This window comes from Streptomyces sp. NPDC050535 (genome assembly GCF_044457665.1).
Taxonomy (GTDB): Bacteria; Actinomycetota; Actinomycetes; order Streptomycetales; family Streptomycetaceae; genus Streptomyces.
In genome coordinates, this window is the sequence record NZ_JBITHE010000012.1 from 57,231 (window position 1) to 169,944 (window position 112,714).

Consider the following 112,714-nt stretch of genomic DNA (forward strand, 5'->3'; position numbering starts at 1 on the left):
TACGGTCACCCGCGTCGCGCCATGTAGAGATCCAGCGCCTTGTGGAGCACGCGGTTGAGGGGGAAGTCCCACTCGCCGAGGTACTCGGCGGCCTCGCCGCCCGCGCCGACCTTGAAGCGCAGGAGGCCGAGCAGGTGGTTGGTCTCGTCCAGGGTGTCGGTGATGCCGCGGAAGTCGTAGACGGTGGCGCCGAGTTCGTGGGCGTCGGTCATCATCCGCCACTGGATGGCGTTGTTCGGCTGGACCTCGCGCCGGCGGCTGGTGGAGGCGCCGTAGGAGTACCAGACGTGTCCGCCGACGGTCAGCATCGTGGCGGCGGCGAGGATGTCGCCGTCGTGGTGGGCGAGGTAGAGGCGCATCCGGTCCGGGTCCTCGGCCGTGAGCGCGGTCCACATGCGCTGGAAGTAGGGCAGCGGGCGGGGGATGAAACGGTCGCGTCCGGCCGTCTCCGCGTACAGCTCGTAGAAGGCGGGCAGGTCGTCGTAGCCGCCCCGCACCACCTTCACGCCGGCCTTGTCGGCCTTCTTGATGTTGCGCCGCCACTGCTGGTTGAGGCCCTGGTGGATCTCCTCCAGCGACCGCCCTGCGAACGGCACCTGGAACACGTACCGCGGCTGCCCCGCCGCGAACCCGTCCTCGCTGTCGGCGTCGGCCCGCTGCCAGCCCATCCTCCGGAGCCGCTCCGCGACCTCGAAGGCCACGGGCTCGTACGTCGTCGCCTCCGCGTCTCCCAGCCGCCGCGCCGCCGGATCGGCGATCGCCGCCTTGACCGCGTCCGCGCTCCACCGGCGCAGGACCACCGGCGGCCCCATCTTCACCGTGAACGCGCCCCGCCCCTTGAGGTGGGCCAGCATCGGATCGAGCCAGCGTTCGAGGTCCGCCGCGTGCCAGTCGATGACCGGTCCCTCGGGCAGGTAGGCGAGGTACCGCTTGACCTTAGGCAGCGGTCGCATCAGCACCAGCCCCACCCCGACGAGCCGCCCCTCCCCGTCGAACCAGCCCAGACTCTCCGGCCGCCAGTCGGGCTTCACGTCGCCCCAGGACGGCACCTGCATGTGGCTGGCGGACGGACGGCTCCTGACGAAGTCCAGGTGCTCGTCCCGGGTGATGGCCTGCAAACGGAGACTCATGCGCGTGCCGCTCCTCGGGTCGGTGGGGGTGTCGGTCGGGCGGTGGGGCGGTGGGGGCGTCAGGGGGTCGGTGACGGGAGTCAGCGGACCGGCGGGGGGCTGTGGGTCGGTGGCGGGAGTCAGCGGAGCGGTGGGGGTGCAGTGGGTCGGTGGGGGTGCTGTGGGTCGGTGGCGGGCGTCAGCGAATCAGTGGGGGCGTCAGCGGATCGGTGGCGGGCGTCAGCGTACTTTCGGGCGGTGTCTGGCCGGCCGAGCCGCTTCACCCCTCACCCCCGTTCAGCCCCTCCGCCAGCACCTCCGCCATATGCCGTCCCTTTCTCCCCGCCAGCTGGTCGAGCTGCGTACGGCAGGAGAAGCCGTCCGCCAGGATCACCGTGCCGTCCGGGGCGGCCCGCACCGCCGGGAGGAGTTGCTCCTCGGCGCAGGCCGTCGACACCTCGAAGTGTCCCTTCTCGAAGCCGAAGTTGCCCGCGAGGCCGCAGCAGCCGCCTGTCAGGGTGCCGGTCAGCCCCGCGGCCTCGCGCAGGCGGCGGTCGGCGGTGTCGCCCAGGACCGCGTGCTGGTGGCAGTGGGTCTGACCGACGGCCGGACGGTCCAGCCGGGGCGGCGTCCAGTGCGGGGCATGGCGCTCCAGCGCCTGTGCGAACGTCGTCACCGCGGCCGCCAGCCGCGCCGCCCGCGGATCGTCGTGCAACAGCTCCGGGAGGTCGGTGCGCAGGGCGGCGGCGCAGCTCGGTTCCAGAACGACCACCGGAGTGCCCATCTCCAGGTACGGCTCCATCAGGTCCAGCGTGCGGCGCATCACCGCGCGGGCGCGGTCGAGCTGGCCGGTCGAGACGTAGGTCAGTCCGCAGCAGACGCGGTGGCGGCGACGCGGCAGGACCGCCCCGAACCCGAGCGGGCCCTTGGTGACGCCGTCCCCGATGGGGGAACGCGACCCCCCGAAGCCATGCGCTCCACGCGCCACCCCGGACCCCGGCGGGCCCGACACCCCCGCCCCCGCCGGCGTGAACCTCATCGCCTTCGTCGGCGGCAGCAGCACCGTCAGTCCCGCTGCCTCCAGGACGTGTACGGCGGCCCGGCCCACGGACGGTGAGAGGTGCTCGGTGAAGGTGTCCGGCCACACGACGACGACCTCACCGCCGGAGCCGAAGCCGGGACCGGAACCGGAGCCGGGGCCGGAGTCGGAGTCGGTCCCGAACCCCGGGAACGGCCGCCGAACCCCCCGCTTGGCGTCCCGCACGAACCCCCGCACTCGCGCCCGGAACCTCCGCGACCACCACCGGCTGAAGGTCTCCCGTGCCACCGGCGGAATCCCCCGCTCGGGCGCGATCCCGCCCAGCCGCTTGGCCACCGCCGCCAGAAATCCCACGCCGGCAAGGGAGTTGACGACTCGCGCCGTGCGCGTCCTGGCGACGGCCCCGAGCCACACCGGCAGCCACCCCATGGCGTAGTGGGATGCCGGGCGGCGCCGCCCCTCGTAGTGGTGGTGGAGGAACTCCGCCTTGTACGTGGCCATGTCGACGCCGACCGGGCAGTCGGACCTGCATCCCTTGCAGGAGAGGCAGAGGTCCAGCGCGTCGCGGACCTCCGTCGAGCGCCAGCTGTCGGTCACGACCTCGCCCGCGAGCATCTCGTGGAGCAGCCGGGCCCGCCCCCGCGTGGAGTGCTCCTCCTCGCCGGTCGCCCGGAACGAGGGGCACATGACGTCCGCGCCGGACACCGTGGCCGTACGGCACTTGGCGACGCCCACGCACCGCCGCACCGCCGCCGAGAAGTCCCCGCCGTCCGCCGGATACCCGAAGGCCACGTCCACCGGCTCCTTCGGCAGCACCGCGAACCGCAGGTTCTCGTCCAGCCGGTGGGGCCGCACCAGCATCCCCGGGTTGAGCACGTCGTCCGGATCCCAGATGCCCTTGACCCGCTCGAAGAGCCCCACCATCTCCGCGCCGTACATCTTCGGCAGCAGCTCCGCCCGCGCCTGCCCGTCCCCGTGCTCGCCCGACAGGGAGCCCCCGTGGGACACGACGACCTCGGCGAGTTCCTCCGAGAAGCGCCGGAAGCGGCCTACCCCGGCGGGTGTCATCAGGTCGAAGTCGACGCGCACGTGGATACATCCGTCGCCGAAGTGCCCGTACGGCGCGCCGCGCAGCCCGTGGGCCGTCAACAGGGCGCGGAAATCGCGGAGATACGGTCCGAGCCGGGCGGGCGGCACCGCGCAGTCCTCCCAGCCGGGCCAGGCCTCGCTGCCGTCGGGCATCCGGGTCGCCGTGCCGCTGGCGTCCTCGCGCAGCCGCCACAGGGCGCGCTGCCCGGCCGGGTCGGTGACCACGAGGGAATCGGTGACGCCGGCGGCCCGCACGATCGCCCCGCCGCGCGCGCGTGCCTCCCTCTCGTCCGCCCCGCCCGTCTCCACGAAGAGCCAGGCCCCGCCGCGCGGCAGCCCCGCGTCGGCCCGTACGAGATCGGCGGCCATCCCCTCCACGGTGAGCGGGCCGTACGGCAGCAGCCCGGCGGCGGCCTCCGCCGCCGCGCTCTCGTCCGCGTACGCCAGCACGGCCAGCGCTCGCGCGGGCGGCGCCTCGACCAGTCGTACGACCGCCTCGGTCAGCACCCCGAGCGTGCCCTCGGAGCCGCAGAAGGACCGGGCCACGTCCGCGCCCCGCTCCGGGAGGAGGGCGTCCAGCGCATACCCGGAGATCCGGCGCGGAAGGTCGGGGAAGCCCGTGCGCAGGCGCGCCAACTCCCCTTCCACCAGGGGACGGAGGCCGTCGGGGGCGCCCGCCCAGTCCTGTCCGAGCCGGAGCGCCGCGCCCTGCACCGTGACCACCGACAGCTCCCGCACGCTGTCGGCCGTGGTGCCCCAGGCGACCGAGTGGGATCCGCAGGAGTTGTTGCCGATCATGCCGCCGAGGGTGCAGCGGCTGTGGGTCGAGGGGTCGGGGCCAAAGCGCAGGCCGTGCGGGGCGGCGGCGTCCTGGAGGCGGTCCAGTACGACACCGGGCTGGACCACCGCGGTGCGGGCGTCGGGGTCGAGCGACACGATCCGGTTCATGTGGCGGGTGAAGTCGAGGACGACTCCGGTGCCGGTGGCCTGCCCGGCGATCGACGTGCCGCCGCCGCGCGGGACGACCGGCACCCCGTGCGCCCGGCACACGGCGAGGGCCGCCACGACGTCGTCGGCGTCGCGCGGGGAGACGACGCCGAGCGGGACGCGGCGGTAGTTGGACGCGTCCATGGTGGTCAGCGCCCGTGCGGTCACGTCGAAGGCGACCTCGCCGCGCACGGCCTCGCGCAACCCGGCCCGCAGTTCCCCTGGATCCGTCATGCCTCCAGGATGCCCCCGGGCACTGACAGTGACCAATGTGTCACTGAGTGACCGTCACGTTCACCTGTTCGAATGATCGTCGGCTTTACCCGACCGGGAACAAAGAACCTTCCCAATCCGATCACGAACTCTCATATAGTGACCGTCAGTTGAGCACCAGGTGTCGCTTCTCGCCTCAGGAACCTCGCTCCCAGGACCCTCGCCCCAGGACACGACCGAGGACACGATTCATGACCGCGCCAACCGCGCCCATCCCCCCCGGCGAACGACCCACCCTCCGCGCCGTCGCGCCCGCTCCCCTGATCACCGCCGTGTTCGCCGCGCTCGCGGTCGTCGGCGCCGTCTACCTGGCACCCGGCTCGGTGCGGGTCCCCCTCGCCTGGGGCGCGGGCGCCGCCGCCGTACTGCTGTGCGCGGCCGTCGCCGTCACCGCCCATGCCGTACTGACCTCGAGACTGCTGCGCCGTCGCCTCGGCGCCGTGACCCAGGACGCCGGACGGCTCCTCCAGGAACGGGCCCGGCTCACCGAGGAGTTCAACCAGGAGCAGGCCCGGCTGACCGGTGACGTCGCCCGCGAGCGGACCCGCCTGGCCGAGGTGTCCGCGCAGGAACGCATGCAGCTGAGGGACACCGCGTCGCGCGAGCGCGAGCGGCTGACCGAGACCGCAGCGCGGGAACGCGCGCTCCTCATCGAGGAGTTCGACGCCGACCGGCAGCGGCTCACCGATGAACGCGACCGCCTCACCGCGGAGAACACCCGGCTGGCCGAGCGCGCCCGGCAGGCCACCAGTGACCGCGCCGGCGCGCTCGCCTCGACCGCCAACGCGGCGGGGCGGATGCAGGCACTGTCCACGGGCATGCTCGCCGACCTGCGCGCCATGGAGGAACGGCACTCCGACGAGGAGGTCCTCGCCGACCTGCTCCACCTCGACCACCGCACCGCGCAGGCGGGCCGGCTCGCCGACTCCGTCGCCATCCTCTCCGGCGCCCGCTCCGGCCGCCGCTGGGCGCGGCCCATCGTCATGGAGTCGATCCTGCGCGGCGCCATGGGCCGCATCGGCGGCTACCAGCGCGTCCGCATCCACTCCGCCAGCGACGCCGCCGTAGCCGGGCACGCCGCCGAGGGCGTGATGCACGCGCTCGCCGAACTCCTCGACAACGCCGCGAACTTCTCCCCGCCGACCGCCGAAGTGCATGTGTACGTCGAGGAGGTCCCGGCCGGCGTCATCGTCTCCGTCGAGGACAGCGGCCTGGTCATGGGCGACGTCCAACTGCGCCGCGCCGAACGCGCCGTGGCCGGCGAGGGCGTCGAACTGGGCGGCCTCACCGGCACCCGGCTCGGCCTCGCCGTGGTCGGCCGGCTCGCCGTCAAGCACGGCCTGAAGGTGTCCTTCCGGCCCTCCGCGCGCGGCGGCACGGGCGTCCTCATGCTCGTACCTCAGGACCTGCTCACCCTCCCGGCCGCCCCGCTGCCCGCCGACGGCGGTTCCGAGCCCGCCCGGACCGCGGCCGTCGAGCCGCTCCCCGAGCCGTCGTACGCCGCCGCCCGCGACCTCGACCCGGACCCCGTCCCCACCCACGACTCGCCGCGGCACGAGCCGGAGCCCGCGTCGGCCGGCAGCCTCCCCAAGCGCCGTCGTGGCCGCACCCTCGCGCACGCCGAGCGCAGCCGCTCACGCGCCACGCCCCCGGGCGGCTCCGACTCCCGTACCGCCGATGCCGCCAAGTCCCGCGGCGACCGCTTCAGCAGTTTCCGGCAGGCGGTACGCGGCGCGGCGCAGGGTGCCGCGGACGCCGAACGCATCGAAGGAGACCTCGAACAGGAAGGGGCACGGAACACGGCCTCCGCCGCCCCGTCGCCCCAGCAGTCGCCCTCCCACTCGCAATCGAAAGGCCACACCACTCCATGACCGGCAGCACCACCACCGCTGACGAGAAGCTCTCCTGGCTCATCGAGGGTCTCCTCGAGCGCACCCCGGGCACACGGCACGCGCTCGTGCTCTCCCGTGACGGCCTGAAACTGTGCCGCACACCGGAGCTCTCGGTCGACCAGGCCGACCAGCTCGCCGCGATCGCCGCCGGCATCCAGTCGCTGTCCCACGGTGCCTCCGTGGAGTTCGGCGACGGGAGCGGAGGCGTGCGGTCCGCGATGGCCGAGTTCTACGGCGGGGTCCTGTTCATCGTCGAGGCGGGCGACGGCGCGCACCTGGCGGTGGTCACCGCCGAGGACGCGGACGCCGGCCTGGTCGGCCACAACATGAGCGAACTCGTGGAACAACTCGGCGAACACCTGAGCGCGCCGCCGCGCACCTCATGAGCCGTCCGGGCAGGGACGACGCGCCCGACCGGCTGTACACCCTCACGGGAGGGCGCAGCCGGTCCGCGCCCGACACCCCGTTCGACCTGGTGACGCTGGTGGTCGCCGAGTGCGATCCGGCGGCCGGCATGCAGTCGGAGCACGCGACGATCCTGCGCTCCGCCCAGCAGCCCACTGCGGTCGTCGAACTCGCGGCCGAACTGCGGCTGCCGGTGAGCATCACCAAGATCCTGCTCTCCGACCTTCTCGCCAACGGCCGCGTCAGCGCCCGTCACCCGCACACCGCCGCTCTTCCCGATCCCGACATCCTGGAGCAGGTGCTCGTTGGACTCCGTAACCTCTGACGCTCGTACGCCCGTGCCGGCAAGCTCCGACACCCGTACGCCCCTCTCCGCGTCGGCCGCCAACGGCCTCAAGATCGTCGTCGTCGGCGGTTTCGGCGTCGGCAAGACGACGCTGGTCCGCTCGGTGAGCGAGATACGTCCCCTCAACACGGAGGAGACGATGACCCAGGCGGGCGAGGCGATCGACGACATCAGCGAGGTGCGCGGCAAGTCCGCGACCACCGTCGCCTTCGACTTCGGCCGCATCACGCTCGACGCCCGCAACGTGCTGTACCTGTTCGGCGCACCGGGCCAGGAACGCTTCTGGTTCCTCTGGGACCGGCTGTTCTCCGGCACGCTCGGCGCGGTCGTCCTCGTCGACACCCGGCGCATCGACGACTCCTGGTACGCCATCGACCGCCTGGAGCACCACGGCACGCCGTTCATCGTGGCCTGCAACGACTTCGGCGGCGCCGCGCACACTCCTGCCCAGATCCGCGAGGCCCTCGACCTCGACCCCCACATCCCGCTGGTCGACTGCGACGCCCGCTCACGGGAGTCGAGCAAGCGGGTCCTGATCACGCTGGTCGAGCACATCCAGAGCCGGTACGCCGCCCAGAGCGCACCCGGAGCTGACGGCGAAACCCCCCTCAAATCACCGGAGTTGGCCCTGTGACCTCCGCCGCACCCGTGCCCCTCACCGGGACCCGGTTCCACTCCGAACCCGCCGAGCTTTACCGGGAGTTGCGGCGCGACCACGGTGCCGTGGTGCCGGTGCTGCTCGACGGTGACGTACCGGCCTGGCTGGTGGTCGGCTACCGCGAACTCCACCAGGTCACCGGCGATCCCGTGCTGTTCAGCCGGGACTCCGAACTGTGGAGCCAGTGGCCGGACATCCCGGACGACTGGCCGATGCTGCCGATGATCGGCCGCAAGCAGCCCTCGATCCTCTACACGGTCGGCGAACGCCACCGCGAGCGCGCCACGATGATCAGCGACGCCCTGGAGGCCGTGGACCCCTTCGAACTGCGCGGTCACGCCGAGAAGTTCGCCGACGAACTCATCGACTCGGTGAGCGCCAAGGGCGAGACGGACATCATCGGGGACTACGCGGCACTGCTGCCCGTCCGGGTCCTCGCGACGCTCTTCGGCTTCACGGACGAGCAGGGCCCCGGCCTGGTCAGCGCCCTCAACGCCATGATCAACGGGACGCCGGACGCACTCGCGGGACAGCAGCATCTCGGCGCTTCCATGGCGCAGTTGGTCGCCGACCGGAAGGCGACGCCCTCGAACGACGTGGTCAGCCGCATGCTGGCGACGGCACTCGCCCAGGAGGCGGTGACCGAGGGCTCCGGCTTCACGGACGAGGAGATCGTCCAGGACCTGATGGTCATGCTGGCCGCGGGCCACCAGCCGACGGCCGACTGGATCGGCAACTCGCTGCGCCTGATGCTGACCGACGACCGTTTCGCGGCGTCGCTGTTCGGCGGCCGGCACAGTGTCGCCGAGGCCATGAACGAGGTCCTGTGGGAGGACACGCCCTCCCAGAACATCGCCGGCCGCTGGGCCTCCCGCGACACCCAGCTCGGCGGTCGCCGCATCCGCTCCGGGGACATGCTGCTCCTCGGCCTCCAGGGCGCCAACTCCGACCCCCAGGTGCGCACCGACGGCTCCGCCCTCACCGGCGGCAACAACGCGCACTTCTCCTTCGGCCACGGCGAGCACCGCTGTCCGTTCCCGGCGCAGGAGGTCGCGGAGGTCATCGCGCGGACCGGGATCGAGGTCGTACTGGACCGGCTGCCGGACATCGATCTGGCCGTGCCCGCCGAGTCGCTGACCCGGCGGCCCTCCCCGTGGCTGCGGGGCCTGACCGAACTGCCCGTGCGCTTCACTCCCACCCCGGCCCTTGGAGGGACCTCCGCATGACCACCACCGGCACCGGCACGAGCACCGGCACCAGCACCGAAGAGACCCGTATCGTGCTGGACCCCTTCGTCACCGACCTCGACGGCGAGAGCGCCAGGCTGCGCGCGGCGGGTCCGCTCGCCGCCGTGGACCTGCCCGGCGGTGTTCCGGTGTGGGCGGTCACCCATCACGCCGAGGCGAAGAAGCTGCTGACCGATCCCCGGCTGGTGAAGGACATCGAGGTCTGGGGAGCCTGGCGGCGCGGTGAGATAGCCGCGGACTGGCCGCTGATCGGGCTCGCGAACCCCGGCCGTTCCATGCTCACGGTGGACGGCGCGGACCATCGCCGGATGCGGACGCTGGTGGCGCAGGCGCTGACCCCCCGCCGGGTGGAGCAGATGCGGGACCGGATCGCCAAGCTGACGGCGGGCCTGCTGGACAACCTGACTCCGGGTGTCGCGGACGGGACCGTCGATCTGAAGGCGGAGTTCGCCTACCCGCTGCCCATGTACGTCATCGCCGACCTGATGGGCATCGACGAGGCGAAGCTGCCGCGGCTCAAGGAGCTCTTCGAGAAGTTCTTCTCGACGCAGACCCCGCCCGCGGAGGTCATCGCCACGCTCACCGAGCTGGCCGGGATCATGGCCGAGACGGTCGCCGCCAAGCGCGCCGAACCGGGCGACGACCTCACGTCCGCGCTGATCCTCGCCTCCGAGAACGGCGACCACCTCACGGACGCGGAGATCGTCTCCACCCTCCAGCTGATGGTCGCGGCGGGCCACGAGACGACGATCTCCCTCATCGTCAACGCGGTCGTCAACCTGTCGCTCCACCCGGAGCAGCGCGCCCTGGTCCTCTCCGGCGGTGCCGACTGGTCCGCGGTGGTCGAGGAGACCCTGCGCTACTCCACGCCCACCTCGCACGTCCTGATCCGCTTCGCGACCGAGGACGTTCCCGTCGGTGACCGGGTCATTCCCGCGGGGGACGCGCTGATCGTGTCGTACGGCGCGATCGGCCGCGACGAGCTCGCCCACGGCCCCTCCGCCGGCGACTTCGACATCACCCGCGTCTCCCCGAACCGGCACATCTCCTTCGGCCACGGCCCGCACGTGTGCCCCGGCGCCGCCCTCTCCCGCCTGGAAGCGGCGGTAGCCCTCCCGGCCCTGTATGAGCGCTTCCCCGACCTCGACCTGGCAGTCCCGGCGACCGAACTCCGCAACAAGCCGGTGGTGACCCAGAACGACTTGTTCGGTCTGCCGGTGCGGCTGGGGAACTGAGGCCTTGGCGAGCGCCGGACGGGCAGACATCAGCACGTCCGGCGCTCGCCGATCACGTCGCGTCACCTCTGGGCAGTTCCCACGCGGGCCCGTCGGGCGACCCGTACCAGACGACCTGCCGACTCGGCGAGACGGTCACGCCGAACTCTTCACGGAGCGGCACCCCGGGGAAGACGGCGGCGAGCCCCTCGACGACGTCCCACAGGCGCCGCGGCCCGATCTGGCGCACCGCGCCGGACACGTGAGCGGTCGCCGTCGAACCGTCCTCGGACCACAGACCGACAGCGGTGAGCTCCCCGTCCTGATCGCGCCAGGAACACGAGTTGTGCCCGGGCAGAGCGATCGACAGCGGGAACCGCAGGCGGTCGAGGACATCGGCCGGCGCCACCTTGGTATCCGTGGGTTCCCTGTCACGTACGGCCTCGAAGGCGGGCGCGACGGTCGGGACGCGGCGGGGCATGAAATGCGCGGGTGTCGGGAGAAACCGTCCGGTGGCGTGTCCGGGCGCGGTGATGGTGGTGCGCAGGACGCCGTTTCCGATGGGGGCGACGATGACCCCGCCCGGGGCGGCCTGGTCGAGAAACGCCGTCGGTACGGACCGGAGGGCGGCGGTGGCGATGATGCGCGCGTACGGGGCACGCGCAGGGTAGCCGCGGGCTCCGTCGGCGCCGGTGACGAACGGGCGGTATCCGGCCTGTTCGAGTCGTTGGACCGCACCTTCGACGAGTGCCAGATCGACGTCGACACTGGTCACATTGTGGTCGCCGAGCCGGTGCGAGAGCAACGCGGCGTTGTAGCCGGTGCCCGTGCCAAGCTCGAAGACCGTGTCACCGTCTCGCACGTCAAGTGCGTTGAGCATGGCCAGCATGAGGGCTGGTTCGCTCGATGAGCTGGTGGGGAGTCCGTGTTCGTCGAGTTGCGTGGTGAGTGCCTGATCGGAATACACGGCCTCCAGGTGACCGGGATCGCCCCAGTAGACCGTCCGCCACGATCTGTCATCGGCTTGGGCGTAGAAGCGGGGCACGAAGACGTGCCGGGGAACGGCCGCGAACACCTCAGCCCATTCGGTGGCGTGCTGGGGGTCGAGATCGGCGGCGAACCTATGCCGCATCGCGGCCGACGCTTTGGTGTCCGGCCAAGTCATTCGTTGCCTCCTTGCAGGTAGTCGGCGTGCGCGGCGGCGATGGGCAAGCCGGTGCGGTTCTCGACCCATGCCCACGTACCCGCGGGGTTGTTCTCGAAGAACACCCACTCGTCATCCGGGGTCACAGCGAAGTCGAACGACCCGAACACGATCCCGTAGGACGCCAGGAAGCGCCGCACGCCGTGGGCGACGTGGTCGGGGACGGGGGTCGTGCCGTACTCGATGTGCTGGTAATCGGTGCGCCAGTCGGTGCGCGCTTGTGCCGAGGTGGCGTGCAGGGTCCCGCCGAACACCCGCTCGCCGACGACCACGAGGCGTACCTCGTACGCCTTGTCGATGGCTTCCTGAAAGTAGTGGGCGGTACCGCGAATGCTGTCGTCGAAGTCCTCCGGGTCGACATGGTGTGTGGCCACCATCAGGGCCCGGCCATCGTCGACGGGGAGTCGCCCGCCGAGTACGGCTTTGCAGATGAGCGGAGCGTCGACCTGCCTCGCGAAGGCGCGGGCGGCACCGGGGTCGTTGGTGATGAGGCTGCGCGGCACCTTCAAGCCGCAGCGTGTCGCGGCGGTGAGCTGTTGGGGCTTGTGCGCGGCGATCCGGTCGTGATGGGGATTGTTGATCCACCGGACGCCCGGCAGGGCCGCGAGCAGGTTCAGCAGAGCGGCATCGGCCTGGTTCTGAGCCCATGTCGCGTACGGCTCCGGGATCGTGTCGGCGATGGCGGAGCGTCCGGGCCGCCTCCAGTAGACCGCCCGGACGTCCTCAAGCCGCGCCGTCCGGCGCCCGTCGTCCAGTACCCCGGTCCACCCCGGCTCCGTCGGCTCGTGGCGGGCCGTGAGCATGAGCTGTTGGGGGAACGTGGCGGCGTCGAACCGTACGACGGGTACATCGCGCTGGTTCAGCTGATCGACGACCATGTCCGCGGCCGCGTCGAGCTGTTCGGCGACGACGAGCACAGGGCGGGCGGTGGCGGTCATGACGTGGGCGCGAGGTACGGGTCGGCGACGTCGTCGCCTTTGCCGTCCTGGTTGGTGTCCGTCGTCGATGCAGCCATGTCCCCCGTGTGCCAGGGGGTACCGTCCGCGTTCTCGTTCAACTGCCGCTCGCTGTTCCACGTCACGCCCTCGATCGAGGTGGTGACCAGGCAGGGCGGCGCTGCTGCCCTCGCGGCGAAGGGGATCGTGGCTGTCGTCATGCTTCCTCCCAGGGACTTGGTGATTGATTCACGGGACCCGCCGCGCGCCCGGCCCTTCCTGTGTGCTCGCCGTTCGACGGGCGCAGCAGGGCACATGGCGGAGGTTCACGGGGTGACAGTGCTGTAGAGAGCGACACCGAAGGCGGTCACGGCCAGGGCGACAAGGACGGTCGTGATGACGATTTCGCCGATCCGTGATCGGTACCGGTGTCGGTGCGGCACGGTCACGGCGCCTGGCGTTGGCGGTGCACGTCGAGCAGGGCGTGCGTCGCGTTGGCGAGATTCCGCGAGTAAGTCCATGCCGTGTAGTCGCTGGTTACTGACGTGGGTCTGAGACGGGCGTCGAGCAGTCGGTACAGGACGCGGAACGCGGTTCGGACGCCGGAGTTGTCCTGCTGGCCGGCCGGATAGTCCTCGCGCAGCAGGCGGCGAGCATGTTCGGCCAGTTCGTCTGTGTGCCGGTCGATTGCGTCGCGTGGCGGTACGTCGAGCCGGGTCGCGGTGACCTCGTCGATCGCCTTTTGGATCGTGTCGGCGTCGATCGGCAACTCGGCGCGGACATCGGGCCGTACCTCCTCGTCCGTACCGGATTCGTACTCTTCGGTCATGGTCATCACCGGGCCCCCTTGTAGGCCGAGATCATTCGGGGTTCGCTGAAGAGGTAACCGCGCGGTCACCCTCCGCGGGTACCGTTGGAAGCCGGTGGGAACGTGAACGCCATGAATGCCGTCGGGAGTTGAGGCATGGCCACGAACAAACGCGCACCCAACCCTGCTCTTGCGGGGCTGCTCGACCAGGCGAAATTGACACGGACACAGCTCGCCCAGCGCGTGAACCGCCTCGGCATACAGGCGGGGTTGGATCTCCACTACAGCCAGTCCACCGTTTCGCACTGGATCGCCGGTGCGCGCCCGAAACCCGAGGTCAGGGCCCTGGTCGTCGAAGCGTTGTCGGCGCAGCTCGGCAGGCCCGTCACACACGCCGAAGCAGGGCTCACACCCGCCCCGTCCATCCTGGGGTCCGAATCGGCCGACACTGTCGAGGGGTTGATAGACCTCGGAAGGGCGGACATGGACCCGTCCCGTCGCGGCGTGCTCGCCGCAGGCGTGTTCTCGGCGGCTCTTGCTGTGCCTGGCTTCTCCACCCCTGCGTACGCCACAGGCCAGCCGGCCGGTCCCGGCAAGCGGACGATCCGTATCGGCGCCTCGCAGGTCGCGGCAGTGCGCACCACGACGGACCGGATCGCGGACATCCTGGACGAACTCGGCGCGGGGCACGCGCGGCCGATGGCTGCCGCGTTCCTCGTCAACACGGTGGGGCCCTGGCTCCGTGCGCAGGGGAGCGAACAGGTACGCCAGGACATGCTTGCCGCAGCGTCCGACCTCACGTACCTGACGGGGTGGATGGCCATGTACGAAAAGGCCCATGGCCTCGGCCAGACCTACTACGTCAAGGCGTTGAAGCTGGCGAGCGAAGCGCACGACCACGTGACCTACTGCCGGACGTTGCGCGGCATGAGCTTGCAGGCATCCAATCTCGGCCACGGGCAGAAGGCATTGGAGCTCGCGGACTCGGCCGCGGAGGCCGCGCCGGCCGCGGGGCCTCGTCTGGTGGCATTCCTACGAGGACAGCAGGCCCACGCGGCGAGCATGGTCGGTGATCGGCAGATGGCCCACGGGCGTCTGAGGGAGGCCGAGGCCGCACTCTCCAGGGCGGACGACCGGCGGGACGCGATCGGCGGGTACGACCAGACGGCGTGGCTGTTCCACGTTTCCCATGTGCTGCACGAGGAGCGCGACCTGCCCGGCAGCATCAAGGCTCTCCAGCAGTCCATCAAGGTGCAACCGAAGGTGGAGAGGCAGGGACGCGTGCACTCGTACGCGCTGCTGGCACAACGGCAGTACGCCTACGGGCATCTCGAGGCGTCGTGCAACTCGTGGGGACGTTTCCTGGACGACTACGAGCATGTGTCCTCCGCCCGCGGCGATGACCACTTCGAGACGATGCGCACGCAACTCGGCAGGCACGCGAAGGCACGTCCGGTGAGGGAACTGACCGCACGTGCGCGCGAGGTCGCGGCGTTGAAGAACTGACGGTTCGGTCGAGGTGTGAGCGTCGAGCCCCGCTTGGGAACGCCTCAGGTGCGGGGGCGGGGCTTGCGGGTGATGGTGCCGGGTGGGAAGTGCTCGGTGCCGAGGACTTCGTCCGCCCGGTGGATGGTGATGGTGAGGTCGGCCATGCCGCGCAGTGGGGTGAGGTCGACCTGCCGGTGGTCCTCATAGCAGTTGATCGTCAGCTTCTTGAGGTTGGGAAGTGCCCTGGCCACCGTGGCAAGGTCGTCTTCTGCCTCCCAGGGTCCCAGCCAGAGCTCTTCGATCTGCGGTGCGGGCGGGAGCTCGGCAAGCATGGACAAGCCGGCGCCTGCCTGGAGCATGAGGTAGTTGAGCTTGGGCAATTCCGAGACCTGGGAGAAGCCGTCCAGAGAGCCACACAGGTTCAGCATGGTGAGGTTGGGCCAGCGGGTGATGCCCTCAAGGGTGCGGAGATGCCCGCAGGATGTGACGCCGAGCCATAGGTCGGTGAGATCCGCACCGACCGGCAGTGCTTCAAGGCTCTCGTACGGGAGCTTCAAGTCGAGGCCCAGTCTTTTCAGACGGGTCAGGCCTTGGAGAGCATCGAGGTGTACCGCCGCACACCCGAAGACGTCGAGGCTGGTGACGGACGTACCAGCCAGAGGCATCAGGTCCGCGACGTTCCGGCAGCGGTGCAAGGAGATGCTGGCCAGGGACGTGTACGCCTGGAGGAAGTCCAGGTCGTCCAGCACAGAGTTGTCAAGGACCCGCAGCATCTGAAGCTCTTCCGGCTTGATCGCGCTGGTGATCTCGCTGCTCGTGAAGCTCCCAGCGAAGGTGACACTGCTGGGAGTGCGCAGGTGGCGCAGGGCCGTAAGTTGCTCCGCTGAGCGCACTGTCATATGGGGGAAGCCCGAGATGTGGGCGAGGACTTCGCGTGCGTAGTCCTCGGTGTCGAAGTTGCCCCAGTCCTCCTGCAGCGTCGACTGAACGCTGGTGTCGGTGCTTGCGCGGAATTTCTTCATGACGGTGAGAGCGGCATCGCCGCCGATACGGCCAGCGGTGCTGACGACGGCCTGAGCTTCGTCGTCCTCCAGCCCTTCGGGGCCGGGAAGCAGGTCGAGGATCACCGGGCCGACTGCAGCCAGGGTTATGGCCTCGTCGACGCTTCGTGGAGGCAGAAGCGCGGCCGTACGCCGCTGAACGTCCTCGCGCACGGCCGGGTCGAGTTCCGTCGCGTGTTCCAGACAGGCCGTGGCCAGCAGATGCAGACGGTTGCGATGTCTGGGGGTGCGGTCGCCTCGGGTGATCAGGCGGCGAAGGAGACTGGCACGTTCATGGGGACGCGCGTGAGCCACTGCCATGCGCAGGACGTCCTCCCACTGGTCGTCATGGGCATGCCGGACCAGCAGGGGGATGTCACGTGCCTCGACGGCGGCTTTGGCACCGAGGTAGTCCTGGAAGGTGCGGTGGACGAAGTCGATCGTGTCGGCGGTGGGCTGCCGTAGGAGCCCCGAGCGGGCGAGCAGGTGGCTGAGGACAGCATCGGCGTCGGCCTGTCGCGCGACGTGGGGCATGGCGGGCAGAGCGTCGTCGATGAGGGCTCGTGCGGTGTCGTGGTCGAGTTCCGTCTGACCGTTGCGGATGAGCCAGTAGCCCAGTCGCTGGAGGAGCTGGATGCTCTGGTGTTCGGTGAGGGTGAGACCTTCGGGGGCGTCGATGTCGCGTTCACTGTCACGGCGGTGCAGCAGCATCGACAGGGCGGCTTCGTAGAGTTCCATGCGTCCGTGCGGCAGGTGGCCACGCCGGTCGCGATGAAGGGCGCAGACCAGGGCGCACAGCAGTGGAGTAGTCGTCAGCCGGGCCAGGTCGCGCTGCGAGCGCACGGTGTCCTTCAGCGCCTCTTCCAGAGTGGCCAGATCGGCGCGCTCCTGAGCGCTGGTGGCGTTGGCGGCGGCTGCGGTGTGCCAGCGGGTGACGAACACCGACACATCACGGGTGCTCATCGGCCGTACGGTCAGTTCGGTGAAATCACTGTCGGCCAGCCAGCCCTCGGGCACCGCGGAAGGCCGGGTGGTGACGAGGTAGGCCGCCTGCGGGTAGGCGGCGAGCAGCTCACGCAGCCACTGCCGGGTCTTGGCGCGCTGGGCCTGCGGTACTTCGTCGAGGCCGTCGACGAGCAGAAGAACACGCCCGTCGATCAGGGCCCGATCAGCCCAGCCGGCCGGCTGGGCATCATCGCGCGGGCAGCCGATCGCTGCCAGGTATTCGTGCGGGGCGGGCAGTTCATCGCGTCGCACCAAAGTACGCAGCGGCAGCACGAACGGCAGGCAGCCTTCCAGGTGGGCCAGCTCGGGCGGCAGGCTACGGCGGGCAGTGGAGACGGCAAGCCACTGCACCAGAGTGGACTTGCCGCTGCCGGCCAGCCCCCGGACCAGGGTGCGCCGCTGTCCTGCCAGGGCCTGCTCGGCCCGCTCCACCCGCACCTCCATCCCCCCGACGGGCCCGGCTCCCATCCCACCCCCGCCATCGGTCGTCCCAATGCCGCGGACACGGGTGGCGAGCTCCAGGCTGAGATAGGCGGCGTCCAGCGGCCAGCACGCCCGCTCCGGCCGGGACAGATCCAGCCCGATCACGGACAGCTGCCCGTAACGCTGCTCCACATAGCGCCGGTACCAGTCCTCGAACCGCCTTTCCGCATCCGGAACGGCGTCGTCCGTCGGCCCGGCGGGCGCAGCAGGAGGCAGAGCACTGGCCCGCAGCCGCAGCAGCGGTTCGGCCTCGGTCCTCAGTGCCGCCGCGAGTGCCACGACGGTCGCCTCGCTGGGCATGCCGGTCCCGTTCAGCGCCTGGCTGACCGTGGTGCGCCCCAGCCCCGCCCGCCCCGGCAGAGCGGTCATCGACAACCGCCGCTGCACCCGCAGACTCCGCAGCCGCTCCTTCAGCTCGGCCAGCGCTTCCTGCCGGTCTCCGCTCGCCCCCACCCCGGCCCCCTCCACGGACAGCATCGTCCCCGTTGTTCAGGCCCGTTCATCTTCGTCCATCCGAACACCGCTGTACGCGGCTTCGGACACCTTCCTTCCATCGCCCCGCTCACGGAACGGAACGGAAGGAGCCCTCATGACGACCTCACCCACAAACCTGGCACTGCTGACCCTCGCTCTGCTCGTCAGCTTCCTGCTCGCTCTGCTGGTGGCTGTCATCGCCGGCCTGCTCGCCCGCTGGGACGGCGCCACCCCGCCCGCCACGCTGCTCCGCGCCGGGATCGCCTTCGGCGGCACGCTCACCCTGCTCACCGCCATGGTGGCGCTGGTGGCCGGGATCGTGACATAACGCGCATGGACACCCCGTCTCACCCGACGGACGACGTTTCACCCGGGTTTCCGGAAACGGCTAGGCTCCGCGTCGTGGCCGATATCGAGATTCCCGCTGACATCAAGCCCGCCGACGGTCGTTTCGGCGCGGGCCCCTCCAAGGTGCGTACGGAGGCGCTGGACGCCCTGGCGGCGACCGGCAGTTCCCTGCTCGGGACGTCCCACCGGCAGGCTCCGGTCAAGAACCTGGTCGGCAAGGTGCGCGAGGGCGTGAGCGAGCTGTTCTCGCTGCCCGAGGGGTACGAGGTGGTGCTCGGCAACGGCGGCTCCACCGCGTTCTGGGACATCGCGACCCACGGGCTCATCGAGAACAAGTCGCAGCACCTCACCTTCGGCGAGTTCAGCTCCAAGTTCGCGAAGGCGGCCAAGCTCGCCCCGTGGCTGGCCGAGCCGACCGTGATCTCGTCCGACCCGGGCACCCACCCCGACCCGGCGGCCGAGGCGGGCGTGGACGTCTACGCGTTCACCCACAACGAGACCTCCACCGGTGTCGCGGCCCCCCTCAGGCGGGTGGCCGGCGCCGACGACGGCTCCCTCGTCCTGGTGGACGCCACCTCCGGCGCCGGCGGCCTCCCGGTCGACATCGCCGAGACCGACGTCTACTACTTCGCCCCGCAGAAGTCCTTCGCCTCCGACGGCGGCCTGTGGATCGGCGTCTTCTCCCCGGCCGCGATCGAGCGCGCCGAACGCGTCCACGCGAGCGGGCGGCACATCCCGGAGTTCTTCTCGCTGCCCACGGCGATCGACAACTCCCGCAAGAACCAGACGTACAACACCCCGGCCCTCGCCACCCTGTTCCTGCTCAACGAGCAGCTCGAGTGGATCAACGGCCAGGGCGGCCTGTCCTGGTCCTCGGCCCGTACGAAGGACTCCTCGACCCGCCTCTACACCTGGGCCGAGAACAGCAAATACGCCACGCCGTTCGTCACCGACCCGGCCAAGCGCTCGCAGGTCATCGGCACGATCGACTTCGCGGACGAGATCGACGCCGCGGCCGTCGCCAAGGTCCTGCGGGCCAACGGCGTCGTCGACACCGAGCCCTACCGCAAGCTCGGCCGCAACCAGCTCCGCGTCGCGATGTTCCCGGCGGTCGACCCGGCGGACGTCGAGGCCCTCACCAAGTGCGTCGACTACGTGATCGAGAAGCTCTAACCGGTCACGGTCTGCCGACTTCTTCCAAAAGGCCTGGTCCACCAGCCGCTCCGGCTGGTGGACCAGGCCTTTCCGTACCCCGAGCAGATTCCGGGAGGCCGCCCAGCTCGCGGCGGAACCGCCTTCCGGAATGTACGACGCACCGTCACAAGCGGGCCTCGGCAGAGCCGTTACGCGTTTCCTGTGACCGCGTTCATCGACGAGATCATCGCGCAATACCCGAACGGCCTCGCCGAGACTTCAGCGCCCAGCGAACCACCGGGCACCCTTCCCTCATCCAGCCCGTCCAGCCGTACGCTTCAGCCTCACGTGGCCGTGCAACTCACCGTGGGAACACCCCCGCCCCCGGGCGCGCCCCCGAACCCGAAGGTCGCCGAGCCGCCCACCGCCACGGCCCCGTTGTGATCGGCGTTCGTGGCCGTCACGATCGTCCCGTTCTGCCTGTACGAGGCGTTCCACATGCTGGTGACCTTCTGGGTACCGGGCCAGCTCCACGTCGTCGTCCAGGACTTCAGCGCGGTCGAGCCGGAGTTGGTCACCTTCACCTCGGCGTTGAAGCCGCCGCCCCAGTCGCTGCTGACGGTGTACACGGCGGTGCAGGCGGCCGTGCCACCTCCCGGGTCACCGGGATCGCTTCCTCCCGGTGACGGCGGAAACCCCGGCGCCTTGACACTCGCGAGGTACCCGTCCTTCACCGTGTCCACGGTTGTCCAGTCGTCCTTCAGGATCCCGCCCGTGTCACCGGAGTTGGGGTTCCACGACCAGAAGGTCCAGGAGATGCTGTCGGCGCCGTACGTACTCGTGGGGCGGAGGTAGCTCACCAGCGCCGCGAGCCACTTCTGGTCGACGGTCGACTGGAGTGTCGTACCGAACTCGCCCACCCACACCGGCGCGAGGTTCTGCTTGAAGATGTAGCCCCAGTACTTGTCCCAGACACCCGGCATGTTGGCGGGGAAGGACGGATCGCTGAACCAGCTCTGCTGGGCCACGCTCGTGGCGTAGTCGTGGGCCGAGTAGACGACCCGGCCCGGCACGTCCAGCTGTACCGGGTACCGCGCGACCCCCATCAGGTTGCCGCCCCACCAGCCCGACACCCCGTCGACCGTCTGCACGCCCTCCACGAAGACCAGCAGCTCGGAGTTGACGGACAGGACCGCGTTCCCTGCGCGCTGAGCGGCGAGGCGCCAGTCCCTCGTCGTGTCGCCGCAGCCCCAGCAGGCGGGATCGTGCGGCTCGTTGTGCAGGTCGATGCCGATCACCGTCGGGTCGCCCTTGTAGCGGCTCGCCAGAGCCTTGAGGTTGGTGATCCACGTCGTCTCGGGGACCGTGGACGTGTACCAGAGCGCGGACTGGCCGCCCGCGTCCGGCCGGTGCCGGTCCAGGATGACCTTCAGGCCGTCCTGACCCGCGTACGCAACGATCCTGTCCATGATCTGGAGCGGCGTGAGGCCCTGTAGGTCGGCGTTCTTGCCGCCGGAGAAGTCGATGCTGTTGGCCACGGCACCGCTCTTGAGGATGTCGTCGCTGTACGGCAGCCGGACGGTGTTGTACCCGAGCGACCTCATCTGGTCGATCATGCTCTTGTAGTCGCGCGTCCAGAGCCCGTGGACGGCGTTGTTGGACGTCTCGAACCCGAACCAGTTGATGCCGGCGATCCGTACCGGCTGTCCTGCGGCGTCCAGGATCTGCCGTCCACTGGTGTGCCAGTAGCCGGCTCCGGGCTCGGCGGCGGCCGCCGCCACGGCTGCCGGGTCCACCTGTGCGGCCTGGACTCCGGCCAGCGGTAACAGGAGTGCCGCCGCGGCAGCACCCAACGCTCTTCGCAAGCTGCGGAACATGTCGCTGCTTCCTCTCGGGAGACGCGGCCCCGGAACGGGTGGGAGCGCTCCCACCGCACCACGCATCCCATAGAAGGCATCTTTCGTGGACACGTCAATGAGTCGTGCGGCATTCGGAACACTGGAGTCCCGGATGCCGCACGACGTCGGCCGCTTCGGCGGCTGCTCCACTTGCTGAGCCTTCGGCCCCGGCTTCGACCACTTCGAGTTCGGGCTGCAGCGCATCCTCGACGGGCTCGAGACGTTCGTCGAGCGCCGCGATCGCGGCTGAGGGAAGAGCCCGCCCCCGTGGTTCAGCCCCTGCGGCGCAGGCGGCGGAGTCCGAACACCGCGCCCAGGAAGACGGCGACGGCGAGCGCGCCGACCCTGACGTCGGAGTCCATGCCGTCGCCGTCGGAGGTCGCGTCCGTGGAACTCCCGCCTCCCGAGGGCGACTTGGAGTCCTTACCGCCGCCCGGCGCGTCCTCGGCGTTCACGGGGCTCTGCGCCCCCTCGCTGCCGAACATCAGCTTCGAGCCGTCGGCGGTATAGGTGACGGACTCGCCCTGCCGCTGCAGGGGCACGCTCAGCCGCCCCTGTTCCTTGATCTTCCCGCCGTTCCACGCGTACGCGTGGCCGCCGAAGTAGGCGCGCAGCGCGAGCTGTTTCCCGTCGGGCGAGAAGGCTCCGTCGGTGACCTGGATGTCGACGGGGGCGACGCTGCGGAAGACGTTGGTGCCGGAGGCGGAGAGCTTTGCGGGGCCCTCGTAGAGGTGGCCGCCCACGTCCTTCTTGTCGGCGATGTAGACCCGCCCGGTCTTCGGGTGCACCATCAGCGCCTCCGCGTCGCGGGGCCCGTCCGCGTACTTCACCACGTACTGGGTGGCGCGGATCGTCTGGTCCTTCAGCTCCTTCGGCTCGGGCAGTCGGTAGATCCACACGTGGTTCCAGGTGCCGCCGAGGTTGTCGCCGATGTCGCCGACGTACAGGTTGTCGTCGGGTCCGATCGAGATGGCCTCGATGTCGCGGGGGGCGCCGACGCCGGTCATGGTGATCGTGGCGACGGTCTCGCCCGTGGCGCTGTCGACGGCGTAGAGGTAGGCGCCGTCGTCGCTGTCGTTGTGGGTCCAGTAGACGCCGGGGTGGGCGTGCGAGGCGGCGAGGCCGCTGGACTCCGTGATGCGAGGGTCCTTGATCGTGAAGCCCTCGTCGCCGTCGGCGGCGAAGGCGGGCACGGCGAACGCACCCACGAGCAGGACCCCGGCAAGAAACGCGAGTGTTCGGCGCATGGCCCAAGCCTGCCACCCCGGACGGGCGTTCACATCGGCCTTCCCGGCCGACCCGTCGCGAGGCGTGTCAGGACTCACATCCGCACCGTCCATGCCGCCCACCGCGATCGTCCATGATGAGCGAATGCTCAGGTTCATGCCCGTCGGCGATTCCATGACGATCGGAAGCGCCGGCGAACACACATGGCGTTACCGGATGTGGCAGCACCTGCGCGAGACGTACCCGGGCCCGTTCCGGATCGTCGGCCCGCGCGAGACCCTCTACGACAAGGCGACGGGATCGCCCGACTCCTACGAGTACGCCGACCCCGACTTCCCCCGCGCCCACCTCGCCGGCTGGGGCGAGGGCTGGGTCCACATGACCCCGCTGATCCGCGAGGCGGTGCGGACCCAGCGGGCGGACGTACTGCTGGTCTCGCTGGGCCTGATCGACCTGGGCTTCTACACGAACGCGGCCCAGACGGCGGACACCGCCCGCGCCTTCATCGCGGAGGCCCGCGCCGCGAACCCCCGCATCCGCATGGTCGTACTCCCGGTGATCCCGAACGTCCGCGCCGAGTCCGACGTCCCCTTCGCCACCGAGGTCGCCTCTTTCAACGAGCTCCTCGCCAAGGCCGTCGCCGACCTCGACGAACCCCGCTCCCCTCTGCTCCTGGCGTCCACTCCCCCGTCGTACGACACCACCTTCGACACCTACGACGGCACCCACCCGAACGAGAACGGCGAGCACCGGATCGCGGAGGGGTTCGCGGAGGCGATGTACCAGGCGTGGGATCTGGGCGAGCCGTACTCCGGCTGAGCCCCGACACGCCGGGCTCAGCCCAGGTGGACCGGGGGCGCGCCCTCGATGTGCTGTTGCTTCCCGGCGTTCACCGCGAAGGCGGTGACCAGCAGGCCGGCCAGGAACAGGGCCGCGGCGGCGGCGAAGGCCATCGTGTAGCCGTGGGTCACCGCGTCGCCGGCCTTCGCCACCAGGGTGAGGTCCTTGGTGGCCAGGCCCTGGTAGAGGGACGAGGCGGCCTCGGGGAGCCGGTCGTTCGCCGCCGACGTGGAGACCGTCGAGAGGATCGCCAGGCCGAGCGCGCCGCCGATCTGCTGGGCGGTGTTGAGCAGTGCCGAGGCGACCCCGGTGTCGTCGTGGGAGACACCGCTGACCGCGCCGAGCGTCATCGGGACGAAGGTCGCGCCCAGGCCCAGCGCCGTGACGAACATGGCGGGCATCAGGTGCCCGGCGTACGAGGAGCCGGGCTCCAGGGTCGCGAACCAGAACATGCCCCCGGCCGCCACCAGCAGACCCGGTCCGGCGATCACGCGCGGCGCGAACCGGGCGACCAGCTTGGAGCTGACACCCGCGGCGGCCGCCATCCCGAAACTGATCGGCAGAAAGCCGAAGCCGGTCTTCACCGCGCTGTAGCCGAGGATCAACTGCATATACAGCGTGAGGAAATAGAAGGTGGCGAACATGCCCGCGCCGATGAACAGCATCGTGGCATAGGAACCCCAACGGCTCCGGTCCGCGAACAGCCGCAGCGGCATCATCGGGTGCGTGGTCCGGGCCTGGAGGAACAGGAATGCGACGAGCAGGACGACCGCCGCGCCGAAGGAGACCAGCGTGAGGCCGTTGGTCCAGCCCTGGTCGCCGCCGCGCGTAATGCCGTAGACCAGGGTGATCAGTCCGCCGGTGCCGGTGATCGCGCCGGGAACGTCCAGCCGGCCGTGGTGGCGTTCGGCCTCGACGAGGGTCCGTGTCCCGGCCAGCACGGCGAGGCCGATGGGGATGTTGACGAAGAACACCCAGCGCCAGTCCAGCACATCGGTGAGTACGCCGCCCAGCAGCAGGCCGACCGTGGCGCCGATGCCGGCCATGCCCGCGTACACGCCCATCGCGGAGTTGCGCGGCTTGCCCTCCGGGAACGTCGTGGTGATCAGGGCCAGCGCGCTGGGCGCCGCGAACGCCGCCCCGACGCCCTGGAGTATGCGGGCGCCGATCAGCAGCCCCTCGTTCGGGGCGAGGCCGCCGAGCAGCGACGCGAGCGTGAAGACGGCGATGCCCGCCTGGAACATCCGCCTGCGCCCGAACAGGTCCCCGGCCTTGCCGCCGAGCAGCAGCAGACCGCCGAACGCCAGCGCGTAGGAGTTGACGATCCACGCCAGGTTCGAGTCCGACACCCCCAGGTCGGTCTGGATGGCGGGCAGGGCGATGTTGGTGATCGTGGCGTCCAGGACCACCATCAGCTGGGCCGCGGCGATCACGACCAGGGCGAGTCCGAGGTGCCGTCCTCCGGTCGCGGGACCGGGACCGGAGGCGTCCGGTCCCGCCGGGGCGATGACAGCGGCGCTGTCAGCAGACATGGGAATACTCCAAAGGTGGGTGCGAACCCAGAAGGGAACTCAATCGATTTCCCGGAGAACGGAAACGACCCGAAAAGTCAACTTCCATTCCCGGAGAGAAAGCCGGGGCGTACGGAACCGGTAGACACACGACGCCCGCAATGCAATCCGGAACGGGTACACCGACAGTGCACGACCCGGCTCCGGAACAAGCCCCAACGGTAACAGTCCGCGGGCAGCGCTTCGGCCGGAAATTCGGCAGCCCCGTTGTGGCAATTCTCCCCTTGACCATCCCCAGGAGTTTGTGAGCACAGAACCCAACACCCGCCCCCGAACCCCGAATTCGTGTCCACACTTCTCTCGGAAAAGCAAATTCCGGACCCGCGGAATCAGGAAGCCGGACCACCCGCGAGACCCGGCCGGCACACGGCTGCCCTTGCCTAGAGCGCACTCCACGTCGTTGGCTTAGCAGTCATGAAGTACACGCAGCTCGGACGCACGGGACTCAAGGTCAGCCGGCTCGTCCTCGGCACCATGAACTTCGGTCCGCAGACCAACGAGCCCGACAGCCACGCCATCATGGACGCGGCGCTGGACGCGGGAATCAACTACTTCGACACGGCGAACGTGTACGGCTGGGGCGAGAACAAGGGCCGTACCGAAGAGATCATCGGGACCTGGTTCGCCGAGGGGGGCGAGCGGCGCGACAAGACCGTGCTCGCCACCAAGATGTACGGGAACATGGGCACCGAGGGCGACCCCTGGCCCAACCACGACAAGCTCTCCGCGCTCAACATCCGGCGGGCGGTGGACGCCAGCCTGAAGCGGCTCCAGACCGACTACATCGACATCTACCAGTTCCACCACGTCGACCGCGCCACTCCCTTCGAGGAGATCTGGCAGGCGATCGACGTCCTGGTGCAGCAGGGAAAGATCCTCTACGCGGGCTCGAGCAACTTCCCCGGATACAAGATCGCCCAGGCCAACGAGATCGCGGCGCGGCGCGGCAACACCATCGGGCTCGTCAGCGAGCAGTGCCTCTACAACCTCGCCGAACGCCGCGCGGAGATGGAGGTCATCCCGGCCGCGCAGGAGTACGGCCTCGGGGTCATCCCCTGGTCGCCGCTCCAGGGCGGACTGCTCGGCGGGGTCATCAAGAAGGAGATCCAGGGCGGACGCAGGGCGAGCGGCCGGGCCGCGGACACCCTGGCCGACCCCACCTCACGGGCGCAGATCCAGGCGTACGAGGACCTGCTGGAGAAGCACGGGATCGAACCCGGTGAGGCCGCCCTGGCATGGCTGCTGACCCGGCCCGGTGTCACGGGTCCCATCGTCGGCCCGCGCACCGCCGAACAGCTCACGTCCGCGCTGCGCGCCGTCGAGCTGGAACTGAGCGGAGAACTGCTGTCCTCGCTCGACGAGATCTTCCCCGGTCCCGGGCCCTCTCCGGAGGCGTTCGCCTGGTGAACCGGCCCCGTTGAGGGCGACGCGCGGGAGGCGGCGGCGGGCTACTGGCCGACCGCCGCCGCCAGCGCCACCACGACGAACATCAGCACGAGCACTCCGGCCATGATCCGGTTACGAGTCTTCGGGTTCACGTGGTCGAGGTTAACGGGCCGCGGCCCGCCCCCTTCAGGCGCCTGTCCGAAGCACCCGCGGACCAGCGGCTACGGTCCCAGCGGCCAACGTCGCACCGTCTCGTAGCGGGGCCGCTCCCCCGGCACCCCCGACCTCGGCAGCTCGCTGCGTACGAGGCACAGCTCGCGCACCGTCCACGCGCGCCCGGCGAAGGCGTCCAGGGCGCTGACGTACGCCTCGAAGCCGGTGTCGGAGCGGCTGCGGGCCAGCGTGAGGTGGGGCCGGTAGCGGCGGTGGTCCGGCAGGGGGACGCCCGCCTTCCGGGCCGCCGCCTCGGCGCGGTCGGCGAGCAGGCGCAGGGTGCGGATCTCGCCCGACACGCCCGCCCACAGCGCCCGGCCGCCGAAGTGGCCTCCGCCGCGCAGGGCGAGAGGGAAGGCGGGAGTGCGGTGGGCCGCGCGCGCGAGGCGTTCCGAGAGGCCGGGCAGGACGTCCTCGTCGACCTCTCCGTAGAACGCGAGCGTGCAGTGCCAGCCGGGGCGGCCCGTCCAGCGCAGCGCGTCCGCGCCCGGCAGCCGGTGCAACTCACCGACCGCCGAGCCGAGTTCGTCCGCCACGTCCCCCGGTGGCAGCACGGCAGCGAAGAGTCTCATGGCCTCACCCTTCCAGGCGGGAGACCGGCCCGCGTCAGACCGTCGCCGCCAGCGGCTCCCGCTGCTCCTTCGGTACGAAGCGGGCGTGGGGATGGCCGCCGTTCCAGCCGAGGGAGAGGCGCAGGCCGCCGAGGCGGACCAGGAACAGGCCGATGGTGACCGCGGAGAGCGTGGATATCAGGCCGCCGAGGGCGAAGCCGACCCGCGGGCCGTAGGCGTCGGTGACCCAGCCGACGAGGGGTGCCCCCAGCGGCGTACCGCCCATGAAGACCATCATGAACAGGGCCATGACGCGGCCGCGCATGGCGGGGTCGGTGGCCATCTGGACCGAGGTGTTCGCGGTGACGTTGACCGTCAGGCCGAAGACGCCGATCGGGACCATGAGGAGGGCGAAGAGCCAGAGCGTGGGGGCCGCGGCCGCCACCACTTCCAGGACGCCGAAGGCCACCGCCGCGGCGATCAGGACACGCAGGCGGGCCGTGCCGCGCCGGGCGGCGAGCAGCGCGCCGGCCACCGAGCCGACCGCCATCAGGGTGTTGAAGAGGCTGTACGCGCCGGCGCCCGCGTGGAAGATGTCGTCCGCGTAGGCCGAGAGCCAGACCGGGAAGTTGAAGCCGAAGGTGCCGATGAAGCCGACGAGGACGATCGGCCAGAGCAGTTCGGGGCGGCTCGCGACGTAGTGGAGGCCTTCGCGGAGCTGGCCCTTGGCACGCGGGGCGCGCTTGACGAGGTGCAGCTCGCGGGTGCGCATCAGCAGCAGGCCCACGGCGGGGGCCACGAACGAGAGGCCGTTGAAGAGGAACGCCCAGCCCGTGCCCACGCCGGTGATCAGCACGCCCGCGACGGCGGGGCCGACCAGGCGGGCGGACTGGAAGTTGGCGGAGTTCAGACTGACCGCGTTCTGCAGCTGGTCGGGGCCGACCATCTCGGAGACGAAGGACTGGCGGGCCGGGTTGTCGACGACCGTGACGAGGCCGACGACGAACGCGGCCAGGTAGACGTGCCAGACCTGGACGTGGCCGGAGAGGGTGAGGAAGGCGAGCGCGAGGCCGGTGACGCCCATGGCCGCCTGGGTGGCCAGCAGGGTCGGGCGCTTGCGCAGGCGGTCGACGAGGACACCGCCGTACAGCCCGAAGAGCAGCATCGGCAGGAACTGGAGCGCGGTGGTGATACCGACCGCGGTGGAGGAGCCGGTCAGGCTCAGCACCAGCCAGTCCTGGGCGATGCGCTGCATCCAGGTGCCGGTGTTGGAGACGACCTGGCCCATGAAGAACAGGCGGTAGTTCCGGACCTTCAGCGAGCTGAACATCGACGAGCGGGTGCGTGGGGTGGGCGGGGAGTCGTGGGTGGCCGGTGCGGGGGCGGAGTCTGCTCCGGGTCCCGAACTCAACAGGGCTCGCCTCCTGGGCGTAGGAAAACTTCTCGGTCAGATCTGGGCGAGCTTCTCCAGGACGGGAGCGGCCGCGCGGAGCTTGGCCCACTCGTCCTCGTCGAGGACCTCGGCGAGTCCGGCCAGCCACGCGTTCCGCTTGCGGCGGGCCTCTTCGAGAATGGCCTCGGCCTTGTCGGTCTGCGTGACGACCTTCTGCCGCCGGTCCTCGGGGTGCGGCTCCAGCCTGACCAGTCCCTTGGCTTCGAGCAGGGCGACGATGCGGGTCATCGAGGGGGGCTGCACGTGCTCTTTGCGGGCGAGTTCGCCAGGCGTGGCGTTGCCACAGCGGGCGAGGGTGCCGAGCACCGAGATCTCGGTGGGGCTCAGCGACTCGTCGACCCGTTGGTGCTTGAGCCGACGCGACAACCGCATGACTGCGGAGCGGAGGGAGTTCACGGCGGCAGCGTCGTCGCCATGGGTGAGGTCAGACATGTTCCTTAGCCTAACTCATTACCCTCGCTAAAGACCACCTGGGTGCCCGCGAAACCGCAAACTGAATCTTTACGTCACTCATATGAGTGAGCCGGATCCGGAAAGTGACCCCCCACCCGGCGGGGTGACGTCACCCTCGACCCCATGGGGACCAGCGTGCTCAGCCTGCGGATAGACGGGGAGCTGCTCGACCGGCTCCGACACCACGCCGCCAAACGCGGAATGAGCGTCCAGGACTATGTGGTCCGGACGCTCGTTCGCGACGACTTCGACGAGCGGTTCCAGACCGCGGTCGAGGAGACGGAGAAGTTCTACGGGGTCACGTGAGCCGGCGGGCCACGTGGGACCCGGCGGCCTCCTGAGCCGGCGGGCCTCATGAGCTGCGGGCCCGGCCGGCCCCGTACGGCCGCCCGCGGCTACGTCAGACCAAGCGCCGGCATCAGGTAGTAGAAGCCGAACACCGCCGCCACCACGTACATCGGGACGGGGACATCACGGCCGCGCCCGGCCGCCAGCCGCAGCACCACGAAGGTGATGAAGCCCATGCCGATGCCGTTCGTGATCGAGTACGTGAACGGCATCATCAGCATCGTCACGAAGGCCGGGATGGCGATCGTGTAGTCCGCCCAGTCGATGTCCTTGATCGAGTGGGACAGGATCAGGAAGCCGACCGCGAGCAGCGCGGGTGTGGCCGCCTGGGACGGGACCATCGTGGCGACGGGGGTCAGGAACAGCGCGACGGCGAAGAGCGCGCCGGTGACGACGTTCGCGAAGCCGGTGCGGGCGCCCTCGCCGACGCCCGCCGTGGACTCCACGAAGCAGGTGGTGGCCGAGGAGGAGGTGGCGCCGCCCGCGGCGACCGCGATGCCGTCGACGAAGAGGACCTTGTTGATGCCGGGCATGTTGCCCTGGGCGTCGGTCAGCTTGGCCTCGTCGCTGACGCCCATGATCGTGCCCATCGCGTCGAAGAAGCACGACAGCAGCACGGTGAAGACGAAGAGGACGCCGGTCAGCACGCCGACCTTGCCGAAGCCGCCGAAGAGGCTGACCTTGCCGACGAGCCCGAAGTCCGGGGTGGCGACCGGGTTGCCGGGCCACTCCGGGGTGGTCAGACCCCAGGAGGGGATCTTGGCCACGGCGTTGATGATCAACGCGAGGACGGTCATCGTGACGATCGAGATGAGGATCGCGCCGGACACCTTCCGCACCATCAGCGCCAGCGTGAGCAGGGTGCCGAGGACGAAGATCAGGACGGGCCAGCCGTTGAGGTGACCGTCGCCGCCGAGCTGGAGCGGAACGGTGGTCTGCGCGATGTCCGGGATGCGGGAGACGAAGCCGGAGTCGACCAGGCCGATCAGCATGATGAACAGGCCGATACCGATCGAGATGGCCTTGCGCAGGCCCAGCGGTACGGCGTTCATGACGCGCTCACGCAGACCGGTGGCGACCAGGAGCATCACGACGAGGCCCGCGAGGACCACCATGCCCATGGCGTCCGGCCAGGACATGCGCGGGGCGAGCTGGAGCGCGACGACGGTGTTCACACCGAGTCCGGCGGCCAGCGCGATCGGCACGTTGCCGATGACACCCATCAGGAGCGTGGTCAGCGCCGCGGTCAGCGCGGTCGCGGTGACCAGCTGGCCGTTGTCGAGCTGGTGCCCGTACATGTCCTTCGCGCTGCCCAGGATGATCGGGTTCAGCACGATGATGTAGGCCATCGCGAAGAAGGTGGCGAACCCGCCGCGGACCTCGCGGGACAGCGTGCTGCCGCGCTCGGAGATCCTGAAATAGCGGTCCAGGGCGCCCTGCGCGGGCCGGGGCTCCGGCTGCTCCGGGTCGGTCGCCTTGGTGAGGGCCGAGGTGGACATGCGTGACCTCATACGTGCGGGGGCCCTGCGGGCCGGTGGGCGCCGGGCGGGACGGCGCCGGGCTGGGAACTTGATCGAGTCTGGCTGCCGTGTGATCACCGACGGGTTTCCTGGATGTTTCCATTGGTGTTTCGTACGAACAGAAAGAGCCAGACTCAGGCGGTTTCAGTATGAACATATGAGTCATAAATCGCCATCTCCGCGCGTAGACCCTTGGTATACAAGGCCGGACACCGACCTGCGCGGAGTCCCGGACCGGGTGCTCGTAAGCTGTCCCCATGGCGAAGTGGACCCCCAAGCACGAGGCGCCGGAGCCCCTGGAGGGGCCCGTCGTCGCCACAGTCACCGGTGGCACGATCCTCTGGTTCGTCCTCTTCCTGGCGCAGCTGCCGTTCTACGGCTGGTTCGACGACCACGGGCACACCTGGTGGGTGTGGTCGTGCCTGGTCGGCACAAGCCTCGGCCTGATCGGCATCTGGTACGCACGGGGCTGGGAGGCTGCCATCAAGCGGGACGCGGAACTCGCGACGCCCACCGACCCTCCCGCCGCCGGCTCTCCCGCGGAGTAAGCGGCCTGCTCTCCCGCGGAGTAAGCCGCCTGTCTCGCCCGCGGAGTAGGCACCCCGGCTCCCCCGCGGAGTAAGCCAGCCCCCGCCTACAACCACGGCACCGTTGACCGCCGCCCCCGTCCTCCCCTGGTCGGATCTTTGCGGCACTCAGCGGGTGAAGCCGTATATCCGCACGTACCGTCGAACGCATGACGCACATCGACGCGGGCGCCGAACTCGATCCCGTTCACCCCGTGCCCATACCCGCATCCGGGCGGGCGCGGGGGCTGACCGCCGCCGAGGTGGCCCAGCGGGTGGCGCGCGGCGAGGTGAACGACGTACCCGTCCGCAGCAGCCGCTCCGTGCGGGAGATCGTCCGCGCCAACGTCTTCACCCGGTTCAACGCGATCATCGGCGTGCTCTGGCTGATCATGCTGTTCGTGGCGCCCTTCCAGGACAGCCTGTTCGGGTACGTGATCATCGCCAACACCGGGATCGGCATCTTCCAGGAGTGGCGGGCCAAGAAGACCCTGGACTCGCTCGCGGTGATCGGCGAGGCGAAACCGACCGTCCGCAGGGACGGGGTCGCCGCCGAGGTCAGCACGTCGGAGATCGTGCTCGGGGACCTGATCGAGATCGGGCCCGGGGACAAGATCGTCGTCGACGGCGCGTGTGTGGAGGCCGACGGCCTGGAGATCGACGAGTCGCTGCTCACCGGCGAGGCCGACCCGGTGGTCAAGCAGCCCGGCGACGAGGTGATGTCGGGCAGTTTCGTGGTCGCGGGCGGGGGCGCCTTCACGGCGACGAAGGTGGGCCGGGAGGCGTACGCGGTGCAGCTCGCCGAGGAGGCGTCACGGTTCACGCTCGTCCACTCCGAGCTGCGTACGGGTATCTCCACGATCCTCAAGTACGTGACGTGGATGATGATCCCGAGCGCCATCGGCCTGGTCATCACCCAACTGGTCGTCAAGGAGAACGACTTCAAGGACTCCGTCGCCCGCACGGTGGGCGGGATCGTGCCGATGGTCCCGGAGGGCCTGGTGCTCCTCACCTCCGTCGCCTTCGCGATCGGGGTCATCCGGCTTGCCCGGAAACAGTGCCTGGTGCAGGAGTTGCCCGCGATCGAGGGGCTCGCCCGCGTCGACACCGTCTGCCTCGACAAGACGGGCACGCTCACCGAGGGCGGCATGGACGTCACCGAGGTCCGCCCGCTGGGCGGCGACGAGAGTTACGTACGCAAGGTCCTCGGGGCGCTCGGCGAGTCGGACCCGCGGCCGAACGCGTCCCTCCAGGCGATCATCGACGCCTACCCGGACGGCGAGGGCTGGCGCTGCACCGAGTCGCTGCCCTTCTCCTCGGCGCGCAAGTACAGCGGGGCGTCGTTCAGTGAGGGGAACGGCGAGTCGAGCACCTGGCTCCTCGGCGCCCCGGACGTGCTGCTCGCCGACGGGGACCCGGCGCTCGCCGAGACCGAGCGGCTGAACGAGGCGGGGCTGCGGGTGCTGCTGCTGTCCCGGGCCACCAAGGACCTCGACGATCCCGGCGTCAAGGAGGGGGCGAAGCCCACCGCGCTCGTCGTCCTGGAGCAGCGGCTGCGCCCGGACGCGGCGGACACCCTGCGGTACTTCGAGGAGCAGGACGTCAGGGCCAAGGTCATCTCCGGCGACAACGCGGTGTCGGTGGGCGCGGTGGCCGGGAAGCTCGGGCTCAGCGGCACGGTCGTGGACGCGCGCCAACTACCCGCCGAGCAGGCGGAGATGGCGAAGTCACTGGACGAGGGCACGGTGTTCGGGCGGGTCACCCCGCAGCAGAAGCGGGACATGGTGGGCGCGTTGCAGTCGAACGGGCACACCGTGGCGATGACCGGCGACGGCGTGAACGACGTACTGGCCCTGAAGGACGCCGACATCGGGGTCAGCATGGGCTCGGGCTCGGAGGCGACCCGGGCCGTGGCGCAGATCGTGCTGCTCAACAACAGCTTCGCGACGCTGCCTTCGGTGGTCGCGGAGGGCCGCAGGGTCATCGGGAACATCACCCGGGTCGCGACCCTGTTCCTGGTGAAGACGGTCTACTCGGTGCTGCTGGCCATCCTGGTGGTGTGCTGGCAGGTCGAATACCCCTTCCTGCCGCGCCATCTGACCCTGCTGTCCACGCTGACGATCGGCGTCCCGGCGTTCTTCCTCGCCCTTGCCCCCAACACGGAGCGGGCGAGGCCCCACTTCGTACGGCGGGTGATGCGGTACTCGATCCCCGGGGGCGTGATCGCGGCGGTGGCGACCTTCGTCACCTACCTGATCGCCCGTCACCACTACACCGGGACAGACGCGTTGGGCGCGGAGACGAGCGCCGCGACGCTCACGCTCTTCCTGGTCTCGATGTGGGTGCTGGCGATCATCGCCCGGCCCTACACGTGGTGGCGGATCGCCCTGGTCGCGACCATGGGCGCGGGGTTCCTGCTGGTGCTCGTCGTGCCGTGGCTCCAGGACTTCTTCGCCCTGAAGCTGGTCGGCGTGACGATGCCGTGGCTCGCGGTGGGTATCGCCGCGGTGGCGGCGGCCGCCCTGGAACTCGTGTGGAGGTGGGTCGACCGCCGCTTCACCGCGTAACCGCGGAGCTGGTTATCGCACGTCTACGTAGTCACCCGTGGCGGTGGAGGCCGCGGTGGACGCGATGCCCGCGAAGCTGTAGCGGTAGTAGCCGTCGACCGAGGCCTTGACCGTGGTCTTCAGCGCGCCGCCCGAGGTCGACTTGATGCCCTTGACGTTCGTGTACGTGGTGCTGCCGGCCTTGCGGAACTGCAGCGCCACCGACTGGCCGGTGAGACCCACGTACTTGTTCGTCTCCCAGTCGGCACGCGTCAGCTTGCCGGTGACCGTGATGGTCTTGCCCTTCGCCACCGGCTCGGGCGCCGCGTCGACGGTCAGCTTCGACAGCCGCTGGATCTTGGGGGAGGTGAAGCCGCCCTGGTCGGCGAGGCCGACCTTGGTGATGTCGAAGGCGTCGCTCTCCGGGTCCTGGCCGTTGTACGCGACGGCCAGACCGGCGGCGTTCCAGGTACCGGCGTCGGCGTTGATCAGGTAGCCCTCGTTGGCGTAGATGTCGATGTCGGCCGTGCAGGCGGCGACCGTCGACGTGGTGGGGACGCAGGTGCCGGCCTCGTCGCCGAACTGCTCGTTGTCCGCGCTGCCGAAGGTGCCCTTGTAGAGATACGGGCCGCTGAAGAAGTCGGCGGCCGTGATGTCGACGTCCTCCGGGTGCGTCAGCGTGTAGGTGACCGGAACGACGGTGTGGGTGGTGGCACCGACGACGATCGCCTTGCCCTTGTTCACCTTGATGCCGGAGAAGGTAACGTCGAGGTCGTACGGCTCGTCCACAGCAGCGGCGGAGGCGCGGAACGCGGAGTTGCCAGAAGAGGTGGCGGCCCGGGCGGCTTCCCGCACCTTGGCGACGTCCGCGCGGTAGGTGGAGGCGGAGCCGGCGTCGGCGGCGTGCGCGCCGGGTACGGCGAAGGCGGAAAGGGCCAGGGCGCCCGAAACGGCGGCCACAGTGGCTCTGATACGCATGCGATCCCCAAGTGGAGAAAGGGGCCCGGCGGTGGTGGTCCTCGCGGCTCGCTTCACACCTGGGGCCCAGCTGATGGTGGAGTCTGTTGACTCGCATGGTGAGATGCGCGAGAAGGTGCGATTGGTTGTACGGAAGAGACGGAATTTGCCCACGCATGACGAATGGCCCCCGAGGTAAACCCGGGGGCCATTCGCAAAGCACTTCTACTTCACGCCCGACCACTTCACGCCCGACTGCTTCAAGTCAGGCTGTTTCAGGCTCGACACTTCATGTCCGACAACTTCGAGTCCGACTAGTTGACGTCGATGTAGTCACCCGTGGCGCTGACAGCCGCGGTGGACGCGATGCCCGCGTAGGTGTAGCGGTAGTAGCCGTCGACCGAGGCCTTGACCGTGGTCTTCAGCGCGCCGCCCGAGGTCGACTTGATGCCCTTGACGTTCGTGTACGTGCTGCTGCTCGCCTTGCGGAACTGAAGCACCACGGACTGGCCGCTCAGGCCCACGTTCTTGTTCGTGTCCCAGTCGGCACGCGTCAGCTTGCCGGTGACCGTGATGGTCTTGCCCTTCTTCACCGGCTCGGGCGCGGCGTTGACCGTGAGTTGCGAGGCACGCTGGATGCTGAAGCCCTTGACGTTGTCCTTCTGGACCAAGTCGGCGTCCTTGCCCTGGGCGAGCGCCCAGACCTTCCAGCCGCCGGCGAGCTTGTTCAGCAGCTGGGTCCGCGGGTCGATCGTGAAGGTCTGCTTGCAGGTGGAGGTCGTCGCGTTGACCGTCGTGCACACGGCCTCGTCCTCGTTCGGCTCCACGCCGCCGTCAATGCTGTCGAAGGTCGAACCGTGCCACAGGACCGCGGCACCCCACTCGATGCCCGAGTCGTCCTTGGCGGTGAAACTGACAGTGACGGTCTTCCTCGCTGTCGCGCCGACGACGACGGCCTTGCCGCCGTTCACCACCACGTTCGAGATCGTGGTGTCGCCATCGACGTAGTCGGTCGCACCGACCGCCCCGTTGGGCTCGATGCTCTTCACGAAGGCGGAGACGGGGTTGCTGCTGTCCGCCTGGGCCGCCGGAACGGCGAGGGCGGACAGGGCCAGTGCGCCGGTGACGACGGCGACAGAGGCACGAATGCGCATGTGTGTTCCCCACGTTGAAGAAAGGGCGCGCGGTGCTGCGGCTTCCGCCGCGCCCGATCGGTTCTGCGAAGTCTGGATGACTCCATAGAACAGACGTGGGACATGAGTGAATGGTTGTGCGACTTGGTGAAAATTGTTCGAGTACGCGTTTCGCTCGCGCACCACGACTCTCAGTCGAACCAGCGGTCCCGGGCCAGTTCCGGTGTTCGTGACGGGTCCTCCAGGAGGGCCGCGACCTCGAAGCGGCGGGGCCACTGGGCGGCCGTCCAGGCGAGGGCGGCGGCGACGCCCTCCAGGGTGGCGGCGTGCAGCACCCCGTCGCGGGTGCGGCGCCAGTCCAACTCGACGCCGTCGACGACGAGTTCCTCGTGCTCGACGTACGTCGAAGGGGTGGCGGAACCGAGCAGCACCCGCACCGACTCCGGCACCTCGTGCTCGACACCCTCGGAGTCGACCCCGCCCGTCACCGACTCGCTCAGCCGCCGCACCTGGAACAGCTCGGCGAGTTCGGCGGCCCGCGCCGGCCGTACGGGGAGCAGCGGCACGCCGCTCGTGAAGGGCAGCAGGTCGGGTGAGTCGACGACCACGGCGTCGGCCGCGTCCACGACGGTGACCTGACCGTCGACCACCGCCCGCAGCTCGTCCGGCAGGGTCACCTGCTCGGGGTCGAGGTCGGCCAAGGCGCTGTAGAGGGAGTGCAGTTGGGTGCCGGACACCTCTCGGTCGGGGTCGGCGAGACGGTCCAGGAGCTCGGCCGCGCCGCCGGGCTCGTCGAGGAGGGCGGCCAGCGAGGTCCGTACGCCCAGCGCCCGCAGTACCTGGTCGTCCTCGAAGCCGCTCGCGTCGGCGGCGTCGTAGAGACCGTGCAGCAGCGGGTCACCACCGGTGGACCGCAGCCCGGCCGGGCGCCGCCCGTCGAGGACGGGGTGCCCGCGCAACCACCAGGCGGTGTACGACCGTACGGTCTCGTGCGTGCCGTCCGGCAGCAGCAGCCGCACCGGCTGGGTGAGCGCGTCCCGCAGCGGCGGCCGGGACAGCAGGGCGAGCGCCTGCGGCCAGCGGTCGTCGTCCACGAGATCCAGGTCCCGTACGGCGACGATCTCGGTGGCGACGGGCGGCACAGGCGTGTCGGGCAGCCGGTCGAGGACGTCCTCGCACCACACGTCCACGGCGTCGAGGAGGCCCGCGTCATCGGGCTCCGCGAAGTCGGAGTCGCGCGGCTCCAGTTCGTCCGGGTCCAGGACGACATCCGTTGCGCGTACGAGGGTGAAGTTCGCGAGGACTCCACAGGCGGCCAGCGGCTGCTCGCCCCAGCGTTCGGCCAGTTCGGCGTCGACGAAGGCGAGTGCGTCCTCGCGCATGACCTGGGCGAACGGGCTGCCGGGCAGGACGAGTTCACCCGCGGGCAGCAGTTCGCCCTCCTCGTCGGGGAGGGCGAGAGCGCCGAGCCAGGGTTCGTCGCCGGGCTCGAGACCGGCGGCGCGGACGAGCGCGAGGACGGTGTCGGCCAACTCCTCGGCGTCCGGGGCGTCGTCGTCCCAGCCGCCGCCCTCGTCGTCGAGCGAGGCCGCGACGGCGGCACGCACCTGCGGGGTGGTGAGGACCGCGCGGGGGGTGGCCGGGAGGGCGCCGAGCTTCTCCAGAAGGGGGTGGGCGGCGTCCGGGTGGGCGACCTTGAGGCCGAGACGGGCCAGGGTCTCGGGGGCGGCGGCGGTCTCGGCGTCGTCGGGCAGGGGCAGCAGGACCTGCCGGGGGCCGATGGTCGTACGCCCTCCCCCAGAGCCGAAAGCCTGGGCGGTGCCCCCAGCAAGAGGGACGGGCAGCCCGGAGAGCCGGTCGGGGTCCATGCCGGCGAGGCTGTCGTACAGCCGCCACCACCAGCCCGGGTCCTTATCAAGGCCGGCCAGCCGGTCCACGGCCTCGGTGAGCGGAACCCTGGCGACGCCCAACGTCCGCAGCTCCGCCCGGCGTTCGAGCCCGGCGGGCAGCAGGCTGGGCAGCACCTCGGCGAGCACGCGGACGGTGTCGGCACCGGCGCCCTCCACGACCTCGGCGTCACGAGGACGCAGAGCGACCGGGTTCTCCGCGATGCCGGTGCCGATCCCGGTGTCGGGCCAGTCGACGGGGGTCTCCGGGACGGCGGTGTCCGGCGGGGCCGCGGGCGGCAGGAACGCGGTGCGCGGCAGCCGCTCCAGGATCGCCTGCCGCAGGGAGCCGTCCAGTTCGCCCTTGCCGAGCGGACCGGGCACCAGGTCGATGATCCCCGTGCCCACCGGGCTCCAGGCGGCGAGCAGTTCGGCGTACGCGTCCGCCGCGCGCTCCACGATGAAGTCGGTGAGGGGGCCGGGGGCGGCGTGGCGGCGGGTGGGGTCGAGCGGGAGGGAGGCGATCAACAGCGCAGGTACGCCCAGGGGTTCGTCGCTCGGCGTGGGCGCGTGCACGACGGGGCTGGTGCGGGGGCGGGCCGGGGCGCCGTCGGCGTCCACGGGGACGGCCCAGGTCACCGACCAGTGCGGGCGCAGCCGTTCCTCCACCGGGCGGTCGGCGAGCAGGCCGGGTTCGAGGGAGCCGTGGCGGGAGACGGTGCGCCAGCGGGTGGTGCCGTCGCGGGAGTCCTCGATGACGGTGCCGTGCTCGTCGGGGCGGCGGCGCAGGGTGCGCGCGTCGCCGTCGCCGGTCTCGACGACGACCTCTTCGAGGCCGGGCAGCGCGAGGAGCAGCGCGTCGTCGATGTTCTGGAGGAGGCGTTCGGCGAGGTCCTGCGCGGCGGGGTCCCGCAGGGGCAGGATCACGGCGGTGTCGTAGCCGTCCGGGGCGGTGCCCTCGGCGGCGAACGGCAGCCTGAGCAGGGGCACATGGCCGTCGCGGCGGCGGATCTCCTCGCCCAGGCCGGAGCTGTGACCGGCGGTCTCGGAGGCCAGGTCGCGGGCCTCGGCGAGGGACCAGCGGACGCCCCCGTGCCGGCCCACCACGGCGGGCTCGTCGGTCACCGCGAGGACCGCGGCGAAGCCGACGCCGAAGCGGCCGACCGCCGTGTCGTCGGCGTCCCGCTTCGCGGAGGCGCGGAGCGTGGAGAGCGACTCGACGCCCGTCGCGTCGAGGGGGGCGCCGGTGTTGGCCGCGACGAGCACGCCGTCGCGGAGGGTGAGCCGGAGGCGGCCGGGGACCTGGGTCCTGGCCGCGGCGTCGGCGGCGTTCTGGGCGAGTTCGACGACCAGGCGGTCGCGGTATCCGCCGAGTGCGAGGTCCTCCTCAGCGTTGGCGTCCTCGCGGAACCGGGCCGGGCTTGTCGCCCAGGCGTCCTGTACTCCGCGTCGCAGGCGCGCCGTCGCGAACGGGTCCGCGCCCTCTGCTGCCGGCCGCACGAACTTGCTCACGGTGGTCACTCTCCTCTTGCGGTACCGCGACTGCCCGGTGGGGTCGACCGTCGCCGCATGAAGGTACCGCGCGGGGGGCGGGGGGCTCCGTCGTGGGCTGTCTTGGCCCGGCACCCAGCGCTGGTGCCGGGGGGAGGAAGGGGTTCTTCGCCCCCGCCGCCCCTACCCGTCCCTTGTTCGTGGGGCTCCGCCCCGTTCATTCATTTTTCTAAGTGCGGGTTAGTGCGGGTTAGTAATCCGAGCGCCTGACGGCGCCACCCTGAGCTGGTGAAAATCGGTGGGTGGCCGCCCGGCGACGTCGAGCCGCAATGGCGTGATCCGAGCCCGAGGGTTAGTAGGACGCTGGGGTTCCTTCGACAGGCACCCGGAAGTGTTGCTCCGAGCACGCGTATTAGAGTCTTCCCCCTGCCGGACCCCTGCCGGGCGGTCGCGGCCGTCGGACGAAAGGGCTGCCGGGGCGATGGACCTACTGCACGAACGATGTGCGGGAATCGATATCAGCAAGGCGGACGTGAAAGTCACGGTCCGCACGCCGGGTGCTGGTAAACGGCGCCGCAAGGAGACCCCGTACCTTCTCCACGATGACCCGGGACCTGCTGATGATGCGGGACTTGCTGTTGTCCGAAGGTGTCACTCTGGTCGGCATGGAGGCCACCGGTATCTACTGGAAGCCGGTGTTCTATCTGCTGGAGCACGACATCGAGTGCTGGCTGCTCAACACCCGGCAAATGAAGGCCGTGCCGGGCCGCAAGACCGACGTGAAGGACGCCGAGTTGATTGAACACGGCCTGGTCTGCCCCTCGTTGTTCGTGCCGCCGGAGCCGATCCGGCAGCTGCGGGACCTGACCCGCTACCACACTGAGGTGGTCCGTGAACGCACCCGGGAGGCCCAGTGGCTGGAGAAGCTCCTGGAAGACGCCGAGATCAAGCTGTCCAGCGTGGTCTCCGACATCCTCGGGGTGTCCGGCCGGGCCATGCTGGAGGCCTGATCTCCGGTCAGGGTGACCCTCAGGTCCTGGCGGAGATGGCCAGGAGCAGTATGCGCGGCAAACGCTCCGTCCTGGTGGAGGCGCTGACCGGCCGGTTCGGCGATCATCACGCCTTCTTGGCCCGCGCCATGCTGGACCGGGTCGATGCCTGCACCGAAACCGGGGCCCGCCCGACCGAACGGATCGATCTCCAGGTGGTGCCTTTTCGCCGCCACCTCCAACTCCTGGTCACCATCCCGGGAGTGAGCCCACGCGCCGCACCGGTCATCCTCGCCGAGACCGGTGGGGACATGGCCCGGTTCGCCAGCGCGGGCCGCCTGGCCTCCTGGGCCGGGGTCTGTCCCGGCAACCACGAGTCGGCCGGCAAGCAGCCCACCGGCAAGACCCGTCACGGCAACCCCTGGCTGAAGGCGGTACTGGGCCAGACTGCGGTCTCCGCCGCCCGGACCAAGGACACCTACCTCGCCGCCCGCTACCGACGGGTCGCCGCCCGCCGCGGCAAGAAACGCGCCCTGGTCGCCCTGGAGCACTCCGTCCTGATCGCCATGTGGCACATGCTCATCCACGACGTCGAATACGCCGACCTCGGCGGTCAGTACTTCCTCGAACGAACCGGCCGGGCCCGGCAGACCCGACGCTTGGTGAGCCAGCTCAACCAACTCGGCTACCAAGTCACCCTCCAGACAGCTGAGGCCGCATGAACTGCGGAAACGGATGAGGCAGGGGATTTTCGTATTAGCGGGCATGTTGTCGGTATGCCCTTCATCGACAGCGCAAACGCCACCCTGACCGCCGCATCCGTGGGCCGAGACGTCCTCACCGGACGTGAGTACCTGCGGGTCTCGCAGGACTGCTCCGGGCGGCAGCACTCCATCTCGGAGCAGCACGGCGAAAACAAGAGAACGACTGCAGAGCACGGCATCACCCTGGGTGAGCCGTACTCCGACAACGACAAGAGCGCTGCGGTCCCCATCGGACACTCCGCCAGGGGTCATGTCCCGCCCCTGTGAGAAGTCTTGGTGAGTTGCGCTGGCAGCCGAGAGCAACCTGCACTGCCACGAGTGACAAGCCCGGTGTGGGAGCGGACTCCTGATTAAAGGGTGATGAAGGTAGCCCCGATTGCGGAGCCGTCCTAGTAGGCTCCCGGACGACTGGCACCCTGAAAGGGAGACAATGAGCGATCTGCTGAGGGCCGCCCAACAGGTAGTGATTGTTGAGCGTCGACAATTCGCCTTGTGTGATGGGTCGGCACCGTACGAGAGCCACGTGTGGCAGCTCCCTGACAGAGATCCGGATGGTGGCGTATCCGTTAACAGAGACGGTGTCATGGTCGCCAGTACCATCCCGATGCACGACGCAGAAGTGCAGGTTGAGTTGTGGAGCGGAGAGCCGCCCGAGGTAGGCGAGCAGCCAATCGGTGAGGTCGCGATATGGCTTCCGTCAGGAAGCCTGACGGCTTGGGCTGTACCGCACGGACCGGCAGGGGACCCGATCGAGCTGCAGGGTGCCGGGGAGTACGGGATTCGCGTTTTTCGCAGAGGCGGCGGATACGATGCACTCACTCACCAACAGCAGGGCTGTTTTACTGGTCTTGAGTCCTACCTTGTGCAAACGTGGCGTCACCCCCAACCTTAATCAGGGTTGGGGGCGACAGAGCTGGAACGTTACTTCACGGACACATAAAACTTGTCTTTGTGCAGGATTCGATCGGCGATGTACCAGTTATTGAGGTCGGTGCCAGCGTACCCATTCTGCGCGCCGTCCACGTAGCGGACTGAGAAGTTCTCGTCACCCTTCCCGGCGCCTTCCCAGGTAGATGCGAAGGGGTATTCATCGCACTCTTCACCCGTATTGTGGGTGAGACCGAAGCAGGCCGTTGTGACCGCTCTGCGGTTGCTGGCGTAGCGAGCAGTTGCCTCTACATCCCATGACGACATCAAGCGGGTCAGAGTTACTCCGGAGCTTGGGGAGCCAGGGATCGCCTTTGTACTACCGTCCGGCTTCGGAGGATATGTGGAGTTGGGGTTTGTCTGTGCGTCCCGAACGTGTTGCGCAACGGCGCCATTCCGTGTGGACGTGACGCTGTACTCCTGCATGGTGGGAACTACGCGGTCAAATATACCCGCGCCATTTGAGCCGAGATAGCTAGCGGAATCCATGCGGACTCCCTGCTCCGCATAAGTGGTCCACACCGGCACGTCGCTGCGCACCGACAGCGCAATGGGGCATCTGGAAACCGCATCTCGACTATATCCATCTCCTGCAGCCGATGTAATGACGAATGCTGCCGTGCTCCCCGCCTGCCATTCAGCTCGGCTCTGCGGACTACTTCCATCGACGTTGCAAGCCTTATTGCTACCGTCTGTTCCATTATACCCAGAGGTGGTCCAGGTTTCTTGCAAGGATGCGCTCATTTTTACATCTCCCGAGTCAACGAAGTTGTCTCGTCCGGATGTCAGGAGAATGGTCCGCTGCCCCTTCGTTCCGTTTCCAGCAACGGTGCAACGCATTGTTGTGAAACCTTTAATGGTACCCGTCTCGGTGACAGTGTAGAGTACGCAGGTTTTGGAGAAGCACCAATTGTAATGATCTATTACGACCCCGCCCGGCATTGGCGTCCCATTGGGGAACTGCGCGTTGCAGCTTGCTACCGTTGCCTGGCTGGCAGCGACCAACGACACCTTGCTAGGCGCCGAGGGCTGAGGGTAGACCGTGTTGTTGCGGAGGGCTGTCGCATCACCGTGCTCGGCGAGAGTGTCTGGCACTGTCGGGACAGAGGAATTCGCTGCGAACGTGGCGGGCAACTGGGACCCGATCGAGAGCATTGGATGGTCCGCGTCTACGAACCCGCCATCTACTGAGACTAACTGATCCTGGGCTGCCAGCGGCCGCGCAGTGGCTGGTGAGCTACTAAATCCCAGCATAACCACGAGCATCGCACCGATGGCAGCGATGAGTCTGGAGCGCAAAGCGCCTTCCCCTCTACGTGATTGTCAGTGACCTGTCAGATCGCCTGCGTAACCGTACCTCGCCCAGGTAAGTTATCGATTTGATTTTGCAGATTGGCGAAATATGACCACTGGAGCCAGCCATTCCCCTTTTTCCAGGATGTACTGCCGCAGCTGTGCCCAAGGAGGGAACGGTTAGCCTCGATCGTTCATGAGTCATCGTCGGTGTGCTGACGGGGACTCTGTGTTTGCGAGGTGCGGTCTTTCGCGGCTGGGGCAGGTTGACGGCCCGGTCGTCGCGTCGGGTGGGCGCCGGGTTCCACTTTCCCGGTGTGGTGTTGCGGATCGTTGGGACAGTCGGTGTGTCTGGTCAGCCGGGGCTCGGCAAGGCATTGAGCCGGTCGATTGCCCGGGTGATCTGGTCGGTCCAGGGCCATCGCGTGGTGAAGCGGAGCCAGCGGCGGCCGGTGGTGATCAGTTGGGCGGCGGCGGGGAACAGCCGTAGGCGGAGCTTCTTGGGTTCCCAGCGGCGGGTATCGCAGGTCAGGGCGAGCATCGACATCCAGGCGAGGAGGTCGAGTGCGAGGGAGATGATCTCCAGCCAGATCCGGTTCTGCGCGGTGTCGTGCAGGGGCAGACATCCGATGCCGTCGATCTGTCAAGCGGCAGTGGCAAGTTATCGTTCCGCTGATGCGGGGAAGGCAGTCGCTTCGTCGTAGCGGATGCGTTTGGTGAGGCAGTGGTGGAGGCAGCCGATCATGCGGTTGAAGAGGTTGCGCTGGGCGGCAGTGTGGCGGTCTCCGTCGTTGCGTCGCCGGTCGTAGTGGGCCTTTGGCGCCGGGTGAAGCGGTTACGGCGGAGAAGGCCCATACGTAGCCGACCGAGGCCAGGCGCTGGTTCTTGACCCGGCGAGCCATGACCGCGACGCTCTTGCCGGACGCTCGGGCGACCGGGGCGGCCCCGGCATAGGCTTTTAGGGCCTTGGCGTCGGTGAAGCGGGGTCGGTCGTCGCCGATTTCGGCAAGTACCCGGGCGCCGGTGAGTGCGCCGAGCCCTGGAAAGCTGGTGATGATCTCGGCGTCAGGGTGCTTCTCAAAGGTCTCCACCGCAGCTTCGGCGAGTTCGTTCGCGCTGGTGCAGTCGGGTAGGTGCGGCGCATTACTGCGCCGCACCCCCCTCAGAACCGCCCGGGCGGCTTTCACCGCAAGCGGCTCAAGCAAGTCCTGCTGGCGTTACAGGTTGAGACACCGGGCTCTCTGCCGTTTCCCGCTTTTCTCGGGGAAGGCATGAGGCGTGAATGATGCGCCGATTTTCCAGCTCAACTCCTCGAACGGCGATCCGCTGGCTACGGATCCCAACCTTGACCGTCGTCAACCATTGTTCCCACTCCTCGGGGGACTGCGGCTGATGATAGGCGTGCAGGAGAAAGTCCCCGCATTCCAGACAACGGCCACTCTGCCGTCTGAGCAGAAGCATGCCGAGAGAATTCACCGGAGGCGGGGCTGTCCTGCGGCGACGGTCGGCCCAGTACTGGGCCAGGTTCGGATCATCCGGGGATGCCGTTCCCTTCACCATCACATGCCGCACGATCTTGGTCCAGGAGAACCTGGGTACGCAGTTGCCGGTTGCCCGACTACCGAACACCCATCGGTTGTTCCGTGACTGGTTGAACCTGCCGAAGTACTGGTCGACCGCCCAGCGTTTCGGCTTGTTCGGGTGGGAGCGGATTGCCCATTTGAACAACAGCTTCCACATGTAATCGTCCAGCTTGGAGAACTCCTTGCTGGACACGACGTGCCGCTGATAGTTAGCCCACCCCCGGATAACCGGGGCCAGGGTCGCTACCACCGATGCCGCGCTTCCGCCGTAGCGAGCACGGACTTCGGTTCGCATTCGTCGCCGGATTCGCATCACGGCTTCAGTGCTTGGTTTGATAAGCAGCTTGCCCCCGTAGCGGCGAATGTTGAAGCCGAGAAAGTCACACCCCTGATCGAGGTGCACAATCTGCGTCTTGTCTTCGTTGAAGACCAGACCACGAGGCTCCAGCCACTCGGAAAGCTGATGCTTGACCTCTTGCGCCTGCTCCCAGCTGTAACAAAGTACCAACTGATCGTCGGCGTATCTCACCAACACTGGGGAGCGTGGAACCGTCCCCCCGGCATTCCTGCCGGAGGTGTAGTACCGGACTCCCGCAGCCGTTTCCATACCGTGCAGGGCAATGTTCAGCAGCAACGGGCTGATGCCCCCGCCTTGGGGAGTTCCTTCCTCCGTAGGCGAGAACCTTCCCTTCTCTACCACACCGGCCTTCAGCCACTTGCGGATCATCCCCTTCCCAGGGAACGGTCCAAGCTGGCTGAGGAGGTAGTCGTGGTTGATTTGGTCGAATGCCGCCCTCAAGTCAGCGTCAAGCACCCACACACGCCCTGGGTTCTTCCCCCGGGCCACATTGAAGATAGCCGCGATCGCATCGTGACATCCTCGCCCGGGTCGGAATCCGTAGGACTTCGGCTCGAATCGTGCCTCCCACTGGGGTTCCAACGCGTTACGCACCCGGTTCTGCTGGACGCGGTCGGCGATGGTCGGAATCCCTAGCGGCCTGAGTTTTCCATTGCTCTTCGGGATATGCACCCGCCTCACTGGCCGGGCCTGCCACGGAGTTGTCGTTCGCTGGATTGCGTCCGCCAGCCCCGCTCTCGACGGGGAGTTCAGTACCGTCTTCCCGTCGACCCCGGCCGTCTTGCGGCCGGTGTTCTGCTCGGTTGCTCGCCGCACGCTTATCAGCGTGTTGGACCAGCTCCGAAGCATCAACCTTTGCAGACTGCGGACCTTCTTACGGTCTCCAGCCTTTTCCGCCGCGAAGATCCGTTGCCTCAACCGCTGTACGTCCCGATCGACTGCACGCCAGTTGACGGCGTCCCACACGAAAGGAGCATCTTCAGGTCCGTTCACCGCAGCAGGCTCCGGTCCGGCCGAGGCCGTTTCGTAGTCTTCCACCGTGTCCAACGTTCCTTTCCGTCCCAGCGTCTTGCATCGTTGATCTATCGCAGACTCACCAAGCCCACGTCAGCCCTCTTTCGAGTCGGGCACGATGCCCGTATCCGGCCGGTTGGCCGACGCGACCGCCGAGGGAAGCAGTCATGGCGCGTCGGTTTCCCGTCGCCTTTCGGCGCACCGGCGTTGGCTTCTTGGGCCCTCCTGTTCCCACCAGAGGATTCACCTTCCTCACGGTCGGCTTACCCGCCGCATTCGGCGTCGGGACTCTGATGGGGTTTCCGTGTTCCGCGTGATGGAGATTCGACCGGGTTGGGTGCTTCCTTTACGCCGGGATGGTGGTGTCCACGCGACCGGCACAGCCTCACCAGTCGCCACCTGCCGCTTCTCAACGGCCAATCCTGTACTTCGGTAACACAATCCATCTCCCGAAGGTGCTGATAACGACGCATACGGAAATTCACTGCACGTTCACCCGTCCGGTCTTCCCCAGCCGGTAACTCCTGGATGGCACAGGAATCCTTGGGCCTTTCCGCGGGCTTCACACCACCCGGTTACCCAGGTCGCATGCCGCGGTGGGGAGAGCGTCTGGACACTCGCCCGATCGCAACGTCGACCATCACCTCCTCCGATCCCTCGTCCGCTGCGATCACTCACATCGCGCGACCTCACGTCGCACGGCTGCCTCCAGCTTGCACAGCAGGGTCACCGTCTGAAGTCCTATCGCCTGTTCGACCAGCGGAAGTTGGTGCATCTGCGGGTGTTGCAAGGCGGCATGGAGCCGCTCGGTTTCGATCTCGATGTTGCGTTTGCGACCGGCCTTCTTGATCAGAGATCGCAGCCGGGCTCGGGGGAGAGCAGCCGCCTGGGCCGGAGCCGCGGCCAAAATGGCACGGGCGATCGGTGAGCACAGTCCATCCCGCAGCGGCTGGGTGGCGGTCAGGAAGGCTGGGAAGTACTCGCGCAGGTGGGAGCGGAGCTTGTTGTCGGCCTGTGTCCGGTCCCAGACGGCGTCTTGCTGAGCCCGGGCCAACACGGCGATGGACTGGACGAGTTCGGAGTCTTCCGGCAACGGGCGGTGGGCTGCAGCGTCCGTGCGCAGGATGTTCGCCAGGACCATCGCGTCGAGTTGGTCGGACTTTTTGCAGGTGACCGCGTGCCGTTCGCGATAGCGGGCGGCGGCCATCGGGTTGATCACGTAGGCGGGGCGCTTGGTTGCGCGGAGGCAGGCAACCAACAGGCCGCGGGAGGTCTCGATAGCCAGGGGGATCGGTGTGTCCTCGCTGTCACCCTGTTCGGTGAGCAGGTCGAGAAGCTGTTGCAGGCCCGTGAGGTCGTCGCTGATGCGGGCTTTGGCTAGTTAGATGAATGAGTCCAAGGGATGGCCTGCCGGTACGGGACGAGGGCGTCCAATGTCAGTGTGTGAAGACAGACCTGGACGCCCTAGCAACGGCACTCTATGCCCGTTGAACCGCCCCGGGTTTTCGGAGACTCTAGATTGTGGTTGTGACCTGGGTTTCTGGGTTGTCTGGTAGTGGCTGGCTTCGTATTCGGCGGGTGGGACGTGGCCTATCTCACCGTGCAGACGGCGGAAGTTTGTACCAGTCGATCCATTCGGTGGTGGCCAACTCGACCTCAGCCGGGGCTGTGGTGGCCGGTCTCCAAGGCCAGGTCGCGGGCCTCGGCGAGGGACCAGCGGACGCCCCCGTGCCGGCCCACCACGGCGGGTTCGTCGGTCACCGCGAGGACCGCGGCGAAGCCGACGCCGAAGCGGCCGACCGCCGTGTCGTCGGCGTCCCGCTTCGCGGAGGCGCGGAGCGTGGAGAGCGACTCGACGCCCGTCGCGTCGAGGGGGGCGCCGGTGTTGGCCGCGACGAGCACGCCGTCGCGGAGGGTGAGCCGGAGGCGGCCGGGGGCCTGGGTCCTGGCCGCGGCGTCGGCGGCGTTCTGAGCGAGTTCGACGACGAGGCGGTCGCGGTATCCGCCGAGTGCGAGGTCCTCCTCGGCGTTGGCGTCCTCGCGGAACCGGGCCGGGCTCGTCGCCCAGGCGTCCAGCACACCCCGCCTGAGACGGGCGGTCCCGAACGGGTCGGCACCCTCAGCTGCGGGCCGCACGAACTTGCTCACGTTGGTTCTCCTCATCGGCGTGACGATGAAGGTACCGCGAGGCGGCGCCGGAGGCCCTGCCAGCCCATGCCGAGGTCGAACCGCCCGGCGAGTGCTAGGCGCGACTCGGCGAACGCCGGGCGGCGAGGGTCTCGCCGAGGCGGTCCAGGAGGAGGAAGAAGACGGGGATGCAGAGGAGGGGGATGCCCAGGAGGAGCAGGAACGAGAGCGTGGGCCGGTCGGTGAAAATCATCCAGAAGTCGCGGACCAACAGGGCGACCACGACGACCACGCCGGCGCCGGACGCCCGCTGCCACGCCGTGCGCCGTCGCGCCTCTCGCCGGATGCGCTCCTCCACCTCGGGCCGCGTCTCCAGTGACGTGAGCCCGAGCCGTACGGCGGTGGCACACAGGTCTGCGGCCTCCGCGATCGGGTCGCCCAGCTGGAGCTCGTCGAAGTGGGGGAGGCGAACCCGGCGCCCGTCGGTGCCGTAGAGATACGCCGGCCAGCGGGGGCTGCCCCGCCTGCGGTCCTCGACCCGGATGCCGTAGATCTCGGTCCAGGCCCAGGTGCGGGTGCGCAACGGCCCTCGCACGGTGATCCCGTCGGCCGTGACGAACGTACGCGCCCGCCACTGCTCCAGGACCACCCGGACACCGAGGAACAGCCAGAGCGCCGGGACCATCACGTCCGAGGCCTTCAGTCCGGACAGCGTCGTCGCCTTCAGCACTCCGATGGCGACCATCACCGCCAGGCCCACCAGGCTGACGTACACCATCGGCACAACCCGCCGCCCGCGGTACTCCCGCTCGACCCCGTCGTTCATCACAACTCCCCCGCTTTCAAGGCCCCGCATGGCAGACGCATGAGGGCGGGGGGATGCTATATCCGGTCGCTGTGAACGCGTACGGGCCGAAGTACGCAGGTCAGACGCAGGAGCCCCGGGACGCGTACGGCACGAAGTCGGCCCAGGCCTCAGGGGTGAGGGCGAGTTGAGGGCCGGTGTTGGAGCACTTGGAGTCGCGGACGTGGATGGTGCGGGGGGTTGCCGCGATCTCGACACAGGAGTCGCCCTCGCTGCCACTGCTGTAGCTGCTCTTGAACCACGCCAGCGCGATCTCCACGCAGGAGTTGCCATCGGTGCCGCTGCTGTAACTGCTCTTGAACCAGGCCAGTTCGGAGGCGTCCCCGGCCGCGGTCTTGCGGATCATGTTTCTCCCAGCAGTTGCTCAATAAAGGCCAGCGACTCTCGGGGCGGGAGAGCCTGAGCGCGGATGGTGCCATACCGCAGTTCAAGAATCCGGAGCTGTTTCGGATCGGTGATCGGGCGGCCGTTGAAGGCACCATCCGAGCGCCCCACCACCGTGCCGTCCGGAAACTTCAGCAGCTCGATCTTGCCGTCCAGGCCTGGGTGGGCATCGCTGTTCGTCGGCATCACCTGCAGAGCGACGTTGCGCAGCTTCCCCACCTCCAGCAAGTGTTCGAGCTGCTGTCCCCACACCATTGTCCCCCCGACCGGTCGGCGCACCACCGCCTCTTCCAACACGAAGTGGAGGGACGGGGCTGGGTCACGGTCGAAGACCGACTGCCGGGCCAGACGCGCAGCCACCATACGCTCCACGTCGTCTTGGGAGTACGGCGGTTGCGCTGCCTCGAACAAGGCCCTCGCATGGCCTGACGTCTGCACCAAACCGTGGACGCTGTTGCACTCGTACACGCCGATCTCGACCGCCATGGCCTCCAACTTGCCCAGCTCGCGCACCCTCTTCGGATACCGAACCCTCTTAACGTCCACCCAGGTCGCCGAGATCAGCCCACCCGCCCCCAACACCTCGTCCGCCCTGTCCAGATACTCCTGCCGAGGGATCCGCTTGCCGCCCTCGATCTTGTAGACAAGGTCCTCGCCGTACCCGACCGACTCCCCGAACTCGGCGGCCCGCATCCCCACCGCCTCGCGCCGCAGCCTGAGCTGCCGCCCCACCGTGGCGATGACCGCGATTCCCCACTCGTCGTCGGGATCCACCTCCCAGCCCGGCTCATCCGCCTCGGTCCTGAGCCGACCCGCGCCTGCGTCCACCGACATCCCGCACCCCTCCGTCGTACGACCGTGCCGCGACGCCCCTACCCCCGCGCCCGCCCCCGACAGCCCGGACAGCACCGGACAAGCTCCGGACAGTCACCGTACGCAACGGTGTCGTCACTGTTCACGGTAGGCAGACGCGGCCACGCTGAGTGACGTGAATCAGGAAACCTCCACCCTCATCCGCAACTTCAGCGTGCCCCTGTCCGCCACGCCACGCGGCGCCCGGCTCGCCCGGCTGCTCGCCACGGAGCAAATGCGCGACTGGGGGATCCCGTTGGACCCGGCGGCGCACATCGTGGCGGAGCTGGCGGCGAACGCGGTCACGCACGGCCGGGTCCCGGGCCGGGACTTCCGGCTCACGCTCTACGTCGTCGGCGACACCCTCCGTATCGAGGTCACGGACACGAGAGGCGACCGTGATGCGCACGCTCAAAGCCCCGCCGCCGACGCGGAGTCGGGCCGAGGGCTGCTCATCGTGGACGCCCTCGCCGACCGCTGGGGCACGAACACGGGTCCGCATCCCCGCAAGACCGTATGGGCCGAAGTCACCCTCCCGTCACCGTCACCACCGAAGCTCAGCCCTCTGAGCTCCGGTGACGCGGGCGGTCTCTTCAAAGGACCGGGGAGAAAGAACCCTGACCAAGCCCCACCCCTCCCGCCCGCAGCGCAAACTCACTCGCGAGAGTGAACATCACCAACTCGGCTGGGTTCGGGCCCGGTTGCCTGCCCTACGCTCAGCGCGACAAGCACGGACAACCGCAGACATACGACGGCCCTCGCCGGGACTGGCATCCCAATGCGAGGGCCTGACCACCAAGGAAGCGAACCCTTCCCGATGGACACGCAAAACCCTAGCGCTCCCGCGCGCCCCCAGTCCCGAACTCGGGCCCGGAATCACCCCCACTCCGGTGTGATTCACGACAACGCCCGCCACGCCGAACGCTTCACGGTGATCGGCAACCACCTCGCCCAGCATCCGGAACTCTCCGGCCTGGCGATCGGACTGGCCGTCCACATCCAGTCCCTCCCCACCGGCGCCTCCGCCGACATCAAGACCCTCGCGGCCCGCTTCCCGGAGAGCCCGGCCCGTATCGCCGCCGCCCTGCGGGAGTTGGAAGCCCACGGCTATCTGCGCCGCACCCGCGAACGCGTTCCTGGCGGCCGCATCGTGACCCGGACCGTGTCCTGCAACCGGCCTGGGCATCACGACCGGGCCGCCGACGCCCATAAGCCACCGCGCAGACGGCCGGACGCCACTCCACCCCGCAAGAAGCTCCCGCCCGTCCCGCGGCCTGCCTACTCCTCCCCCGCTCTCCTCCAGCAGGCCACCGACCTCCTCGCCGGCCTCCGCCGCCAGGACTCCCGCCTCTTCCTCTCGGCCACCGACGCCGAACACCTCGCTCCCGGCGTCGCCGCCTGGCTGGAGCGCGACCTCACCCCCACCGCCGTACGCCACGCCCTGGCAGCGGACCTGCCACCCGAGGACCTACGCCGCCCAGCGGCCTTCCTGGCCCACCGTCTGACCGCCCAACTGCCACCGCTGCCGCCATTTCGGGCCCCGGCCCCACACCCGGAGGTGCGGCACCCGCTCCAGAACTGCGACGGCTGCGACCACGCGTTCCGCTCCCCCACCCCCGGCCGCTGCCACCACTGCCGATCCGATCTACCGGAGGCCGCCTAACATGAACGTGACGATCCTTGCCCCTGGGCACAGACGAGGAGCGAACGCCATGACCATCGCCCCGGACCACGCCCAGCAGGGCGCCTCGCATCTGTACCGGGCCATGCGCGACTTCGTGGAGTCCACGGACGGCACCCTCCCCGGCAAGTTCGAGATCACCAGGGAAGGGATCGTCCTCGACATGATGTCGCCGGTCCGACCGCACGAACTCACGGCACTCCGTCTCCGGAAACGCCTGGAGAAGGTCATGCCGGAAGAGATCGTGGCCCACACCGGCGAGCCTGACGTCGAAGTAGTCCCAGAAGGCATCATGCGCCGCCCCGACATCATGGTGATCGCCGAGGCGGACATGGAGGGAGAAGGGTCCTTCGACCCTCGTACGCTCGTGGCCGCCGTTGAGATCGTCTCCCGCTCCAACCCTGACAACGACTGGGTCGGCAAAGTACGGGACTACCCGCTGATCGGCATCCCCGTCTACGCGATCTTCGACCCCCGCACCGGCACCGGCGCCGTCCTCACCGACATCCACTCCACCCCCGACGGCCCCCGCTACGCCACCCGCAAGGACTTCGTCTACGGCGAGGACGTCACCATCGGCGACTGGACCATCTCGACGGAGGACCTGCCTCGCTACTCCGACGAAGCCGAAGGTGGCGGCAGGAGCTGACCAGGAGCTGACTACGAGTGGCCCAACTCCGCCGCGGCCTCGTCCGAGACCTCCGACACCGACCCCGAGTCCGCCGCCGGGCGCAACGGGAAGGGATCCACCTGGGTTTCGTCGATCACGTGAGGCGCCGGACGCGGCGGTGCGGGCATGACCGCGGCCTCGGAGTGGCCACCACAGCCGTAGGCGAGCGAGACGACATGGCCATCAGCCGGCGAGAACTCGTTCGCGCATACACCGAACGCCTGACCGAGTGACCCCCCGATCCGGTTGAGGAACCCGCAGCTGACGCATGGCGCCGGCGCCGCCTGCGCCATGGGCGTCTTCGGCCCGTACCCCTCTTCCCAGCGGTCGGCCGCCACATGCAGCCCGTACCGCGACAGGACACGCGCCCGCCGCAGCCCCAGCTCCTCGGCCACCGCCGCGATCGAACCGCGCGTCGGCGCGAGGAGCAGACCCGCGGGCGCCACGCCCAGGACCTCGGCGTCCTCCGCCTCCACCAGCTCGGCCATCTCCTCGGAGAGCGGCGAGTTCGGCGGCGGCTCGTCCTCACCGGTGTAGCCCGGCTCCAGACGCAGATCCTCGGCGTCCGTGGGCAGCAGGTCACCGGGCCCCAGGTCACCGGGACGGAGCCGCTCGCTCCACGGCACCCACTCGGGGGCGAGCAGGGAGTCCGGGCCGGGCAGCAGCACGGTCTCGTTGAGGGTGACGAGCTTCGCGCGGGAGGCGCGGGCGACGGTCACGGCCCAGCGCCAGCCGCGGTAGCCCATCTCCTTGCACTCGAAGAAGTGCGTGACGACTCGGTCGCCTTCGGAGACGAGCTCGACGTGCTCACCGACGACGCCGGGGGCGGCTGCCTCCTCGGCGGCGGCGCGGGCGAGATCGACCGCCTCGGCGCACAGGCGGTCGGGGGTGCGGCTTCGCGTGGTCGCTGCGCTCACAGGTATCGCTTCTCTCCTACGCCGTCTCACGGGTGCGCCATTCCACGGCGGGGGAGCGGACGGAGCGGACCGGGGGACCGCGTCGACGTCCGCGCCCGATCGCACTCGGGCGCACCTACGTCATCCATTCTGCGGGATGACCGAGAGGCGCGCGGCCGAGAACAATCGCCACTGGCGCGCTACGCACGCTACCTTCTCCTGGCCCCTGGGCCCACACCGGCGGGCCTCTTCGGCGCTCCGCGCCGGGATTTTCCGCGCTCCGCGCCGGTTTTCTCGCCGCTCCGCGGCTCCCACCACCCGCCGCTCCGCGGCCGAATCCCCGCCGCTCCGCGGCCGATGTCTCCCACCCACCCAGCCGTCCCGGTCGGCTGGAAAGTGCCGGAAAAGCTGGGAAACCCCGGACGCGCCGCCTTGCGCGCCCCGGGTGCCCGCGCCTCCCCTCTCCAGCCCTCCGCGCCTCCCCTCCCCCACCCCGCTCAGCCCCCATCCGCGCGGTAACCGCAATACACACCCCGATCTCGGGGCACTATGACGGGGTGGCAGCCGCAAGGACGCCCCACGGAGCCACCGGGATCGGTGGGGCCAAGGGGAGTAACCGAGGTGGCGGACCGGCCCGCATGAGCGGGTCCGTCCGTGCGGTCGGCCGTGCCCTGCACTTCCCGGTGACGGGGACGGCACGCGGTATCCGCAAGGCGACACACGCGCACGGCGCGGGCGAGTCCGGCCTCGGAAAACTGATCGAACTGCACGCGGTGAACGGCGCGGGCGACGTCATGATCACCATCGCCCTGGCCTCCACCGTCTTCTTCTCGGTGCCCACCGACGAGGCCCGCGGCCGGGTCGCGCTCTACCTCGCCATCACCATGGCGCCCTTCACACTCCTGGCCCCGGTGATCGGCCCGCTCCTGGACCGCCTCCCGCACGGCCGCCGCGCCGCGATGGCGGGCGCGATGCTCGCCCGTGCCTTCCTTGCCCTGCTGCTGTCGGGCGCGGTGGTGACCGGAGGCATCGAGCTGTATCCCGCCGCGCTGGGCGTGCTGGTGTCCTCGAAGGCGTACGGGGTGGTGCGCAGCGCTGTGGTGCCGCGACTGCTGCCACCCGGGTTCTCCCTGGTCAAGGCGAACTCCCGGGTCACCCTCGGCGGGCTGCTGGCCACCGGGGTCGCGGCGCCGATCGGGGCGGGGCTCCAGGCCCTCGGCCCGCGCTATCCGCTCTACGGCGCCTTCGTGATCTTCATCGCGGGGATGTTCCTGTCGTTCTCGCTGCCGCCCAAGGTCGACTCCGCCAAGGGCGAGGACAAGGCGCTGCTGGCGGCGGACCCGGAGCATCTGCACGGGCCGCACCTGAAGAAGGTCCCGCGTCCCGGACTGCGTACGGTCGGCACCGCCGTCACGCACGCCCTCGCCGCGAACGCCGCCCTGCGCTGCCTCTCCGGCTTCCTGATCTTCTTCCTCGCCTTCCTGATGCGCGAGCACCCCCTCGCCGGGGCGAGCGCGGCGGCCTCGCTGGCGATAGTGGGCGTCTCGGCGGGCGCGGGCAACGCCCTCGGCACGGCGGTCGGAGCCTGGCTGAAATCGCGTGCTCCCGAGATCATCATCGTGACGGTCGTCGCGTTCGTACTGGGGGCCGCGATCACCGCGGCCGTGTTCTTCGGCGCGGTGATGGTGGCCTGCCTGGCCGCCGTCGCCGGCTTCGCGCAGGCCCTCGCCAAGCTCTCCCTGGACGCGCTGATCCAGCGGGACGTGCCCGAACTCGTCCGTACGTCCGCCTTCGCGCGCTCGGAGACGCTGTTGCAGACCGCCTGGGTGATCGGCGGCGGAATCGGCATGGCGCTGCCCCTGAACGGCACGCTGGGCCTCTCGGTGGCCGCCGCGATCGTCGCCACCGGCTGGCTCACCACGGTGCGGGGACTGATCGGGGTGGCCCGGCACGGAGGCCGCACCCGGCCGCGGGTGGAATAGCCGGGGCGAGGGGGGTCGTACGGCCATGGCCCCGACCTGCGGACTCGGCACGTCCGTATGCCCGTGGCCGGGTACGCCAGGTGCCTCGTCCGGACGCGGCACGCCGTACCCCACGTGGGGGATGCGGTGGGCCTGCCCGATAGCCTTCGGCCATGACCTCTGGATTCAGCGCCGCGCGCCGCCGTCGCGCCGTCGCCGCCGTCGGAGCCGTATCCGCCGGACTTCTCGCCCTGTCCGCCTGTGACAAGCCGACGCCGATGGCCACCATCACGGTCGGCGACAACTCGGTGAGCTCCGAGACCGACTGCTACAACGACGGCAAGGAGGTGAAGGCCGCGGAGCTGGCCAAGTGCCTCAAGGCCAAGGACATCAAGTCCATCGAGGTCGACCCCGACGAGACCGTGCGGTTCGGTGTGGACCCCGACATCGCCGACAAGGGCTGGACGATCCTGATGAACGGTCAGCCGCTGACCGACTCCAGCAAGAAGACGTACCGCACGATCCCGGGCAGCGTGTTCTTCAACGCGCAGTACGGCGCGAGCGGCAACTCCACGCTGGTCTCCATCAAGGAGGGCGACAAGACGGTCACCGGTCTGTGGTCCTTCACGCTCAAGAAGGACTCCTGACCACGTCCTCCGTACCCGCGGCACGTGTCCTCGTAGCCACCGCGGTCCCCCTCGAACGGGACGCGGTGGCGCGGGCGTTCGCGCCCGCGCCACTCCGTGAGATGCCGCTTCCCGGGGCGGCTCTCCACCGGACCGGCGGCTACGACCTGCTCGCCGCCGGCGTCGGTCCCGCCCGCGCCGCCGCGTCCACCGCCGCCGCCCTCACCGCGGCCGCCCTGGCGGACAGCCCGTACGACCTCGTCGTCTCGACGGGCATCGCCGGTGGTTTCCAGCCCGAGGCGCCCGTCGGCTCCCTCGTCGTCGCCGACGAGATCACGGTGGCCGATCTGGGCGCCGAGACAGCGGACGGGTTCGTGACCGTCACCGAACTCGGCTTCGGAGTCGTCAGCCATCGTCCGCCGGAATCACTCGTACGAGAGCTCGCGGCGGCCATCGGAGGACACACCGGAACGATTCTGACCGTGTCCACCGTCACCGGCACCGGCGCCCGCGCCACCGAACTGCGCGCCCGCCACCCCCGTGCCCTCGCCGAGGCCATGGAGGGCTTCGGGGTCGCCGAGGCCGCCACCGCGCACGGTGTGCCCGTGCTGGAGCTGCGCGCGGTCTCCAATCCCGTCGGCCCGCGCGACCGCGCCGCCTGGCGCATCGGCGAGGCGCTCACCGCACTCACCGAGGCTTTCGGGAAGCTCGCGCCCGTACTGGAGAGTTGGAACCCACATGAGCCCTATGACCACACCCGCTGAATCCCTGCGGATCGCGTACTCGCCCTGCCCGAACGACACCTTCGTCTTCGACGCCTGGGCCCACGGCCGCGTGCCGGACGCGCCCGCGCTGGACGTCACCTTCGCGGACATCGACATCACCAACGGCATGGCCGAGCGCGGCGAGTTCGACGTGCTGAAGGTGTCGTACGCCGTGCTGCCGTACGTCCTCGACGAGTACGCGCTGCTGCCCTGCGGGGGCGCGCTGGGCCGGGGCTGCGGCCCTCTGGTGCTCGCCCGGGAGCCGGGCGTCGACCTCACCGGCCGTACGGTCGCCGTACCGAGCGAGAGGTCGACGGCGTACCTGCTCTTCCGCCTGTGGGCCGCGGACACGCTGCCCGGCGGGGTCGGCGAGGTCGTGGTCATGCCGTTCCACGAGATCATGCCCGCCGTGCGGGACGGGAAGGTCGACGCGGGACTCGTCATCCACGAGGCCCGCTTCACCTACCGGAACTACGGGCTGCACAAGCTCGCCGACATGGGCGAGCACTGGGAGCGGACGACCGGTCTGCCGATCCCGCTGGGCGCGATCATCGCCAAGCGCTCGCTGGGCGAGGAGCGGCTCACCGCGCTCGCCGACGCCGCCCGCACGTCGGTCCGGATGGCCTGGGACGACCCGGAGATCTCCCGCCCCTACGTCCTGGAACACTCCCAGGAGATGGATCCCGCCGTCGCCGACCAGCACATCGGCCTGTACGTGAACGAGTTCACGGCCGATCTGGGCGACGACGGCTACGCGGCGATCCGGGGACTGCTGACGCGGGCGGCGGCCGAGGGACTGGTACCGCCCCTCGCCCCGGACGCGCTGAACTTCCCGTAGTCGGCTACGGGTTACCAGGACATACCCGTCATACGTCGAGTTGGTCGGCGACCGCTCGCAGCAGGCCCGCGATCTTGCTGCCGGAGGCCTTGTCGGGGTAGCGGCCTCTCTCCAGCATTGGCGTGATGTTTTCGAGAAGGGTCGTCAAATCCTGGACGATGGAGGCCAGGTCGTCCGGCTTGCGGCGCTGCGCGACCGCGACGGAGGGCGCCGGGTCCAGGAGGACCACCGAAAGCGCCTGGTCGCCGCGCTGGCCGGCGACGACGCCGAACTCCACGCGCTGGCCGGGCTTGAGGACTTCGACTCCGGCGGGCAGGACCGAGGAATGGACGAAGACGTCGCCGCCGTCGTCGCGGGAGAGAAAGCCGAAGCCCTTCTCACTGTTGAACCACTTGACCTTGCCAGTCGGCAAAGCACACGCTCCCTCTATCGGTCCCGGACGCTCCCGGACGCCGGTTGAACTGCCGGTTGAACTGCCGTCGAACAACCCTACCGGGGGTCTCTCCAACCCAACACGCCTTAAAACGAGGCTGAGTCCTCGCCTGCGTCGGCAGAGGCTCAAAGTGGTGGGGGAAGTGTGGAGGGGTGTTCGTATTTCCTTGCCCAGAGCCCGGACCTTTTCCCGACGGGTTCGAGGAAATTCTCCGCGGTCTTCCTGGCCTGGAGGTCAGGAGGTTATGGGGAGCGTGGGCAATGGCAGGGGAGGCGGCGGATGTTCCTTCGCGCTGGGAACTACCCTGGTCGGGTGCGTGACAAAACCCGAGCGAACTCCGCCGAACCCGGTGACCGGCTGATCCGTGCCGGTGCCATCGTCTTCTTCGTCGGCGCCGTGGCCACTCTGGTCACCGTGGCCCCGCTGCTGCTCGACACGACGCCTTTCCCGACGTACATGTTCGGATTGAGCATGCTGATGGGCGTCGGCTTCCTGATGGCCGGAGCGGGGGTGTTCCAGTCGCTCGCCGCGGGACGTCGTCAGGCCCGCGCCGACGCCTCGCGGTAGCCCGTCAGCCACCCCGGGAACTCCGTCAGGTCGGCGAGCACCACGTCCGCGCCGGCCGCGCGCAGTTCCGCGGCGTCGCACGGGCCGGTGGGCACGGCGACGGAGTACGCCTGTGCGGTGCGGGCGCCTCGTACGTCGCCGGTGTGGTCGCCGACGTACACGCTCGCGCCGTGCTCGCGCAGCGCCCGGGCCTTCCGCTCCGCCCACAGGTTGCCGACGACCGCGTCCGCGTCGATCCCCAGGTGCGTCAGGTGCAGTTTCGCGTTCGGCTCCCACTTCGCCGTGACGACGACCGCGCGCCCGCCGGTCGCGCGCACCGCCGCGATGGCCTCGCGGGCGCCGGGCATCGCGGGGGTGCTGGTGATCGCGTGCGTCGGGTACATCTCCCGGTAGACGTCCGCCACGGCCGCGACCTCGGTCGCGGGGAACCAGTTGACGAGTTCCTCCTCCAGCGGCGGCCCCAGCCGCGTGATGACCAGGTCGCAGTCGATGTACGTCCCCGTCCGTGCCGAAAGTGCCTGGTAGCAGGCGTGGATCCCGGGCCGGGAGTCGATCAGGGTCATGTCGAGGTCGAAGCCGACGGTGAGAGTCATGGGGGCATTCTGCCCAGGGCTGTGGCGGGGTTCTTCGCCCCCTCCGCCCTTACCCGTCCCGTCTCTGGGGGCTGCGCCCCCAGACCCCCCTTTCGCGCTGGCGCGCTCGTCCTCAAACGCCGGACGGGCTGAAAACTTTCAGCCCTCCGGCGTTTGAGGAGCGGGGGTTCGGGGGCGGAGCCCCGAGGGACGGGAATGGGCAGGGGCGGAGGGGGCGAAAAAACCACCGCTCACCGGCGGCGCTGTGACCTCCACACGAGGTAGAGCGCCGACCCGACGGCGGCAGCCCGCACCACCCACGGCCAGGTCTGCGCGATCGCGTCGTTCAGATGTCCCTCGACGACGGGCTCGCCCCAGCGGCCGTTCACGCGGCCCCAGAGCCAGCCGATGCCGCCGGAGGCGGCCAGGCCGGGCACGACCAGGACGGCGCCCTTGACCTCGGCGGGGGTCAGCCGGCGGGAGGCGTAGACGATGACCCAGCCGATGACCAGGGCGAACAGGTTGCCCAGGACGGCGCCCGCGACGAGGAGCGCGGCGGCCAGCAGGAGCAGCGGGTTGCTCCACCGGCCGAGCCGGGGGAGCCGCGGGAGCCGGCGGCGCCGGGCGTCGACGACGGGCTCCTCCTCGGCCTCCACGACGTCGGCCTTGCCCTTGCCCTCCGGCGCGGGTACCGCCGGCTCGTCCTTCTTCGCGGGCGGCGGCTTCAGCAGTTCGGGGATCTCCACACCGCCCACGAACCCGGGCACGCTCTCCCCAGGCCCGAACAGGCTGCTGTCCACCCGCCACCAGTCCGGCCGCGTGGCACTGTCACCCAGCTCGCTCGCGCTCGCGAGATGCGGCGGTGACGGCACGTCCTCGACGGCGTCCTGTTCGGCGGGCCGGGGCCTGGGGACGACACGGCGCAGCCCCTTGGGGCGGGGCGGTGGCGCGTCGGCCTGACGCTGGCTGGGTACGGCGGCCCAGCCGCCCGTCCCGCCGGCCGCCTCCCCCGGGGTGCCCCCGCCCGCGGCGTCCACGATCTCGTCGGGGGTACCGAGGCGGTCCAGGATCCGGCGGACGGCGGCGGGGGTGTCGGCGGTCGCCTTCGCCCTGCGGCGGTCGATCTCGTTGCGCAGCTCCGACACCAGCCGCATGCGCGTCGCGGACGGCACCTGGCGCTGCTGGGCAAGGTCACCGACCCGGCTCAGGTAGTCGAAGACCAGCTGGTCGCTCTCAATCCCCACGAAGTCCCCTCCGGGGCGCACGCGTTGGATACCTCGTGGTCACGACCGTACCGGGTTTTCCACAGCCGCCGCCCCCGAGCGGATCCGGCCCTTTCCCCGGCTCTTCCGGTACCCGCGTCGCGACGTCCGGGGCAGGACCGGTGGCGCGGCCCCGGCCAGGGGAGGTCAGGGGCACAGGAGGTGAAACCCGCTACCGTTGGCCGGATGAGCACCGAGGAGCACCCCAGCGCGGACCCCGCCCCCGCGGGGAACGCTCCGCGTTCGCTGGCGGAGGCGCTCCGCACGCGCGACGACGCCTCACTGTCCGCGCTCCTGCGCGCCCGCCCGGACCTGATCACGCCCGTCCCGACGGACCTCACGCAGCTGGCCACCCGCGCGGGCACCCGCGCGTCGGTGGTGCGCGCCCTGGAGCGTCTTGACCGGTTCGCCCTGCAGACGGCGGAGGCCCTGGCCGTGGCGCCCGAACCGGCGACGTACGAGCAGCTGCTGGCCCTGATGGCGGGCGACGACCGCGACCCGGCGGTCACCGGGGCCTTCCCGCACGCCCTCGGCACGCTCCGGGAGCAGGCCCTCGTATGGGGGCCCCACGACCGGCTGCGGCTCATCCGTACGGCCCGTGAGCTGCTCGCGCCGTCCCCGCAGCACCCGTCCCCGACGGGGCTCGGTCCGACGGTCGCGGAGGCCACCGCTGGGATGTCGCCGGGGCGGATCCAGGAGATCGTGACCGCGGCCGGGCTGGCGAGCACCCACGACTCCGTGTCGGCCGTGGCGTCGCTGACCGGCCTGTTCACGGACCGCGCGGAGATGTCGGCGCTCCTGGACCGCGCCCCCGCCGAGTCCGTGGACGTGCTGTCGCGGCTGGTGTGGGGGCCGCCGTACGGGCAGGTGACGGCCGACCCGGCGCGCCATCTGCGCTGGCTGATCGACCGGGGGCTGCTGCTGCCGACGGCGCCCGGCACGGTCGTACTGCCCCGGGAGGTGGCCCTGCACCTGCGGGCCGGCCGCGCGCACCGGGTGACGGAGCCGGTGGGGCCGGCCGTCGAGGCGGCGGCGACACACCGTCCACAGGTTGTGGACAGTACCGCGGCGGGCCAGGCGTACACGGCGCTGGCGACCGTCGAGGAACTGCTGAAGGACTGGCACGAGGGCGGTCCGGCGGTGCTGCGCGCGGGCGGGCTGAGCGTGCGGGACCTGAAGCGGACAGCGGTGGCGCTGGACGTGTCGGAGCCGGTCGCCGCGTTCTGGGTGGAACTCGCCTACGCCGCGGGCCTGTTGGCGTCGGACGGTGAGGCGGAGGAGCGGTACGCGGCGACGCCCGGCTACGACGAGTGGCTGGAGCGGCCCGCCGCCGAGCGCTGGGCGAGGCTCGCCTCGGCGTGGCTGAACTCGACCCGTACGCCGGGCCTGGTCGGCGCGCGGGACGCGAAGGACCGTACGTTGTCGGCGCTGGGCCCCGGTCTCGACCGCTCCGCGGCCCCCGAGGTCCGTCACCGTGTCCTCGCCCTGCTGGCCACCCTGCCCGAAGGGGCCTCCCCCGCCCCGGACTCCGTCCTGGCGCGCCTCCAGTGGGAACGCCCGCCCCGCAGCCCGCAGCCTGCGGACGACCTGCGCACCCGCCTCGCCCGCTGGACGCTGTCCGACGCGGAGTCGCTGGGCGTGACGGGCCGGGGCGCGCTGTCGGCGCAGGGGCGGGCGCTGCTCGGCCTGCCGCCGGCGGCGGGCCACGACACCGCCCCCGCCGCGGGCCCCGGCGACAAACTGCCCGTCCACAGGCGCCCGCACCCCGCTCCCGAGACCGTCCGCTCCCCCGCCGAACAGGCGGCGGCCGCCGCCCGGGCGGTCAGGATCCTCGCGCCGCTGCTCCCGGAGCCGCTGGACCACGTCCTCCTCCAGGCGGACCTGACCGCGGTCGCGCCGGGCCCGCTGCGGCGTCCGCTCGCGGACACGCTCGGCGTTCTCGCGGACGTCGAGTCGAAGGGCGGGGCGACGGTCTACCGCTTCACGCCGGGGTCGGTGCGGCGGGCGCTGGACGCGGGCCGGTCGGCATCGGACCTGCACGCGTTCCTCGGCGAGCACTCGCGGACACCGGTGCCGCAGCCGCTGACGTATCTGATCGACGACGTGGCGCGCAGGCACGGCCATCTGCGGATCGGCTCGGCGTCGGCGTACGTGCGGTGCGACGACGACGCGGTGCTGAACGAGATCCTCGCCGACAAGCGGTCGCAGGGGCTGCGGCTGAGACGCCTGGCGCCCACCGTGCTGGCCGCGCAGGCCGATCCGGGGGCCCTCCTGGAGGGGCTGCGCGCGATGGGCTTCGCGCCCGCCGCCGAGTCCGCGGAGGGCGACGTCCTGATCACCCGCGCGCACGCCCGCCGCACCGCGCCGCGCACCGCCCCCGAGCCCGTCCCGGAGGGCCCGCCGGTCCCCGACGCCACCCTCCTCGGCGCCGCCGTGCGCGCCATCCGCGCCGGTGACCTGGCCTCCACGGCACCCCGCAAGCCCACCTCGGCCGACCGCCCCGGCAGCGGCGGCCTGCCCCGCACCAGCTCCGCCGAGACCCTCGCCACCATGCAGGCCGCCGTCATGACCGGCGAGTCCCTCTGGATCGGCTACGTCAACGCCGAGGGCACCGCCACCCAGCGGGTCATCGCGCCGATCCGCGTCGAGGGCGGTTTCGTGACGGCGTACGACCGCACGGCGGACGAGGTACGGACGTATCCGCTGCACCGGGTGACGGGGGTTGCCGAGCTCGCCGACGGGCAGGCGTGAGCGACCACCGGGTGTGGGCGAGGACAACCCTGGGCGACGACCACGCGTGATCGTCCGCCGGTGATGCACACTGGACGTTTGGCCGAGCACCCGCGCCTGGGTGCCGCCGCGCAGAAAGGTACGGGCGTGAACGGACCTCTCATCGTCCAGAGCGACAAGACACTCCTGCTCGAAGTCGACCACGAGAACGCCGACGCGTGCCGTCGGGCCATCGCGCCGTTCGCCGAGCTGGAGCGGGCGCCCGAGCACATCCACACCTACCGGGTGACGCCGCTCGGGCTGTGGAACGCGCGGGCGGCCGGGCACGACGCCGAGCAGGTCGTGGACGCGCTGGTCGAGTTCAGCCGCTATCCCGTGCCGCACGCGCTGCTGGTGGACATCGCGGAGACGATGGACCGCTACGGGCGGCTCACCCTCAGCAAGCACCCCGCGCACGGTCTGGTCCTGACCACCACGGACCGGCCGATCCTGGAGGAGATCCTGCGGTCGAAGCGGGTCGCGCCGCTGGTCGGCGCCCGGCTCGACCCGGACACGGTCGTCGTGCACCCCTCGGAGCGCGGGCAGATCAAGCAGACGCTGCTGAAGCTGGGCTGGCCGGCCGAGGACCTCGCCGGGTACGTCGACGGGGAGGCGCACGCGATCGAGCTGGACGAGAGCGGCTGGGCGCTGCGGCCCTACCAGCGGCAGGCCGTGGAGAACTTCTGGCACGGCGGCAGCGGCGTCGTCGTGCTGCCCTGCGGTGCGGGGAAGACCCTCGTCGGCGCCGGTGCGATGGCCGAGGCCAAGGCGACCACCCTGATCCTCGTCACGAACACCGTCTCGGCCCGCCAGTGGAAGCACGAGCTGGTGAAGCGGACCTCGCTGACGGAGGAGGAGATCGGCGAGTACAGCGGTACACGCAAGGAGATCCGGCCCGTCACGATCGCCACGTACCAGGTGCTGACGACGAAGCGGAAGGGTGTCTACCCGCACCTGGAGCTCTTCGACTCCCGCGACTGGGGACTCATCCTCTACGACGAGGTGCACCTGCTGCCCGCGCCCGTCTTCAAGTTCACCGCCGATCTCCAGGCGCGGCGGCGGCTCGGTCTGACGGCGACCCTGGTGCGTGAGGACGGCCGCGAGTCGGACGTCTTCTCGCTGATCGGGCCGAAGCGGTTCGACGCTCCGTGGAAGGAGATCGAGGCGCAGGGGTACATCGCGCCCGCCGACTGCGTCGAGGTCCGCGTCAACCTCACCGAGACCGAGCGGCTCGCCTACGCCACCGCCGAGACGGAGGAGAAGTACCGCTTCTGTGCGACGACCGCGACCAAGCGGAAGGTGACGGAGGCGCTGGTACGGCGGTTCGCGGGGCAGCAGATTCTGGTGATCGGCCAGTACATCGACCAACTCGACGAGCTGGGCGAGCACTTGGACGCGCCGGTCATCAAGGGCGAGACGAGCAACGCGCAGCGCGAGAAGCTCTTCGACGCCTTCCGGCAGGGCGAGATCTCGGTCCTGGTGGTGTCCAAGGTGGCGAACTTCTCCATCGACCTGCCGGAGGCGACCGTCGCGATCCAGGTGTCGGGGACCTTCGGCTCCCGGCAGGAGGAGGCCCAGCGGCTGGGGCGCGTGCTGCGGCCCAAGGCCGACGGCCACCAGGCGCACTTCTACTCCGTCGTCGCCCGCGACACCATCGACCAGGACTTCGCCGCCCACCGGCAGCGGTTCCTGGCGGAGCAGGGGTACGCCTACCGGATCATGGACGCCGACGAGTTGCTGGCGGCGGACACGGACGGCTGAGACCCGGTCGGCCGCGAGGCCAGCAGGGCAAGTCCCGCCAGGGCGTACGGCGAGGCCAACAGCTGCTGCCACCACGGGAGTCGCAGGTCCAGGTCACCCGCGTGCGGGACCAGCCAAAGGGTGCGGGCGGTGAAGAGGACGGTCACCGCGACGGCCGTACGGAGCCGGCGCTCGGCGTACAGGACGGCGATCAGCGGAACGCACCACACCCAGTGGTGCGACCAGCTGATCGGGCAGACGAGGAGCGCCGTGGTGGCGGTGATCAGGATGCCCCAGCGGTCCCGGTGAGCGCGGCGGGCGAGCCAGAGGCCGCCGCAGGCGACGACGGCCGCGGGCAGCGCCCAGGCCGGGCCAGGCGACGGTTCCCCCAGGGCGCGGGCGATCGTCCCCTGGAGTGACTGGTTGTCGACGATCCACGCCTTGCCGACGCGGCCGGTCTCGTACAGCCGCCGGGTCCAGAAGTCGACGCTCGCGGCGGGCAGGACGAGCGCGCCGAGCAGGACGGTCCCGGCGAAGGCCGACGCGGCCGTGGCCGCTTCCCGGCGGCGGCCCCTGAGCAGCAGGTACGCGATGAAGAGGGCCGGTGTCAGTTTCACCCCGGCGGCGATGCCGAGCGCGATGCCCCTGCCGCGGGCGCCGGCCGGACGCGTGAGGTCCCAGAGGACCAGCACGGCGAGGGCGAGGTTGATCTGGCCGAACAGCACGGTCTGGAAGACGGGTTCGAGCCAGAGGGCGAGGGCGGTGGCGGCGCAGCCCGCGGGGAATCGCAGGGGCAGGTCCGCGAGGCGGCAGGAGAGCCGGACCAGCGCGGCCAGCAGGACCACGTTCCCGGCGGCGAAGGCGAGTTCGAGGGCGCCGAGCGGGAGCCAGGTCGTCGGCACGAAGAGGAGCGCCGCGAAGGGCGGGTACGTCGCGGGCAGCCGCCAGCGGGTGACGGTGAACCCGTAGAGGTCCGTGCCGTTCGCCACGGCCGCGCCTTCCGCCCGGTAGACCAGTACGTCGGCCATGGGCGCGCGGGTGAGGACACACAGCGCGGTGAAGGCGGTGAGGGAGAGGGCGAGGAGGAGCAGGCCCGCGACCGTCGGGCGGCCGGGGGCGACTTCACTGGGTGAGCGGTTGATCACGTTCCGTCGAAACACGGAGTGACCCTATTGGCCGGGCAGTTCGGCCCGGCGCGCGGCTCACCGGCGCGATACCGATGCGGACCCGCGGCTCACCGGCGCCGGACGCCCGCCTCCTCTCCGTACTCACCGAGGAGCACCACGCTGAACGCCGCGCTCGCGAACACCTTGACGGCGCGCAGGGCGTCGCCCACGCGGTGGCGCTGGTGGGTGCCGGAGGCGGCGGTCGCGCCGGTGCGGACAGGGCCTGGGATGAAGGTTGCTGCGCTCATGTATCCATGGTGGATCCCTCGGCCCCCGATGGCGTCGGCCTCCCGGCCGAACCTCGGCGGCCTCCTGGTACACCTGTGGGCCGTCCCGCGTACGCCTCACGACGTACCCCGACCCCTAGGGTCCCGGGGGCGCACCCCCGAGGGGGTGGAAAACGGTTGGCCCCGAGATCCCCCGCTCGCCTAGAATCTCCGCTCTTGCCCGCCTCCCGTCGTGGAGTGCCGCCGCCCGGACGGAAACCGGTCGGCTTTCGGATTCACATTCGGATTCACTCAGGCAGCAGGTCCCCGGAGGCAACCCCCGTGTCCACCCCGTCCGATGCCCACACCGACCCTCAGGACCCCCTCTCCCGCGAACGGACCCACCTCGACGACTCCCGCGCCGCCCTGCGCGCGATGCGTGAGGACGCGGAGAACCTCGACATCAAGGACGTCACCGCGAACTGGGTGAACGCGGCCGTCCTCCAGCACCAGATCGACGAACGCATCAAGTCCCTCGCCGACCTCAGCCACACCCCCCTGTTCTTCGGGCGGCTCGACTATCTGCACGCCCCCGGCGCCGACCGGGCGGAGGGCGCGGAGGGCGAGCGCTTCTACATCGGCCGGCGGCACGTCCACGACGCCGACGGCGACCCGATGGTCATCGACTGGCGCGCCCCCGTGTCGCAGCCGTTCTACCGGGCCTCGAAGAAGAGCCCGATGGATGTCGGGCTGCGCCGCCGGTTCGGCTACACGGGCGGCGAGCTCACGGCGTACGAGGACGAGCACCTCTCCGACCCGTCCGAGGAGGCGGCCACCAGCAAGCTGCTCCAGCAGGAGATCGAGCGCCCGCGTGTGGGCCCGATGCGCGACATCGTGGCGACGATCCAGCCGGAGCAGGACGAGATCGTACGGTCGGGGCTCGGCGGCTCGGTCTGTGTGCAGGGCGGTCCCGGCACCGGCAAGACGGCCGTCGGCCTGCACCGGGTCGCGTATCTGCTGTACGCCCATCGCGAGCGGCTCGCCCGCACCGGCACCCTGGTCATCGGGCCGAACAGCTCCTTCCTGCACTACATCGAGCAAGTGCTGCCCGCGCTGGGCGAGTTGGAGGTCAGGCAGGCGACGGTCGACGACCTGGTCGCCCATGTGGAGGTCCGCGGCACGGACGGCGCCACCGCCGCGGTCGTCAAGGGCGACGCCCGGATGGCCGAGGTGCTGCGCAGGGCGGTCCGCTCGCACGTGACACTCCCCACCGAGCCGGTCATGGTCGTGCGCGGCTCACGGCGCTGGCGGGTGCCGGCGTACGAACTGGAGTCGATCGTCCGCGAGTTGCTCGACCGCGACATCCGGTACGGGGCCGCGCGCGACGCCCTTCCACAGCGGATCGCGCACGCCGTGCTGGTCCAGATGGAGCGGGCGGGTGAGGCGCCGGACGACCGGGTGCAGGACGCGGTGGCCCGCAACCCCGCCGTGAAGGCCGCGGTCAAGGCGATCTGGCCGCCCGTCGACCCCGCCAGGCTCGTCCTGCGCCTGCTGTCCGACGCGGACTTCCTCGCCGTACACGCGGCGGGACTCCTCGACGAGGGCGAGCAGAAGGAGATCCTCTGGCAGAAGCCGGCACGGTCGCTGAAAGCCGCCAAGTGGGCTCCTGCCGACGCCGTGTTGATCGACGAGGCGACCGACCTCGTGCAGCGGACGCACTCGCTCGGGCATGTCGTGCTGGACGAGGCGCAGGATCTGTCGCCGATGCAGTACCGGGCGGTGGGGCGGCGCTGCACCACCGGCTCGGCGACCGTGCTGGGTGACCTCGCGCAGGGCACGACCCCGTGGGCGACGCGGAGTTGGGCCGAGGCGCTCGGCCATCTCGGCAAGGGCGACGCCGTGGTGGAGGAGCTGACGGCGGGCTTCCGTGTCCCCACCGACGTCATCGCCTACGCCTCCCGGTTGCTGCCGCACATCGCGCCCGGGCTGACACCGGTGGCGTCGGTGCGGGAGAACCCGGGGTTCTTCGAGGTGCGTACGACGTCCGCCGACTCCGAAGCCATCGCCGCCTGCGAGGAGTTGCTCCGCCACGAGGGCTCGATCGGCCTGATCGCCGCCGACGCCCGGATCCCCGTCCTCGCCGAGGCCCTGACAGCGGCGGGCATCACCAGCCTGGGCCCGGGCGAGGAGACGACCCCGGACACCCGCCTGACCCTCGTACCCGCCTCGCTCGCCAAGGGACTCGAGTACGACTACGTGGTCCTCGACGAACCCCAGGCCGTGGTCGACGGCGAACCCGACGAACGCACCGGCCTCCGCCGCCTGTACGTGTCCCTGACCCGAGCGGTGTCGGGCCTGATCGTCACCCACGCGGCGCCGCTGCCGGCCCAGCTCGCGCTGGGGGCTTGAGGGGCGCGGCAGGCCCGCCCTACGCGTCCAGGGCCGTCCGCCACTCCCGTACCGACCGCGTCGAGACCGGTCCGGTCCAGCCGATGGGGCGGGCGGCGCCGCCGATGTGGAAGGCGTCGATACCGGCGGCGCGCAGGCGCGGGACGTGGTCGAGGCGGAGGCCGCCGCCGACCATGACCCGCGGCTCGTAGCCGGGCTCGCCGCGGCGCGCGGCCTCGGCGAGGAGGGTGGGCATGCCGTCGTCGACGCCGGCCGGGGAACCGGCGGTGAGGTAGGCGTCGAGGCCCGGCAGTTCGGCGAGCTGCTTGCGCAGGGCGTCGCGGTCGGCGGCGCGGTCGATCGCGCGGTGGAAGGTCCAGCGGCAGCCGTCCAGCTCGGCGACGATCCGCTCCACGGCGGCCAGGTCGAGGCCGCCGTGCTCGTCGAGGAAGCCGAGCACGAACTCGTCGGCCCCCGCGGTCCGCAGCTCGCCCGCGACGCGTACGAGCGCGTCGGTGTCCCCCGCCGCGAAACCGTCCGCGAGCCTGAGCATCACGCGCAGCGAGACGTCGACGGCGGCCCGGATCCCGGCAAAGGTCTCGACGGCCGGCGTGAGCCCGTCCGCGGCCATGTCGGTGACCAGCTCCAGGCGGTCCGCGCCTCCCGCCTCGGCGGCGACCGCGTCCTCCACACCGAGGGCGATCACCTCCAGGACCGCACGCTTGCGCTTGCTCATCGGACCTCTTCCCTTGGGGCGGCGACAGGTCTAGTCCAATCAAAGCGTACGCGCTGCCTGCCCGTCCGGCGTTCGAGGACGAGGCCGTTCAGGCCGAAAGCGGGGGCCCGAGGGCGGGAGCTTGTGGGCGGGGGCCTCGGAAACGGGACGGGAGGGGCGAAGAGGGTGGACAAACCCCACCCCGGCCACGCACACCGGCCCGCACAATGACCCCATGCCCGACCTCGACGCCCTCCGCACCCGCTGGGCCCAAGCCCTGGAGGGGTCCCGCTCCCCCGGCGGCCGGACCCCCGCCCCCGCCCCGTACGCGGACAACCTCCTCACCCGCTGGCAGGAGCCCCAGCGCCGCTACCACACCGTCACCCACCTCACCGCGGTCCTCGACCACATCGACGTACTGGAGGAGTACGCGGACGCCCCCGACCTAGTGCGCCTGGCCGGCTGGTTCCACGACGCCGTCTACCTCCCCGACCGCTCCGAGAACGAGGAACGCTCGGCCCACCTCGCCGAACGCGCGCTCCCCGAGGCCGGCGTGTCCCCGACCGACACCGCGGAGGTGGCCCGCCTGGTCCGCCTCACGGTCGGCCACGCCCCCACCGACGACGACCGCAACGGCCAGGTCCTCTGTGACGCCGACCTGGCCGTCCTGGCCACACCCGCACCGGCGTACGCGGCCTACACGTCCGCCGTCCGCGAGGAGTACGCCTTCGTCCCGGACGAGGCGTTCCGCACCGGCAGGGCGGCGATCCTGCGCCAGCTCCTGGACCTGCCGAGGCTGTTCAGAACGCCCTACGGGGAACGGGAGTGGGAGCGGCCGGCCCGGGAGAACCTGCGGACGGAGCTCGCACGGCTCGACGGCGACGCGCGATGACCGGCGACCGGCGACCGCGGCCCGCAGTGACCGGTGATCCCCCGGCAGGCACCCTCCGGCAGCCGTTCCGCCCAGGCCGAGGAACACCCTCGGCCGAGGAGCACGCCCAGCCCGAGATACCCGCCCAGGCCGGGAAACGCACCCCGGCCAGGAAACGTAACCGTCCAGAGAAACGCACCCCGTCCAGGAAACGCACCCCAACCTGGGAACGCACCCCCCGTCAGGGAATGCGCCACCGCCCCGCCCCCGTTGGACCCTGATATGCCCACCCGCGCCGATCGCCCCCGCATGCCCCTGGCCGTCTACGTTCTGGGCCTCTCGGTCTTCGCCCTCGGGACCTCCGAGTTCATGCTCTCCGGGCTCCTGCCGCCCATAGCCGAGGACATGGACGTCACGATCCCGCAGGCGGGCCTGCTGATATCGGCGTTCGCGATCGGCATGGTCGTGGGCGCGCCCCTGCTCGCCGTGGCGACACTCCGGCTGCCCCGCCGCACCACCCTCGTCGCGCTGATCGCGGTGTTCGGGCTGGGCCAGGTCGCGGGTGCGCTCGCCCCGACGTACGGCGTGCTGTTCGTGTCCCGGGTGGTCAGCGCGCTGGCCTGTGCGGGGTTCTGGGCGGTGGGCGCGGCGGTGGCGATCGCGATGGTGCCGGTGAACGCGCGGGCCCGGGCGCTGGCCGTGATGATCGGCGGGCTGTCGATCGCGAACGTGCTGGGCGTGCCGGCCGGTGCCTTCCTCGGCGAGGGACTCGGCTGGCGTGCCGCGTTCTGGGCGGTGGCCGCCGCCTCCGCGATCGCCCTCGTCGGCGTCCTCACGCTGATCCCCGCCATCCCCCGCCCCGAGGAGAGGCCGCGGCTCGGCAGGGAGGTCCGGATCTACCGCGACCGCCAGGTCTGGCTGTCCATCACCATGATCGCGCTGGCCGCGGGCGGCGTCTTCTGCGCGTTCAGCTACCTCGCCCCGCTGCTCACGGACGTGGCGGGCCTGGACGACGGCTGGGTCCCGACGGTGCTCGCGCTGTTCGGGGTCGGCGCGCTGATCGGCACGACGATCGGCGGACGTGTCGCCGACGCGCACCTCTTCGGCGTACTGATCACCGGCATCGCGGCCTCGACGGTGTTCCTGCTCACACTGGCCCTGCTCGGCCGGTACGCGGTCGCCGCGATCGTGCTCTCCCTCCTTCTCGGCATCTCCGCCTTCTACACGGCCCCGGCACTCAACGCCCGGATGTTCGACGTGGCGGCCGCCGCCCCGACGCTGGCCGGTGCCACCACCACGGCCGCGTTCAACCTGGGCAACACCGGCGGCCCCTGGATCGGCGGCTCGGTCATCGACGCGGGGCTCGGATACGCCTCGCCGGCCTGGGCGGGCGCGGCCCTGACGGTGACCGGACTGGGGGTCGCCGGGGTCTCGCTGCGACTGCACCGCCGTACCCGGGCGTCGCGTGTGGTGACCATGACGAAGGCGGGCGCCGCCCCGAACAATCCGGTACGTACCGACGTGTGATCGCGCCTATCCTCACCGGCATGGGAGACATGGGCGGGGACCAGGTGTCGGAGGCCGTGGCGGGCAGCGCGGCGCTGCTGCGGACGGTGCGCGGGCGGGACTGGGAAGGCGTCAACGCGGGCCGGCTGGAATGGAGTTGCCGCCGGACGGCCGAGCACATCTGTCTTGATCTCATCATGTACGCGGGCCGGCTGGCCGCGCGTGCCACCGGATATGTGCCCTTCGAGATCGTCGTCCCCGCCGGCACCGACAACGCGGGCGTCGTCGACGTGCTCGAGACGACCGGCGCGCTGCTCACCGCCGCGATCCGCACGGCACCCCGCGAGGTGCGCGCCTTCCACCCGTCCCCCTTCCGCACCGCGAACCGCGAGGGCTTCGCCGCGATGGGCGTCGCCGAGGTCCTGCTGCACACGCACGACATCGCCGAGGGCCTCGGCGTCCCCTACGAGCCTTCGGCCGAGCTCTGCGAAGGCGTCCTCAGCCGGATCTTCCCGCACGTCAGGCCCGGTCTCGACCCGTGGCGCACGCTGCTCTGGGCGACCGGGCGCGGCGAACTGCCCGGTCGCGCCCCGGTCACCGAGTGGACCTGGAGCAACAACCTGGTGATCACCGCCGAGCGGCTCACCCTGCAAGGGGTCACCCCCGCGGCCGCCGCCGATCTGCGCGCGGGCGGCACGGGCGGCTTCGAGTGGATCGAGGGCGGCCCCTACGAGGGCACCCGGGACGCCGCCGGCATGGTCCTGAAGGCGTACGAGGCAGGGGTGCACCGCCCCGAGTGGGGCCTGTTCGTGCTGGTGAGGACGGCGGACGGCCGCGCGGTCGGCGGCGTGGGCTTCCACGGCACCCCCGACGAGGAGGGCCGCGCCGAGATCGGCTACGACCTGGCCCCGGCCGCCCGCGGGCAGGGCTACGCGACCGAGGCCCTGCGCGCCCTCTCCGGGCGGGCACTCGCACACGACGACGTGAAGTCGCTGTTCGCGACCGTCGACCGGGTCAACACCCCTTCCCAGGGCGTGGTTTCCCGCGCGGGATTCACCCGGGTGAGCGAGGAGCACGGGGAGGACGGCGAGCAGTACGCGTACGAGCTGCGGGTCTGATCCGGCTCCGCCTGGGCCTGCGCGGGGCCGGAAGCCGCCCTCCTGGGCCGCCCTCCTGAGCCGCCGCGAGACTATGAACCGCCCTTCCTCTCCCACCTCTTGGGCCTGCGCAGCCCCGCCCCGTACAGCAGCCGCACCACCTCGCGGCTGCTGACCTGCACCGCGCCGGCGCGGACGGCTTCCTCGTAGCGGTGGGAGGGGATGTCGTAGTGGTCGCGTTCGAAGGCGCGGCGTGGGGCGCCCAACTCGTCGGCGAAGGCGTGGAGTTCGTCGTAGGACACGTCGCTGATCAGGTGGGACCAGACGCGGCCGTGGCCCGGCCAGGTGGGCGGATCGATGTAGACGGTCACGAGGACCCGGACCCGGGCCCGGACCCGTCGCTCGCGGAGCCGAGCGAGCCCACCGACGCCACCTTCACCCCGGCCTGGTGGCACACCCAGTGCGGGTCGGGACCCAGCTCGGGTTCGACCTCCAGGGCGTGCGGGTCGCCGGAGCCGCAGACGGGGCACAGCGGCCACCGCCCGTGCCGTTCGAGAAGCCCGTCCTGTACGTCCTGGGCGACCAGCCCCGCCACGTACTCCACGCCCTGGGGCCACTGCTCGACCCACCAGCGGCGCTGCACCACCGAGTCCTCGACGAGCGAGACGACATCGGCGTCGGCGACCTCACGGGCGGCGAGGTCCGCCAGGACGCGGGCGCGGGCCGCGTGCAGGGCCTGCTCCAGGGGGCTGACCGGGCCGCTGCCGGGGTCGTCGATGGGGTCGCCGATGGGGTTCATGCACCTATTGTGCGCACCCTTGACCGTGCACCCCAGCGGAAAATATCTTTCAGGAGTGACCCATGAAGTGAAGGAAATTTTCGCCGGTGAGGCGCCGCCCGCCCCGGCCGCCCTCGCGGCCAAGGTCCGGACGCTCGCACCGTCGATGACCCGCTCCATGCAGCGGGTCGCGGAGGCCGTCGCCGCGGACCCGGCCGGCTGCGCGGCCCTCACGGTCACCGGCCTCGCCGAGCTCACCGGGACCAGCGAGGCGACGGTTGTCCGCACCGCCCGCCTCCTCGGCTACCCCGGCTACCGCGACCTGCGCCTGGCCCTCGCCGGGCTCGCCGCCCAGCAGCAGTCGGGCCGCGCGCCCGCCGTCACCGCGGACATCGCGGTCGACGACCCCATCGCCGACGTGGTCGCCAAGCTCGCCTACGACGAGCAGCAGACCCTCGCCGACACCGCGGCCGGGCTCGACATGGCCCAGCTCAGCGCGGCGGTCACTGCGCTCGCCACGGCCCGCCGTATCGACATCTACGGACAGGGGGCGTCCGGCCTCGTCGCCCAGGACCTCGCCCAGAAGCTGCTCCGCATCGGGCTCATAGCCCACGCGCACAGCGACCCGCACCTCGCCGTCACCAACGCGGTGCAGTTGCGCGCCAAGGACGTGGCGATATCCATCACCCACTCCGGCTCGACCGGCGACGTCATCGAACCCCTTCGGGTCGCCTTCGAGCACGGCGCGACGACGATAGCGGTCACCGGCCGCCCGGACGGACCCGTGACGCAGTACGCGGACCACATCCTCACCACCTCGACGGCCCGCGAGAGCGAGCTGCGGCCCGCGGCGATGTCCTCGCGCACGAGCCAGCTGCTGGTCGTGGACTGCCTGTTCGTGGGGGTCGCCCAGCGGACGTACGAGACGGCGGCCCCCGCGCTGTCGGCCTCGTACGAAGCGCTGGCGCACCGGCACAGCCCCCGGGGCCGTACGCGCTGACGCGCCGCGGTAACCAGGAAATCCGGATGTCGCCGGACCACCACGGTCCCTTCATGACTGCTCGCGCCCACGCGGCGTAGCCGCGGATCCCACCGCACCGCGCCCCTGTGGGGCGCTTCTCACCGCCCCGCACGGAAAGAGCCGCTCCTCATGACCTCGAACGCCGACTACCGCAACCTGCTGGCCGAGTTGGAGACCCTCACCACCGAGGCGTTCCGGCCCGAGCTCTCCGAGATCGACCGGCTCCCGACGCTGGAGATCGCGAAGATCATGAACGGCGAGGACACGACCGTCCCGGCGGCGGTCTCCGAACGGCTCCCCCAGATCGCCGCCGCGATCGACGCCGTCGCGGAGCGGATGTCCCGGGGCGGCCGGCTGGTCTACGCGGGCGCGGGCACCGCGGGCCGGCTCGGTGTCCTGGACGCGTCCGAGTGCCCGCCCACGTTCAACACCGACCCGTCCGAGGTGGTGGGCCTGATCGCGGGCGGCCCGGGCGCGATGGTCACGTCGGTCGAGGGCGCCGAGGACTCCAAGGAGCTGGCGGCGCGGGACCTCGCGGATCTCGGCCTGACCCCCGACGACACGGTGGTCGGGGTGTCCGCCTCCGGCCGCACCCCGTACGCCATCGGAGCCGTCGAGCACGCCCGCGCGCAGGGTGCGTTGACGATCGGCCTGTCCTGCAACGCGGGCAGCGCGCTGGCGGCCGCCGCCGACCACGGCATCGAGGTGGTCGTCGGTCCCGAGCTGCTCACCGGCTCGACCCGGCTGAAGGCGGGCACGGCGCAGAAGCTGGTCCTGAACATGCTCTCGACGATCACGATGATCCGGCTCGGCAAGACGTACGGGAACCTGATGGTCGACGTACGCGCCTCGAACGAGAAGCTCCGGGCCCGCTCCCGGCGCATCGTCTCGCTCGCGACGGGCGCGGGCGACGAGGAGATCGAGCGGGCGCTCGCCGCCACGGACGGCGAGGTGAAGAACGCGATCCTCACCATCCTCGGCGGCGTCGACGGGCCGACCGCCGCCCGCCTTCTGGAGGAGAGCCACGGCCACTTGCGCGCGGCGCTCGCGGCGGCGCCCCGCTGACCAGCACCCTCGGGTGGTGCGCACACCGAAGGACCCCACCTCGCCCGCCGCCGTCGCGGCAGCCCTCCTCCCCCTGCTCGGCGGCCCCGCGAACATCACCTCCGTGGCCCACTGCATGACCCGCCTCCGGGTGGGCCTGCGGGACTGGTCCCTGGTCCAGGAAGAACCCCTCAGAGCCCTCCCCGCCGTACTGGGCGTGGTCGCGGACGAGGACACGTACCAGATCGTCCTCGGCCCGGGCAGGGTCGCCCGCGTGACACCGGAGTTCGAGGCGCTGGTCCGGACGGCGACGGCGACGGCGGCCGACGAGCGAACAACGCCACCTGGGGAGCCGATCACACCGACGAGCGGGCCGAGCACTCCGCCCTGCGGACCGATCACACCGCCCGTCGGCCTGCGGACGTCGGACGGCGGCCCAGGGACGGCGCCCGAGGAGCCCTCCGCATCGGTCGGCGGCCCAGGGACCTCGGCCGACGAGCCGCCCGTGCCCGCCGTCGGCCCGACCACCACAGCCGCCGCCGAACTCGCGTCGCGCGGCTCGGAGTTGAAGGAGGCGAGGCGCCGGCGCAACGCGACCCCCGGCAAGCTTCTCCTGCGCCGCGTGGCGAACATCTTCGTCCCCCTGATCCCCGCCCTGATCGGCTGCGGAATCATCGCGGGCCTGAACGGCCTGCTGATCAACCTCGGCCTGTTCCCGTCCCTCACCCCGGCCCTCGGCGCCATCGCCTCCGGCTTCATGGCGCTGATCGCCGTGTTCGTCGGCTACAACACGGCGAAGGAGTTCGGCGGAACGCCGATCCTGGGCGGCGCGGTGGCGGCGGTCATCGTGTACGCGGGGGTCGCGAAGGTGACGGTGTTCGGGACGACGCTGGCACCGGGCCAGGGCGGCGTGCTCGGCGCGCTGGCCGCCGCGCTCCTGGGCACCTGCGTGGAGAAGTGGTGCCGCCGCTGGGTCCCCGAGGCCCTGGACGTCCTGGTCACCCCCACCCTCACGGTCCTGCTCACCGGCCTAGTGACCCTCTACGCCCTCATGTTCGCCGCCGGCGAGCTGTCCGAGGCCATCGGCAACGGCGCGAACTGGCTGCTGACCACCACCGGCGCCTTCGCCGGCCTGATCCTGGGCGGCCTCTTCCTCCCCCTCGTCATGCTCGGCCTGCACCAGGCCCTGATCCCCATCCACACCACACTCATCGAACAGCAGGGCCACACGGTCCTGCTCCCCATCCTCGCGATGGCGGGCGCGGGCCAGGTGGGCGCGGCCCTGGCGGTCTATGTCCGGCTCCGCCACGACCAGTCCATGCGTACGACGATCAGGTCGGCGCTCCCGGCGGGGCTGCTCGGCGTCGGCGAACCCCTGATCTACGGCGTCTCGCTCCCCCTCGGCCGCCCCTTCCTGACCGCCTGCGCGGGCGGCGCGGCCGGCGGCGCCTTCGTCGGCTTCTTCGCGATGCTCGGCGACCAGGTGGGGTCGACGGCGATCGGGCCCTCGGGGTGGGCGCTGTTCCCGCTGCTGGCGGGCGGCGGAGGGCTCGCGACGACGGCCGCGATCTACGCGGGCGGGCTGCTCACGGGCTACGCGGTGGGCTTCGCCGCCACCTACTTCTTCGGCCTCGGGCCGAGTGTCAGTGGCGTGTGCGATTCTTCGAAAGGTCAGGAAGTCGCCCGGGGAGGGACCGGAACACCGTGAACCACGCACAGCTCACCGCTCTCGGCCGCGCCCTGCGCGTCCTGGGCGAGCACGGCGACGCGCTGAACTCCGACACGCCCGACGCGAAGCTGCACGAGGTGAAGGCGGACCTTAAGCGGGCTCTGGACCTGCTGGACGAGACGGTCACCACCGCCGCGCCCACCACCCGCTGCTCCGAGCACCCGAACGGCCCGGTGGACGAGGCCGCCGTCGACCTGTGCCTGCTCTGCGAGACCCGGCGCCGCGCCGCCCGCCGCTCCCGGGTGAACGACTCCTTCTCCCACGGCCGGGCCCCCGGCCCGGAAGAGGCCCCCGAGCGCACGAAGTCCCGCTACGGCCTGCGCGAGGACCGCCCCCAGCCCCAGCAGCGCTGGCTCCCGGAAGTGTGGAACGGCCAGGCGTGGCAGCTCTGCGGCACCCCCCGCCGCGACCGGATCGAAGCCGAGCGCTATCTCGCCGCCGAGCGCAAGACCCCCCGCCCCGGCATGGCCTACCGCCTGATCCACGAGTTCACGGACTACGAGGTGCTGCGTATCTGGGGCACCCCGGTGAAGATCGACATCGAGCCGATGGGAAATCTGTAACCCCGCCGACGGAGCCCCGCCGAGGGAGCCCCGCTGAGGGAGCCCCGCCGACGGAGCCCCGCCGACGGAGCCTCACCCACGGGCCACCGCCTATGCCCGATCCGCTCCGGGCCCCATCCGCTCGATCAGCGACCGCGTCTGCTCCTCGTCCAGTTCGTACACCGTCTCGTGGGCTCGCGGATCGCGCGCGTGGAAGGTGTGGAACATCGGACCGGACGGCCCGCCCAGCTCCACCAGCGACGCCGACGCCCCGCGGACGGCTCGTTCCGTGCCGGGGCGCGTGGTCAGGTCGATGCGGTTGACGACACCCGGGGTGACCCACACCGGCGTGGACTCGAGGAAGCCGAAGATCTGGAGGTGGAAGTGGCCGGTGAGGACGGCCAGGACGTCCGCGCCCCGGATCGCGTCGGCCAGGTCGGCCGGGTTGCGCAGGCCGAAGGCCCGTTGCGTGGGGACGTCCAGGGTGATCGGCGGGTGGTGGAAGACCAGGACCGTGCCCCGCGGCGCGGGTGTCCTCAGGATCTCCCGGAGCCAGTCGAGCTGCGCGGCGCCGAGGTGTCCGTGCACCCTGCCCGGCACCAGCGAGTCCAGGGTGACGAAGCGGTAGCCGTCGACCGTGCTCACCGCCGCCCGCTCGGACCCGGCGGAGTCCAGCACCGTCTCGGCACGGTCGGTGCCGTCCGCGTCCAGGTGGCCGCTGCCCAGCACCTTGGCGAAGGCCTGGCGTTCGTCGTGGTTGCCGGTGCTGTAGAAGACCGGGATGTTCCCGCCGAGTTCCCGGAGCGCGAACTCGCTCAGCGTCTCGCGGACGGCCGTGTACGCCTCGGGGGCGCCGTCGTTGGCCACGTCGCCGCTGACGACGATCGCGTCGACGCCCCGCTGGTGCCGCAGATCCGTGAGCAGCAGCCGCAGTGACTCGCTCGCGTTGACGCCGGCCTGGTTGGGGGCGTCGGTGCGTTCTATGTGGGTGTCCGAGAGATGGAGGATCCGCATACCCCGAAGCTAGCGGCAGTCGTGTCCGGCAACCAGGGCGCGCCCCCGGTCCTCCCTTCCGGAAGGAGCCGGGGGCGCCGCCCCGCGGACGTCAGCTCAGCGAGCCCATGGCCGCTGGGTCGAACGGCGCCAGTTCACCGTGCCGCCCGTCGAGGACCTTCGCCGCCCACTCGGGGTCCTGGAGCAGCGCGCGGCCGACCGCGACGAGGTCGAACTCCTCGCGCTCCAGGCGGTCCAGGAGGTTGTCGAGGCTCGCGGCCTGGGCGCCCTCGCCCGCGAAGCCGCTGATGAAGTCGCCGTCGAGGCCGACCGAGCCGACGGTGATGGCGGGCTTGCCCGTCATCTTCTTCGTCCAGCCCGCCAGGTTGAGGTCCGAGCCCTCGAACTCCGGGAGCCAGTAGCGGCGCGTCGACGCGTGGAAGGCGTCCACTCCGGCCTCGGCGAGCGGGATCAGCAGGGCGCCGAGCTCCTCGGGCGTCTCCGCGAGGCGGGCGTCGTACGCCTCCTGCTTCCACTGCGAGTAACGGAAGAGGACGGGGAAGGAGGGGGAGACCGCGGCGCGGACCGCGGCGACGATCTCGGTCGCGAACTTCGTACGGGCGACGAGGTCACCGCCGTACGCGTCGGTACGCCGGTTGGTGCCCTCCCACAGGAACTGGTCGATCAGGTAGCCGTGCGCCCCGTGCAGTTCGACGCCGTCGAAGCCGATGCGCTCGGCGGCGGCAGCGGCCTCGGCGAACGCCGCGATGACGTCGTCCAGGTCGGTCTGGGTCATCTCCTTGCCCTCACCGGCGGTGCCGTTGATCCGCAGGCCGGACGGGCCGACCGCGGGGGCGTCCGCGAAGGGCGGCTCGCCCGCGCTGCGGACCATGCCGATGTGCCAGAGCTGCGGCACGATCTTCCCGCCCGCCGCGTGCACGGCCTCCGCCACCTTCGCCCAGCCCGCGAGCTGCTCCTCGCCGTGGAAGCGCGGGATGCGGTCGCTCTGTCCGGCCGACTCGTGGCCGATGTAGGTGCCCTCGGTGACGATGAGGCCCACGCCCGCGGCGGCGCGGCGGGCGTAGTACGACACGACGTCCTCGCCGGGGATGCCGCCCGGGGAGAACTGGCGGGTCATCGGTGCCATGACGATCCGGTTCGGGACGGTCAGGCCGTTGAGGGCGAGGGGGCGGGACAGGATCTGGGCCGCGCGGGAGGGGGCGAGTGTCACGTGAGTGCTCCTGGGGGAGAGAGGTGATGCCGGTCCGCGAGATGCTCATGCATAGGTACATGTGATGAATATGTGCACGTGCATTGATTCGCTCAAGAGCCTCAACCGGCCCGTCCGTCACCGCATTCCGGCCCCGGCACACCCCTCACGTGATCCAGGTCACTCTGTCGGGCGGGTCCCGGAAACGCCCGAGGGCGGCACCCCTTGGGAGAAGGGGTGCCGCCCTCGGTACGAAGGACGGTGATCAACCGGAGGCCGAAGCCCCGAGGCCGATCAGAAGTCCATGTCACCGCCCGGCATGCCGCCCGGAGCGCCGCCGGCAGCGGCCTTCTCCGGCTTGTCGGCGATGACGGCCTCGGTGGTGAGGAACAGCGCGGCGATGGACGCGGCGTTCTGCAGGGCAGAGCGCGTGACCTTCGCCGGGTCGATGATGCCCTCGGCGATCATGTCGACGTACTCACCGGTCGCGGCGTTCAGGCCGTGGCCGACGGGCAGGTTGCGCACCTTCTCGACGATGACGCCACCCTCGAGACCGCCGTTGATGGCGATCTGCTTGAGCGGGGCCTCCAGCGCGAGCCGCACGGCGTTGGCGCCGGTCGCCTCGTCACCCGTGAGCTCCAGCTTCTCGAAGACCGAGGAAGCCTGGATGAGAGCCACGCCACCACCGGCGACGATGCCCTCCTCGACGGCCGCCTTCGCATTGCGAACGGCGTCCTCGATGCGGTGCTTGCGCTCCTTGAGCTCGACCTCGGTGGCGGCACCGGCCTTGATGACGGCCACGCCGCCCGCGAGCTTCGCCAGGCGCTCCTGGAGCTTCTCGCGGTCGTAGTCCGAGTCGGAGTTCTCGATCTCGGCGCGGATCTGGTTGACCCGGCCGGCGACCTGGTCGGCAGAGCCGGAGCCGTCGACGATCGTCGTCTCGTCCTTGGTGATGACGACCTTGCGGGCACGGCCCAGCAGGTCGACACCCGCGTTCTCCAGCTTGAGGCCGACCTCCTCGGAGATGACCTCGCCGCCCGTGAGGATGGCGATGTCGCCGAGCATGGCCTTGCGGCGGTCACCGAAGCCCGGAGCCTTGACGGCGACGGACTTGAAGGTGCCACGGATCTTGTTGACGACCAGCGTCGACAGAGCCTCGCCCTCGACGTCCTCGGCGATGATCAGCAGCGGCTTGCCCGACTGCATGACCTTCTCCAGGAGCGGGAGCAGGTCCTTGACGTTGGCGATCTTCGAGTTGGCGATCAGGATGTAGGGGTCGTCGAGGACGGCCTCCATACGCTCCATGTCGGTGGCGAAGTACGCCGAGATGTAGCCCTTGTCGAAGCGCATACCCTCGGTGAGCTCCAGCTCCAGACCGAAGGTCTGGGACTCCTCGACGGTGATGACGCCTTCCTTGCCGACCTTGTCCATAGCCTCGGCGATGAGCTCGCCGATCTGGGTGTCGGCGGCGGAGATGGAGGCCGTGGAAGCGATCTGCTCCTTGGTCTCGACATCCTTGGCCTGCTCGAGCAGGGCACCGGAGACGGCCTCGACGGCCTTCTCGATACCACGCTTGAGGGCCATCGGGTTGGCACCCGCGGCTACGTTGCGAAGGCCCTCGCGGACCAGCGCCTGCGCCAGAACGGTCGCGGTGGTCGTACCGTCGCCGGCGACGTCGTCCGTCTTCTTGGCGACTTCCTTGACCAGCTCAGCGCCGATCTTCTCGTAAGGGTCCTCGAGCTCGATCTCCTTGGCGATGGAAACACCATCGTTGGTGATCGTGGGGGCGCCCCACTTCTTCTCGAGGACGACGTTGCGACCCTTGGGACCAAGGGTGACCTTGACGGCGTCGGCGAGCTGGTTCATCCCGCGCTCGAGACCGCGCCGCGCCTCCTCGTTGAACGCGATGATCTTGGCCATGTGAAGTGGTCCTCCCGGACTGGGGTGGATTGCTCCGGACCGCGCCCGCGCCCGCGACGGACGGCCTGCGTGCCTCGTGGTTCCTTGCCCCACTTGGCCTGCGGGCCTCACTGACCCGGTCCTCGTTGTCACTCTCACCTGCAGAGTGCTAACGCCAATGATTAGCACTCGCCCCTACCGAGTGCAAGCGGCTCCGAAAGATCCGCAGGTGGGGCGGGGGGCGCGACCGGCGCGAAGACAGCCGGAGGGACGCGAAGGCAGCCGACGGGGCACGCGGACAGCCGCAGGGCCGGACATGCAGCCAGGGGGACAGACAGACCGAAGGGCTCGCGCCCCCTGCCGGGGACACGAGCCCTTCGTCACGTCGAACAGAACAATCAGTCGGCGCGTGCTTCAGCTGGTCGCCAGCCGGACCATGTCCGCCTGCGGCCCTTTCTGGCCCTGCGAGATCTCGAACTCGACCCGCTGGCCCTCTTCAAGGGTGCGGTAGCCGTCCATTTGAATCGCGCTGTAGTGGACGAATACATCCGCACCACCGTCGACCGCGATGAAGCCGTACCCCTTCTCCGCGTTGAACCATTTGACGGTGCCCTGAGCCATGCCTAACTCCCCTATTACTGGCCCTTGCACAGGACCGCACTTCGCGGGCCCGGGTCAGACCTCACCCCCCAAGGATTGGGGGTGTGCGCCGGAACGCGTCGACCGCGGCTGAATGTATCCGTCCAACTGCCCTCTGCAACAGGTCAATCGGACGAGAATTCTGAGCACGACCGATCGGGAATATCCGGAGAATTCACAAAGATTCCGGGCAAGTCGGGCCCCACAAATGCCATAAACGGCTCAAAAATGCGGGGTACATTGGCTGCTTCTTGTCGGGCATCGGGCAGGTACTCATATGCGCCCGGCATGAAACCGACTCGAAAGCGAAGCAGCTTCCCCAACTGTACCGCGCTCAACCATACAGAATTGCCCCCTCCGCTTCTCTCGCGGAGGGGGCAATTCGATGAACTCTCGGTGATTACCATTACCCAAGGTAACTGCAATCACCGTGCGTGACGGCGAATGACGGTCAGCCGCGGGCCGCCGGCCGGCCGTCGTCGGCGTCGGCGTCGGTCAGCCGCCGGCGACGGCCGGAATGATCGAGACGCCCGCGCCGTCCGGCGTCGCCGTCTCCAGACCCTGCTCGAAGCGGACGTCGTCGTCGTTCACGTACACGTTGACGAAGCGGCGCAGCTTGCCCTGGTCGTCCAGGACGCGCGCGGCGATACCGGTGTGGTTCTGCTCCAGGTCGGCGATCACCTCGCCGAGGGTGCCGCCCTCGGCGGCCACCTCGGCCTTGCCGCCGGTGTAGGTGCGCAGGATGGTGGGGATGCGGACGTTGACGCTCATTCGGTGTGACCTCCGGTCGGGTGCTCAGGTGCGGCGGAACAGCGCCCCAGGGGCGCGGGGCCGGGTCGGCGGGGGGCGACCGGCCCCCGTCGGCCCGCGGCCCTGATACGGCATTCCAGCGGAGCGCCCCCGCTCATGACGCGAGGCCGGCCTCGCGGAAGGAGTCGAGGTTCGGGCGGATGGTCGCGGTGAGCCCGGTGTCCGAGGCCACCGCGTCCAGGGTCTTGAGGCCGTCGCCGGTGTTGAGGACGACGGTGGTGAGGGTCGGGTCGAGCAGACCGTTCCCGATCAGCTTCTTCGCCACACCCACCGTCACGCCACCCGCGGTCTCGGCGAAGATGCCCTCCGTCTGCGCGAGGAGCTTGATCGCCTCGACGATCTCCTCGTCGTTGACGTCCTCCACGGCACCGCCGGTACGCCGCGCGATGTCGAGCACGTAGGGCCCGTCGGCCGGGTTGCCGATGGCCAGCGACTTGGCGATGGTGTTCGGCTTCTGCGGCCGTACGACGTCGTGGCCGGCCTTGTAGGCCACGGACACCGGCGAACAGCCCTCGGCCTGGGCACCGAAGATCTTGTACGGCCTGTCCTCCACGAGCCCGAGCCTGATCAGCTCCTGGAGACCCTTGTCGATCTTCGTGAGCTGGGAGCCGGAGGCGATCGGGACCACGAGCTGGTCGGGCAGCCGCCAGCCGAGCTGCTCGCAGATCTCGTACGCGAGGGTCTTCGAGCCCTCCGCGTAGTAGGGCCGCAGGTTGACGTTGACGAAGCCCCAGCCCTCGCCGGCCGGGTCGCCGATCAGCTCGGAGCAGAAGCGGTTCACGTCGTCGTAGTTGCCCTCGATACCGACGAGCTCCCCGCCGTACACCGCGGCCATGACGATCTTGCCCTGCTCCAGGTCGTGCGGGATGAACACGCAGGAGCGGAAGCCGGCGCGGGCGGCGGCGGCGCCCACCGCGCCGGCGAGGTTGCCGGTGGAGGAGCAGGAGAGGGTGGTGAAGCCGAAGGCGCGGGCGGCCTCGATGGCCTGGGCGACGACGCGGTCCTTGAAGGAGTGCGTCGGGTTGCCCGAGTCGTCCTTGACGAAGAGCCTGCCCGGGGTGACGCCCAGCTCGCGCGCCAGGTTGTCGGCCTTGACGAGCTTGGTCCAGCCGGGGTTGATGTTCGGCTTCTCCGCGACGTCCGCCGGGACCGGCAGGAGCGGCGCGTAACGCCAGATGTTCGCGGGGCCCGCCTCGATGCGCTTGCGGAGGTCCTCGGTCTCGTAGGCGGAGAAGTCGTAGGCGATCTCCAGCGGCCCGAAACACTCCTCGCAGGCGAAGACCGGACCGAGGGGCACGCGGTGCCCGCACTCGCGGCAGGAGAGCGCGGCGGCGGGGCCCAGATCGACGGAGTTCCCGGAATCCGGGGAGGTCACGGTGCTCGTGGTGTTCGCGGTGGTGCTTGCAACTGTCTGCGCAGCCATGGAGGGGAGGCCCTTTCTCCTCATCTTCCTCACGACGCACTTCGCCGTGAGACGGATTTGGCACCTTCCCGAGCCGGGAGCCTCACCACGTCGACGTGACAAGAACCAGCTGGAGGGTTGCCGGGGCTTCAACGGGCCGTATCCCTCTGCCCCTCTGGATGAGCGGTATTCAGTTGTACGCCGGCCGACCCCGACATGCGATGGTCATCAGCGTTGTTCAAGACTGTAACCGAAGGCCTGGATGGTGGAGAGAGCCGTCCGAACCGCGAGATGCCGACAACACCCCCTGCCGGCGCGGCGACGGGCACAAGCATCCCAATGAACGCAAGGGAGAGCCGCACGTGCTGGAAGACGTCGAGCGCTGGCTGAGCACGCGCTCCTGGTCCGTGAGTGACCGCCCGCTCAAGAAGCTCATAGCCGCGAAGCGATCCACCCACTCCACGGTGAGCGTGGTTCTGCCCGCGCTCAACGAGGAGGCGACGGTCGGTGAGATCGTCTCCATCATCCGCCGCGACCTGATGACCCGGAAAGTCCCTCTCGTCGACGAGATCGTCGTCATCGACTCGGGCTCGACGGACCGCACCTCCGAGGTCGCCGCCGCGGCCGGCGCCCGGGTTGTTCACAGGGACGAAATACTCCCCCGCATCCCGGCCGTGCCCGGCAAGGGCGAGGTGCTGTGGCGGTCACTCCTCGTGACGAGCGGCGACATCGTCTGTTTCATCGACGCGGACCTCAAGGAGTTCTCGTCGGACTTCGTCTCCGGGATCGTGGGGCCGCTGCTCACCGATCCGGGCGTGGACCTGGTCAAGGCGATGTACGACCGCCCGCTGAACCTGCCGGGCGAACCCACCTCCGGCAGGACCGCGGCCGGCCAGGGCGGCCGTGTCACCGAACTGATGGCCCGCCCCCTGCTGAACATGCACTGGCCGCAGCTGGCCGGATTCGTCCAGCCGCTCGGCGGCGAGTACGCGGCCCGCCGCTCGCTCCTCGAACAGCTCCCGTTCCCCGTCGGATACGGCGTGGAGCTGGGCATGCTCGTCGACGCCCTGCACCTGGTGGGCCTGGACGCGCTCGCCCAGGTCGACGTCGGTGTCCGCAAGCACCGGCACCAGGACGGCCAGGCGCTGGGCCGGATGTCCGCCGCGATCTACCGCACCGCGCAGCTCCGGCTCGCCCGCGGACACCTCATCCGTCCGGCCCTCACCCAGTTCGAGCGGGGCGAGTCCGGCTTCGAGCCGCGCACCTACTCCGTCGATACGGAAGAACGGCCTCCGATGGCGGAGATCACGGAGTACCAGGCACGCAAAGCGGCGTAATCCGGCGGTCGTATACGCCCTCGCGATACCCCGTCCGTACGTTTGAGCGTTTCCGGGCCGGGCTAGGTTGAGGCGTATGGCTTCCACGTCTTCCACCGCGTCTCCGCAGGGTTCCCACCGCATCCTCGTCGCGTCCAACCGCGGCCCGGTCTCCTACGACGTCCACGAGGACGGCTCGCTGCACCCCAGGCGGGGCGGCGGCGGGCTGGTCTCGGGCCTGTCGGCGATCGGCCCGGACGCGGGCGCCCTGTGGGTGTGCTCGGCGCTCGGCGACGGGGACCGCGAGGCGGTGCGGCGCGGGGTCGGCGAGGACGGCGTACGGATGCTGGACATCGACGCGGAGACGCACACGGACGCCTACAACGGCATCGCGAACTCGGTGCTGTGGTTCATCCACCACATGCTCTACCAGACGCCGCTGGAGCCGGTCTTCGACACGGAGTTCCGGCGTCAGTGGGCGTCGTACGAGGCCTACAACCGGGCCTTCGCGCGGGCGCTGGCCGACGAGGCGGCGCAGGGGGCCGTGGTGGTCGTACAGGACTACCACCTGACCCTGGTCCCCGGCATGCTCCGGGAACTCCGCCCCGACCTGCGGATCGGCCACTTCTCGCACACGCCGTGGGCGCCGGTCGACTACTTCCGCCTCCTCCCCGACGACATCGCCGAGCAGGTGCTGCGCGGCATGCTCGGCGCGGACCGCCTCGGCTTCCTCACCCAGCGCTGGGCGTCCGCGTTCACCGCGTGCGCCGAGGAGATGGCCGGCGGGCTCGGTGACACACGCGTCGGCGTGCACGGGCTCGGCGCGGACGCGGACTTCCTGCGCGAGCGTTCGCACGAGGCGGATGTCGCCGAACGGATGGTCACACTGCGTGAGCAGATCGGCGAGGGCCGGAAGGCGATCGTGCGGGTCGACCGCACCGAGCTGTCGAAGAACATCGTGCGCGGGCTGCACGCCTACCGGCAGCTCCTGGAGGACCAGCCGTCCTGGCGCGAACGGGTCGTGCACGTCGCCTTCGCATACCCCTCCCGGCAGGACCTCGCCGTGTACCGCGACTACACCGCCGAGGTGCAGCGGGTCGCCGACGACATCAACTCCGCCTACGGCACGCCCGGCTGGACCCCGGTCGTCCTGCACGTCAAGGACGACTTCGCCCGCTCCCTCGCCGCCTACCGGCTCGCCGACGTGGCCCTCGTCAACCCCATCCGGGACGGCATGAACCTCGTCGCCAAGGAGGTGCCGGTCGTCTCCGACGAGGGGTGCGCGCTGGTGCTGTCCCGGGAGGCGGGGGCGTACGAGGAGCTGGGCGACGACGCGATCGTGGTGAACCCCTACGACGTGGTCGGCACCGCGCGGGCGCTGCACGAGGCGTTGTCGATGGGCACCGGCGAGCGGGCCGAACGCACGAAACGCCTGGCCGCCGCGGCGACGGCGCTGCCTCCGGCGCAGTGGTTCCTGGAGCAGCTCCGGGAGCTGGAGAAGAGGCCCTAGCGTCCCGGTTCCGCGGCGGAGACCCGGATCCGGCTCACCGGCCGAGCTCCGCCGCCAGAGCCCGCAGCAGCTCTACGACTCCGGCCGGGCCGTCCACCACGAGGTCGGCCCGGGCCGCCAGTTCCGCGACCTCCGAGCTGCCGCTGCACACCAGGAGGCCCGGGATGCCCTCGGAGCGGAGTTCCTCGACGGCGGCGAAGGCGGGGAGGTCGCCGAGGTCGTCGCCCGCGTAGAGGACGGCTTCGGCGGCGGTCTCGCGGACGTGTCCGAGCAGGGCCACGCCCTTGTCCATCCCCGGCGGGCGGATTTCCAGGACCATGCGGCCCGGTTCGACGATCAGGCCGTGCCGGGCGGCCAGGTCGGTCAGGGGCCCGCGCAGCGCCTCGAACGCCCCCTGCGGGTCCGCCGCGCGGCGCGTGTGCACGGCGACCGCCCGGCCTTTCTCCTCGGTCCAGGTGCCCGGCCCCGCGCCGACCGCGTCGAGGATCCCGGGCAGCTCGGCGCGGACCGCCGCGACGCCGGGGTGCGGGGCGGGGGCGCTGACCCTGCCGCTGCGCGCGTCCCAGCGCTCGGCGCCGTAGTGCCCGAGAACGACCAGGTGCTCCAGTCCCGGCACGTCCGCGAAGCCGCCGTGCTCGACGGCCACGGACGCCGGGCGGCCGGTGACGACCGCCACGGAGGCGACCCTCGGGGCGAGGGTCGCGAGTGCGGGGACCGCGTCCGGGTGGGCGCGGGCCTGCTCGGGGTCGGCGACGATCGGGGCGAGGGTGCCGTCGAAGTCGAGGCCGATCACCGTGCGGCCCGGGCGGGCGAGAATCGCCTCGAGACCGGCGCGGCCGGCGGGGGTGACGGGGGTCGGCAGGAGATCCGCGTGGTCAGCCATACGGCGACCCTATCCGCGCGGGGCTCGAGGGCGTTTTTTCGCCCCCTCCGCCCCTGCCCGTTCCCGTCCCTCGAGGGCTCCGCCCCCGAACCCCGCTCCCTCAAACGCCGGAGGGGCTGATTCTCAGCGCTCGCCCCGGCGGGCGTCGCGTACACGCCGCAGCCGGTTCACCGTCACCGGATCGTGGGCGAGCGCCCGAGGATCATCGATCAGCGCGTTCAGGAGCTGGTAATACCGCACGGGCGCGAGCCCGAGCCGCTCCCGTATCGCCCGCTCCTTCGCCCCGGGCCCGGAGAACCCGCGCCCCTCCATGGCGAGAATCCCCCGCTCCCGCGCACCGAGCCCCTCGACAGGTTCCATGAACAGCACGGTAGCCCCCGGCACTGACAGGACTACGACCCGTCGTCCGCCGTACCGGCCTTCGCCTGGAGCGACCCCAGCACCCCCGCGGGACTGCCGTTCGCCCCCACGGCCTTCCCGATCTGCGCCTTGATGTCGGCGCTGACTCCGGCCCAGGAGGTCTTGTCGACGGGGTACAGCTCGGCGGTGGGCAGCTCGCCGAGGAACGGGGCGAGATCCTGGTCGTCGCTGTCGGCGGCCATCGCGTCGGACGCGGACGTGGTGACCGGCAGCAGGTCGTACTCGCGGGAGAAGGCGAGCACGTTCTTGTCGCTGTAGACGAAGTCGAGGAAGTCACCGACCTGCTCGGCGTGCCCGTTCTGCTTGAACGCCATCATCCAGTCGGCCACACCCAGCGTGGACTTGCTCAGGCCGTCGGCCCCGGGCATCGGCACCATGCCGTACTTCACACCCTTGGCGGCGGCCGTCTTCATCAGCGTGGGATGCCCGCTGAGCATCCCGACCTCACCGCGGGTGAACGCCGCGAACGCGTCCGCCCGGTTGAGCTTCGCGGGCGCGGTCGGCCCGGTGAGCCCCTTGCCGACCAGCTCGTTCTTGAGCCAGGTGAAGGTCTGTACGTTCGCCTCGGAGTCGATGGCGTACGTACCGACGTTGTCGGTGTAGCCCCCGCCGCCGCTCAGCATCCACTGCATCGTCTCGGCCTGCGCCTCCTCCGGCCCGAGGGGCAGCGCGTACGGGAACTTCACACCGTCGGCCTTGAGCGCCTCGGCGTCGGCGGCCAGCTGGTCCCAGGTCTTCGGCGGGGCGAGACCGGCCTCGGCGAAGAGGGTCTTGTTGTAGAAGAGCAGCCGGGTGGAGGAGGCGAACGGCAGGCCGTACTGCGCCCGCTGCTGCTCCCCCGCGTCGGTGAGCTGGAGGGCGAAGTTGGCCTGCACGGGTATGGAGAGCAGTTCGTCGGCGGTGTAGAGCTGACCCTTGGCGGCATAGTCGGCGTACGCGCCGATCTGCGCCATGTCGGGTGCCTTCCCGGCCGCGACCATCTCCTTGACCTCGCGGTCGACGTCGGTCCAGGAGTAGACGCTGACCTCGACCTTCACCGCCGGGTTGGCGGCCTCGTACTCCTTGACCAGCTTGTCCCAGTACTTCTGGGAGCTGTTGGCGTCGGAGTCCCCGTAGTCGGCGGCCACCAGCCGCAGGGTCACGTCCTTGGACCCGCCGGAGCTTCCGCAGCCTCCGAGGGCCGCTGTCATGCCCAGTGCGGACATCATCGCGATCATTCCTGTCGTATGCCGCCGCACCGCTTCGCCTCAACCTTCTGTTGACCCACTGTTCGATATCCCGGCATAAGGTCTACACCACGTAAGTGGACTAGACCTCTTCCGGGTTCACGGGCCACACTGTCCCTCGTGAGACATGTCATCGCCCTCGATGTGGGCGGCACCGGGATGAAGGCCGCCCTCGTCGGCGCCGACGGCGGGCTTCTCCATCAGGCACGCCGGGCGACCGGGCGGGAGCGCGGACCCGACGCGGTCGTCGAGGGCATCCTCGACTTCGCGGCGGAGCTGGGCGCGTACGGCGAGCGGCGGTTCGGCGAGCGGGCCGCGGCGGCCGGGGTCGCCGTCCCCGGCATCGTCGACGCCGGCCTCGGCATCGCCGTGTACTCGGCCAACCTCGGCTGGCGCGACGTACCCCTGCGCGAACTGCTCGGCACCCGCCTCGGCGGCGTACCGGTGGCGCTCGGGCACGACGTGCGCACCGGCGGGCTCGCGGAGGGCCGGATCGGCGCCGGGCGGGGAGCGGACCGCTTCTTCTTCGTGCCGCTGGGCACCGGGATCGCGGGCGCCATCGGCATCGGCGGCCGGGTGGAGGCGGGCGCGCACGGCTTCGCGGGCGAGATCGGCCACATCGTCGTACGGCCGGGAGGGGCTCCGTGTCCCTGCGGCCAGCACGGCTGTCTGGAGCGGTACGCGTCGGCCGCGGCGGTCAGCCAGGCCTGGGCGGCGGCCTCCGGGAACCCGGCGGCGGAGGCGGCGGACTGCGCGAAGGCCGTCGAGTCCGGCGACGAACGGGCCCTGCGGGTCTGGCAGGACGCCGTCGACGCGCTCGCCGACGGGCTCGTCACCGCGCTCACTCTGCTGGACCCCCGCACGCTGATCATCGGTGGCGGTCTGGCCGAGGCCGGGGAAACCTTGTTCACACCACTGCGGGCCGCGGTAGAGCGGCGCGTGACCTTCCAGAAACTGCCGTCCATCGTCCCCGCGGCCCTCGGGGACACCGCCGGATGCCTCGGCGCGGGCCTGCTGGCCTGGGATCTCCTGGCCACCGCCGAAGCCGCCCCGCCGACCGACCCCACCGATCCCCCTGACTCCACAGACTCCCCGGAGGTATCCGCCTGATGGCCACTAGCAAGGTTTTCGCCGGTGCACAGGTGGTACTGCCCACCGGGATCGTGGACGGCGGCCGGGTGATCGTCGACGGCTCGCGGATCGCCGGGAGCGCTCCCGCGGACGCCGAGACGGTCGACCTGTCCGGTCACTGGCTGGTCCCCGGCTTCGTCGACATCCACAACCACGGCGGCGGCGGCGCGTCCTTCACCTCGGGAACCGTCGAGGACGTCCTCAGGGGCATCCACACCCACCGTCTGCACGGCACGACCACGACCATCGCCTCCACCGTCACCGGCGACATGGACGGCCTCGCCCAGCGCGCCGGGCTGCTGTCCGAACTGGCCGAACAGGGAGACCTCGCGGGCATCCACTTCGAGGGCCCGTTCATCTCGCCGTGCCGCAAGGGCGCCCACTCCGAGGAACTGCTGCGCGACCCGGACCCGGCGGAGGTCCGCAAGCTGATCGACGCGGCGCGCGGGCACGCCCGGATGGTCACCCTCGCCACCGAACTGCCGGGCGGCATCGACTCCGTACGCCTGCTGGCCGAGCACGGGGTGATCGCGGCGATCGGCCACACGGACGCGACGTACGAGCAGACGGTCGAGGCCATCGACGCGGGCGCGACCGTGGCGACCCACCTGTTCAACGCGATGCCCGCGCTCGGTCACCGCACGCCGGGCCCCATCGCGGCCCTCCTGGAGGACGACCGGGTCACGGTCGAGCTGATCAACGACGGCACGCATCTGCACCCCGCCTCCCTGGAGCTGGCGTTCCATCACGCGGGCCCGGCCCGGGTCGCGTTCATCACCGACGCCATGGACGCGGCCGGCTTCGGCGACGGCCGCTACATGCTCGGCCCGCTGGAGGTCGAGGTCGCCGAAGGCGTCGCGCGCCTGGTGGAGGGCGGCTCGATCGCGGGCTCCACCCTCACCCTGGACCGCGCCTTCAAGCGGGCGGTCACCGTCGACAGGCTGCCGGTCGAGGACGTCGTGGCGGCCCTCTCCGCCAACCCCGCCCGCCTGCTCGGCCTCTACGACACGGTGGGCTCCCTGGAGCCGGGCAAGCGCGCCGACCTGGTGGTCCTCGACTCCGCCTTCGAGCTCAAGGGCGTGATGCGCGGGGGCGAATGGGTGGTGGACCCCCGGCTGGGCTGAGGGGCCCGGGCCGTGGCCCTCTCGGCGGCGACCGTACTGGCCCCCGTGGCGGGCGGGTTCGGCCGCCGGAGCTACCAGGAGCTGCTGGACCTGGTGACGGTCACCCGTCTGCCAGGTCCTAGCTCTTGACCTGGCCTTCCTTCAGCCAGAGCTGGTCGAGGAGGGCGTTGCAGTTGTCGCCGTTCTGGCAGGAGAGGGAGATCGTGTTGGTGCCCTTGGTGAGGGTGGGATACGCGTAGGTCTGGGTCCAGCCCTTGGCGAAGTCGTTGTCGGCGGCGCCCGCGAAGTTCCCCATGTTCAGCTTGCTGCCGAACTCCTTGCCGTTGACGGTGAGCGTCATCTTGGCGTCGGAACCGGCCACGCTGTAACGCGCGAAGAGGGTGTAGGCGCCGTCCTTGGGAATGCCGCTGACGGTCCAGGTGACCTGGGCGCCGACCTGGTTGAGGCCGGTCACATAGACACCGCCCTCGGACTGCGCGCCCTCGACGTCCGCGGCCGTCGCCACGCCGGTGCCGAGGTTCAGCGCCTTCGCGTCGACGGTCGGCAGTTCGGCGGCGGGCTGCTCACCGGAGGACTCGCTCGGCGACGCGTCCTGCGAGGCCGACTGCGTCGGGCCGGCCTGGTCGCTGCCGCCCTTGTCGTCGTCACCCGAGCCGCTGCTGAGCATGGCGACGCTGATGCCGATGACGACGACGGCGACCACGGCGATCGCGCCGATGAGCAGACCCTTGGTGTTCGGCCCGCGACCGCGGCCGCCGCCGGTACCGACCGAGCCGTGCCGGGCGGTGACCGGACCGCCGGGCACGGTCTCGGGCGCCGCGTAGTTCGCGTTCGGCTGGTTGTAGGTGCCCTGCTGGCCATAGGCCTGGGGCTGCTGCGGAACCTGCTGGCCGTACTGCGCGGTCGGGGCCTGGCCGTACTGGGCCTGGGTCTGCCCGCCCTGCTGCGGTCCGTTGCGGCGCTCGCCGACCGCACGCACCCGGTTCACCGAGCCGGGGTAGCCGTAGCCGCCGCCACCACTGGGCGGGGTGGCTCCGTTGGCCCGGCCGTCCTCGTACAGATAGCCGAACGGGTCATCGTCCTCGGGCGTGCTCGCGCCGTTGTTGCCGGGCGTCATCCCTTGGTCTCCTAGCGGGTGCGGTACAGATGCGGACGGTGCAGATTCACTGCATGAATGAATGGCGAGCCTACCCGGTCTCGCTGGGCCAAACGGGGCTCATCACCGCCTCACCCCACTGACCTGCGGGTTATCCGGCTCGCCGATGCGCTTTGGGACGAGACCGTTTCTCTATGTACATCCGCTCGTCCGCGGACTTCAGCACCTCGTCCGCTGTCATGCCGCAGTGCGCCCACCCGATCCCGAAGCTGGCGCCCACCCGGACGGCCCGGCCGTCGACCCTGATGGGCGGGATGATCGCGTTCCGCAGCCGGACGGCGAGGTCCTGCGCGTCGGCCCGGCCGAGGCCGTCGGCGAGCACCACGAACTCGTCGCCGCCGAGCCGGGCGACCGTGTCGCCGTCCCGCACGCCGTGGGTCAGCCGGCGCGCGACCTCGATGAGAACCTCGTCACCCGCGTTGTGCCCGAACCGGTCGTTGATCGACTTGAAGCCGTCGAGGTCGCAGAAGAGCACCGCGAGCCCCTTGGCGCCGTCGTCCTTCTCGCCCTCGGGCGCGATGGTGTGCACATGGTGGTCGAAGGCGTCGTAGGCCTCGGTACTGGGCCACGGGTCGAAGGGGTGGCCGTTCCCGTCGTAACCGCTCTGGCCGTTCCCGTCGTACGAGCCGTGCTCGCCGGTCGCGAGCTCCGCGTGCTGCGGCCCGTGTCCGTAGGCGGCGTCGAGGGACTCGATCGCGCCGGGGGGCAGCGCCAGCGGGCGCTGACAGAGGCGGGAACTGAGCCGGGAGCGCAGCTCGGCCGAGTTCGGCAGGCCGGTGAGGGAGTCGTGGGAGGCGCGGTGGGCGAGCTGGAGCTCGCGGCGCTTGCGGTCCTCGATGTCCTCGACGTGGGTGAGCAGGAACCGGGGGCCGTCGGCGGCGTCCGCGACGACGGAGTTGCGCAGCGACACCCAGACGTAAGTGTTGTCGCGGCGGCAGAGCCGCAGCTCGGCGCGGCCGCCCTCCGCCGAGGTCCGCAGCAGGGTGCCGATGTCCTCGGGGTGGACGAGGTCGGAGAAGGAGTAGCGGCGCATCGCGGAGGCGGGGCGGCCGAGGAGGCGGCAGAGCGCGTCGTTGGTCCGCAGGATCCGGCCGTGCTGGTCGCCGCCCATCTCGGCGATGGCCATGCCGCTCGGCGCGTACTCGAAGGCCTGCCGGAAGCTCTCCTCGCTGGCCCGCAGCGCCTGCTGTTCCCGCTCCAGGCGGACAAGGGCGCGTTGCATGTTCGCTCTCAGACGCGCGTTGCTGATGGCTATGGCGCCCTGGAACGCGTACATCTGGAGCGCCTCACGCCCCCACGCGCCGGGCCGCCGGCCGTTGCGCGGCCGGTCCACGGACAGGACGCCGATCAGCTCGCCGCAGCCGTTGCCCGCGACGCCGGGGGTGTACATCGGCGCGAACAGGCGGTCGGAGGGGTGCCACTCGTCCTCGAAGCGGGGCGCGGGACCGTCCGTGTACCACTGCGGTACGTCGTCCTCGTCGAGGACCCAGCCCTCGGTGTGGGGTATGAACCGCAGGTCGCCCCAGGCCTCGCCCATGCCCAGCCGGCGGTCCCAGGAGGCGCGGGAGCCGACACGGCCGGTGATGAGGGCCTCGGCGGCGGAGTTGCCGGCGAACGCGGCGACCACGAGGTCGCCGTCCGGGCGTACGAGGTTGACACACGCCAGCTCGTAGCCGAGGCCGGTGACCACTCCGTCGGCGACGGTCTGCAGCGTGTCCGCCAGGCTGCGGGCGGTGTTCATGTCCGCCATCACCGTGTGCAGTTGCCGCAGGGTCGCAAGACGGACGTAGGGCTCCGACTCGGTCTCCATTCGCCCTCCCCTCGAGACCTCGCAGCAACTCCAGGGTTCTCTTCGGCGTCCTGGTTCTCTTCGACGTTCTCTTCGGCCTACCGGTTGGTAGGTTCTTGCTCAGCGTCCCAGCCACTGAATCACAGCGCGCTGCCCACTCGGTACACAGGGTCAACAAAATATGGCTCCTGTGACTCAAGTCACAGCGGAACGTGAACAATTGAGTGGGGTTTCCGCACTTTCTCCGTGTGCCTATTGAGCGCATATGAGAGAGCTGTGCGAGTACTGTGCGCGATTATGTCTGCCGGGTGCCGCTGGAGTGTAGCGGCGAGCCCGGTCCGTCCGTCGGTGGTCCTAGGACCCGGCTCGGGCCGAGGACCGATGTGCGGCCCCGAGGTCGGAGAATAGCGTTCCGGGGTGTCGAACACTTTCCCCGTGGCTCCCCCTGTCGCTCCCGCCGCCGCCTCCCCCACGCCTCCCGTGCATGCTGAGGGGGTGAGCAACGACGAGTTCCGCGCCGCCATGTCCCGGCTGGCCGCGGGCGTGGTCCTGGTGACCGCGCACGAGCCCGCGCTGGACCCGGCCGGACCGGACGGCGAGGACATCGGCATGACCGCCACGGCCTTCATGTCCGTCTCGCTCGACCCGCCCCTGGTCATGGTCAGCCTGCGCGACGGCTCCCGCATGGACGACCTCCTCGCCGAACAGCCCCTGTGGGCCGTGTCCGTGCTCTCCGAGAGCCAGCGGCACATCGCGGGCCGCTTCGCCATGAAGGGCCGCATCAGCGACCGCCTGCTCTTCGAGGACATCCCCTACGCACGCGGAGAGGCGTCCGGCGCGCTGCTGGTGGGCGGCTCCCTGGCGACCCTGGAGGTCCGTACGGAGCAGCGGGTGCCGGCCGGGGACCACACCCTCGTCATCGGCCGCGTACTGACGGCGGGGGTACCGAGCGCGGACGGCGGCCCGCTGGCGTACTTCAAGGGCAGGTACCGCCAGTTGGGCTGAGCCCCGTCGGCCGGGTCCCCTACAGCACGAGGTCCACATCGAGGCCGGCCAGCCGCTCCGGGTCGTCGAGGATGTCGATCACGGCGATCCTGCCGCGTACGACGGTGAAGGCCAGGACGCCGGTGAGCCGCTCCTCGGACACCACCACCAGGCCCGGAGCTCCGTCGACCAGGGCGGGCCGTGCGAGATGCGCGAGGTGGGCGAAGGCGCTCGCCCCCGAGGCCACGGCCTTCGCGCCGGCCCTCACGCGCCCCGCGCCCCGCGACACCACGTCCGGGTCGAGCACCGCGACCAGCGCCTCGAAGTCGCCCTCGCGCACCGCCGCCAGGAAGGCGTCGACGAGTTCCCGCTGCCGGGCGAGGTCGGCGTCCGGCGCGGGCGCTCCGCCCCGGACGCGGCGCCTGGCCCGGCTGGCGAGCTGCCGGGACGCCGCCGTCGTCCGGCCGACGATCGGCGCGATCTCCTCGAACGGCACCGCGAACAGGTCGTGCAGCACGAAGGCGAGCCGCTCCGCGGGCGTCAGCGTCTCCAGTACGACCAGCAGCGCGAGCCCCACCGAGTCGGCGAGCATCGCCTGCTGTTCGGGGTCGGTGCCGCTGACGGGGGCGAGCACCGGCTGCGGCATCCGCGGCGGCGGACCGGCGTCCTCCAGGGGCTCCTCGCGCCGTGTCCTGCGCGAGCGCAGCATGTCCAGGCAGACCCGGCCCACGACGGTCGTCAGCCACGCGCCCAGATCCTCGACCCGCCCCGCGTCGGCCCGGCTGAGCTTGATCCAGGCCTCCTGGACGGCGTCGTCGGCCTCCGAGAGGGAGCCGAGCATGCGGTAGGCGACGGACCGGAGACGGCGCCGGTGGGATTCGAACCGGGCGGCGAGAAGCTCGCTGTCGCTCTCCCGGGAGGCGTCCTCGGGCAGTTGGCTGTCGCGCATCGGTCACATCTCCTCGTCGGCGGTCCGTCAGTGGGTTGACGGATCCGGGGCGGCGGATGTGACGAGACCCGGGGGTGGCGGGCGGAGGCGGCGGGCAGCCTGCTCTCCGGTGGAGCCGGGGCTACCGGCTACCCCCAGTCGCGGCCGTTGCGCCCGCGCTTGGTGTCGGAGCGCTGCTTCTTCTCCCGCAGGCGCCGTTCGTTGATCCCGCGGGGGATACGAGTGGCCCGGCGGGGCTTGGGCGGGGGTGCGGAGGCCTCGGCGAGGAGGGAGGCGAGCCGTACGGCGGCGGTCTCCCGGTTGCGCCACTGCGAGCGATGCTCGGAGGCGCGCACGCTGATGACCCCGTCGACGAGCCGCCCGGCGAGCCTGTCGAGGGCGCGCTCCTTCCAGACGGGCGGCAGCGCGTTGGTCTTCGCGAGGTCGAACCCGAGCTCCACCTGGGTGTCGCTCGTGTTGACGTGCTGCCCGCCGGGCCCACCGGAGCGCGAGAAACGCCACATGAGCTCGGCCTCGGGGAGGGAGACGGAGCCGCGAATGACGTAAGGACCGGACATGGGGTACATGGTCGCGCGGATGTCCGGTCCACGTCACCATGTTTTCGCCGACACCCGGTCCACGGCCGTCCGCCGCGGAAGGTAAAGAAAGTAAAGCGTCAGGAACCTTCGGTACCCCTCGTGGCGTTCTTAGGGGTAGCTGTAGCTTCGTGCCCGTACGAAGCCCAAACGTACGAGCACGGTGCACGTACGCAACGAGGGAAGGACTCCCAACAATGGCTGTAAGCCTGTCCAAGGGTGGCAACGTCTCGCTCACCAAGGAGGCTCCGGGCCTGACCGCCGTCACCGTGGGCCTCGGCTGGGACGTCCGCTCCACCACGGGTACCGACTTCGACCTCGACGCCTCCGCGATCGCGGTCAACCCCGAGGGCAAGGTGTACTCGGACGCCCACTTCATCTTCTTCAACAACAAGCAGACCCCGGACCAGACCATCGTCCACACCGGTGACAACCGCACGGGCGAGGGCGCGGGCGACGACGAGGCGATCAACGTCAACCTGGCGGGCCTCCCCGCCGACATCGACAAGATCGTCTTCCCGGTCTCCATCTACGACGCGGAGACCCGCTCGCAGAACTTCGGCCAGGTCCGCAACGCGTACATCCGCATCGTGAACCAGGCCGGCGGAGTCGAGATCGCCCGCTACGACCTCTCGGAAGACGCCGCCACCGAGACCGCCATGGTCTTCGGCGAGCTCTACCGCAACGGCGCCGAGTGGAAGTTCCGCGCGGTCGGCCAGGGCTACGCGTCGGGCCTGACGGGCATCGCGCAGGACTTCGGCGTCAACGTCTGACGCTCACCGTCTTTCTGACGGAGCCCCCGGCCCGCTGAGCCCAGCGGCCGGGGGCTCCGGCGTTCCCCTCCCGCGGACGTCGCGGTACCGCTGGACCGGCTCCCGCTCCGGCTCCGGCTCCGGTCCGCGGTCACGGCCTCGCCGGTTTCCCCTCGCCGTACAGCCAGTCCTCCCAGATCTCGCCGAAGTCCGCGTCCGGCGCGGACTTCTCCACGTACGCCGTGAAGTCGGCGGTGGTCGCGTTGCCGTGGCGGTGGGCGGCGGCCCAGCCCCGGAGGATGCCGCGGAAGGTGTCGTCGCCGACGGTCCGGCGGATCTTGTGGAGGACCATCGCGCCGCGTTCGTAGACGGGGCTGTCGGAGATGTTCGCGGCGCTGGAGGGCTTGGCGGGCGGGAAGGCCCAGACGGCCTCGTCGAGGTCCGGGTCGTCGAAGTAGTCGCCCTCGTAGAGGGAGTCGAAGATCTCCTCGGCGGTGTCGCCGTCGTGGTCCTCCTGCCACAGCCACTCCGCGTAGGTGGCGAAGCCCTCGTTGAGCCACATGTCCTGCCAGGACTCCGGGGTGACGGAGTCGCCGTACCACTGGTGGGCCAGTTCGTGGACGAGGAGTTCGGTGTCGGGGGCTCCGGGGAAGACCGGGCGGTTCTGGGTCTCCAGGGCGTAGTCCACGTCGTCCTCGCGGTCGACGATCGCACCCGCCGAGGAGAAGGGGTACGGACCGAAGGCGGCCTCCTCCCACTCCAGGATCCCGGGGATGCCCGCGAGCGCCTTCCTGCTCGCCGCGGCCTGCGTCGGGTCGACGGCGACGACCACGGGCAGGCCGTCCTTCGTCGTGGTCCGGGTGAGGTCGTACCTGCCGATCGCGACCGTCGCCGCGTAGCTCGCCATCGGCTCGGCGGTGTGCCAGGCGAAGGTGGCTCGGTTGTCCAGCGTCGACTCGTCCTTCAACTCGCCGTTGGAAACCGCCTGCAGGCCCTCGGGGACGGTGACCTTCACGTCGTACGACGCCTTGTCGGAGGGGTGGTGGTTGCCGGGGAACCAGGTCATCGAACCGGTGGGCTCGCCGAGAGCGAGGACGCCGTCCGCCGTGTGGAGCCAGCCCTCCTGGGAGCCGTCGGGGTCGGTGAGCGTCTCGGGGGTGCCGGAGTAGCGGACCGTCGTACGGAAGGTGTCGCCCTCGTCGAGGTCGTCGTGCGGGCGCACGGTGAGCTCGTGGCCGGCGCGGTTCCAGCGGGCGTCTTCGCCGGGGCCGCCGCTCCCCCCGGGTCGCTGCCCGGCGTCTTCCCCGCCGCCCGTCACCGTGACCGCGGTGACGTTGAGGCCCTTCAGGTCGAGGTTGAAGGCGCTGAGGTCCTGGGTGGCCCTGGCGGTGATCTCCGCCGTCCCGGTCAGGCGCTCGGTGCCCGGATCGTAGGCGAGCGTCAGGCCGTAGTGGGTGACGTCGTAGCCTCCGTTGCCGAGCTTCGGGAAGTACGGGTCTCGTACGCCGGAGGCTCCGGGCTTGCCCTGTACGCCCCCGCCGCACGCGGTGAGCACCAGGGCGATGGCCAGGGTCAAGGGCACGGCGAAGGGCACGGTGGAGGGGGATCGGGGCACGCCCGTGATCCTACGAGGGCGTGACACCATCTCCTACGTGCTCGACATCGGCTACGCCCTCTCCAACCGCTTTCCCGACCCCCCGCAGACCGACTACCACCGCGTGGACGTCCACGCGCTGCGCCACGACCTGTTCTGCGGAGACGTCTACCTCGCCGACACCAAGGCGGACCGGGAGCTGTCCACAGCCTGGGGATGGGTGCCGGTGCTCGACTTCGCGTGGGCGCTGTGCGACATCGTGGAGCGGCTCGACCGGGATCCGCGCGGGAGCCGGGCCTCGCGGTCGCAGCACGCGGAGCTCGACTTCACGGAGTCGACCGACCGGATGTTCTTCGAGCGGCGGTTCGGGTGGGTGGATGTCGAGGCCGACTGGATGCCGGTGGAGGAGGCGCCGCTGACCTTTTCGCACGCCGAACTCCGCCGGGAGTCGCGGGACTTCCTGCACGACCTGCTCGCCGACCTCAGCGACCTCCACGAGGGGCTCCGTGAGAATCCCGCGGTATGGACGCTGGAGGCCCGGTTTCCTCGGGTGTCGTGAGTGGCCTGGGACTTTTCTTCGCCCCCTACTCCCCTGCCCGTCCCGTTCCTGAGGGCTGCCGCCCCCGGACCCCCGCTTTCGGCCTGAACGGCCTCGTCCTCAAACGCCGGACGGGCTGGAAACTTTCAGCCCTCCGGCGTTTGAGGAGCGGGGTCTGGGACGGAGCCCCAGGAACAAGGGACGGGCAGGGGCGGAGGGGCGAAAAACCACCCCCCTACTCCACCCGCACCCCCATCTCCGCCGCCAACACCCCCGCCAGATCAACCAGTTGAGCCGGGCTGATGACCGCCCCCGCCAGCCGGTCCACGCCCCGCGCGATGGTGAACTCGACCGCCCCCCGTAGATCCACGTCCGTCAGCGTCACCCCCGTGAGGTCCGCTTCCTTCACCACGCAGTCGACGAACTCCACGCGCTCGAGCCGGGCGCCCCCGAAGTCCGGCTCCACCAGCACGCACCCCTGGAACACGACATCCTTGAGGCGGCCCTTGCGCAGGTTCAGATAGTCGATCTTGCCGCCGCGCACCAGCACCCGCTCCAGTACGGAACCGTGCAACTGCACCCCGCCCAGGCGGGCGTCGACCAGCTCGACATCGCGCAACGTCGACTCGGCGAGATCGGTGCCCACGCCCCGTATGCCCGTCAGAACCGAGTCCAGCAGGCGCGCGCGATGCAGCCGCGTCTCGTCCAGCGCGCACCCGGTCAGCGCGCAGTCCATGAACCGCGCACCCCCGCCGTCCTGTCCGACGAAGTCCACGTCCCGGAACTCGAGGCCGTCGTAGTCCCCGTCGGGCTCGAGGCCGGCAGCGTCGTAAGGCTCCAGGGGCGGCAACCGCACCTCCGGCCGCCGCGCTCCCTTGACCAGTCTCTTCGCCTCGCCAGCCGCTTTCCGCACCATGCCCCCATGGTGCACCCCCTCACTGACAACGGCCCCGGCCCGCACTTTCCCATCCCCATGTCACATTCGGGCCGCCGGCGTCGCCCGCCGGCGCGCTCGCAGACGTGCGCCTGGCCCTCAGTCTCCGGAGGACCTTGACCTCAAGCGCGCTTGAGGTCAGAGGCTGGGGCCCTCAGGGAACGCACCCGGACGAGGAACGACGAAACGGAGCCCACCGCCATGTACGCCATCCGCCAGCACGCCTTCGGTCCCGCCGAGAACCTCTCCTACGAGCGGACCGAGGACCCCGAGCCGGGCCCGGGCCAGGTCCGTATCGCCGTCGTCGCGGCGGGCGTGCACCTCCTGGACGCGGCGATCCGGGAGGGCTTCAAGGGACCGCTCCCCGACGCGCCCGCCCTGCCCATGACCCCGGGGCGCGAGGTCGCCGGGACCGTCGAGTCCCTCGGCGAGGGCGTCGCCCACCTCTGGCTCGGCAAGCGCGTCGTGGCACATCTGGGCCGGTCCCCCGCCTCGGGCGGCTACGCGGAGCTGACGGTCACCGACGTCGACCGCGTCCACGAGATCCCGGAGAACCTGGATTTCGCCGAGGCCGTCGCCATGATCGGAACGGGTCGCACGACGATGGGGATCCTCCAGTTCACGACCCTGGACGCCGGTTCCGTCGCCGTGGTCCCCGCCGCGGCGGGCGGCATCGGCACCCTCCTCGTGCAGTACGCGCGGCACGCCGGTGCCACCGTGATCGGCCTCGCGGGCGGCCCGGAGAAGGTGGCCCGGGCACAGGAGAACGGTGCCGACCTGGCCCTCGACTACAAGGACCCGGACTGGCCGGAGAAGGCCCGCTCCTACCTGGGCGGCAAGGGCGCGACCGTCGTCTTCGACGGCGTCGGCGGCGAGGTCGCCCGGAGCGCCGTCGGCCTCCTCGGGCCCGGCGGCAGGCACCTCGTGTTCGGCTGGTCCGGCGAGGGCATCCGCGACGGCGGCCCGCTCCTCGTCGAAGGCGTGTCCGAGCAGGTGCTCGGCCCGGAGATGATGCGCAGGACCGGCAGCTCCAACCCCGTCCGCACCCTGGAACTGCGTGCCCTCGCCGAGGCCGCGGCGGGCCGGCTGACACCGGACATCACCCGTTTCCCGCTCGCCGAGGCCGCCGCGGCGCACCGCGCCCTGGAGAACCGGACCACCGTCGGCAAGGTGGTCCTCGAACCCTGAACGGCCGGACCCCGAGCGGCCGTCAACGCCGTCAACACCGCGCGGCACGGCGAAGGCCCCGGCGCACACGATGTCCACCGGAGCCCTGGAACCCGAGTCAGTCCCGTGAGCGCGAACCCAGCTCCTTGAGCGAGTCGTCCGTCAGCCGGTACACCGTCCACTCGTCCTGCGGCCGCGCGCCCAGCGCCTCGTAGAACTCGATCGACGGCCGGTTCCAGTCGAGCACCGACCACTCCAGCCGCTCGTACCCGCGCTCCACACAGATCCGCGCCAACTCGGCCAGCAGCGCCTTCCCGTGGCCGCCACCGCGCGCCGGGGGCCGTACGTACAGATCCTCCAGGTAGATCCCGTGCACCCCGCGCCACGTCGAGAAGTTGAGGAACCACAGCGCGAACCCGATCACCTCCCCCGCCGCGTCCTCGGCCACGTGCGCGAACGCCGCCGGACGCTCCCCGAAGAGCGCCTCCCGCAACTGCTCCTCGGTGGCCCGCGCCTCCACCAAGGCCTTCTCGTAGTCGGCGAGTTCACGCACCAGGGCATGGATGACAGGGACATCGGCGGAGGTCGCTGGTCGGATCATGGCCGCAGTGTCACATACGTACCCAAGTCGTGCGGGTACGCGGTCAGTGGCGCCCCGCCACCCGGTCCGCGATCCGGGCCAGCCGGGACGACTGGGCGCTGTGCGTGGTCAGTTCGCGGCGGTCGGCCGTGCGGTAGGTGGCGTACATGCCGTGCACCCCGATCCAGCGGAACGGCTCCGGCTCCCACCTGCGCACCTTGTGGTTGACCCACGGCAGGCCGGTCAGCTCCGTCTCGCCCGACTGGCCCGAGTCCTGCTGGACGAGGTCACGCAGCGTGCGGGCGGCGAGGTTGGTGGTGGCGACACCCGAACCGACGTAACCGCCGGCCCAGCCGAGCCCCGTCGAACGGTCCAGGGTCACCGTGGCGCACCAGTCGCGGGGCACACCGAGCACACCCGACCAGGCGTACTCCACGCCGACCCCGGCCAGCGTCGGGAAGAACCGGACGAGGATCTCGCGCAGCGCCTCCACGGTCGCCGGCTGCGTACGGCCGTCGTTGTCGGTGCGCGAACCGAAGCGGTACGGGACACCGCGGCCGCCGAGCGCGATCCGGCCGTCGGCGGTGCGCTGGGCGTACATGTACGCGTGCGCCATGTCCCCCAGGGTCTCCCGCCCCTCCCAGCCGATCGACTCCCACTGCGCGGCGGTCAGTTGCTCCGTCGCGATCATCGACGAGTTCATCGGCAGCCAGGTGCGCCTCTGCCCCTTGAGCGAGGCCGTGAAGCCCTCCGTGCAGCGCAGCACGTAAGGCGCGCGAACGGTGCCGTACGGGGTCACCGCGTGCTTCGGCCGGATCTCCGTCACCGGCGTCCCCTCGTGGATCGTCACCCCCAGCGCCTCGACCGCCGCCGCCAGGCCCTTCACCAGCTTCACCGGATGCAGCCGCGCCCCGTGCGGCGTCCAGCTCGACCCCACCGCGTGCACCACCCGGATCCGCTCGGCGGTCTCCCGCGCGCCGTACAGCTCGCGGTCCTTCTCGCCGTACGACAGCTCGTGTTCGTGGAAGGCCTTCAACCGGGCCAACTGGGCCGGCGTATAGGCCACTTCGAGCACGCCGCCCTGATGGACGTCGGCGTCGACGCCCTCCTCGGCGGCGACCCGCACCACCTCGTCGACCGTGTCGTTCATGGCCCGCTGAAGGCGTACGGCCGCCTCCCTGCCGTGCAGCTTCGCGTACCTGTCGCGCCCCGCGATGCCGTTGTAGAGCCAGCCGCCGTTGCGCCCCGAGGCGCCGTACCCGCAGAACTTCTGCTCCAGGACGGTGATCCGGAGGAAGGGCGCCGCCTTCTTCAGGTAGTACGCGGTCCACAGACCCGTGTAGCCGCCGCCGACGATGACGACGTCCGCGGTGGCGTCACCCGGCAGGGGCTCGCGCGGCGCGGGGATGCCGTCGTCGGCGTACCAGAAGGAGATCCCGCCATTGACCGTGCTGCTGCTCATGGCCGGGACGCTAACCCCTGAAGGCGGCCACTGTCTCCTTCGGATTCCATGCTTTTCCGCGCCCCCTGACCAGCGGATAACACCCCAGACCGATCAGCACCGAGGCGAAATGCCCGAGATCGGTGAAGGTGCGGCCGGTCGCCAGCGGCACCCCGTACACCAGGAGCACGACCACCACGTACGGGTACCGCCAGGGCGCCGCGATCCGGTACGTCAGCACCGCGACCACCCCGGCCAGCGCGTAACTCACCCCGATGTCCAGGGTGTTGACCGCCGAATGCGGCGCCATGCCGTGCCGGATCGCCAGCAGCAGCGACCCCTCGCTGATCAGCGTCGCCAGCACATGCGCGGCCACACAGACCGCCAGCCAGCGCGCGGTACCGAGCCAATGCTCCGCCTGCGCGTGAAAAACGGTGTAGAGCACCGCGTACGGCAGCCAGTACCCGCCGTCGATCCACATCGCGCTGGAGAAGAGCACCCGGATCGGGTTGCTCGACAGCTCGTGGATGTTGGTGGACCGCTGCCGCAGGAACTCCTCCTCGAACTGCGGCGACATGTGGTGCATGGCCACGGTCGTGATGAAGAGGATCACCAGCCAGATGTACGTTCCCGGGGCACGGCCGATGTACGACCAGGCGGCGCGCGGAGCTCGACTCATGGGGTGATTGTGGTGGTGTGGGACGTCCGGCTGCTGGAGCGGGGGGCGGAGTTTCTGGAGCGGTGGTCGCTGCGGCAGGAGGGCCGCCCGATGAGCGGGCAGGTCTCCGTCGTCCTGCCGGTGGTGCGCGAGGACGGCACCCGGGCGGCGCTGAAACTCCAGGACCTCGACGAGGAGACGGCGGGCGAGGGTCTCGCCCTGCGCACCTGGGACGGCGCCGGGGCCGTCCGGCTCCTGGCCAACGATCCGCCGACCGGCACGCTGCTCCTGGAGCGGCTCGACGAGGCCCGCCCGCTGGCCGCCGTACCGGACGTGATGAGGGCGACCGAGATCCTCGCGGACCTGCTCGCCCGGCTGACGTGCGTGCCCGCGCCACCACAGCTCCGCCGGCTCGGCGACCTGACGGCGGACATGTTCGCCCGGCTGCCCGCGGCACTGGAGGCGGCGCGCGACGAGGACGAACGGCGCCTCCTGCGGGACTGCGCCGCCGCGCTGCGCGAGGTCGCGGACGATCCCGGTGACCGGCTCCTGCACTGGGACCTGCACTTCGAGAACGTCCTCGCCGCCGACCGCGAACCCTGGCTGGCCATCGACCCGAAACCCCTCGCCGGGGACCCCTGCTTCGACCTCCTCCCCGCCCTCTGGAACCGCGCCGGGGAAGGCCACCTCCTACGCCGCTTCGACCTCCTGACAGAGGCACTGTCCGCGGACCGAGAGCGAGCCCGCTCCTGGACCCTGGCCCGAGTCCTCCAGAACTCCCTCTGGCACCTGGAGGAGGGCCACGCCCCGGACCCGGACCAGACATCCATCGCAAGAACGCTGCTGACCGCCCGGGGACGCGGCTGAAGGATCTCGGAGCCCTCCGCCGCCGCTTCCGCGGCACCAAGCCCCGCGGCGAAAACACCTGACCTGCTGGAGCCCCCTGTCGGATTCGAACCGACGACCTACGCATTACAAGTGCGTTGCTCTGGCCAGCTGAGCTAAGGAGGCCTGCGCGCGTGCGGTGTCCGGGGGACGGGCAGGCGCGCCCGAGCAGTGTACCCACGTCACAGGTGGGGCCTGTCGGAAATTTCCTTGAACTTCATCGGCGTCCGACTACTGACAGATCCGGTGAACGCGAGGTAGCGTCCTGAACCAGTTCGCTCATGTGGACTACACCACAACGGAACGTTCGACGTGCTGGACACTTCGACACGCTCCGTAGTGCACCACCACCTTCCTACAACGGATCGTCCGGCACGTTCCTGCCGGTAGAAGGGGGCCCTCACCATGGCCACTGTCTCGTTCAACAAGGCGACCCGCACCTACCCGGGTGGCGACAAGCCCGCCGTCGACCAGCTCGAACTCGACGTCGCGGACGGCGAGTTCCTCGTCCTCGTCGGCCCCTCGGGCTGCGGAAAGTCCACCTCCCTGCGCATGCTCGCGGGTCTTGAGGACGTCAACGCCGGCTCGATCCACATCGGTGACCGCGATGTCACGCACCTGCCGCCGAAGGACCGGGACATCGCCATGGTGTTCCAGAACTACGCGCTCTACCCGCACATGACGGTCGCCGACAACATGGGCTTCGCGCTCAAGATCGCGGGCGTCAACAAGGCGGAGATCCGGCAGAAGGTCGAGGACGCGGCGAAGATCCTCGACCTCACCGACTACCTCGCGCGCAAGCCGAAGGCGCTCTCCGGTGGTCAGCGCCAGCGTGTCGCCATGGGTCGCGCGATCGTGCGTGAGCCCCAGGTGTTCCTCATGGACGAGCCGCTGTCGAACCTGGACGCCAAGCTCCGCGTGTCCACCCGTACGCAGATCGCCTCGCTCCAGCGCCGCCTCGGCATCACCACCGTGTACGTCACCCACGACCAGGTCGAGGCCATGACCATGGGCGACCGGGTGGCCGTACTGAAGGACGGTCTGCTCCAGCAGGTCGACTCGCCGCGCAACATGTACGACCGTCCGAAGAACCTCTTCGTCGCCGGGTTCATCGGCTCCCCGGCGATGAACCTCGTCGAGGTCCCGATCACCGACGGCGGCGTGAAGTTCGGCAACAGCGTGGTGCCGGTCAGCCGTGAGGCGCTGTCCGCGGCGGCCGACCGCGGCGACCGCACCGTCACGGTCGGCGTCCGCCCCGAGCACTTCGACATCGTCGAGCACAACGGCGAGGCCGCGAAGTCCCTGACGAAGGACACCGAGGACGCGCCGGCCGGCCTCGCCGTCACCGTGAACGTCGTCGAGGAGCTCGGCGCCGACGGCTACGTCTACGGCAGCGCGAAGGTCGACGAGAACGTCACGGACCTGGTCGTCCGCGTCAGCGGCCGCGCGGTCCCGGACAAGGGCGCCACGCTGCACGTCGTGCCGCGTCCGGGCGAGACCCACGTGTTCTCGACCTCCACGGGCGAGCGCCTCTCCGACTGAACCTGCTGAATCTGCTGGGCCCGCCGGCCTTGCTGAGCCTGGCTGCCTCGGCAGTCGAACCCCGAGGCAAGCAGCGGGCGTTCAACACCCCCGTACGGGGGTTAATTCACCCAAGTTGACGAAGAAGGCCCCGCAGCAGGCTGCGGGGCCTTCTTTCATGTCGACAAATACCCCGGCAGACCGGTCATTTCGATATCTGTACGTCAACGCGCCGCCACGAATTCGCCGCTCGCCCGTCCCCCGAACCGGTGACTAAATGTCGCCAAATCATTACCCCACGCTACCCTCACTCGCGTGAAGCACTCCACCACTAACCAACGGACCCGGCGTGGCCGTGGCCCCGCTCGTCGGGTCGGCCGCACCCTCGCCCTCGTTCTGCCCGTCGTCCTGGTGCTCTCCGGGACCCTCGCGGTCACCCGAGTCAACTGGTCGGGGACCACCTCGAACTCGGTGCTCACCGCCGCCGAAGCGTCCTCCGCGGACGTCTCCACCCGCGCCGTGTCCCGTACCCCACAGGACATCCTGCGCGACAAGCTCCTCCTGGAGCTCCAGGAGAAGGACCCGGGTGTCGCCCTCACCCACCTCCAGGAGGCGGTGAACGGCCGCCCGTCGCTCGCGAAGCACTGCGTCTCCATCGCCCGCGCACTGGGCCGTGCCGCGGTCCGTGCGTACGGCCCGACACGCGCCCAGTCGTTCGCGAGGCCGGTCTGCGACACCTCCTTCGCCTCGGGGGTCGCGGCCACCCACTTCTGAGTCGAGCGAAGTCATCCAAGTACGGCTGGTTACGGAATTGTTGCTGACCAAAGCCGCGAGCGGGGCGCCACGTACAGTTCGGGCATGACCGATCCGAACGCCGCGTCGCGCCCCGTTCAAGCCGTTGTCCTGGCCGGGGGCCAGGGCTCCCGGCTGCGTCCCTACACCGACGACCGGCCCAAGCCGATGGTCGAGATCCCCGGCACCGGGACCCCGATCATCGGCCATCAGCTGACCTGGCTGGCCGAAGAGGGCGTGACCGACGTGGTCGTGAGCTGCGGCCACCTCGCCGAGGTCCTGCAGAAGTGGCTGGACTCCGCCGACCTGCCGGTGAACGTCACGACGGTCGTCGAGTCGGAGCCCCTGGGCCGCGGCGGGGGCCTCAAGTACGCCGCCGCGCACCTCCCCCACCCGGACCGGCCCTGGTTCGCGACGAACGGTGACATCTGGACCCGTTTCTCGCTGCGCGACATGGCGGACTTCCACGCCGAGCGCGACGCCGTCGCGACGCTCGCCCTGGCCCGCCCGCGCATCCCGTGGGGCGCCGTCAAGACGGACGGCTTCGGACGCGTCACGGACTTCATCGAGTCCCCGCCGACGCAGTACGAGATCAACGCGGGCGTCTACGTCTTCTCCGCCGAGTTCACCGACCTGCTCCCCGAGCGCGGCGACCACGAGCGCACCACGTTCCCGCACCTGGCACGCGAACGCCGCCTGGCCGGCTTCTCCCTCCCCCAGGGTGCCTACTGGCGCGCCATCGACACCGCGAAGGACCTCACCGAGGCGGCGAAGGAACTGGCGGCGCTGGGGCGTTGAGCCGGGCTCTCCGAGCCTGGGAGGACGGTACGAAGAAGGCACGAGGACGGTACGAGGACGGGGCCCCGCACATGATCTGTGCGGGGCCCCGTCCTCGTACCGTCCCAAGGGAGTTACCCCAGGAGGCCGCCCACCAGGCCCGGCTGACCGGTGGAGCCTCCGCTGTCGGAGCCGCCTCCCGTCGAGCCCGAGCCGCCCGTGGAGCCGCCGCTGGAGGTGCCGCCGCCGGTCGACGTCGGGCCCGCGCTGGTGGCCGGGGCCTGGTTGGCCGGTGCGGACTGCTGGGGCGGGGCCTGGCCGCCGCCGCCCTGGGTCTGGCTGGGGCCGCTGGTGACCGTGCCGGTGCCCGTGTCGCGGGCGGCGCCCGGTGTGGTGGCCGCCGCCTCGGGCGGGGCGGAGGAGGGGCTCCGGGTGGGCTCCTCGGAGGCCGAAGGGGAGGGCTTCTCGCTGCGCTTGGCGGGCGCCGACGGGAGCGCGGAGCCGGGCAGTTCGTTGCGCGGGGCCTCGCCGGGGCCCGGGACCACGATGCGGTCGGCGTCGCGGACGGCGCCGCCGAGCAGCGAGCCGACGAGCAGCGTGATGCCGACGGCGAGGGCCGCGACGAGCCCGCCCCTGCGCAGCACGCGAAGTCGCAGGTCCCAGATCTCGGCACGCGGCCCGAGGGTGCGCCAGGCCTCACTGGCGAGGCGTCCGTCGACGGAGTAGACGGGGGCGCCCGCGATGATCAGCGGGGACCAGGCGGCGAGGTAGATGATGTCGGGCGCGTCGTACGCGGGCACCGTCTTCCAGCTCACGGTGAGCAGGAGCGCGGCCGACAGCAGCGCGCCGACGACGGCGGCGACCCGCTGCCAGAGGCCGAGCACCGTGAGGACGCCCACGATGACCTGGAGGAAGGCGATGACGAGCCCTGCGCCGACGGGGTGCTGGAGCGCGAACTGGCGCAGTGGCTCGGCGACTTCCCACGGGTGCAGGGTGTTGAGCCACTTGACCATCGAGCCGCGCTCGCCGCCGTCGAAGTAGACGGGGTCGCAGAGCTTGCCCATGCCGGCGTAGATGGAGATGAAGCCGAGGAAGACGCGCAGCGGGAGGAGGACGACGCCGAGGTTCATCCGGCGGCCGGGGTAGTACGCGTGCCGCACCGGGTCGGCGCCGTGCCGCCTGGTGGGGGCGTCGCCGTCGGCGAGGCGGGCGTCCTCCCCGAAGCGGGAGTCGTCCTCGAACTCGTCGTCCGCGTAGCCGGGTTCGTCGTACGCGCTGCCCACGGTGCGCATGTTCGGCAGCAGTCGGGTCCCGGCGGCATCGTGACTTCGCTGGCTGCCGACGATGGGCGTCTCGACGGTCTCGACGGTCATGTCGCCGTCGTAGTCCGGGTGTTCGCCGTCGTAGCCGTGCTCGTCGCCGACGCGCGGGATGACCTGGGTCGCTCCCGCGTCGACTGCCGGGTCGGGGGCGCCGTGGCCGACACTGGTGCTCCGGACGGCCTGGAGGAGGCGGTGGGCGCCGGTGTCGTCCGGCGCGGACTTCCCGCTCCAGACGACGGGCGCGCGGCGGCGGGCGGCGGCGGTACCGGCCGCGCCCGCTCTGCCCGCGCCACCGACGACGGGGACGCGCGAGGTGTCGTCGGTGGAACTCAAGTGCCGCGCGATACGCGGGGATTGGGTCCGTGGCGGGGCGCCTAGCTGCACGCGGAAGCTCGCATGATTGACGATGACCTGCGCCGGATCGCTCGGCACCTTCACCATGCTCAGCGCGGGAGCGTCGTCGAATCCCGACGAGCGGTCCCCCGTGGGTGTGCGGGGTGTTCTGGTGTCCACACTCATCTAACCGAGTGACGTGTGTTTAGGACACTGCTTTGACCTCGCCGATGTGTCCGGACCGCGTCAAGGTCGTCCGCACCGACCCGATTACCCCACGGGGGTGACTACGCGCACAGGTGTTCAGCCGCGTCGTCGTGCCGCCTCGTACAGCACGACTCCGGCCGCGACACCGGCGTTCAGCGACTCCGCGCCACCGGGCATCGGAATCCGCACCCGGTAGTCGCAGGTCTCGCCGACGAGCCGGGACAGCCCCTTGCCCTCGCTGCCGACGACGATGACGACGGGACCGCCCAGCGCCGCCAGCTCGCCGACCTCGACCTCACCGTCGGCGGCGAGACCGACGACGGCGATGCCCGCCTTCTTGTACGCCTCCAGGGCGCGCGTCAGATTCGTGACGCGGGCGACGGGCGTACGGGCCGCGGTGCCGGCGGACGACTTCCAGGCTCCGGCGGTCATGCCGGCCGCGCGCCGCTCGGGCACGACCACGCCGTGGCCGCCGAAGGCGGTGGCGGACCGGACGATGGCGCCCAGGTTCCGCGGGTCCGTCACACCGTCGAGGGCGACGATCAGCGGGTCCTGGCCCGCGTCGTACGCGGCGGAGGTGAGGTCCTCGGGGTGCGCGTACTCGTACGGCGGGACCTGGAGGACGAGACCCTGGTGGTTGAGCCCGTTGGTCATCCGGTCCAGCTCGGGACGCGGTGCCTCCATGAGGTGGACGCCACCGCGGTCCGCGACGAGCTGGAGCGCCTCGCGCACCCGCTCGTCGTTGTCGATGAACTGCTGCACGTACAGCGTCACCGCGGGGACGCCCTCACGCAGCGCCTCGACGACGGGGTTGCGCCCGACGACCATCTCGGACGTGCCCTTGCCGCCGCGGCCCCGAGGCGCGGGACGGCGTACGGTCTGCTTCGCCTTGGCGTTGGCGACGCGGTTCTTCTTGTGCCCCTTGCGCACCTCGGCGGGCGGGGTGGGGCCCTTGCCTTCCAGACCCCTGCGTCGCTGGCCG

General features: G+C 70.5%; 98 protein-coding genes, 1 tRNA gene, 6 pseudogenes and 1 riboswitch (1 of these 106 running past the window's edge). Of the genes and pseudogenes, 49 read left to right on the forward strand and 56 right to left on the reverse strand.

What is annotated here, in order from left to right:
- Positions 1-5: 5 nt before the first annotated feature.
- Together ACIBLC_RS25420 and ACIBLC_RS25425 are read right to left on the reverse strand one after the other, a co-directional pair.
- A complete protein-coding gene (locus tag ACIBLC_RS25420) occupies positions 6-1,130 on the reverse strand; it encodes a lipid II:glycine glycyltransferase FemX (RefSeq protein WP_399213485.1) in 1,125 nt (374 codons plus the stop codon).
- 259 nt (positions 1,131-1,389) lie between these two features.
- The gene (locus tag ACIBLC_RS25425) at positions 1,390-4,458 is read right to left on the reverse strand and encodes an FAD-binding and (Fe-S)-binding domain-containing protein (protein ID WP_399213486.1); all 3,069 of its coding nucleotides are present in this window, start codon (positions 4,456-4,458) and stop codon (positions 1,390-1,392) included.
- A 230-nt stretch (positions 4,459-4,688) separates the two neighbouring features.
- On the opposite strand from ACIBLC_RS25425, the gene ACIBLC_RS25430 reads away from it, so the two are divergent.
- The 6 genes from ACIBLC_RS25430 to ACIBLC_RS25455 are packed head-to-tail and all read left to right on the forward strand — an operon-like array spanning position 4,689 to position 10,280.
- Positions 4,689-6,368, forward strand: a complete 1,680-nt coding sequence (locus ACIBLC_RS25430) for an ATP-binding protein (protein ID WP_399213487.1) — start codon at positions 4,689-4,691, stop codon at positions 6,366-6,368.
- Positions 6,365-6,775: a roadblock/LC7 domain-containing protein gene (locus ACIBLC_RS25435; RefSeq protein WP_383678037.1), complete on the forward strand. Its 411-nt coding sequence runs from the start codon at positions 6,365-6,367 to the stop codon at positions 6,773-6,775. Before ACIBLC_RS25430 ends, ACIBLC_RS25435 begins: the two co-directional genes overlap by 4 nt.
- A complete protein-coding gene (locus ACIBLC_RS25440) occupies positions 6,772-7,119 on the forward strand; it encodes a DUF742 domain-containing protein (protein WP_399213488.1) in 348 nt (115 codons plus the stop codon). The genes ACIBLC_RS25435 and ACIBLC_RS25440 overlap by 4 nt, the downstream gene beginning before the upstream one ends.
- Entirely contained in the window at positions 7,100-7,774 is a 675-nt protein-coding gene (locus ACIBLC_RS25445) for a GTP-binding protein (protein ID WP_399213489.1), read from the forward strand. Before ACIBLC_RS25440 ends, ACIBLC_RS25445 begins: the two co-directional genes overlap by 20 nt.
- Entirely contained in the window at positions 7,771-9,024 is a 1,254-nt protein-coding gene (locus tag ACIBLC_RS25450) for a cytochrome P450 (protein WP_399213490.1), read from the forward strand. Before ACIBLC_RS25445 ends, ACIBLC_RS25450 begins: the two co-directional genes overlap by 4 nt.
- Entirely contained in the window at positions 9,021-10,280 is a 1,260-nt protein-coding gene (locus ACIBLC_RS25455) for a cytochrome P450 (protein WP_399213491.1), read from the forward strand. The genes ACIBLC_RS25450 and ACIBLC_RS25455 overlap by 4 nt, the downstream gene beginning before the upstream one ends.
- 52 nt (positions 10,281-10,332) lie before the next feature.
- Here the strand turns inward: ACIBLC_RS25455 and ACIBLC_RS25460 are convergent, their stop codons facing one another.
- The 4 genes from ACIBLC_RS25460 to ACIBLC_RS25475 all read right to left on the reverse strand — a co-directional run bounded on the left by ACIBLC_RS25460 (position 10,333) and on the right by ACIBLC_RS25475 (position 13,233).
- The gene (locus ACIBLC_RS25460; protein ID WP_399213492.1) at positions 10,333-11,424 is read right to left on the reverse strand and encodes a hypothetical protein; all 1,092 of its coding nucleotides are present in this window, start codon (positions 11,422-11,424) and stop codon (positions 10,333-10,335) included.
- Positions 11,421-12,401 (reverse strand): ATP-grasp ribosomal peptide maturase, encoded by a 981-nt coding sequence (gene tgmB / locus ACIBLC_RS25465; RefSeq protein ID WP_399213493.1) that lies wholly within the window; start codon positions 12,399-12,401, stop codon positions 11,421-11,423. Before tgmB ends, ACIBLC_RS25460 begins: the two co-directional genes overlap by 4 nt.
- Positions 12,398-12,619, reverse strand: a complete 222-nt coding sequence (locus ACIBLC_RS25470) for a hypothetical protein (RefSeq protein WP_399213494.1) — start codon at positions 12,617-12,619, stop codon at positions 12,398-12,400. The genes tgmB and ACIBLC_RS25470 overlap by 4 nt, the downstream gene beginning before the upstream one ends.
- Before the next feature lie 224 nt (positions 12,620-12,843).
- Positions 12,844-13,233, reverse strand: coding sequence for a hypothetical protein (locus ACIBLC_RS25475; protein WP_399213495.1), 390 nt, complete (start codon positions 13,231-13,233; stop codon positions 12,844-12,846).
- 129 nt (positions 13,234-13,362) lie between these two features.
- Between ACIBLC_RS25475 and ACIBLC_RS25480 the strand changes: the two genes are divergently transcribed.
- On the forward strand, positions 13,363-14,712 hold the full coding sequence (locus ACIBLC_RS25480) for a hypothetical protein (RefSeq protein ID WP_399213496.1): 1,350 nt from the start codon (positions 13,363-13,365) through the stop codon (positions 14,710-14,712).
- Between the two features lie 44 nt (positions 14,713-14,756).
- Here the strand turns inward: ACIBLC_RS25480 and ACIBLC_RS25485 are convergent, their stop codons facing one another.
- Positions 14,757-17,699: an NACHT domain-containing protein gene (locus ACIBLC_RS25485; RefSeq protein WP_399213497.1), complete on the reverse strand. Its 2,943-nt coding sequence runs from the start codon at positions 17,697-17,699 to the stop codon at positions 14,757-14,759.
- A gap of 112 nt (positions 17,700-17,811) precedes the next feature.
- Here ACIBLC_RS25485 and ACIBLC_RS25490 point away from each other — a divergent pair, with 112 nt between their 5' ends.
- Together ACIBLC_RS25490 and serC are read left to right on the forward strand one after the other, a co-directional pair.
- Positions 17,812-18,024 (forward strand): hypothetical protein, encoded by a 213-nt coding sequence (locus ACIBLC_RS25490; protein ID WP_399213498.1) that lies wholly within the window; start codon positions 17,812-17,814, stop codon positions 18,022-18,024.
- Positions 18,025-18,098: 74 nt separating this feature from the next.
- Positions 18,099-19,217 carry a phosphoserine transaminase gene (gene serC, locus ACIBLC_RS25495; RefSeq protein WP_399213499.1) on the forward strand — a complete coding sequence of 373 codons (1,119 nt, stop codon included), beginning with the start codon at positions 18,099-18,101 and terminating at the stop codon, positions 19,215-19,217.
- A 305-nt stretch (positions 19,218-19,522) separates the two neighbouring features.
- Here serC and ACIBLC_RS25500 read toward each other — a convergent pair whose 3' ends face one another.
- Complete coding sequence (locus ACIBLC_RS25500) at positions 19,523-21,055, reverse strand: cellulase family glycosylhydrolase (RefSeq protein ID WP_399213500.1); 1,533 nt, start codon at positions 21,053-21,055, stop codon at positions 19,523-19,525.
- Positions 21,056-21,236: 181 nt separating this feature from the next.
- Here ACIBLC_RS25500 and ACIBLC_RS25505 point away from each other — a divergent pair.
- Positions 21,237-21,314 (forward strand): annotated as a pseudogene (locus ACIBLC_RS25505) (TetR/AcrR family transcriptional regulator C-terminal domain-containing protein); the annotation flags it as partial.
- Between the two features lie 34 nt (positions 21,315-21,348).
- Here the strand turns inward: ACIBLC_RS25505 and ACIBLC_RS25510 are convergent.
- Positions 21,349-22,323: a WD40 repeat domain-containing protein gene (locus tag ACIBLC_RS25510; protein ID WP_399213501.1), complete on the reverse strand. Its 975-nt coding sequence runs from the start codon at positions 22,321-22,323 to the stop codon at positions 21,349-21,351.
- 124 nt (positions 22,324-22,447) lie between these two features.
- Here ACIBLC_RS25510 and ACIBLC_RS25515 point away from each other — a divergent pair, with 124 nt between their 5' ends.
- Positions 22,448-23,122: an SGNH/GDSL hydrolase family protein gene (locus ACIBLC_RS25515; protein ID WP_399213502.1), complete on the forward strand. Its 675-nt coding sequence runs from the start codon at positions 22,448-22,450 to the stop codon at positions 23,120-23,122.
- Positions 23,123-23,139: 17 nt separating this feature from the next.
- Here ACIBLC_RS25515 and ACIBLC_RS25520 read toward each other — a convergent pair whose 3' ends face one another.
- Positions 23,140-24,675 (reverse strand): MFS transporter, encoded by a 1,536-nt coding sequence (locus tag ACIBLC_RS25520; RefSeq protein WP_399213503.1) that lies wholly within the window; start codon positions 24,673-24,675, stop codon positions 23,140-23,142.
- 453 nt (positions 24,676-25,128) lie between these two features.
- Here ACIBLC_RS25520 and ACIBLC_RS25525 point away from each other — a divergent pair, with 453 nt between their 5' ends.
- Positions 25,129-26,121, forward strand: coding sequence for an aldo/keto reductase (locus ACIBLC_RS25525; RefSeq protein ID WP_399213504.1), 993 nt, complete (start codon positions 25,129-25,131; stop codon positions 26,119-26,121).
- Between the two features lie 200 nt (positions 26,122-26,321).
- On the opposite strand, the gene thpR is transcribed toward ACIBLC_RS25525, so the two are convergent.
- From thpR to ACIBLC_RS25540, 3 genes are all read right to left on the reverse strand, one after another.
- Complete coding sequence (gene thpR, locus ACIBLC_RS25530; protein WP_399213505.1) at positions 26,322-26,885, reverse strand: RNA 2',3'-cyclic phosphodiesterase; 564 nt, start codon at positions 26,883-26,885, stop codon at positions 26,322-26,324.
- Between the two features lie 34 nt (positions 26,886-26,919).
- Entirely contained in the window at positions 26,920-28,194 is a 1,275-nt protein-coding gene (locus ACIBLC_RS25535) for an MFS transporter (RefSeq protein WP_399213689.1), read from the reverse strand.
- Positions 28,195-28,311: 117 nt separating this feature from the next.
- A complete protein-coding gene (locus ACIBLC_RS25540) occupies positions 28,312-28,749 on the reverse strand; it encodes a MarR family winged helix-turn-helix transcriptional regulator (protein ID WP_399213506.1) in 438 nt (145 codons plus the stop codon).
- Positions 28,750-28,893: 144 nt separating this feature from the next.
- Between ACIBLC_RS25540 and ACIBLC_RS25545 the strand changes: the two genes are divergently transcribed.
- A complete protein-coding gene (locus tag ACIBLC_RS25545; RefSeq protein ID WP_055616674.1) occupies positions 28,894-29,076 on the forward strand; it encodes a hypothetical protein in 183 nt (60 codons plus the stop codon).
- A gap of 89 nt (positions 29,077-29,165) precedes the next feature.
- Here ACIBLC_RS25545 and ACIBLC_RS25550 read toward each other — a convergent pair whose 3' ends face one another.
- Positions 29,166-30,617, reverse strand: coding sequence for an NCS2 family permease (locus ACIBLC_RS25550; RefSeq protein ID WP_399213507.1), 1,452 nt, complete (start codon positions 30,615-30,617; stop codon positions 29,166-29,168).
- Positions 30,618-30,895: 278 nt separating this feature from the next.
- Here ACIBLC_RS25550 and ACIBLC_RS25555 point away from each other — a divergent pair, with 278 nt between their 5' ends.
- Together ACIBLC_RS25555 and ACIBLC_RS25560 are read left to right on the forward strand one after the other, a co-directional pair.
- On the forward strand, positions 30,896-31,186 hold the full coding sequence (locus ACIBLC_RS25555; RefSeq protein WP_399213508.1) for a DUF2530 domain-containing protein: 291 nt from the start codon (positions 30,896-30,898) through the stop codon (positions 31,184-31,186).
- A 188-nt stretch (positions 31,187-31,374) separates the two neighbouring features.
- Positions 31,375-33,771, forward strand: a complete 2,397-nt coding sequence (locus ACIBLC_RS25560; protein WP_399213509.1) for an HAD-IC family P-type ATPase — start codon at positions 31,375-31,377, stop codon at positions 33,769-33,771.
- 12 nt (positions 33,772-33,783) lie between these two features.
- Here the strand turns inward: ACIBLC_RS25560 and ACIBLC_RS25565 are convergent, their stop codons facing one another.
- The 3 genes from ACIBLC_RS25565 to ACIBLC_RS25575 all read right to left on the reverse strand — a co-directional run bounded on the left by ACIBLC_RS25565 (position 33,784) and on the right by ACIBLC_RS25575 (position 39,238).
- Positions 33,784-34,728: a hypothetical protein gene (locus ACIBLC_RS25565; protein ID WP_399213510.1), complete on the reverse strand. Its 945-nt coding sequence runs from the start codon at positions 34,726-34,728 to the stop codon at positions 33,784-33,786.
- Positions 34,729-35,021: 293 nt separating this feature from the next.
- The gene (locus tag ACIBLC_RS25570) at positions 35,022-35,861 is read right to left on the reverse strand and encodes a calcium-binding protein (RefSeq protein WP_399213511.1); all 840 of its coding nucleotides are present in this window, start codon (positions 35,859-35,861) and stop codon (positions 35,022-35,024) included.
- 170 nt (positions 35,862-36,031) lie between these two features.
- Complete coding sequence (locus ACIBLC_RS25575) at positions 36,032-39,238, reverse strand: sacsin N-terminal ATP-binding-like domain-containing protein (protein WP_399213512.1); 3,207 nt, start codon at positions 39,236-39,238, stop codon at positions 36,032-36,034.
- A gap of 460 nt (positions 39,239-39,698) precedes the next feature.
- Between ACIBLC_RS25575 and ACIBLC_RS25580 the strand changes: the two are divergent.
- Positions 39,699-40,928 (forward strand): annotated as a pseudogene (locus ACIBLC_RS25580) (IS110 family transposase).
- A 54-nt stretch (positions 40,929-40,982) separates the two neighbouring features.
- Complete coding sequence (locus tag ACIBLC_RS25585) at positions 40,983-41,237, forward strand: hypothetical protein (RefSeq protein ID WP_399213513.1); 255 nt, start codon at positions 40,983-40,985, stop codon at positions 41,235-41,237.
- Between the two features lie 654 nt (positions 41,238-41,891).
- Here the strand turns inward: ACIBLC_RS25585 and ACIBLC_RS25590 are convergent.
- The 9 genes and pseudogenes from ACIBLC_RS25590 to ACIBLC_RS25630 form a co-directional block, all read right to left on the reverse strand.
- A complete protein-coding gene (locus ACIBLC_RS25590) occupies positions 41,892-43,163 on the reverse strand; it encodes a NucA/NucB deoxyribonuclease domain-containing protein (protein WP_399213514.1) in 1,272 nt (423 codons plus the stop codon).
- 382 nt (positions 43,164-43,545) lie between these two features.
- Positions 43,546-43,824, reverse strand: a pseudogene (locus tag ACIBLC_RS25595) (transposase); the annotation flags it as partial.
- 27 nt (positions 43,825-43,851) lie between these two features.
- A pseudogene (locus ACIBLC_RS25600) lies at positions 43,852-44,314 on the reverse strand (transposase); the annotation flags it as partial.
- A 73-nt stretch (positions 44,315-44,387) separates the two neighbouring features.
- Positions 44,388-46,169 carry a group II intron reverse transcriptase/maturase gene (gene ltrA, locus ACIBLC_RS25605; protein ID WP_399213515.1) on the reverse strand — a complete coding sequence of 594 codons (1,782 nt, stop codon included), beginning with the start codon at positions 46,167-46,169 and terminating at the stop codon, positions 44,388-44,390.
- Positions 46,170-46,815: 646 nt separating this feature from the next.
- Complete coding sequence (locus tag ACIBLC_RS25610) at positions 46,816-47,511, reverse strand: transposase (RefSeq protein WP_399213690.1); 696 nt, start codon at positions 47,509-47,511, stop codon at positions 46,816-46,818.
- A 293-nt stretch (positions 47,512-47,804) separates the two neighbouring features.
- Positions 47,805-48,293 (reverse strand): annotated as a pseudogene (locus ACIBLC_RS25615) (sacsin N-terminal ATP-binding-like domain-containing protein); the annotation flags it as partial.
- A 94-nt stretch (positions 48,294-48,387) separates the two neighbouring features.
- Entirely contained in the window at positions 48,388-49,098 is a 711-nt protein-coding gene (locus ACIBLC_RS25620; protein ID WP_399213516.1) for a PH domain-containing protein, read from the reverse strand.
- 100 nt (positions 49,099-49,198) lie between these two features.
- Positions 49,199-49,483, reverse strand: a complete 285-nt coding sequence (locus ACIBLC_RS25625; protein WP_399213517.1) for a DUF397 domain-containing protein — start codon at positions 49,481-49,483, stop codon at positions 49,199-49,201.
- Positions 49,480-50,355 carry a helix-turn-helix domain-containing protein gene (locus tag ACIBLC_RS25630; protein WP_399213518.1) on the reverse strand — a complete coding sequence of 292 codons (876 nt, stop codon included), beginning with the start codon at positions 50,353-50,355 and terminating at the stop codon, positions 49,480-49,482. The genes ACIBLC_RS25625 and ACIBLC_RS25630 overlap by 4 nt, the downstream gene beginning before the upstream one ends.
- Before the next feature lie 154 nt (positions 50,356-50,509).
- Here ACIBLC_RS25630 and ACIBLC_RS25635 point away from each other — a divergent pair, with 154 nt between their 5' ends.
- The 3 genes from ACIBLC_RS25635 to ACIBLC_RS25645 all read left to right on the forward strand — a co-directional run bounded on the left by ACIBLC_RS25635 (position 50,510) and on the right by ACIBLC_RS25645 (position 52,703).
- Entirely contained in the window at positions 50,510-51,043 is a 534-nt protein-coding gene (locus ACIBLC_RS25635) for an ATP-binding protein (RefSeq protein WP_399213519.1), read from the forward strand.
- A 147-nt stretch (positions 51,044-51,190) separates the two neighbouring features.
- Positions 51,191-52,036 carry a helix-turn-helix domain-containing protein gene (locus ACIBLC_RS25640; protein ID WP_399213520.1) on the forward strand — a complete coding sequence of 282 codons (846 nt, stop codon included), beginning with the start codon at positions 51,191-51,193 and terminating at the stop codon, positions 52,034-52,036.
- Between the two features lie 49 nt (positions 52,037-52,085).
- A complete protein-coding gene (locus ACIBLC_RS25645; protein WP_399213521.1) occupies positions 52,086-52,703 on the forward strand; it encodes a Uma2 family endonuclease in 618 nt (205 codons plus the stop codon).
- Positions 52,704-52,714: 11 nt separating this feature from the next.
- Here ACIBLC_RS25645 and ACIBLC_RS25650 read toward each other — a convergent pair whose 3' ends face one another.
- Entirely contained in the window at positions 52,715-53,641 is a 927-nt protein-coding gene (locus ACIBLC_RS25650; RefSeq protein ID WP_399213522.1) for a DUF3027 domain-containing protein, read from the reverse strand.
- Positions 53,642-54,177: 536 nt separating this feature from the next.
- Here ACIBLC_RS25650 and ACIBLC_RS25655 point away from each other — a divergent pair.
- From ACIBLC_RS25655 to ACIBLC_RS25670, 4 genes are all read left to right on the forward strand, one after another.
- Positions 54,178-55,602 carry an MFS transporter gene (locus ACIBLC_RS25655; RefSeq protein ID WP_399213523.1) on the forward strand — a complete coding sequence of 475 codons (1,425 nt, stop codon included), beginning with the start codon at positions 54,178-54,180 and terminating at the stop codon, positions 55,600-55,602.
- A gap of 152 nt (positions 55,603-55,754) precedes the next feature.
- Positions 55,755-56,228, forward strand: coding sequence for a DUF2771 domain-containing protein (locus ACIBLC_RS25660; protein WP_399213524.1), 474 nt, complete (start codon positions 55,755-55,757; stop codon positions 56,226-56,228).
- Positions 56,198-56,971: a futalosine hydrolase gene (locus ACIBLC_RS25665; protein ID WP_399213525.1), complete on the forward strand. Its 774-nt coding sequence runs from the start codon at positions 56,198-56,200 to the stop codon at positions 56,969-56,971. The genes ACIBLC_RS25660 and ACIBLC_RS25665 overlap by 31 nt, the downstream gene beginning before the upstream one ends.
- The gene (locus ACIBLC_RS25670) at positions 56,946-57,809 is read left to right on the forward strand and encodes a 1,4-dihydroxy-6-naphthoate synthase (protein WP_399213526.1); all 864 of its coding nucleotides are present in this window, start codon (positions 56,946-56,948) and stop codon (positions 57,807-57,809) included. The genes ACIBLC_RS25665 and ACIBLC_RS25670 overlap by 26 nt, the downstream gene beginning before the upstream one ends.
- A gap of 28 nt (positions 57,810-57,837) precedes the next feature.
- Here ACIBLC_RS25670 and ACIBLC_RS25675 read toward each other — a convergent pair whose 3' ends face one another.
- Positions 57,838-58,221: a cold-shock protein gene (locus ACIBLC_RS25675; protein ID WP_399213527.1), complete on the reverse strand. Its 384-nt coding sequence runs from the start codon at positions 58,219-58,221 to the stop codon at positions 57,838-57,840.
- Between the two features lie 333 nt (positions 58,222-58,554).
- Here ACIBLC_RS25675 and ACIBLC_RS25680 point away from each other — a divergent pair, with 333 nt between their 5' ends.
- Complete coding sequence (locus tag ACIBLC_RS25680; protein WP_399213528.1) at positions 58,555-58,809, forward strand: hypothetical protein; 255 nt, start codon at positions 58,555-58,557, stop codon at positions 58,807-58,809.
- Here the strand turns inward: ACIBLC_RS25680 and ACIBLC_RS25685 are convergent.
- Both ACIBLC_RS25685 and ACIBLC_RS25690 read right to left on the reverse strand, forming a co-directional pair.
- The gene (locus tag ACIBLC_RS25685; RefSeq protein WP_399213529.1) at positions 58,782-59,402 is read right to left on the reverse strand and encodes an HAD family hydrolase; all 621 of its coding nucleotides are present in this window, start codon (positions 59,400-59,402) and stop codon (positions 58,782-58,784) included. The genes ACIBLC_RS25680 and ACIBLC_RS25685 overlap by 28 nt on opposite strands.
- 230 nt (positions 59,403-59,632) lie before the next feature.
- Positions 59,633-60,625, reverse strand: coding sequence for a hypothetical protein (locus tag ACIBLC_RS25690; RefSeq protein ID WP_399213530.1), 993 nt, complete (start codon positions 60,623-60,625; stop codon positions 59,633-59,635).
- A gap of 204 nt (positions 60,626-60,829) precedes the next feature.
- Between ACIBLC_RS25690 and ACIBLC_RS25695 the strand changes: the two genes are divergently transcribed.
- Together ACIBLC_RS25695 and ACIBLC_RS25700 are read left to right on the forward strand one after the other, a co-directional pair.
- On the forward strand, positions 60,830-63,394 hold the full coding sequence (locus ACIBLC_RS25695) for a helicase-associated domain-containing protein (protein ID WP_399213531.1): 2,565 nt from the start codon (positions 60,830-60,832) through the stop codon (positions 63,392-63,394).
- Positions 63,395-63,520: 126 nt separating this feature from the next.
- Positions 63,521-65,173: a DNA repair helicase XPB gene (locus ACIBLC_RS25700; protein ID WP_399213532.1), complete on the forward strand. Its 1,653-nt coding sequence runs from the start codon at positions 63,521-63,523 to the stop codon at positions 65,171-65,173.
- Here the strand turns inward: ACIBLC_RS25700 and ACIBLC_RS25705 are convergent.
- Positions 65,122-66,180 (reverse strand): glycosyltransferase 87 family protein, encoded by a 1,059-nt coding sequence (locus ACIBLC_RS25705; RefSeq protein ID WP_399213691.1) that lies wholly within the window; start codon positions 66,178-66,180, stop codon positions 65,122-65,124. The genes ACIBLC_RS25700 and ACIBLC_RS25705 overlap by 52 nt on opposite strands.
- A 206-nt stretch (positions 66,181-66,386) precedes the next feature.
- A complete protein-coding gene (locus ACIBLC_RS25710) occupies positions 66,387-66,566 on the reverse strand; it encodes a hypothetical protein (protein WP_399213533.1) in 180 nt (59 codons plus the stop codon).
- Between the two features lie 300 nt (positions 66,567-66,866).
- Here ACIBLC_RS25710 and ACIBLC_RS25715 point away from each other — a divergent pair, with 300 nt between their 5' ends.
- Entirely contained in the window at positions 66,867-68,933 is a 2,067-nt protein-coding gene (locus ACIBLC_RS25715; protein WP_399213534.1) for a HelD family protein, read from the forward strand.
- Positions 68,934-68,952: 19 nt separating this feature from the next.
- On the opposite strand, the gene ACIBLC_RS25720 is transcribed toward ACIBLC_RS25715, so the two are convergent.
- The gene (locus ACIBLC_RS25720) at positions 68,953-69,648 is read right to left on the reverse strand and encodes a copper homeostasis protein CutC (protein ID WP_399213535.1); all 696 of its coding nucleotides are present in this window, start codon (positions 69,646-69,648) and stop codon (positions 68,953-68,955) included.
- A gap of 214 nt (positions 69,649-69,862) precedes the next feature.
- Between ACIBLC_RS25720 and ACIBLC_RS25725 the strand changes: the two genes are divergently transcribed.
- The 3 genes from ACIBLC_RS25725 (at position 69,863) to ACIBLC_RS25735 (ending at position 73,122) form a co-directional block, all read left to right on the forward strand.
- Positions 69,863-70,519 carry a hypothetical protein gene (locus ACIBLC_RS25725; RefSeq protein ID WP_399213536.1) on the forward strand — a complete coding sequence of 219 codons (657 nt, stop codon included), beginning with the start codon at positions 69,863-69,865 and terminating at the stop codon, positions 70,517-70,519.
- Positions 70,520-70,807: 288 nt separating this feature from the next.
- Positions 70,808-72,025, forward strand: a complete 1,218-nt coding sequence (locus ACIBLC_RS25730) for a Cmx/CmrA family chloramphenicol efflux MFS transporter (RefSeq protein WP_399213537.1) — start codon at positions 70,808-70,810, stop codon at positions 72,023-72,025.
- A 20-nt stretch (positions 72,026-72,045) separates the two neighbouring features.
- Complete coding sequence (locus ACIBLC_RS25735; protein WP_399213538.1) at positions 72,046-73,122, forward strand: GNAT family N-acetyltransferase; 1,077 nt, start codon at positions 72,046-72,048, stop codon at positions 73,120-73,122.
- A gap of 71 nt (positions 73,123-73,193) precedes the next feature.
- Here ACIBLC_RS25735 and ACIBLC_RS25740 read toward each other — a convergent pair whose 3' ends face one another.
- Together ACIBLC_RS25740 and ACIBLC_RS25745 are read right to left on the reverse strand one after the other, a co-directional pair.
- A complete protein-coding gene (locus tag ACIBLC_RS25740) occupies positions 73,194-73,472 on the reverse strand; it encodes a DUF4031 domain-containing protein (protein ID WP_399213539.1) in 279 nt (92 codons plus the stop codon).
- Positions 73,469-73,900: a hypothetical protein gene (locus ACIBLC_RS25745; protein ID WP_399213540.1), complete on the reverse strand. Its 432-nt coding sequence runs from the start codon at positions 73,898-73,900 to the stop codon at positions 73,469-73,471. Before ACIBLC_RS25745 ends, ACIBLC_RS25740 begins: the two co-directional genes overlap by 4 nt.
- 55 nt (positions 73,901-73,955) lie before the next feature.
- Here ACIBLC_RS25745 and ACIBLC_RS25750 point away from each other — a divergent pair, with 55 nt between their 5' ends.
- The 4 genes from ACIBLC_RS25750 (at position 73,956) to ACIBLC_RS25765 (ending at position 78,236) form a co-directional block, all read left to right on the forward strand.
- Entirely contained in the window at positions 73,956-74,879 is a 924-nt protein-coding gene (locus ACIBLC_RS25750) for a MurR/RpiR family transcriptional regulator (RefSeq protein ID WP_399213541.1), read from the forward strand.
- Positions 74,880-75,029: 150 nt separating this feature from the next.
- Positions 75,030-75,965, forward strand: coding sequence for an N-acetylmuramic acid 6-phosphate etherase (gene murQ / locus ACIBLC_RS25755; protein ID WP_399213542.1), 936 nt, complete (start codon positions 75,030-75,032; stop codon positions 75,963-75,965).
- A 16-nt stretch (positions 75,966-75,981) separates the two neighbouring features.
- Positions 75,982-77,652: a PTS transporter subunit EIIC gene (locus ACIBLC_RS25760; RefSeq protein WP_399213543.1), complete on the forward strand. Its 1,671-nt coding sequence runs from the start codon at positions 75,982-75,984 to the stop codon at positions 77,650-77,652.
- Positions 77,649-78,236 carry a hypothetical protein gene (locus ACIBLC_RS25765; RefSeq protein ID WP_399213544.1) on the forward strand — a complete coding sequence of 196 codons (588 nt, stop codon included), beginning with the start codon at positions 77,649-77,651 and terminating at the stop codon, positions 78,234-78,236. The genes ACIBLC_RS25760 and ACIBLC_RS25765 overlap by 4 nt, the downstream gene beginning before the upstream one ends.
- A gap of 90 nt (positions 78,237-78,326) precedes the next feature.
- Here the strand turns inward: ACIBLC_RS25765 and ACIBLC_RS25770 are convergent, their stop codons facing one another.
- The 6 genes from ACIBLC_RS25770 to thrC all read right to left on the reverse strand — a co-directional run bounded on the left by ACIBLC_RS25770 (position 78,327) and on the right by thrC (position 85,189).
- Positions 78,327-79,229, reverse strand: coding sequence for a metallophosphoesterase family protein (locus ACIBLC_RS25770; RefSeq protein ID WP_399213545.1), 903 nt, complete (start codon positions 79,227-79,229; stop codon positions 78,327-78,329).
- 91 nt (positions 79,230-79,320) lie between these two features.
- Positions 79,321-80,439 (reverse strand): NADH:flavin oxidoreductase, encoded by a 1,119-nt coding sequence (locus tag ACIBLC_RS25775; protein WP_399213546.1) that lies wholly within the window; start codon positions 80,437-80,439, stop codon positions 79,321-79,323.
- Between the two features lie 273 nt (positions 80,440-80,712).
- Positions 80,713-82,338, reverse strand: a complete 1,626-nt coding sequence (gene groL / locus ACIBLC_RS25780) for a chaperonin GroEL (protein WP_391889152.1) — start codon at positions 82,336-82,338, stop codon at positions 80,713-80,715.
- Positions 82,339-82,731: 393 nt separating this feature from the next.
- On the reverse strand, positions 82,732-82,938 hold the full coding sequence (locus tag ACIBLC_RS25785) for a cold-shock protein (protein ID WP_164304865.1): 207 nt from the start codon (positions 82,936-82,938) through the stop codon (positions 82,732-82,734).
- Positions 82,939-83,451: 513 nt separating this feature from the next.
- Positions 83,452-83,727, reverse strand: a complete 276-nt coding sequence (locus ACIBLC_RS25790) for a MoaD/ThiS family protein (protein WP_399213547.1) — start codon at positions 83,725-83,727, stop codon at positions 83,452-83,454.
- A gap of 133 nt (positions 83,728-83,860) precedes the next feature.
- On the reverse strand, positions 83,861-85,189 hold the full coding sequence (gene thrC, locus ACIBLC_RS25795; RefSeq protein WP_399213548.1) for a threonine synthase: 1,329 nt from the start codon (positions 85,187-85,189) through the stop codon (positions 83,861-83,863).
- A 17-nt stretch (positions 85,190-85,206) separates the two neighbouring features.
- Positions 85,207-85,354, reverse strand: a riboswitch (SAM riboswitch).
- 176 nt (positions 85,355-85,530) lie between these two features.
- Between thrC and ACIBLC_RS25800 the strand changes: the two genes are divergently transcribed.
- Both ACIBLC_RS25800 and ACIBLC_RS25805 read left to right on the forward strand, forming a co-directional pair.
- Positions 85,531-86,505, forward strand: coding sequence for a glucosyl-3-phosphoglycerate synthase (locus ACIBLC_RS25800; RefSeq protein ID WP_399213549.1), 975 nt, complete (start codon positions 85,531-85,533; stop codon positions 86,503-86,505).
- A gap of 76 nt (positions 86,506-86,581) precedes the next feature.
- A complete protein-coding gene (locus ACIBLC_RS25805) occupies positions 86,582-87,994 on the forward strand; it encodes a trehalose-6-phosphate synthase (RefSeq protein ID WP_399213550.1) in 1,413 nt (470 codons plus the stop codon).
- A gap of 34 nt (positions 87,995-88,028) precedes the next feature.
- Here ACIBLC_RS25805 and otsB read toward each other — a convergent pair whose 3' ends face one another.
- The 3 genes from otsB to ACIBLC_RS25820 all read right to left on the reverse strand — a co-directional run bounded on the left by otsB (position 88,029) and on the right by ACIBLC_RS25820 (position 90,514).
- The gene (gene otsB, locus ACIBLC_RS25810; RefSeq protein ID WP_399213551.1) at positions 88,029-88,877 is read right to left on the reverse strand and encodes a trehalose-phosphatase; all 849 of its coding nucleotides are present in this window, start codon (positions 88,875-88,877) and stop codon (positions 88,029-88,031) included.
- Between the two features lie 123 nt (positions 88,878-89,000).
- A complete protein-coding gene (locus ACIBLC_RS25815) occupies positions 89,001-89,237 on the reverse strand; it encodes a DUF3263 domain-containing protein (protein ID WP_399213552.1) in 237 nt (78 codons plus the stop codon).
- A gap of 32 nt (positions 89,238-89,269) precedes the next feature.
- Positions 89,270-90,514, reverse strand: coding sequence for an extracellular solute-binding protein (locus tag ACIBLC_RS25820; RefSeq protein WP_399213553.1), 1,245 nt, complete (start codon positions 90,512-90,514; stop codon positions 89,270-89,272).
- A gap of 129 nt (positions 90,515-90,643) precedes the next feature.
- Here ACIBLC_RS25820 and ACIBLC_RS25825 point away from each other — a divergent pair, with 129 nt between their 5' ends.
- The 3 genes and pseudogenes from ACIBLC_RS25825 to ACIBLC_RS25835 all read left to right on the forward strand — a co-directional run.
- The gene (locus ACIBLC_RS25825; protein WP_399213554.1) at positions 90,644-91,633 is read left to right on the forward strand and encodes an ROK family protein; all 990 of its coding nucleotides are present in this window, start codon (positions 90,644-90,646) and stop codon (positions 91,631-91,633) included.
- Entirely contained in the window at positions 91,633-92,778 is a 1,146-nt protein-coding gene (gene nagA / locus ACIBLC_RS25830; RefSeq protein WP_399213555.1) for an N-acetylglucosamine-6-phosphate deacetylase, read from the forward strand. The genes ACIBLC_RS25825 and nagA overlap by 1 nt, the downstream gene beginning before the upstream one ends.
- Before the next feature lie 3 nt (positions 92,779-92,781).
- A pseudogene (locus tag ACIBLC_RS25835) lies at positions 92,782-92,907 on the forward strand (1-phosphofructokinase); the annotation flags it as partial.
- Here ACIBLC_RS25835 and ACIBLC_RS25840 read toward each other — a convergent pair.
- Both ACIBLC_RS25840 and cdgB read right to left on the reverse strand, forming a co-directional pair.
- The gene (locus ACIBLC_RS25840) at positions 92,897-93,895 is read right to left on the reverse strand and encodes a carbohydrate-binding protein (protein ID WP_399213556.1); all 999 of its coding nucleotides are present in this window, start codon (positions 93,893-93,895) and stop codon (positions 92,897-92,899) included. The pseudogene ACIBLC_RS25835 and the gene ACIBLC_RS25840 overlap by 11 nt on opposite strands.
- Before the next feature lie 130 nt (positions 93,896-94,025).
- Complete coding sequence (gene cdgB / locus ACIBLC_RS25845) at positions 94,026-95,744, reverse strand: diguanylate cyclase CdgB (protein ID WP_399213557.1); 1,719 nt, start codon at positions 95,742-95,744, stop codon at positions 94,026-94,028.
- A gap of 396 nt (positions 95,745-96,140) precedes the next feature.
- Here cdgB and ACIBLC_RS25850 point away from each other — a divergent pair, with 396 nt between their 5' ends.
- Positions 96,141-96,728 carry a flavin reductase family protein gene (locus tag ACIBLC_RS25850; protein ID WP_399213558.1) on the forward strand — a complete coding sequence of 196 codons (588 nt, stop codon included), beginning with the start codon at positions 96,141-96,143 and terminating at the stop codon, positions 96,726-96,728.
- A 19-nt stretch (positions 96,729-96,747) separates the two neighbouring features.
- Here ACIBLC_RS25850 and ACIBLC_RS25855 read toward each other — a convergent pair whose 3' ends face one another.
- Both ACIBLC_RS25855 and arfB read right to left on the reverse strand, forming a co-directional pair.
- Positions 96,748-97,656 carry a sigma-70 family RNA polymerase sigma factor gene (locus tag ACIBLC_RS25855; RefSeq protein WP_399213559.1) on the reverse strand — a complete coding sequence of 303 codons (909 nt, stop codon included), beginning with the start codon at positions 97,654-97,656 and terminating at the stop codon, positions 96,748-96,750.
- A 128-nt stretch (positions 97,657-97,784) separates the two neighbouring features.
- On the reverse strand, positions 97,785-98,213 hold the full coding sequence (gene arfB / locus ACIBLC_RS25860) for an alternative ribosome rescue aminoacyl-tRNA hydrolase ArfB (RefSeq protein ID WP_266459488.1): 429 nt from the start codon (positions 98,211-98,213) through the stop codon (positions 97,785-97,787).
- 215 nt (positions 98,214-98,428) lie between these two features.
- On the opposite strand from arfB, the gene ACIBLC_RS25865 reads away from it, so the two are divergent.
- Complete coding sequence (locus tag ACIBLC_RS25865; protein ID WP_399213560.1) at positions 98,429-99,004, forward strand: TerD family protein; 576 nt, start codon at positions 98,429-98,431, stop codon at positions 99,002-99,004.
- A 130-nt stretch (positions 99,005-99,134) separates the two neighbouring features.
- Here ACIBLC_RS25865 and ACIBLC_RS25870 read toward each other — a convergent pair whose 3' ends face one another.
- On the reverse strand, positions 99,135-100,628 hold the full coding sequence (locus ACIBLC_RS25870; protein ID WP_399213561.1) for a M1 family metallopeptidase: 1,494 nt from the start codon (positions 100,626-100,628) through the stop codon (positions 99,135-99,137).
- 7 nt (positions 100,629-100,635) lie between these two features.
- On the opposite strand from ACIBLC_RS25870, the gene ACIBLC_RS25875 reads away from it, so the two are divergent.
- Complete coding sequence (locus ACIBLC_RS25875; protein ID WP_399213562.1) at positions 100,636-101,136, forward strand: hypothetical protein; 501 nt, start codon at positions 100,636-100,638, stop codon at positions 101,134-101,136.
- A 214-nt stretch (positions 101,137-101,350) separates the two neighbouring features.
- On the opposite strand, the gene ACIBLC_RS25880 is transcribed toward ACIBLC_RS25875, so the two are convergent.
- Positions 101,351-102,031, reverse strand: coding sequence for a pentapeptide repeat-containing protein (locus ACIBLC_RS25880; protein ID WP_399213563.1), 681 nt, complete (start codon positions 102,029-102,031; stop codon positions 101,351-101,353).
- 219 nt (positions 102,032-102,250) lie between these two features.
- On the opposite strand from ACIBLC_RS25880, the gene ACIBLC_RS25885 reads away from it, so the two are divergent.
- Positions 102,251-103,237, forward strand: a complete 987-nt coding sequence (locus tag ACIBLC_RS25885; RefSeq protein ID WP_399213564.1) for a zinc-binding dehydrogenase — start codon at positions 102,251-102,253, stop codon at positions 103,235-103,237.
- A 97-nt stretch (positions 103,238-103,334) separates the two neighbouring features.
- On the opposite strand, the gene ACIBLC_RS25890 is transcribed toward ACIBLC_RS25885, so the two are convergent.
- Genes ACIBLC_RS25890 through ACIBLC_RS25900 form a run of 3 tightly spaced genes read right to left on the reverse strand, consistent with a single transcriptional unit; the run spans position 103,335 to position 105,916 of the window.
- Positions 103,335-103,817 carry a GNAT family N-acetyltransferase gene (locus ACIBLC_RS25890; RefSeq protein WP_399213565.1) on the reverse strand — a complete coding sequence of 161 codons (483 nt, stop codon included), beginning with the start codon at positions 103,815-103,817 and terminating at the stop codon, positions 103,335-103,337.
- A gap of 43 nt (positions 103,818-103,860) precedes the next feature.
- Positions 103,861-105,258: an NAD(P)/FAD-dependent oxidoreductase gene (locus ACIBLC_RS25895; RefSeq protein ID WP_399213566.1), complete on the reverse strand. Its 1,398-nt coding sequence runs from the start codon at positions 105,256-105,258 to the stop codon at positions 103,861-103,863.
- A 10-nt stretch (positions 105,259-105,268) separates the two neighbouring features.
- A complete protein-coding gene (locus ACIBLC_RS25900; RefSeq protein ID WP_399213567.1) occupies positions 105,269-105,916 on the reverse strand; it encodes a rhomboid-like protein in 648 nt (215 codons plus the stop codon).
- Between the two features lie 3 nt (positions 105,917-105,919).
- Between ACIBLC_RS25900 and ACIBLC_RS25905 the strand changes: the two genes are divergently transcribed.
- On the forward strand, positions 105,920-106,762 hold the full coding sequence (locus ACIBLC_RS25905; protein WP_399213568.1) for an aminoglycoside phosphotransferase family protein: 843 nt from the start codon (positions 105,920-105,922) through the stop codon (positions 106,760-106,762).
- 67 nt (positions 106,763-106,829) lie between these two features.
- Here the strand turns inward: ACIBLC_RS25905 and ACIBLC_RS25910 are convergent.
- Positions 106,830-106,906: transfer RNA gene (locus ACIBLC_RS25910), tRNA-Thr, on the reverse strand.
- 279 nt (positions 106,907-107,185) lie between these two features.
- On the opposite strand from ACIBLC_RS25910, the gene ACIBLC_RS25915 reads away from it, so the two are divergent.
- The 3 genes from ACIBLC_RS25915 to ACIBLC_RS25925 all read left to right on the forward strand — a co-directional run bounded on the left by ACIBLC_RS25915 (position 107,186) and on the right by ACIBLC_RS25925 (position 109,891).
- Positions 107,186-108,322, forward strand: a complete 1,137-nt coding sequence (locus tag ACIBLC_RS25915) for an ABC transporter ATP-binding protein (protein ID WP_399213569.1) — start codon at positions 107,186-107,188, stop codon at positions 108,320-108,322.
- Positions 108,323-108,616: 294 nt separating this feature from the next.
- Positions 108,617-109,075, forward strand: a complete 459-nt coding sequence (locus ACIBLC_RS25920) for a hypothetical protein (RefSeq protein WP_399213570.1) — start codon at positions 108,617-108,619, stop codon at positions 109,073-109,075.
- Positions 109,076-109,159: 84 nt separating this feature from the next.
- Complete coding sequence (locus ACIBLC_RS25925; protein WP_399213571.1) at positions 109,160-109,891, forward strand: NDP-sugar synthase; 732 nt, start codon at positions 109,160-109,162, stop codon at positions 109,889-109,891.
- A gap of 113 nt (positions 109,892-110,004) precedes the next feature.
- On the opposite strand, the gene ACIBLC_RS25930 is transcribed toward ACIBLC_RS25925, so the two are convergent.
- The gene (locus ACIBLC_RS25930) at positions 110,005-111,633 is read right to left on the reverse strand and encodes a DoxX family membrane protein (protein WP_399213692.1); all 1,629 of its coding nucleotides are present in this window, start codon (positions 111,631-111,633) and stop codon (positions 110,005-110,007) included.
- On the opposite strand from ACIBLC_RS25930, the gene ACIBLC_RS25935 reads away from it, so the two are divergent.
- A complete protein-coding gene (locus ACIBLC_RS25935; protein ID WP_393250547.1) occupies positions 111,593-111,715 on the forward strand; it encodes a hypothetical protein in 123 nt (40 codons plus the stop codon). The genes ACIBLC_RS25930 and ACIBLC_RS25935 overlap by 41 nt on opposite strands.
- Before the next feature lie 113 nt (positions 111,716-111,828).
- Here the strand turns inward: ACIBLC_RS25935 and rlmB are convergent, their stop codons facing one another.
- Positions 111,829-112,714: the 3' portion of a 23S rRNA (guanosine(2251)-2'-O)-methyltransferase RlmB gene (gene rlmB / locus ACIBLC_RS25940; protein ID WP_399213572.1), read on the reverse strand. The gene runs 56 nt beyond the window's last position; 886 of the gene's 942 nt are visible here — the last part of the coding sequence; the start codon falls outside the window, past its right edge; it ends in the stop codon at positions 111,829-111,831.

What these genes read in the sequence shown, in the direction of transcription:
- ACIBLC_RS25420 (WP_399213485.1), bottom strand. Translation starts at nt 1,130, where the DNA reads ATGAGTCTCCGTTTGCAGGCCATCACCCGGGACGAGCACCTGGACTTC.
- ACIBLC_RS25425 (WP_399213486.1), bottom strand. Translation starts at nt 4,458, where the DNA reads ATGACGGATCCAGGGGAACTGCGGGCCGGGTTGCGCGAGGCCGTGCGC.
- ACIBLC_RS25430 (WP_399213487.1), top strand. Translation starts at nt 4,689, where the DNA reads ATGACCGCGCCAACCGCGCCCATCCCCCCCGGCGAACGACCCACCCTC.
- ACIBLC_RS25435 (WP_383678037.1), top strand. Translation starts at nt 6,365, where the DNA reads ATGACCGGCAGCACCACCACCGCTGACGAGAAGCTCTCCTGGCTCATC.
- ACIBLC_RS25440 (WP_399213488.1), top strand. Translation starts at nt 6,772, where the DNA reads ATGAGCCGTCCGGGCAGGGACGACGCGCCCGACCGGCTGTACACCCTC.
- ACIBLC_RS25455 (WP_399213491.1), top strand. Translation starts at nt 9,021, where the DNA reads ATGACCACCACCGGCACCGGCACGAGCACCGGCACCAGCACCGAAGAG.
- ACIBLC_RS25460 (WP_399213492.1), bottom strand. Translation starts at nt 11,424, where the DNA reads ATGACTTGGCCGGACACCAAAGCGTCGGCCGCGATGCGGCATAGGTTC.
- tgmB (WP_399213493.1), bottom strand. Translation starts at nt 12,401, where the DNA reads ATGACCGCCACCGCCCGCCCTGTGCTCGTCGTCGCCGAACAGCTCGAC.
- ACIBLC_RS25470 (WP_399213494.1), bottom strand. Translation starts at nt 12,619, where the DNA reads ATGACGACAGCCACGATCCCCTTCGCCGCGAGGGCAGCAGCGCCGCCC.
- ACIBLC_RS25475 (WP_399213495.1), bottom strand. Translation starts at nt 13,233, where the DNA reads ATGACCATGACCGAAGAGTACGAATCCGGTACGGACGAGGAGGTACGG.
- ACIBLC_RS25480 (WP_399213496.1), top strand. Translation starts at nt 13,363, where the DNA reads ATGGCCACGAACAAACGCGCACCCAACCCTGCTCTTGCGGGGCTGCTC.
- ACIBLC_RS25485 (WP_399213497.1), bottom strand. Translation starts at nt 17,699, where the DNA reads ATGCTGTCCGTGGAGGGGGCCGGGGTGGGGGCGAGCGGAGACCGGCAG.
- ACIBLC_RS25490 (WP_399213498.1), top strand. Translation starts at nt 17,812, where the DNA reads ATGACGACCTCACCCACAAACCTGGCACTGCTGACCCTCGCTCTGCTC.
- ACIBLC_RS25500 (WP_399213500.1), bottom strand. Translation starts at nt 21,055, where the DNA reads ATGTTCCGCAGCTTGCGAAGAGCGTTGGGTGCTGCCGCGGCGGCACTC.
- ACIBLC_RS25510 (WP_399213501.1), bottom strand. Translation starts at nt 22,323, where the DNA reads ATGCGCCGAACACTCGCGTTTCTTGCCGGGGTCCTGCTCGTGGGTGCG.
- ACIBLC_RS25515 (WP_399213502.1), top strand. Translation starts at nt 22,448, where the DNA reads ATGCTCAGGTTCATGCCCGTCGGCGATTCCATGACGATCGGAAGCGCC.
- ACIBLC_RS25520 (WP_399213503.1), bottom strand. Translation starts at nt 24,675, where the DNA reads ATGTCTGCTGACAGCGCCGCTGTCATCGCCCCGGCGGGACCGGACGCC.
- ACIBLC_RS25525 (WP_399213504.1), top strand. Translation starts at nt 25,129, where the DNA reads ATGAAGTACACGCAGCTCGGACGCACGGGACTCAAGGTCAGCCGGCTC.
- thpR (WP_399213505.1), bottom strand. Translation starts at nt 26,885, where the DNA reads ATGAGACTCTTCGCTGCCGTGCTGCCACCGGGGGACGTGGCGGACGAA.
- ACIBLC_RS25535 (WP_399213689.1), bottom strand. Translation starts at nt 28,194, where the DNA reads ATGTTCAGCTCGCTGAAGGTCCGGAACTACCGCCTGTTCTTCATGGGC.
- ACIBLC_RS25540 (WP_399213506.1), bottom strand. Translation starts at nt 28,749, where the DNA reads ATGTCTGACCTCACCCATGGCGACGACGCTGCCGCCGTGAACTCCCTC.
- ACIBLC_RS25545 (WP_055616674.1), top strand. Translation starts at nt 28,894, where the DNA reads ATGGGGACCAGCGTGCTCAGCCTGCGGATAGACGGGGAGCTGCTCGAC.
- ACIBLC_RS25550 (WP_399213507.1), bottom strand. Translation starts at nt 30,617, where the DNA reads ATGTCCACCTCGGCCCTCACCAAGGCGACCGACCCGGAGCAGCCGGAG.
- ACIBLC_RS25555 (WP_399213508.1), top strand. Translation starts at nt 30,896, where the DNA reads ATGGCGAAGTGGACCCCCAAGCACGAGGCGCCGGAGCCCCTGGAGGGG.
- ACIBLC_RS25560 (WP_399213509.1), top strand. Translation starts at nt 31,375, where the DNA reads ATGACGCACATCGACGCGGGCGCCGAACTCGATCCCGTTCACCCCGTG.
- ACIBLC_RS25565 (WP_399213510.1), bottom strand. Translation starts at nt 34,728, where the DNA reads ATGCGTATCAGAGCCACTGTGGCCGCCGTTTCGGGCGCCCTGGCCCTT.
- ACIBLC_RS25570 (WP_399213511.1), bottom strand. Translation starts at nt 35,861, where the DNA reads ATGCGCATTCGTGCCTCTGTCGCCGTCGTCACCGGCGCACTGGCCCTG.
- ACIBLC_RS25585 (WP_399213513.1), top strand. Translation starts at nt 40,983, where the DNA reads ATGCCCTTCATCGACAGCGCAAACGCCACCCTGACCGCCGCATCCGTG.
- ACIBLC_RS25590 (WP_399213514.1), bottom strand. Translation starts at nt 43,163, where the DNA reads ATGCTCGTGGTTATGCTGGGATTTAGTAGCTCACCAGCCACTGCGCGG.
- ACIBLC_RS25620 (WP_399213516.1), bottom strand. Translation starts at nt 49,098, where the DNA reads ATGAACGACGGGGTCGAGCGGGAGTACCGCGGGCGGCGGGTTGTGCCG.
- ACIBLC_RS25625 (WP_399213517.1), bottom strand. Translation starts at nt 49,483, where the DNA reads ATGATCCGCAAGACCGCGGCCGGGGACGCCTCCGAACTGGCCTGGTTC.
- ACIBLC_RS25630 (WP_399213518.1), bottom strand. Translation starts at nt 50,355, where the DNA reads ATGTCGGTGGACGCAGGCGCGGGTCGGCTCAGGACCGAGGCGGATGAG.
- ACIBLC_RS25640 (WP_399213520.1), top strand. Translation starts at nt 51,191, where the DNA reads ATGGACACGCAAAACCCTAGCGCTCCCGCGCGCCCCCAGTCCCGAACT.
- ACIBLC_RS25645 (WP_399213521.1), top strand. Translation starts at nt 52,086, where the DNA reads ATGACCATCGCCCCGGACCACGCCCAGCAGGGCGCCTCGCATCTGTAC.
- ACIBLC_RS25660 (WP_399213524.1), top strand. Translation starts at nt 55,755, where the DNA reads ATGACCTCTGGATTCAGCGCCGCGCGCCGCCGTCGCGCCGTCGCCGCC.
- ACIBLC_RS25670 (WP_399213526.1), top strand. Translation starts at nt 56,946, where the DNA reads ATGAGCCCTATGACCACACCCGCTGAATCCCTGCGGATCGCGTACTCG.
- ACIBLC_RS25685 (WP_399213529.1), bottom strand. Translation starts at nt 59,402, where the DNA reads ATGACTCTCACCGTCGGCTTCGACCTCGACATGACCCTGATCGACTCC.
- ACIBLC_RS25695 (WP_399213531.1), top strand. Translation starts at nt 60,830, where the DNA reads ATGAGCACCGAGGAGCACCCCAGCGCGGACCCCGCCCCCGCGGGGAAC.
- ACIBLC_RS25705 (WP_399213691.1), bottom strand. Translation starts at nt 66,180, where the DNA reads ATGGCCGACGTACTGGTCTACCGGGCGGAAGGCGCGGCCGTGGCGAAC.
- ACIBLC_RS25710 (WP_399213533.1), bottom strand. Translation starts at nt 66,566, where the DNA reads ATGAGCGCAGCAACCTTCATCCCAGGCCCTGTCCGCACCGGCGCGACC.
- ACIBLC_RS25720 (WP_399213535.1), bottom strand. Translation starts at nt 69,648, where the DNA reads ATGAGCAAGCGCAAGCGTGCGGTCCTGGAGGTGATCGCCCTCGGTGTG.
- ACIBLC_RS25725 (WP_399213536.1), top strand. Translation starts at nt 69,863, where the DNA reads ATGCCCGACCTCGACGCCCTCCGCACCCGCTGGGCCCAAGCCCTGGAG.
- ACIBLC_RS25730 (WP_399213537.1), top strand. Translation starts at nt 70,808, where the DNA reads ATGCCCCTGGCCGTCTACGTTCTGGGCCTCTCGGTCTTCGCCCTCGGG.
- ACIBLC_RS25735 (WP_399213538.1), top strand. Translation starts at nt 72,046, where the DNA reads ATGGGAGACATGGGCGGGGACCAGGTGTCGGAGGCCGTGGCGGGCAGC.
- ACIBLC_RS25745 (WP_399213540.1), bottom strand. Translation starts at nt 73,900, where the DNA reads ATGAACCCCATCGGCGACCCCATCGACGACCCCGGCAGCGGCCCGGTC.
- murQ (WP_399213542.1), top strand. Translation starts at nt 75,030, where the DNA reads ATGACCTCGAACGCCGACTACCGCAACCTGCTGGCCGAGTTGGAGACC.
- ACIBLC_RS25770 (WP_399213545.1), bottom strand. Translation starts at nt 79,229, where the DNA reads ATGCGGATCCTCCATCTCTCGGACACCCACATAGAACGCACCGACGCC.
- groL (WP_391889152.1), bottom strand. Translation starts at nt 82,338, where the DNA reads ATGGCCAAGATCATCGCGTTCAACGAGGAGGCGCGGCGCGGTCTCGAG.
- ACIBLC_RS25785 (WP_164304865.1), bottom strand. Translation starts at nt 82,938, where the DNA reads ATGGCTCAGGGCACCGTCAAATGGTTCAACGCGGAGAAGGGGTACGGC.
- ACIBLC_RS25790 (WP_399213547.1), bottom strand. Translation starts at nt 83,727, where the DNA reads ATGAGCGTCAACGTCCGCATCCCCACCATCCTGCGCACCTACACCGGC.
- thrC (WP_399213548.1), bottom strand. Translation starts at nt 85,189, where the DNA reads ATGGCTGCGCAGACAGTTGCAAGCACCACCGCGAACACCACGAGCACC.
- ACIBLC_RS25805 (WP_399213550.1), top strand. Translation starts at nt 86,582, where the DNA reads ATGGCTTCCACGTCTTCCACCGCGTCTCCGCAGGGTTCCCACCGCATC.
- otsB (WP_399213551.1), bottom strand. Translation starts at nt 88,877, where the DNA reads ATGGCTGACCACGCGGATCTCCTGCCGACCCCCGTCACCCCCGCCGGC.
- ACIBLC_RS25815 (WP_399213552.1), bottom strand. Translation starts at nt 89,237, where the DNA reads ATGGAACCTGTCGAGGGGCTCGGTGCGCGGGAGCGGGGGATTCTCGCC.
- ACIBLC_RS25820 (WP_399213553.1), bottom strand. Translation starts at nt 90,514, where the DNA reads ATGATCGCGATGATGTCCGCACTGGGCATGACAGCGGCCCTCGGAGGC.
- nagA (WP_399213555.1), top strand. Translation starts at nt 91,633, where the DNA reads ATGGCCACTAGCAAGGTTTTCGCCGGTGCACAGGTGGTACTGCCCACC.
- ACIBLC_RS25840 (WP_399213556.1), bottom strand. Translation starts at nt 93,895, where the DNA reads ATGACGCCCGGCAACAACGGCGCGAGCACGCCCGAGGACGATGACCCG.
- cdgB (WP_399213557.1), bottom strand. Translation starts at nt 95,744, where the DNA reads ATGGAGACCGAGTCGGAGCCCTACGTCCGTCTTGCGACCCTGCGGCAA.
- ACIBLC_RS25855 (WP_399213559.1), bottom strand. Translation starts at nt 97,656, where the DNA reads ATGCGCGACAGCCAACTGCCCGAGGACGCCTCCCGGGAGAGCGACAGC.
- arfB (WP_266459488.1), bottom strand. Translation starts at nt 98,213, where the DNA reads ATGTCCGGTCCTTACGTCATTCGCGGCTCCGTCTCCCTCCCCGAGGCC.
- ACIBLC_RS25865 (WP_399213560.1), top strand. Translation starts at nt 98,429, where the DNA reads ATGGCTGTAAGCCTGTCCAAGGGTGGCAACGTCTCGCTCACCAAGGAG.
- ACIBLC_RS25870 (WP_399213561.1), bottom strand. Translation starts at nt 100,628, where the DNA reads ATGGTGTCACGCCCTCGTAGGATCACGGGCGTGCCCCGATCCCCCTCC.
- ACIBLC_RS25880 (WP_399213563.1), bottom strand. Translation starts at nt 102,031, where the DNA reads ATGGTGCGGAAAGCGGCTGGCGAGGCGAAGAGACTGGTCAAGGGAGCG.
- ACIBLC_RS25885 (WP_399213564.1), top strand. Translation starts at nt 102,251, where the DNA reads ATGTACGCCATCCGCCAGCACGCCTTCGGTCCCGCCGAGAACCTCTCC.
- ACIBLC_RS25890 (WP_399213565.1), bottom strand. Translation starts at nt 103,817, where the DNA reads ATGATCCGACCAGCGACCTCCGCCGATGTCCCTGTCATCCATGCCCTG.
- ACIBLC_RS25895 (WP_399213566.1), bottom strand. Translation starts at nt 105,258, where the DNA reads ATGAGCAGCAGCACGGTCAATGGCGGGATCTCCTTCTGGTACGCCGAC.
- ACIBLC_RS25900 (WP_399213567.1), bottom strand. Translation starts at nt 105,916, where the DNA reads ATGAGTCGAGCTCCGCGCGCCGCCTGGTCGTACATCGGCCGTGCCCCG.
- ACIBLC_RS25915 (WP_399213569.1), top strand. Translation starts at nt 107,186, where the DNA reads ATGGCCACTGTCTCGTTCAACAAGGCGACCCGCACCTACCCGGGTGGC.
- ACIBLC_RS25925 (WP_399213571.1), top strand. Translation starts at nt 109,160, where the DNA reads ATGACCGATCCGAACGCCGCGTCGCGCCCCGTTCAAGCCGTTGTCCTG.
- ACIBLC_RS25930 (WP_399213692.1), bottom strand. Translation starts at nt 111,633, where the DNA reads ATGGTGAAGGTGCCGAGCGATCCGGCGCAGGTCATCGTCAATCATGCG.